A 114,882-nucleotide genomic window follows, 5' to 3' on the forward strand; every position below is an offset into this window, starting at 1 on the left:
ACGCGATGAAGTGAACCTGATTGCGCGCACGCGATACCGCAATGCCGATCTGACAACAATCGAACTGACCTCGGGCCAGTACCAGACCGGCATGGCCCACGGGATCACAGGCACGCAATTCATCAATTGGGACAACGGCGCCGAAAAGGTGCTGACCCTCGACGATCTGCTGCAAGCGGGTTCACTGGGCGCCTTCAACGAGCGGCTGCGCGCCGCGCATGCGCAGTGGCTGCTCGAACACGCCGACAGCATCGACACGATGGCCGACTTCAAGCGCATGTGGCCGTTTGCCCCCACCGACAACGTCGCGCTCACCGACCTGGGGCTGGTGGCCAAGTACCAGTCGTACGAAATTGCGCCCTATGCCTGGGGGCAGCCCGAACTGCTGATCCCCTATGCCGAACTCAACGACATCCTGCGCCCGCGTTACTTGCCACCGGCCCGCTGAGGCCCTCAGGGCATGGCCGCAGGTGTATCCTCGAAGCGTCCCAGGTCGAAATAGCGCGAGAACGAGGACTCGTCCTGGGCGGGCGTGCCCTGCCCCGCAAGTTCGGATGCGATACTGTCCGACTGAGCCGTGCCCGGCACCTGATACTCGGTGATGCTGCGCGCTCCGGCGGGCACCTGGGCTCTGGCCTGGGCCTGGCGCTGTGCCGCAAAGGCTTGGGACTCACCGGCCAGCCAGGCGGCCATTCGCGTATTGTTGCGCTTGTGGGCCCAGTCGATGGCCGTCTCGCCGGCGGCATTGAACATGGTCGGGTCCGCCCCCTGCGACAGCAGCAGTTCGGCCATGTCCCGCTTGCCGGACAGCGCAGCCATCATGAGCGGTGTCGTGCCGTCCGGCCCCGGCGCATTGACGATGGCGCCCTGCCCGATCAGCAATCGGGCCATGTCCATCTGCGCCTTCGAGGCCGCATAATGCAGCGGTGTCCAGCCCAGGCGATTGACCTGCGCCCCCGCCTGTATCAGCTTCTCGGCACGAGCGGTCTGCCCCAGTATGGCCAGGTACATCAGCGGGGTTTCGTCCAGCGCGTTGGGCTGGTCGATCTGAACCTCGGGGGTGACGGCGAGCAGATCGAACACGCGCCACGATTGGTCCCTTGCGGCCTGTGTCAGGGCTGGATTGCCCTGCGTGTTGAACGCCGTCGGATCCACCCGGCGCAGAAGCATCTCCTGTACGGTCGTGGCGTCATCCCGGCGTATCGCCGACCACCAGTCAGAGGGTGGGTCGACCTGAACCTGTATGGCCAGGCAGAGGGCCGGAACGAAGACCAGCCAGGCCAGCAACAGCCTGCGGGCCCACCCCTGGATCGGCAGCCCCCGCCCAGCCCCGGATCGCGGCTCGATTGCGTGCCGCGGACGACCCTGCCTGAAGGCACGCAACAGGTTGAAGTTTGTCGTGGGATAAACCATGGAGTCTCCTGGGCGACCTGCCCCGAACGCCCGGGCCTGTCGCGTCGTGTGTCAGGCTTCAGCAGACGCGGCAGCCTTCTCGAACAGCGTGAAATAATTGTGTGTGGTGGCTTCGGCGATGGTGCCGACCGGTACCCCGCGCAGTTCGGCAATCTTCTCGGCCACGTGGATGACGCGTGACGGGTCGTTGCGCTTGCCGCGGTGGGGAACCGGCGCCAGATACGGTGCGTCGGTCTCGATCAGCATCCGCTCGAGGGGCATGCGGCGGGCCACATCCTGGATCTCGCGCGCATTCTTGAAGGTCACGATGCCCGAAAAGGAAATATGGAAACCCAGATCCATCGCCGCTTGCGCCACATCCCAGTTTTCGGTGAAGCAATGCATGACACCCGCATGAGCCTGCTCCTCGCGCATCAGACGCAGGGTGTCGGCCGCCGCGGCCCGAGTATGAATGATCAGCGGCAGCCCCGCCTGGTTCGCGGCCTGGATATGCAGACGGAAACGCGCCTGTTGCGTGACAGACGGTTCGCTGATACGAAAATAATCCAGCCCCGTCTCGCCGATCGCCACCACCGCCGGATGCCCGGCCCGTTGCAGAAGGTCTTGCAGTGTGGGTTCCAGACCGTCTTCATCTTCGGGGTCATTGGCCGGATGCACCCCCACGGATGCGCGCAGGAGGCGGGGATGCGATTCGACCAGCGCCAGCAGGCCCGGCCAGTCGCGCAAATTGACACCCACCACCAGGGCGTGCCCGACCTGGGCGTGGTGCATGCGGGCGAGAATCCCGGGCAGGTCCGCAACCAGAGCCGGATCATTCAGATGACAATGTGAATCGACATACATAGTGTCAGCCTTGAAAAACGGAGAGCAGGCGGTTGGCGGCGTGGGCGGCCCATGAGCCCGGGTTGAGCGGATGGCGCGCGAGGCGTTGCTGTTCAACCAGCCAGCGTGCGACGCCGGCCCAGTTCGATGCGCTCAGCTGCCTGGCCGCCTGGGCAAGCTCGGCCTGCATGCCGGGATAATAGCGGGCAGGCTGCCCGCGCTCGACCAGACCGATATCGAGCCACAGGCGCTGAAAGGCATCGATCCAGACCTGTGGATGCTGTTGCAGAAGCGCTTCTGCCAGCATCGGGGCCCCCGCCTTGTCTGCCGAGAGCGAAAGAAATGTCTGCAGAAACTCTGGAATCACGGCCTGATCGGCCCTGTCTGTGGCCAGCAGGGGAGCGCCTCCGCTGGCCGCCAGGCGCGCTGCGGGCTGATCGACCCCCTGGGCCTGCAGCCACTGCAGTGCCTGGGCTGTGGTGGGCGGTGGCAGATGCAGACGACGGCAGCGCGATACGAGCGTAGGCAAGAGGCGATCCGGCGCATCGCACACCAGCAGGAATGCGGTGCGCACAGGCGGTTCTTCGAGCGTCTTGAGCAATGCATTTGCAGCCGCGGGGTTCAACGCCTCGGCCGGATACAGCAAGGCCACCCGCCAGCCGCCCCGGTGTGTCGCCAGATTGAACCACGGCAGCAGTGCGCGCAGCTGGTCGATGCGGATCTCGCTGGAGGCCTGCTTGCGGTTGTCCATATCCACCTCATCGCCCTCTTCCAGGGCCATGGCGTCTGGACGTATCCGGCGCAGATCGGGGTGGTTGCCTGACTGCACCCAGCGACAGGCCTGGCAGTGTCCGCAGGCGATACCGTGATCGGCCGGGCTCTCGCACAGCAGCGCGGCAGCACCGCCCTGGGCGAACGATTGCTGCCCGGTGCCGCGCTGGCCGTGGATCAGCCAGGCATGTGCAAAGCGTTCGCGTGCGGCGAGCCAGTGGCGTGCAGCCTCTGTTTGCCAGGGAAGGAATGACCCAGTTTGCATATCAGGATGTACTGCCGTTCGAGTGGCCGGCGAATTGATCGACCAACTGCTGCAGTATCCTGCCCAGCCGATCCTGGATCGCGTGCACGGGCAGACTGCCATCGAGCACATGAAAGCGTTCAGGATCTGCGGCAACGCGTTCATGATACGCCTGCCTGACGCGCAGGAAAAACGCCGTGGACTCCTGTTCGAAGCGGTCAGGGCCGCCCTCGCCCCGGCCTACGCGGCGACGGGCCAGATCGGGTGCCAGATCGAAGAGTAGCGTGCAGTCGGGTGTCCGGCCCTGCATGACCCAGTCATCCAGTTGGCGTATCGCCTCGTGTCCCAGCGCCCTGCCCCCGCCCTGGTAGGCGTAGGATGCATCGATGTGGCGGTCGCACAGCACCCATTGGCCTTGCGCCAGTGCGGGCTGGATACGCGTCTGCCAGAGTTCATTGCGGGCCGCGAACATGAGCAGGGCCTCGGTGCGTGCCTGCATGTCCTGGTGGAGCAGCAGCTCGCGCAGGGCTTCGCCCAGCGGTGTGCCACCCGGTTCACGGGTACTCAGCAGATGAACCCCGGCCTGGCGCAGCCACGCCTCAATCCAGGGGACATGGGTGCTTTTGCCAGCCCCATCGAGGCCTTCGAGTGTGATGAAACAGGCAGATTGGCGCATGCTCTGGATGTGCTCGAGTCAGGGTTTGTTCAGGATGTATTTGGCTACCGCCCGGTTGTGCGCGCCCAGGTTGGTGGAAAATTCGCTCGTGCCATCTCCCCTGGACACGAAGTAGTAATATTTGTGCCGTTCGGGATGCAGCGCGGCTTCGAGGGCCGCCCTGCCCGGATTGGCAATCGGTGTGGGCGGCAGGCCCGTGCGAGTATAGGTGTTCCATGGCGTGTCACGCTGCAGATCCTTTTTGCGCAAGCGCCCCTGGTAGTCTGGACCCAGGCCGTAGATCACCGTTGGATCCGTCTGCAGCGGCATGCCGGCCCGCAGGCGGTTGGCAAAGACACCTGCGACCCGGGCCCGGTCACCACCATGGCCGGTTTCTTTCTCGATGATCGAGGCCAGAATCAGCGCCTGGTAAGGCGCATCCAGTGGCAGATCGGGGTCCCGCGCCGCCCAGGCCTGGGCGAGGATCTGCTGGCCGGCCTTGACTGCCCGGCGCAGGATGTCGAGATCGGAGCTGCCCGGCACGAACACATAGGTATCCGGATGGAGCAGACCTTCGGCTGATTGCGCATCCAGGCCCAGTTCGGCCAGCAGAGCGGGCTCGTCCATGCCAAGGGTATCATGCCGCACCTGCGGGCTGGCGTCCAGAGCGGCGCGAATCTGCGCGAATGTCCAGCCTTCGGGGAAGGTGAGCCGTACCAGCGTCATGTCGCCATTGGCCATGCGCTGCAACAACTGCCAGGGCGTATCCCCTTGCCTCGCCTCGTAGGCACCGGCCTTGAGGTGTTTGTCCTGGCCGCTGAAACGGGCCAGGGCGACGAATGCGCTGGCCGGTATGTCGATGCCGGCGTGCTGCATGGCCTGTGCGATCTGCCTGGGCGTGCTGCCCCGTTCGATCAGATAATCCACGACGGGCGCCCGCATGGGCACCGCACGCTGCCAACCCCACCATGCCGCAACGGCCGCGGCGGCTGCGGCAAGCAACAGCGCCAACACCATCAGCCAGACTGCGGAACGGAGGAATTTTTTCATGCCCGCCAGTGTACTGTAATCTCCGGACGCTGCCGTAGCGATGGCAGCCCTGGAACGGTATGATGAAAGCTTCTATGATTTCCGGATGATTTGCGGCAAGACCATGGATCCTGCTCATTTTTCTGACCTGTGCGGTCAATGGCTGCTGGCCGACATCGCCTGCCTGCATTTCACGGGTCGCGATGCGCGCGCCTTTCTTCACGCCCAACTGACACAGAGTGTGCAGGATCTGGAACCGGGCCAAGCCCGTCCGGCTGCGTACTGTACGGCCCAGGGGCGGCTGCTGGCCAACGGCATGGTCTGGGCAACCCACGAGCCGGACGCTTTGTATCTGATGGTTGCCAGCGATCTGGCCAGCGGGCTGCAGCAGCGCATGCAACGCTACGTGATGCGTGCCGACGTGCGCATCGTGCTTGATGGCACCTTGCCCATCATGGCTGCACGCGGGCACGAACACGTGCCCGAACGCCTGCACGCCGCACCGTCCTGGTCGGTGCAGTCCGATGACAAGGGCTGGTGGGTGTCGGGCCCCGACAGCTGCCCTGCCCTGCCCTCGGCCTGGCACGTCAGCCACACAGCGGCACCAGAGGAGGCCATGCCGCAGGCCGACGATGCCGCAGCCTGGCGGGCCAGCCGCCTGCTGGCGGGTTGGCCCATGATCCGCGCTGCAACTCAGGGGATGTTCCTGCCGGCAGCGCTGAACATGGACCTGAACGGCACCATCCATTTTCAGAAAGGGTGCTACCCGGGCCAGGAAATCATTGCCCGCAGCCATTACCGCGGCACGGCCAAGCGGCGCCTGGCCGTTGGCAGCGGGCCCTGGCCTGATTCAGGGGCTGAACCCGCGGCGGGCACGGATCTGTTCGTACCGGGCGGCAGCGATCGGCCGGCAGCGCGGCTGATCGAAGCCTGCATCTGGAACGGCCGGCTGTATGCGGCGGCCGAGGCCCTGGTGGCCGATGGCCCCAGCCTGTGGCTGGCGCCGGGCCACGCGCAGGCGCCAGCCCTGGATCTGCACATGGCCTGAAAGCGCATCGGGGCAGCCACACGCCGGGCAGTCAGGCGCCTGGGTAGCCGAACGCCGGCCGCAAGCGCGACCGACGCTGCCAGGATCAGGACGCGGCCTGATACAGTTTGAGTATGCTCGAAAAATCAAGCTTGCCGTTGCCCTGCGCGCTGTGCAGGGCATACAGATTGCGTGCCAGTTCACCAAGAGGGGTGGTGGTTCGGGCGTGCATCGAGGCTTCGGCCGCCAGCCCCAGATCCTTGAGCATCAGGTCGACCCCGAACCCCCCGGCGTAATCGTGTGAGGCGGGTGCATGTTCCATGACCCCCGGCCAGGGGTTGTACAGCTCGGTGGCCCAGTTCCGGCCCGAGCTCTTGGCAATGATGCCGGACAGGGTGGCTGGATCCAGCCCATTGGCCACACCCAGCGCCAGCGCCTCGGCTGTGCCCGCCATCTGGATGCCGAGCAGCATGTTGTTGCATATCTTGGCCACCTGCCCCGCCCCGGATTCGCCGGCATGGAAGATATTCTTGCCCATGGCCTCGAGCAGCGGGTGCGCGGCCTGCAAGTCATCGGCCGCGCCGCCGACAATGAACGTGAGCGTACCGGCAACGGCGCCCCCTGTGCCCCCGGATACGGGCGCGTCGATCATGCGAATGCCGCGCTGGGCGGCCGCCCGGGACACCTTGCGGGCAGACTCTGGTGCGATGGTGCTGCACTCGATGACCAGCGTGCCCTTGGCGATGGCCGACAGCAAACCCTGATCGCCCAGATACAGGCCCTCGACGTGCTGGCTCGCAGGCAGCATGGTGATGACGGCATCCACGCCGGAGACCGCCTCTGCCGCAGAGCCTGCTGCGCTGGCACCGGCCTGCACGAGACCTTGCACCGCCGCAGGCACGAGATCGAAGACCTTCAGGGTATGGCCGGCCTTGAGCAAATTGTGGGCCATGGGGCTGCCCATGTGGCCCAAACCTATGAATGCGATGGTACTGCTCATGTCGATCTCCTTGTGGGAAGAATGAAAATCGGGACGGGATCAGCAGGTTTCGATGGCGGCCGGCAGCGCTTCGACCCCCAGATCGGCCAGGGGGTGTGTTTCGCCGTCTGGCCAGGGCACCTCGAAGAAGCGCTGCACCCATTGCTCGCTGGCCTGTTCGAGCGATGCAGGTTGCCAGCGCGGGGCCTTGTCCTTGTCGATGAGCAGGGCCCGGATGCCTTCGCGGAAGTCAGGCTCGGCGCAACAGTGCAGCGAGGCGACGAACTCGGTGCGAAAGACGTCGGCCAGCGAAGCATGACGCGCGTGTTCGAGCAAAGCCATGCTCAGGCGTGCGGATCCGGGCGAGCCTGCCAGGAACGTTTTGGCCGCGCGCTGCAACCAGGGGTCTTCATGAGCCTTGAGGGCCTCGATGCCCTGGGCAATGACCCCGAGATCGGCCCGATTGCAGATCTGGCGGATCAGTGCGGCGTGTGCCTGCAACGGGCCGGACGCATCGGGAGCCGCCTGCAGGCCATCGAGCAATGCGTCGACCTGCGCTGCATGGGCACCGGAATCGGCGTCCCAGTGCAGTGCCTGCAGACCGCGCAACAGGTCTGCCCCCGATGTGGCCGGCAGCATGTAGTCGGCCAGGCCGTAATGCAGGCAGTCGGATGCCCCCAATTGGGCACCCGTGAGTGCGAGGAAAAGGCCGATGCCGCGAGGCATGCGTGCGAGCATCCACGTGCCCGCGACGTCCGGATACAGGCCGATGGTGATTTCAGGCATGGCATAGCGGGTGGTTTCGGTGACCACCCGATGGCTGGCCCCCTGCAGTAGCCCGACCCCACCGCCCATGACTATGCCGCTGCCCCAGCACAGGATGGGTTTGGCATACGTATGGATGCGGTAGTCAAGACGATATTCCGTAGAGAAAAAGTCGCGCGCAGCCGGAATGGCCCAGGCATCCCCGTCCGGAGCATCCAGCATGCCGCGATACAGCCCGTGCAGGTCGCCGCCCGCCGAAAGCGCCCTGTCGCCCGCCCCCCGCATGACGACCGCCACCACCGCAGGATCGGCCTGCCATGCCACCAGCCGGGCGTCGAGCAGCTGGCACATCTCGAGTGATAACCCGTTGAGTGTCTCCGGGCGGTTCAGGGTGGCCACACCGATGCGCTTGCCCGAATGGCTGGTGAGTTCTTCGAACAATACGGAATCATTCATCGCAAATCTGCCTCTTGAGTAAGAATATGACGTGCCACAATGACACGCATGATTTCATTGGTGCCCTCGAGGATCTGATGCACGCGGGAATCACGCACGAGACGCTCGAGGGGATGGTCCTTGAGGTAGCCATAGCCACCCAGGATCTGCTGCGCATCCAAGCAGGACTGGAAGCACAGGTCGGTGGCCAGGCGTTTGGCCATGGCACAGTAGGCGGTGGCTGAAGGGTCTGATTCGTCGAGCCTGCTGGCCGCCAGCCGGACCATTTGGCGCGAGGCCACGATGTTGGTGAGCAGGTCGGCCAGCTTGAACTGCAGCGCCTGGAAATCAGCCAGGGGCTGGCCGAACTGGCGCCGTTCGTGCATGTAGCGGCGCGCCGTTTCGTAGGCCCCCTGTGCCGCCCCCACCGAGCAGCTTGCAATATTGATGCGCCCGCCATCCAGCCCTTTCATGGCAAAGCGAAAGCCCTCACCTTCTTCACCCAGGCGATTCTCGACCGGGATGCGCACGTTCTCGAAGGTGATCGGGCGGGTGGCCTGGCTGTTCCAGCCCATCTTGCGCTCTTTGCGACCGTACGTGATGCCCTCCAGGTCGGCCGGCACCACGAAAGCCGAAATGCCCTTGGGCCCGGGGCCGCCGGTGCGGGCCATGAGCACCATGACGTCGGTTTCCCCCCCGCCGGAGATGAATGCCTTGGATCCGTCGAGGACGTAATGCCCGCCTTCGCGCCGCGCGCTGGTCGTGAGTGATGCGGCATCCGAGCCCGCACCGGGCTCGGTCAGGCAGTAGGATGCCAGCTTCGCGCCCGTGGCCAGCTGAGGCCCCCAGTGATCGCGCACCGAAGGCTGCGCCCAGGCCCCGATCATCCAGGTGGCCATGTTGTGGATGGTGACGAAGGCCGCCGTAGAAGGATCGACAGCCGCCATTTCTTCGAAGACCAGCGTGGCATCCAGCCTGGGCAGGCCAAGGCCACCGATCTCCTCACTGGCATACATGGCGCAGAAACCCATTTCGCCCGCCTTGGCAAAGGCCTCTTTGGGAAAGATCTGCTCGGCGTCCCAGGTCGCGGCATGAGGGGCCAGTTCGCCCTGCGCAAATTCGCGCGCGGCCTGGGCGAATGCCAGTTGTTCATCACTAAGACGGAAATCCATGGGTCGTGTCTCCTGAGTTCGGGCTCTGCCAGTCGGGTTCAGGCCTTACTGTACCACCGGATCATCCCCATCACACTTGGCGTTTTGCGCCGTTCGGATGGCTTCATCGCCTTGGCCGGCAGGGCTTGCCCCGCTCCGGGTCGGTGTACCGTCAGGCCGGGCTGCCGAACGCATCTGGCGGCGCTGTCCAGCGCGCCTGCGGCGGGTTTCGAGCGGATCGAACACCAGGGGGCGGTACAGTTCGATGCGATCATCGTCGACCAGGACGCGCTGCCCCGTGCATGATTCGCCGTAAATGCCGATCGCTGGAAAATGGTCGGTGAATTCGGGAAACTCGCGTACAAAATCACTCTGGGCCAGCGCCTCGGCCACCGTCGTCCCGGCCGGCAGACAAAGGCTCTGGCGCCAGAGCCGGGTTGGCGCTGCAAAGGCGAAATGGATGCGTATTTCAGGTTCTGTACACGTCATGGGCACGCCGGGTGAACGAGTCGATGAAACTGCTGGCAATACGATTGAACACCGGCCCGACGACTGCCGACAGGGCCCGGCTGGAAAACGCGTATTCCATGATGTAGGACACCTTGCAGCCATCCGTGCCCAGGGCTTCGAACGTCCAGTACCCGGTCAGCCTTGAAAAAGGCCCGTCAACCAGGTGAAACACAATGCGGCGGGGGTAATCGTGATCGTTGCGGGTGGTGAAGCTCTGACGGATGCCGGCAAAGTGGATGTCGACCGTAGCCTGCATGCCGGTATCGTTCTTCCAATGGACCCGTGCGCCACCGCACCACGGCATGAATTCCGGGTATCGGGCCACATCGGCCACCAGGTCGAACATCTGTTCACATCGAAATGGCACCAGGACAGAGCGTTGAATCGAAGGCATGGAATGCGCAGGTTGGGTCCGTATGGATGGGATAGAATGACAGGATTTTACCCACCCCGGCCAGGGAAGGTTTCATGAGCATTGTAGAGAATCGCAAGGCTACCCACGATTACTTCATCGAAGAGCGTTTCGAGGCCGGTCTCGTACTCGAGGGCTGGGAGGTCAAAGCCATCCGCGCCGGCCACGTACAACTCAAGGAAAGCTACGTCATCGTGCGTGACGGGGCGCTCTGGTTGCTGGGCATGCACGTGAGCCCGCTGCCGACCGTGTCCACCCATGTACACCCCAATGCCACCCGGACCCGCAAGCTGCTGCTGCACGCCCACGAAATCAGCAAATTAATCGGCAAGGTCGAACAGCGCGGCTATGCCCTGGTGCCGCTGAACCTGCACTACAAAAAGGGGCGCATCAAGCTGGATTTCGGTCTGGGGCGTGGCAAGAAGCTGCATGACAAGCGCAGCACCCAACGAGACAAGGACTGGGCGCGCGAAAAAGAGCGCCTGATGAAACATGACACGCGCCAGCACAAGACGGGCTGAGCTCGCAGCCGGGCCCCGTGGCCCATCGCGGGCCTGGCGGCAGAACTGATGCCGGCGCCCCGTGCCAGGGCGCGATCGGTGCTCAGCCCGGCGCCCGAACGGGCAGGCCCTCGAGTTGCAGAAGACGCAACTTGCGTTCAAGCCCGCCGCCGTAGCCATTGAGCGTGCGGTTGCTCGCCAGGATCCGGTGGCACGGAATAATGATGCTGATCGGGTTGCTGCCGACTGCCGCCCCTGTGGCCCGCCCATGGCGCGCACTGAAGCCGGCCCGCCGGGCCAGTTCGCCATATGACAGGGTACTGCCGTAGGGCACGGCCAGCAGGGCTTCCCAGATTTTTTTCTGGAACCCGGTACCTTGTGCCGCGAGAGGAAGATCGAAGCTGCGCCGTTGGCCGGCCCAATATTCGCCCAGTTCTTTTTCGGCCTGCCGAAAAAGCCCGAGAACGGGCTGCGGCACCGTATCTTCGGCCTCGATGAGACGGACACCCGACGATACGGGCAGCGCCATGCCGTGGGCGCAATGCGCACCGGACTGCCTTGCCTGCCCCGGTTCGAGCACCCGGAACGATTGCAGGCGCTGCCCTTCGTGCATGCCATCGGCTGGCCGGCCTGCAGGGGCTGCCGGGCGCTCGAGGCCCGACACCCGAGGGCAGTCGGCCTGGTCGGCAAAATAGAGCCCCGCAAGCCCGGCGCTGTCTGCCCTGAGCAGAACAGCACCGAGAGGCGAAGAAATCAGGGCATGAAATGACATGGGATGGAACGCCTTGTCAGGCCGCTGTTGCCGGGATGGCCAGGCGCTGCCAGGTGCTGATCACTGTATCCGGATTCAGCGACATTGACAAGATACCCTCATCGCGCAGCCACAATGCCAGATCCGGATGATCGCTGGGCCCCTGGCCGCAGATGCCCACGTATTTGCCCGCTTTCAGGCACGCCTGGATGGCCCGGCTGAGCATGAATCGCACCGCAGGGTCGCGCTCGTCGAAATCTGCCGCCAGGAGTTCCATGCCCGAATCCCGATCCAGCCCCAGGGTGAGCTGCGTCATGTCGTTGGAACCAATCGAGAACCCGTCGAAGAACTGCAGGAATTCTTCGGCCAGGATGGCATTGGATGGAATCTCGCACATCATGATGAGACGCAGGCCGTTTTCGCCGCGCCTGAGCCCATGGCGGGCGAGTTCATCGACCACACGCCGGGCCTGCCCGAGCGTACGGACGAAAGGCACCATGATCTCGACATTTGTCAGGCCCATGTCATCGCGCACCTTCTTGAGGGCTTCGCATTCCATGCGGAAGCACTCGGCGAAATCGTCGGAGACGTAGCGGGATGCCCCACGAAAACCCAGCATGGGGTTTTCTTCTTCGGGCTCGTAGCGCGACCCGCCCACCAGCTTGCGGTATTCGTTGGACTTGAAGTCGGACAGCCTGACGATGACCGGCTTTGGATAGAATGCCGCGCCTATGGTGGCCACGCCCTCGGCCAGTTTCTCGACGAAGAATGCGCGTGGGCTTGCATAGCCGCGCGCAGCCGATTCGACGGCCTTTTTGAGGTCGCTGTCGACGTTCGGGTAGTCGAGTACCGCCTTGGGGTGCACGTTGATATTGTGGTTGATGATGAACTCGAGCCGCGCGAGCCCCACACCGTTGTTGGGGATCTGCGAAAAATCGAACGCGAGCTGCGGGTTGCCCACGTTCATCATGATCTTGACATCGATGTCGGGCATCTGCCCCCAGCGCACTTCTTCGATTTCGGTTTCGATCAGGCCATCGTAGATGCGGCCTTCGTCGCCTTCTGCACAGGACACCGTGACCTCGCGGCCGTTCTGGAGCACCTGGGTGGCATTGGCACAGCCCACCACGGCCGGGATGCCCAGCTCGCGTGCGATGATGGCGGCATGACAGGTGCGGCCACCGCGGTTGGTGACAATGGCCGAGGCGATTTTCATGACGGGTTCCCAGTTGGGATCCGTCATGTCGGTCACCAGGATGTCGCCCGGGCGCACCTGATCCATTTCGGAGGCATCGGCCACGACGCGCACCGTGCCCGCCCCGATCTTCTGCCCGATGGCCCGCCCGGTGATGAGAACTTCACCACTGGCCTTCAGACGATAGCGCTCTTGTACTTCGTGCTGCACCTGCCGGGATTTCACGGTTTCAGGCCGGGCCTGCAGGATGTACAGCTTGCCATCGACCCCATCGCGCCCCCATTCGATGTCCATGGGGCGTTCGTAATGATTTTCGATGATGGTTGCATAGCGGGCGAGCTCGATGATTTCCTGGTCGCTGAGAGAATAGCGGTTGCGCTCTGAGGCCGGCACCTCGACGGTACGCACGGCATGGCCGGATTCGCGTTGCTCGTCGAACTCCATCTTGATGAGCTTGGAGCCAATGCGCCGACTGATGATCGGATAATGGCCCTTGGCCAGCGAGGGCTTGAAGACATAGAATTCATCGGGGTTCACCGAGCCCTGCACCACGGTTTCGCCCAGACCATAGGATGATGTGATGAACACCACATCCTTGAAGCCGGACTCGGTGTCCAGGGTGAACATCACCCCGGCGCTGCCCCTGTCGGCCCGCACCATGCGCTGGATGCCGGCCGAAAGGGCCACATCGGCGTGCGCATAGCCCTTGTGCACCCGGTAGGAAATGGCCCGGTCGTTGTACAGCGAGGCGAATACATGGTGGATCTTTTCGAGGATGTCGTCGATCCCCACCACGTTCAGGAAGGTTTCCTGCTGGCCGGCAAATGATGCATCCGGCAAGTCTTCGGCCGTGGCCGATGAGCGCACGGCAAACGAACCCCGGCCGTCGGTGTCGAGTTGCGCAAAAGCGTCGCGGACGGCCTGTTCGAACGCTGCGGGCAGCGGCGTATCCATGATCCACTGGCGGATTTCTGCACCCACCGTGGCCAGTTCGCGGACGTCATCGGCATCCAGCGCATCGAGCCGGGCGTTGATGCGCCCGGCCAGATTCGACGCCTGGAGGAATTCACGGAATGCTTCGGCCGTGGTGGCAAACCCCCCGGGTACCCTGACCCCTGCATCGGCCAGCTGGCTGATCATTTCACCCAGTGAAGCGTTCTTGCCTCCTACCGAGTCCACATCCGCCATGCGGAGCTGCTCGAACGATACGACATATGACATGGTGTCACCCTTGAGATGGAATAAAGCGTGTTTGCCTGGCGCACACGCTGCAAGGCCGATGCCTGCTGCGACCCTGGTATGCGCCCGGCAAACCTGCCTTGCCAGCTCCTCTGGGGACTGGTAACCTTCGCGATTGTACCTTTTCTACGACAGGATGGCTGAGCCCGCCATGAGCGATGAACCCCTTGAGCAAACTGTTTTCATCGTCTCCGACAGCACCGGGATCACAGCCGAAACATTCAGCCACGCTGTACTGTCACAGTTCGAATCCATCAACTTCCAGGCCGTCCGCCTGCCCTTTGTCGATTCGACCGAAAAGGCCGAGGCGGTCGCGCGCCGCATTGCACGCCAGGCCGATTCCGGTGGCCCGCTGCCACTGGTATTCAGCACGCTGGTGGATTCGGACATCGCCGACCGCATCCGCGCAGCGCCCTGCATTTTCATGGACCTGTTCGGCACGGTCGTGCAGCATCTCGAAGAGGTATTGGGGGCCAAGGCCAGCCAGTCCGTGGGGCGTTCCCATACCAACGGCCTGAGCAAGCAATACAACAGCCGGATCGAAGCCATCAATTTCAGCCTGGCCCATGATGACGGGCAGTATGTGCATGGCCTCGAACAGGCCGACGTGATTCTCATCGGTGTCTCGCGCTGCGGCAAGACCCCCACCAGCCTCTACCTGGCCATGCAATACGCCGTGAAGGCGGCCAACTATCCACTGATCCCCGAAGATTTCGACCGCGCTGCCCTGCCTGCCACGCTGCTGCCCTTCAGGCGCAAGCTGTTTGGCCTGTCCATCCAGCCCGAACGCCTTGCCGAGGTGCGCAATGAGCGCCGGCCCAACAGCCAGTACGCATCCCTCAAGCAGTGCCGCGAGGAAGTCGCGGACGCAGAACGCCTGATGCGCATGGAAGGCATCCCGTGGCTGTCCACCACGACGCGTTCCATCGAAGAGATTTCCACCAAGATCCTCGACGAAGTCGGCCTCGAGCGGATGAGCTACTGATTGGCCTCACGCTGGCGGCGCTGCTCGAACAGGCAGATGGCAGCGGCAGCGGCCACGTTCAAGGAGTCCACCCGGGCGGCCTGGGGGATCCACAGACGCCATTGCGACTGTTGCATGAGCTCGGGCGACACGCCGCGGCCTTCGTTGCCGAACAGCCAGGCACAGCACGGGCGCAGGTCCTGGGAGTACAGATTGCGGCCCCCCTGCAGCGTGGTGGCCGCAAGCGGCACGTCCAGACGGGGCAACAGAGCCGACAGATCAAGGTTTTCGTACAGTTCGAGCACAAAATGGGCACCTTGCCCGCTGCGCAGCACCTTGGGCGACCAGGCTGCGGCGCAGCCTTCGGACAGGAACACCTGACCCAGCCCTGCTGCAGCGGCCGTACGCAGCAGGGTACCCAGATTGCCGGGATCCTGGACCCGGTCGAGCCACAGGCAGGTCTGGCGAATCCGGCCAGGGACGATCGGCCTGGGCGGCTCGACAAGGAAAAACAGGGCCGGGCCTTCAGGCACCTGTGACAATGCGCCACCAAGGGCGTCATCGAGAATGACTCGGGGGGCCGCCGCCGCAGCCTGCCACAGGGCCTGGACAGCCGCTGTGGCGAGGGCCGTCTGGCCAGCCAGCACCAGCTCGGGCCTGCCCTGGTGCGCCAGCCATGCCTGACACAGGTGAAGCCCTTCGAGCAGCACCCGGCGCTCATGACGGGGCGGCTTGCCACGCGCCAGGCGCAGGCACAATCGATAGTCAGGATTGTCACGTGAATGAACCCGACGAACAGGCGGCGAACCATTCATGCCCCTGGCTCCGGCCCGGGCGTTGAATCCCGTTCTGGCCCTGAATCCGGCTCTGGTTCGGACATTGACCGAGCCAGGCTCGGCGCGCCCATGGCTTCGCGTACCGGCCTGAAGCTGCGCCGATGCTCCGGACAGGGCCCATGACGAAGCAGGCTGGCCAGATGGCGTGCCGTGCCATAGCCTTTGTGAGCATCAAAGCCATACTCGGGGTACTGCTCGTGGAGCACCTGGCAATAGGCATCTCTGGCGGTCTTGGCCAGAATGGATGCTGCAGAGATCGCCGGCACCCGGGCGTCACCCCCGATCAGACAGGCGGCCGGGCAAGGCAGGCCACGCGGCAAGCGATTGCCATCGACCAGTACGTGTTCCGGCACACGAGACAGGGCGTGTACGGCCCGCAGCATGGCCAGCAAGGTGGCCTGCAGGATATTGATGCGATCGATCTCCAGAGCGCTGGCACTGGCCACGGCCCACGCCAGGGCCTTGAAACGGATCTCGCCTGCCAGTTGCGTGCGCCGGCCCGGTGACAATTTTTTTGAATCCGCCAGGCCTTCGATACCGTGCGCCGGATCGAGAATCACGGCGGCGGCGAACACCGGGCCAGCCAAGGGGCCCCGCCCCGCTTCATCGACGCCGGCGAGCCATTCGGCTGCGCACGGATACGGGTCGAGGTCCAGCAGATCGGTTTCATGTGCCATGAGCGACCTCCAGGATGGCCTGCGCGGCAAGCCGCGGCGTGTCGCGGCTGAGAGCATGGTGCAGCCTACCGAAACGCTGCACCGTGCGCTGGATGAGGGCCTTGTCAGTGAGCGCCGCCCAGACCGCCTGGGCCAGCGCTTCGGGGCTGGCCGCATCCTGCAGCAGTTCAGGGACGACGAAATCGCGTTCGAGGATGTTGGGCAGGCCAACCCAGGGCAGGCTGGGCGCCTGCTGACCGGACTTCCAGGCCATGATACGCCGCATCCAGGGCGAAAGCACATATGAAATCACCATCGGCCGCTTGAACAGGGCCGCTTCGAGGGTGGCCGTACCACTGGCCACCAGTACCGCATCCGCCGCGGCCATGGCCTGCCAGCCGACCGGCCATGCAGGCTGCGCTCCAGCTGGCCTGGACTGCGCCCGGGGATGGCAGGGGTCGGATGATGCCGGCGGCTCGATTGGTGTTGCGCCCGGCGCCTGGAGCAGACGACAGTGCTGGATGGGGTATCGGGCGAGAATGGACTCGAACTGTGCCTTGCGGGCCTGATTGACCATGGGCACCAGGACCTGCAGATCTGGATCCTGCCGTTGCAGGTGCTGCACGGCCTGCAGGAATCTGGGCGCCAGAAGGCGGATTTCGGATTCCCGGCTGCCCGGCATGAGCGCAAGCACACGCACCTCATGATCGACCCGCAGACAGGTTCGCGCGGCGCTGCGGTCAGGCGCCATTGGAATCAGTTCAGCCAGGGGATGACCCACATAGGTCACCGGCACCCCTTCGCGCCGATAGAGATCGACCTCGAATGGAAACAGCACCAGCATATGGGACACCGCGCGCCGGATCTGATGAATGCGCTCGTAACGCCAGGCCCATATCGAGGGGCCGACGAAGTGAACCGTAGGGATGCCCCGCCGCCGCAGCTGTTCCTCGAGACGCAGATTGAAGTCGGGTGCATCCACCCCCACAAAGACATCCGGTCTGAATTCGATGGCCTGTCGGCGCGTATTGCCCCATGTACGGATGAGGCCAGGCGCGCGACGCAGCGCATCAACATAGCCGAATACGGCCAGCGCATCCATGGAATGCCAGGTCTGCAAGCCGGCTGCCTGCATTGCAGGCCCGCCTATGCCGGCCAGCTGGAGCGCGTCGACGCTGCTGCGCAGGCCGGCAATGAGCCTGGCGGCCAGCAGGTCACCCGAGGGCTCGCCCGCGACCAGAACGCCACGCAAGTTGACATCCGTCCCGGCCTGAACAGAGGGGCTTGCCGTGCGCCGGATCATGGGCGGACAATTCCGCGCTCCGAAGCCTGCAGGAAATCGATCAGGGCCTGGACGGCCACCCTTTCGTCAGGGTGGTCCACCTGCAGCGCCTCGAGCACCGGGATGGCCTGCTCGACATTGAGCTGGCGTCGATACAGGATCTTGTAGCATTGCTTCAGCACCAGGATCTCGGCAGGCGTGTAGCCGCGTCTGCCCAGCCCTTCGGCATTGATGCCAACCGGCCGGAAAGGATCCCCGGCGCCGATCATGTACGGCGGGATGTCCTGCCGGATCGTGCTCGTGCCGCCCACCATCGCGTGCGCCCCAATGCGCACGAACTGATGCACCGCCGACAGCCCGCCCAGTATGGCCCAATCCCCCACGTGGATGTGGCCCGCGAGTTGCACCCCGTTGGCCATGACGACATGACTGCCAACCTGGCAATCATGTGCGATATGTACATAGGCCATGATCCAGTTGTCATCACCCAGGCGGGTCGTGCCGACGTCCTGGACCGTGCCGGTATTGATCGTCACATACTCGCGAAAGGTATTGCCGGCGCCAATTTCGAGTGCCGTGGGCTCGCCACCATATTTCTTGTCTTGAGGAATGCCCCCGATCGAGCAGAACCGGTAGAAGTGGTTGTCGGGCCCTATGCGGGTCTGCCCGTCGATGACACAATGGGACCCTATGCGCGTTCCTGCGCCAATGGATACGTGTTCACCGATCAGACTGTATGGCCCTACTGAAACGCCCGGCTCCAGCACGGCACCGGGCGCCACGATGGCCGTAGGGTGGATCTGGATCACACCCATCATTCCTCCAGAATGCGCACCGCACACATGATCTTGGCCTCGGCCACGATATGGTCGTCGACCTTGGCCACGGCGGTGTATTTGCAGATCGATCGGCTCAGTTTGTCGGCCGAGACTTCCATGCGCAGTTGGTCGCCAGGCACCACAGGCCGCCTGAAACGCGCCCCATCGACACCCACCAGATAGTAGGCCACCTTGGTACTGACCAGGTTCGGGGCCCCGGCATCGGCAAAGGAAAAGAGCGCGGCCGCCTGGGCCAGTGCCTCGATGATGAGCACCCCGGGCATCACCGGATGATGGGTGAAATGCCCCTGAAAGAATGGCTCGTTGTAGGTGACATTCTTGATGGCCACGATGCTCTTGCCCGGGTCCATCTCGAGCACGCGATCCACGAGCAGCATCGGCTGCCGGTGGGGCAGCCGCTCCATGATGTCTTTGATATCGAGTTCCATTATCGTGAATCCTGACGGTTTTGCGCGGGCTGCCATGTGGCCGCCTGTCGCTCGGTGGCGCGCAGGCGCCTGCGCAACTGTGCAAGTTGCCCGATGACTGCCGCATTGTGCTGCCAACTGGCATGTTCGGCCAATGGGTAGATGCTGGTATAGCGACCGGGTTTCGAGATGTCGGACATGACCGTCGTGCCGCCGGATATGTGTACGTCATCGGCAAGGGTGAGATGGCCACCGATCATGGCCGCTCCCCCGATCATGCATCGCTTGCCCATGGTGGTCGAACCGGCCACACCGACACAGCCGGCCATGGCCGTATGCTCACCGATGCGGCAATTATGACCTATCATGATCTGATTATCGAGCTTGACGCCATCTTCAAGGACCGTATCTTCGATGGCCCCCCTGTCTATGGTCGTATTGGCGCCGATTTCAACGTCATTGCCCAGAACGACCCGACCCAGTTGCGCGATCTTGGCCCACGCGCCCGGGTTTCGCTGATCGGGCGCAAACCCGAAACCATCTGCGCCGAGCACCACCCCGGAATGCAGTACGGCCCGTGCGCCGATGTGAACGTCGTGATACAGCGTGACACGAGCATGCAGCAGACTGTCGGCGCCGATCGAGCAGCCCGTGCCAATGACACAGCCTGCTCCGATCCGAACCCCGGAACCCATGCTGACGCCGGCTTCTATGACGGCCAGTGGCCCGATGTGCACGCCGGAATCCAGCACCGCCTCGGGGCTGATGATGGCCGTGGGGTGTATGCCTTGTGGCAGGCCCGCCAGCCTGTGCTGGTCGAACCATTGTGCCAGCAAAGCGTACAGCAGATAGGGCTGAGGGCAAAGAACGGGCACCCAGGCCGGCGGGTCGGGGTACTGGTGGCGGTAGGCATCCCAGTCTTCGGGCCGAAGAATGACCGCAGCGGCCGCGCAGGCTGGCAGCTGATCCTGAAGCCGGGGATTGGAAAGAAAGCTGATTTCCCATTGCCCGGAGGACGCCAGCGAGCCGATTCCCGCAATGCGGACCTGGTCAGGGCGGGCCCGTTGCCCGGAAAGCGTCAGAATGGCAGGATTCAGGCCGACTGTGTCGGCCGCCTCGAGCAACTGGCCAAGAGCCGGAGCCCGCTCGGGCACAAGCAGCACCGGCATGGGAAATCAACCGCCCAAGGCTGAAATGACCTGATCCGTGATGTCGACGCGAGGGCTGACCGTGACCGCATCCTGAATGATCAGGTCGTAGTTTTGCTGTTCGGCGATTTTCTTGATGGCTGCATCGGCCTTCTCGACAATGGTCGAAAATTCTTCATTGCGGCGCCGGTTGAAGTCTTCCTGGAATTCGCGCCGCTTGCGCTGCAGGTCGGAGTCCATGTCCTGCAACTGGCGCTGGCGCCGGATGCGATCGGATTCGGACAACACGGGTGCATCTTTGTCGAGCTTCTGGGCTTCGTTGCGCAGCTTGTCGGCCAGGGCCTGGAGATCCTGATCGCGCTTCTTGAACTCGGCCTCGATCTTGGTCTGGGCTGCCTTGGCAGGTTTGGAGTCGCGCAGAATACGTTCGGTGCTGACGAAGCCGATCTTTGTGCCTTCGGCATGCACCGGCACAGAGAATGAGGCCGCCAGCCCAATGACGGCAGCCACAATGAGCGCCCGATGATGATGCACGGTGCGCTGAATGGCATCAGAGACGGTCAGACCAGAAAGAAGCATGATATGAATTACCTGTATGAACGGCTGCAAAGAGGGTTATTGTGCCATTAAATGGGGTGAATCAGAAGCCGGTGCCGATCTGGAACTGGAACGCCTGTTTCTTGTCGCCTTCCTTTGCATTCAGGGCACGTGCGAAGGAGAGCTGCAAGGGCCCCAGTGGTGATTCCCAGGACAGGCCAAGGCCCGCGGAGTATTTCCAGCCGCACGGATCGGCCACCTGGTTGTACTCGCCCTGATAGCAGGGTGTACCGTCGGTGGTGTCGACCTGACCGATGTCGCCGAACACGAACCAGCGCAGCGTGCGATCACGCGACGCACCCGGGAATGGCAGATAGAGCTGGACATTGCCCACGATACGTCGCGAGCCCCCAAGGTAGGTATTGGTGAGCGGATCGCGCGGGCCCAGCGAGGCGCCTTCATAGCCACGCACCGAACCGATGCCCCCTGCGTACATGTTCTTGATCACTGGGAAGCCCTTGCCGCTGCTGCCGTATGTCTTGGCCCAGTCGACCTGGCCATTGACCGCAAAGGTGAAGGCGCGGCCGAGTGGCCAGTAATACTGCTGCTGCGCGCTGAGCTTGTAGTAGCGCAGATCCATCGTGGAGATGTCTGCAGACAGGCGCGTGAAGCTGCCTTTCTTGGGCGCCACTGCGCTGTCTCGCGTGTCCTTGGCCCAGCCCAGGCTGAGGATGGCCGCGTTGGTGGTGTCGCCGTAGGTGTCCACGAATTGCTGATACGCCCACGGTGCGGGGTCACTGACCCCGCAATTGACCCCCGGATAGCCCGGATTGCAGTTACGGATGTCCTTGAGCGAATTGCGCTCGAATGTCAGCCCGGCAAAGATGCGGTCGACTTCGGAGATGGGCACGCCGAAATTGAAGCCCAGACCCATGGATTCGACCGTATACCACCCCGAGTCGTCCCGGTCGGAGACGTCGTAGGGGGTCGTGCGCCGGTAGTACAGCGAGGTGGTCTTGCTGATGCCGTCTTTGGTCCAGTAGGGGTTGGTATGCGCAATCACCAGGGCCCGATTGGTCGCACTGGTGTTGACGTTCAGGGACAATGAGTTGCCACTGCCGAAGACGTTGTCCTGGCTGATGCCAGCCGAGAGCAGCAGCCGGTCGGTCGAGCTGTACCCTGCCCCGAGGCTGACCATGCCGGTGGGTTTTTCCTTGACGTCGATGTTGACGTCGACCTGATCCGGTGCCCCGGGCACGGGTTCGGTGGTGATGTCGACATCATTGAAGAAACCCAGCCGGTCGACGCGTTCCTTGGAGAGCTTGATGCTCGAGCCGTCGTACCAGGCGGCCTCTTGCTGGCGGACTTCGCGGCGTACGACCTCGTCGCGCGTGCGCGTATTGCCGCCCACATTGATGCGCCGTACGTACACGCGCCGGCCGGGGTCGATATAGAACGTGAGCTGGGTGGTATGGTCTTCGGAATCGAGCGACGGGCTGGGGTTGACGTTGGCAAATGCGTAGCCCAGCGAACCCAGATACTCGGTGATCGCCTTGGCATCCCTGTTGGTCTTGTCGGCAGAAAACAGTTCGCCGGGCTTGATGGTGATCAGGGTCTGGAGCTGGTCCTGCAGCCCCAGGAGGTCACCGGCCAGATCGACCCCGGCGATGGTGTACGGCTGGCCCTCATGCAGCGAATACGTGACGTAGATGTTTTCACGGTTGGGCGAAATGGTGACCTGCGGGGGCTCCATGGAAAATTCGAGGTAGCCGCGATCGAGATAGAACGAACGCAGGCGCTCGACATCGCCTTCGAGCTTTTCGCGCGAGTATTTGTTCGTACCGGTATACCAGGTCATGAAACCGCCGGTGGTGAGCTCGAGTTCGTCTTCGAGGGTACCGTCGGAAAAGGCTTCATTGCCGATGAATTCAATCTTGTCTATGGTGGCGACATCGCCCTCGAAGATATCGAAGGACACCCCGACCCGGTTGCGTGGCAGCGGCGTGGTGATGGGTGCCACCTGCACGCCATACTTGCCCTTGGACAGGTACTGCTGCTTGATTTCGAAAGTGGCCCGTTCGAGCATGGCCTGATCGAAAATGCGGCCCTGGCCGAAGCCCACCTGCATCAACGCCTTGGTGATTTCCTTGGCGTCGAATTCGCGCATGCCATTGAAGGACACCGACGCGATGGTGGGCCGTTCTTCGACCGTGACGACCAGAACGCCACCTTGGGCATTGATCTGCACGTCATTGAAAAAGCCGGTCGCATACAGTTGCTGTATGGCGGTGGCGGCTTCTTCCTGCGTGAAGGTCTGCCCCGGCTGCACCGGCAGATAAGTGAAGATCGTGCCTGGATCGACCCGTTCGACGCCCTGGATCTGGATGTCCTGGACGACGAACGGCGTGAAGGCCGACGCCACTGCCGGCGACAGCAAGGCTGCCAGGAGCAGGGAAATGGCACGCTTGGGCAAGAGGGGCTTACGAATCAACGGCATTCTGAGATTCCTGTCTGGCGGCGGCAATATGAGAAAATGTTTCCAATACCGATGCGGGATTGTAAGTCACAACCCGATCAGCTGAAAAGCCGATGAAAATCATTGAACAAGGCCAGGGTCATCAGCCCCAGTACCAGGCTCAGGCCAACCCGCTGCAGCGTGTCATGCAATTGCGCAGACAACGGCCGCCCGCCTCTCAATGCTTCGATACCATATAGCAATAGATGCCCGCCGTCCAGCATGGGAACAGGCAGCAGATTGAGCACCCCCAGGCTGATACTGATCAGTGCCATGAAGTTCAGGTAACTGGCCAGCCCGATGCGGGCCGACTGCCCGGCGTAATCCGCAATGGTGACCGGCCCGGTGATGTTTCTGATCGAAATATCGCCTGTCAGCATGCGCCCCATCATGCGCAGCGTGAGCCCGCTCAGCTCGAGCGTGCGGGTCAGGCCGGTCGCAAGGCCCTCGAGCGGGCCCTCGCGGACCAGGACCATGGGAAAATCCGCCAGCAAAAGGACGCCGATCCGGCCCGTGGTGCGGCCTTCTTCCTGTACGGCATCGGGCGTGATGGGCAGGCTGAGCCGTACATCACCGCGCTCGACGGTCAGCGGCACGGGTTGCGCCGGGTGCACCCTGATCTGCTCGGCAAATGAAAGTGGATCCGGGGCCTCGATGCCCGCAACGGACAATATTCTATCGGCACGTTGCAGGCCAGCCCGCTCGGCGGCTCCGCCTGGCTGCACGTCGCCCAGGACCACCGCCGGCGGCCGCAGTTGCAGCCCGACGGCCAGAAGAGGATCGCCACGCTCCGGATCCATCGAATTGGCAGGCAGCTTCAGTTGGGCCGTGCGTGCGCCCCCGGACGCCGTGCGCAGCTGCAGCACGACATCACCCCCTGTGGCGATGGGCTCGCTCAGCACCCAGCGGGCCTGGGGCCAGGAGGCAATGGCCTGATCACCCACCGATTCGATCGTGTCACCGGCCTGGACTCCGGCCAGCGCCGCTGGCGTGCCCGCTTGCGGCGCCCCGAGAAGAGCAACGGGTTCATGGGCACCCCAGACCGCCAGGCCGGCATACAGAAACACCGCCAGCAGCAGATTGGCCAGGGGCCCGGCCAGCACAATGGCTGCACGCTGCGCAAGGGGCTGGCTGTTGAATGCCTGCCGGCGTTCGGCCGCGCTGGCGCCGGGTTCGGGCTCGTTCTGCATTTTCACATAGCCCCCGAGGGGGATGGCCGACAAGGCCCATTGCGTGCCGTGCCTATCCTGCCGGCTGAGCAGCACAGGGCCAAAACCGATTGAAAAGCGCTCGACCCGCACCCCGAACCAGCGGGCCACGGCGTAATGACCCAGTTCGTGAAACGTGATCAGCAGGCCCAGGGCCAGTGCAAAGGCAAGCAGAGTGAAAAGCATCGGGGCATCATTGGAGCAGGCGAGAGGTCGAGACAGCCCTGCGTCGCGCCCGAGCGTCGAGTTCGAGCACCTCGTCCAGCGACTCGGGCGCGGTGCCGGGCAAGGACGCGGCATCATCCAGACAGGATTCTATGATACGCGCGATTTCAGTGTAGCGAATGTGACCGCGAAGAAAGCCATCGACAGCCACTTCGTTGGCCGCATTCATGGCGATGCAGGCGCCCTGCCCCAGCTGCAGGGCATCGAAGGCAAGCTGCAGGCAAGGAAAGCGCAGCATATCGGGGGGTTCGAAGTCCAGGCGCCCGAGACGCGTGAGTTCGAGCAGGCCGACGCCACTGTCCACGCGCTCGGGATAGGCCAGCCCATAGGCAATCGGTGTGCGCATGTCGGGCTGTCCCAATTGCGCCAGGATCGAACCATCTTCGTATTCGACCATGGAATGCACCACGCTCTGAGGATGGATCACCACCTGGATCTGCTGCGCCGGCATGGCAAACAGCCAATGCGCTTCGATGACCTCGAGGCCCTTGTTGACCATGGTCGCCGAGTCGACCGAAATCTTGCGCCCCATCTGCCACGTCGGGTGGGCGCACGCCTGATCCGGCGTCACCGCTTCGAACTGATCCAGCGGTATCAGGCGCAATGGCCCGCCCGATGCCGTCAGCAACAGTCTGCGTACCCCCGACGGGGGCGTGCTGGGGGCGCGCGCCCGATGCCCGTTATGGGGCAGGCACTGGAAAATGGCATTATGCTCGCTGTCGATGGGCAGCAGTTGCGCGCCAGACTGGCGTACCGCCTGCATGAACAGGCTACCGGCTGCCACCAGGGCTTCCTTGTTGGCGAGCAGAACCCGCTTGCCGGCCTGGGCTGCGGCCAAAGCGGCAGGCAGGCCCGCAGCGCCCACGATGGCGGCCATCACCGTGGTGACATCGGCTTCAGCTGCGGTTTCTGCCAGTGCCTGGGCCCCGACCCGGATTTCAGGTCGTGGCTGCGGCCCTACCCACGACTGCAGAAAGCGCTGTCTGGCCGCCGCATCGGGCACGATCACGATCCGCGCCGCGTGAACCCGTGCCTGCTGCGCCAGAGCCTCGATCCGGCTGTGTGCGCTCAAGGCGTGCACCACAAACCGGCCCGGGTGGCGCGCAATGACATCCAGCGTGCTGGTGCCGATGGATCCGGTGGACCCAAGAATACAGATACGCTGCAGAGCGGGCATGGTTCATCCAAAAGAAAGGAGCAGGACGGCCAGAGGTGCCACGGGCAGCACGGCATCGATACGATCGTACACCCCGCCATGCCCCGGGAGCAGCTGGCTCGAGTCCTTGACACCGGCCCTGCGCTTGAGCAGGGACTCGAACAGATCCCCCAGGATCGACCAGACTGCCAGGATCAGCCCTGCGGGCAGCAACACGGCCCAACCCCGCTTCAGCATCAGCAGTTCGCCATAGCTGCCGGGCCACCATGCTGCAGTCGCGAACAGCCACAGGATCGCAGCCGCCACCCCTGCCAGCGCCCCTTCGCGGGTCTTGCCCGGGCTGATGCGGGGCGCCAGCTTGTGCCGCCCCCAGGCCCGGCCCGCGAAATAGGCCGCGCTGTCGGCGACCCAGACCAGCGCCCACAGGCTGATGAGCGCGCCCGCCCCATGGTGCATCAACAACCACACCAGTGCATACCAGGTGGCCAGCAGCAGCAGCCCCCCCAGAACCACCGGGCGGCCACCCTGCCAGAGGGCCCCTGCGTCGACGCGCCACAGGATGCGCGGTGCCGCAACCACCCAGAACAAAACCGCCAGAGGAAGCACGAGGATTTCGAAGGCATGCGTCCAGCCCGACTGATGCAGTGCGGTGGCCCAGTGGGCATGCACCCCGGTTGCGGGCTGGGCACCCGGCAGGCTGGCAGAAAGCCCCCCCATCAGGATCAGCAGCCCGAGTGCCAGAATCAGGGCGCAGGCCTGCCCGCAGGGCACCAGCCGCAGCCACTCCCAACTGGCGCAGGAGATCATGACTGCCAGCAGGACGAGCATGGGCCATGGCCCCGGTGCCATGATCGCAGCGCCCAGGATCAGCAGCAGGACCGTTGCAGTGATGAGTCGTTGTTTCAGCATGCCGCGCTTCAGTGTCCAGCACCGGGCAGCTGCGCGCTGGTGCGGCCAAAGCGGCGTTCGCGCTGGCTGTACCAGCTGAAGGCCTGATCGAGCGCGCTTTCGTCGAAATCCGGCCACCAGCAGTCGGTGAAATAGAGCTCCGTATAGGCCAGTTGCCAAATCAGGAAATTGGATATGCGCTGCTCTCCGCCGGTTCGAATGAACAGATCGGGCTCAGGCGCATAGGCCATGGCCAACCATGGGCTGAGCGCGGCCTCATCCACGTTCTGTGGCCGGGCCGCAAGATCCGGATCCGCGGCGAGCATCGCGCGCATGGCTTGCAGGATATCCCAGCGGCCGCCATAGTTGGCGGCAATGGTCAGCGTCAGGGCCTGGCACTGCGAAGTCAGCGCTTCGGCCTGGGCAATCAGGTTGCGCAGCCGGTCATCGAACGCATTCAGTTCGCCCACCACGCGCAGGCGCACATCCTGTTCGCGCAGGCGATCGGCTTCTTTTTCGAGCGTGCGCACGAACAGCCGCATCAGCAACGAGACTTCGCCGGCAGGACGGCGCCAGTTCTCGGTGCTGAAGGCAAACAGCGTGAGGTAGCGCACGCCGCGTCGGCCACAGGCTTCGACGATGCGGCGCACTGACTGCACACCACGCATGTGCCCGGCCGTGCGCGGCAGGCGCCGCTGCGTCGCCCAGCGACCATTGCCGTCCATGATGATGGCCACATGGCAGGGCACCGAACCGGTTTCCAGCACGGCCATGGTAGAGGATTGGACCGGGCTCATAGGGCAGGGATTCTATGCCGTGGCCTGTCAGACCGTCATGATCTCGGCTTCTTTCTGCGCGATGATCTGGTCGATTTCGGCCACATGACGATCCGTGCGTTTCTGTACTTCATCCTGCCCGCGCCGTTCGTCGTCTTCGGAGATTTCCTTGTCCTTCAGAAGCTTCTTGAGCGCTTCGTTCGCTTCGCGACGCAGATTGCGCACGGCCACCTTGGCGTCTTCGCCCTCGGAACGCACCACCTTGGTGAGATCACGGCGACGCTCTTCGGTGAGCGCGGGCATGGGCACCCGCAGGTTGTCGCCCATGGCGATCGGATTCAGCCCCAGATCGGACTCGCGTATGGCCTTGTCGACCACGGCCGCCATGCCCTTTTCCCAGACCTGAACCGACAGGTTGCGGGCGTCGACCACGGTGACATTGGCCACCTGACTGACGGGTACGGGCGAACCGTAGTATTCGACCTGGACATGATCGAGAATACCTGCATGCGCACGCCCCGTGCGAATCTTTGCGAGACTGGTCTTGAGGGACTCGATCGATTTCCCCATGCGCTCGCTGGCTGAATTGCAAATATCGGAATAATTCATGGTGGATCCTATACCTGGACCAGGGTGCCTTCGTCGTCACCGCAGATGACGCGCCGAAGGGCCCCGGGTTTATTGATCGAGAAGACCTTGATGGGCAGCTTCTGATCGCGGCACAAGGCAAATGCCGTGGCATCCATGACTTCCAGCCTGCGCACGATGGCTTCGTCGAAACTGATGCGCGCGTAGCGCGTGGCGCCAGGGTCCTTGTTGGGATCTGCGCTGTAGATGCCGTCGACCTTGGTGGCCTTCAGCACGACCTCGGCTCCGATCTCCGCACCTCGCAACGCGGCGGCGGTATCGGTCGTGAAAAACGGATTGCCGGTCCCTGCCGCGAAGATCACCACCTTGCCTTCTTCGAGATAACGCAACGCCTTGGGTCGAATATAGCGCTCGACCACCTGATCGATGTTCAGGGCGGACTGCACGCGGGCATCTGCACCATGATTCTTCAGCGCATCCTGCAGTGCCAGCGCGTTCATGACCGTGGCCAGCATGCCCATGTAATCGGCCGTGGCGCGATCCATGCCCTGCGCGCCAGGCGCCACCCCACGGAAAATGTTGCCGCCACCGATCACCACCGCCAGCTGCACCCCTATCGAGACCACTTCATGGATCTCTTCGGTCATGCGCAGGATGGTGGCCCGGTTGATGCCAAAAGGATCACCCCCCATCAGCGCTTCGCCCGAAAGCTTGAGGAGGACGCGTCTATAGGCTGGTGTGGACATGCAGTGCTTTCCTGTCAGGACCCGCTCGCAGCGGCAGCCACCTCGGCGGCGAAATCTTCCGATTTCCGTTCGATGCCCTCGCCCACGACGAACAGGGCATAGCGGTTGATTTGAGCGGAATTGTCCTTCAGCATCTGCTCGACCGACTGTTTGTCATTCTTGACGAACGGCTGTGACAGGAGCGTAACCTCTTTGAGGAATTTTTGCACCGCCCCATCGACCATTCTGGCCACGATATCAGCCGGCTTGCCCGACTCGGCCGCTTTCTGCTCGGCCACGGAACGTTCGGCAGCGATCAGGGCCGGATCCACGCCACCTGCGTCGAGGGCGCGCGGCCTGGATGCCGCAATGTGCATGGCCAGATCCTTGCCGACCTCATCGGACCCCGTGAAATCGACCAGTACACCAATCCGCCCGCCGTGCAGATAGCTGCTCAGACGATCAGAGGTCTCGAACCGGCGGAACCGGCGCACGGCCATGTTCTCGCCGATCTTGCCAACCAGGGCGGCGCGCGTGCTTTCCACGGTCCCCTCACCCATCGCGAGCGCATTCAGGGCATCGACATCGGCGGGATTGCGCGCCGCGATGATCCGGGCCAGTGCATCGACGAAGGCGATGAAGTCTTCATTCTTGGCCACAAAGTCTGTTTCGCAGTTGACTTCGACCACCGCACCCGTCTTGTGGTCATCGGCCACATGCAGGCCGATCAGACCTTCGGCCGTCACCCGGCTCGCTGCCTTGGACGCCTTGCTGCCCAGTTTGACCCGCAGAATCTCTTCGGCCCGAGCGAGATCGCCCGCGGCTTCTGTCAGGGCCTTCTTGCATTCCATCATGGGCGCGTCGGTCTTTTCGCGCAATTGTTTGACCATGGCAGCAGTGATTTGAGCCATTGTGTTCTCCTGTTCGATCTGTGCATGGGCCGGCCACAATGGCCGGCCCGGGCCCGTAGCCGGAGTGCAAGCCCGGCGGCCTACAGGCGCGGGATGCAGGACGTCATTCCTGCTCGGGTTCTTCGGTCTCGACTTCGATGAACTCTTCGCCTTCGGCGAGCTCCTCGACCAGGCCATGCAGGCTCTGCTCGCGACCTTCAAGCACGGCGTCGGCCATGCCGTGGGCATACAGGGCGATCGCCTTGGCGGAGTCATCGTTGCCGGGAATGACGTGCTCGATGCCTTCGGGCGAGTGGTTCGTGTCGACCACGCCCACCACTGGAATACCCAGGGTGCGGGCTTCGGCCACGGCGATCTTGTGATAGCCGACATCGACGACGAACAGTGCGTCGGGCAAGGTGTTCATGTCCTTGATGCCACCGATGGACTTGTTCAGCTTGGCCATTTCGCGCTCGAACATGAGCGCTTCTTTCTTGCTCATCTGCTCGGTCGCGCCATCTGCCAGCTGGGTTTCCATTTCCTTGAGCCGCTTGATGGATGACTTGACCGTCTTGAAGTTGGTCATCATGCCACCCAGCCAGCGGCTGTCGACATACGGCATGCCACAGCGCTGTGCTTCGGCTGCGACGAGTTCGCGGGCAGACCGCTTGGTGCCGACGAACAGGATGATGCCCTTGCGGGCCGACAGCTGCCGTACGAACTGGGCGGCCTCGAGGTATTTCTCGACCGTGCGCTCGAGGTTGATGACATGGATCTTGTTGCGCTGGCCGAAGATGTATTCGGCCATTTTCGGGTTCCAGAAACGGGTCTGGTGGCCAAAGTGGACACCGGCTTCGAGCATGTCGCGCATGAGGCTCATGAAAATTCTCCAAAAGGGTTCGGTCTTGTACCTGGCCAGTATCCGGGGCTAACATGAACCCGCATCAGACACCCTTGGAAGGCCAGGGTACGCTATTCAAAAGCAACTTGGCCAAAAAGTGCCAAGCCAGTTATTCTAGCATTTCCAATACCATACGATCAAGCACCCATGATTCCCCTCGTCACCGACCCCCACGAACTCGACCAGATGCGTGCCGCATGCCAGGCCGCCGCCAGCGTTCTCGATTATCTGGCGCCTCATGTCAAGGCCGGAGTCACCACACGCACGCTGGATGAACTGTGCATGCAATACCTGACCGACGAACTGAAGGTCGAATCCGCAACCGTGGGCTACGCGCCCCCGGGTTATCCGCCCTATCCGGCCTCCATCTGCACGTCCGTGAATCACGTCATCTGTCATGGCATTCCGGGCGACCGGAAACTCAAGAACGGCGACATCCTGAACATGGACATCACCATCATCAAGGATGGCTGGTTCGGGGATACCAGCCGCATGTTCCAGGTCGGCGAGCCCTCCATATTGGCGCGGCGCCTGATCGATACAACCTACGAATGCATGTGGCTGGGGATCCACCAGGTGCGCCCCGGTGCCACCCTGGGCGACATCGGCCACGCCATACAGAAGCACGCCGAACGGGCGGGCTTCTCGGTCGTGCGCGAGTATTGCGGCCACGGGGTCGGGCGGCGCTTCCACCAGGATCCCCAGGTGCTGCATTATGGCCAGCCCGGCAGCGGCCAGCGGCTGGAACCAGGGATGATCTTCACCATAGAGCCCATGATCAATGCAGGGCGGCGCGAAATCCGCACACTGGCCGATCAGTGGACAGTGGTCACCCGCGACCACAGCCTGTCCGCACAATGGGAACACACGGTTCTGGTGACTGACGCGGGCCACGAAGTGCTGACGGTCTCGCCAGGCATGCCGGCGCCGCCGCGCCTGGCAGAGCAATCCAGCACTGCGTGAACCCTGTGCGCCCGGACGGTGCAATCGCTGCAGTTCGCAGCCGGTTGCTGCAGCGCCGCAGCCAGGCATTGGCTGCCTGGCGCGACCATCTGCGGCCAGAAACCCTGCTGCGAGCCTTGCGGCTGGCTGCCGATGAGGCTGTCAAGGCCCTGCTGGGCCACTATCCCCTGCCGGCCGGCGCCTGTCTGGCTGCGGTTGGGGGGTATGGCCGCGGTGAACTCTACCCGGGTTCGGATCTGGATCTGCTGATCCTGTTGAACCAGCCAGCCGATGCCGGGGCCCAGGCCCGCATCCAGGCGCTGGTGGCCGCTCTGTGGGACGCAGGTCTCGAACCGGGACACAATGTCTGCACGCTGCAACAGTGCCGGCAGCTGGCCGCTGCCGACATCACGGTGCAGACTTCGATGCTGGAAGCGCGCTGGCTCGCGGGCAGCCGAGCGCTCTTCGGGCGTTTCTCCAGCCAGTTGCAGGCCGAACTCAACCCGCGCCAGTTCTATCTGGACAAGCGGGCCGAGATGCAGCAGCGCCATGCGCATCATCAGGATACGCCCTATGCACTCGAACCGAATTGCAAAGAGTCTCCGGGTGGCCTCAGGGACCTGCAGGTTCTGCTGTGGCTGGCGCGCGCCGCCGGCTACGGCAAAGATTGGCGCGCAGTCGCCCGAACCGACCTGCTGACGGCAGCCGAGTTCAGATCGCTGCGTCGCGCCGAACTGGCCTTCAAGCGGCTGCGCATCGAACTGCACATACTCTGCGCACGCCGTGAAGACCGGGTACTGTTCGATCTGCAACCGCGTCTGGCCCAGCTGTACGGGTTTGTCGAGTGTCCACCCAGGCGCGCGAGCGAGCTGCTGATGCAACGGTACTACTGGGCAGCCCATGTCGTCAGCCAGATGAACCGCCTGCTCATGCTGAATCTCGAAGAGCGCCTCTTCCCCCTGCCCTGCGGTGAGGATCTGGGCCTGGACGACGATTTCATCGTACGCCGTGATCGCCTGGCTCTGAAGGACGAAGACGCCTTTGCGCAGCAGCCCGGGCTGCTGCTGAAGGCATTTCTGGTGATGCAGCAGAATCCGCGCCTTCAGGGCATGACGGCGGGCACCCTGCGGGCCATGTGGCACGCCCGCCAGCGCATCGATCGCAATTTCCGTGAAGACCCCGGACATCGCCAGATCTTTCTCCAGATTCTGCAGCAACCACGCGGCATTGTGCATGCCTTGCGCGACATGGCCTTGTGGAACATCCTGCCACGCTACCTGCCGCCGTTTCGTCGAATCGTGGGCCAGATGCAGCATGATCTGTTTCACGCCTATACCGTGGACCAGCACCTGCTCATGGTGGTGCGCAACCTGCGGCGCTTCACGCAGCCCGAGCACGCCCAGGAATACCCGCTGGCCAGCCAGTTGATGGCGGATCTGGACGACTCGTGGCTGTTGTATGTCGCCGCCCTGTTCCATGACATCGCCAAGGGGCGTGGCGGAGACCATTCAATCCTCGGGGCCGCCGAGGTGCGGCGCTTTGCGCGCCGCCATGGCCTGGATCGCCCAGCCACCCAACTGCTGGATTTTCTCGTGCGCGAGCACCTGACCCTGTCCAGGGTGGCGCAGAAAAAGGATCTCAGCGACCCGGACGTCATCCACGAGTTCGCCCTGCGCGTCGGATCGCAGCGCAGGCTCGCGGCGCTCTACCTGTTGACGGTTGCCGACATTCGCGGCACCGGGCCGCAGATCTGGAATGCCTGGAAAGGCCGGCTGCTCGAAGAGCTGTATCACAGAACCCTCGAGGCGCTGGGTGGCGCCCAGCCGGATGCCCATGCCGTGCTTGCCTTGCGCAAAGAGGCCGCAGCTGCGGAAATCAGGCTCATGGGGCTGCGTGACGAAAGCCGGGATGCGTTCTGGGCACAACTGGATGTCGCGTACTTCCTGCGCCATGATGCCAATGAAATCGCGTGGCATACACGCCAGTTGCACGCACTGCACGTCGGGCCGGACCCCGTGGTGCGCGTGCGCGTCCCTGTTCCGGGCGACATCCTGCAGGTCATGGTCTATGCCCCCGATCGGGCCGACTTGTTCGTGGACATCTGCGCCTGCTTCGACCGGCACGGGCTGGGCATCCAGGATGCACGCATCCACACGACGCGCCAGGGCTGGGCACTGGACAGCTTCATTGTCCTGTTGCCCGAGGGTGAACGCGACCCCAGAGCGCGTGCGGCCCTGCTCGAACATGGCCTGCAGGCAGTCCTCGAGGGCCGGCCGGATGTCGCTTCACCGCACGGTGCCCGCTTGCGTCGCTCGCGCCGCGCCCTGGTATTTCCGGTGGTACCCGATATCAAGCTGGTGGCCGATGGCCAACAACACAGCTGGAGGCTGTCCATCCAGGCCGCCGACCGCCCCGGCCTGCTGCATGATCTCGCGCGTGTTTTCACCCACTATGGCATCGATCTCAAAATGGCCAAGATCATGACATTGGGCGACCGTATCGAAGACATCTTCATCCTGGAAGGCACGAACCTCGATCAGGTGCGCACCCAAAGGCAGTTCGAACGGGACCTGCTCAACGTACTGGGCATGCCGGAAAAAGATGCGGGCATCCCTGACAAGACCATGGACATGCCTGAAAAGGACACGGACATCCCTGTGCGGGATGATCGGCACAACGGCTGAGCCGCTCGATCCCCAGGCCCATGATCGCGTACACTGACGCCTGATCCTGAAGCTGCCTGCCGACCTGCCAACATGTTGCCCACATCCCGTTTCGCTCTGCGCCTTCTGGCCCTGGTCTGTATCGCCGCATTGGCGGTGGCGCTGATCTCGCAGCACCTGTTCGGCATGCGGCCCTGTGCCTGGTGTGTGCTGCAGCGTTTCATCCTGCTGGTCATCGCCGTGATCAGCCTGCTGGCCAGTGCAGGCCGGGAATCCGGTGCCTGGCAACGGCTGGGTGCCTTCATGATAGTGCTGGCCTCCGCCTCGGGTGTTACGGCGGCCTGGTACCAGTATCGGGTCGCGGCGGTGTCGTTTTCATGTGCGCAGACATTCGCCGATCGCTTCATGACCGAATCCGGGCTGGATGGCGCCCTGCCCTGGCTGTTCGGCATTCAGGCCAGTTGCAGCGACGCGCGGGTCAGCCTGCTCGGGCTCGAGTATGCCCTGTGGGGGCTGGCCTGCTTTCTGGTCTGTGCCCTGCTGTCGGCCTGGGTGCTGCTGCGCAAGGCCTGATGCTCGCAGGCCGGATCAGTTCAGTGGACCCTCGTCGGCTGCCGGGCTGATGATGGCCCCCGAGCGCTGACCCTGATGGCGTTCGACCGCCAGGCGTGCCAGATAGGCCGGGTCGATGTCACCTGTGACATATTGTCCGTTGAAGCACGATGATTCGAACGTTTCGAGTGCCGGGTTGAGGTCCCGCAGCGATTGCTCCAGATCGGCCAGGTTCTGGAATACCAGGCCGTCGGCACCGATCTCGGCCGCGATCTGGTCCGTCGTGCGGCCTGTTGCAATCAGTTCGTCCTGGGTGGGCATATCGATGCCGTACACATTCGGAAAGCGAACGGCGGGCGCAGCCGATGCGAAATACACCTTGTGCGCGCCCGCGCCCCGGGCCATTTCAACGATCTGCCGGCTGGTGGTGCCGCGCACGATGGAGTCATCGACCAGCAGCACGTTCTTGCCGCGAAACTCGACATCGATGGCGCTCAGTTTCTGGCGCACCGATTGCTTGCGCACGGCCTGGCCCGGCATGATGAAAGTCCGGCCGATATAGCGGTTCTTGATGAAACCTTCGCGGTAATCCAGCCCCAGATGCGACGCCAGTTGCATGGCCGAGGGCCTGGATGAATCAGGAATCGGCATCACCACGTCGATATCGCCCAGACGCAGGCTTTTGGCGACATGATCGGCCAGATACTCACCCATATGCAGGCGCGCGTTGTACACGGAGATGCCATCCATGATCGAATCCGGTCGTGCAAAGTACACATACTCGAAAATGCAGGGCGTGCGCTGGGTCGCCGGATCGGCGCATTGGGCCCGGCTGAGTTCACCGTCTTCGGCAATGATCACGGCCTCGCCAGGCGCGATATCGCGCACCAGTGAAAACCCGGTGCCGGTCAGCGCCACCGATTCCGAGGCCAGCATCCACTCGGTGCCCTCATCGGTTTCATGCCGCCCCAGGCAAAGCGGCCGGATGCCATGCGGGTCGCGAAAGGCCACCAGCCCGAAACGGCTGATGTGGGCGATGACGGCATAGGCGCCACGCACCCTGCGGTGCACCGCACGCACGGCTTCGAAGATGACTTGCGCATCCAGTGTGGCGCCGTTGGATGCCTGCTGCAGTTCGTGTGCAAAGACGTTCAGCAGGACCTCGGAGTCGGAATTGGTATTGATGTGCCGTTTGTCATGGTTGAACAGCGATTCGCGCAGGGCGTGCCAGTTGGTCAGGTTGCCATTGTGCACGAACGTGATGCCAAACGGCGCGTTCACATAGAAAGGCTGGGCTTCATCCACGCTCGCGCTGGAGCCCGCCGTAGGGTAGCGTACCTGGCCCAGCCCGCTGTGGCCCGGCAGGGCCCGCATGTTGCGGGTACGGAAGACATCACGGACCAGGCCGTGGGCCTTGTGCATGTTGAAGAAAGGCCCGCTTGCGGTGGCCATGCCGGCCGCGTCCTGGCCGCGGTGCTGCAGCAGCAGCAGACTGTCGTAAATCAGCTGATTGACAGGGCTCTTGCCCATCACGCCCACGATTCCACACATGCAATGAGATTCCGGCTAGTAAGGAAGAAGTTCGGCAATCGAGGCCGGCAGCATGGACTTGACATGCACGAAGCCGCGTTCCGCGGCCGCCGACGTACGCGCCTGCCGCCACCAGGGCTCTTTGGGCAGTTCGGTATAACCCGCCAGGCCCACCAGAGCGAGTATGAGCACGATCCCGCGCACCGCACCGAACAAGGCCCCCAGCCCGTGGTCTGCCGGTGTCAGGCCGGTTCGATCGACCAGGGCCCCCAGGGCCATGTTGAGCAGGCCCAGCAGCAAAAGCCCGATGATGAATACGGCCGCATAGGCAGCCAGATTGCGCAACAGGCCGTTGTCGATCAACGGAACCAGCAGTTCGGAGGCCCGTGGGCCCCACCAGATCGCGGCCATGAATGCCGCGAGATAGGCGACGAGCGACAGGACCTCGCGCAGGAATCCGCGCAGCAAGCCGATGATGGCCGACACGGCCAGAATGGCCAGCACGAAGTAGTCGAAGCTGGTCACTGGCCGGCGATGAGGCCGTTTTCGTAGCCCAGGGCCCTGAGACGGGTCTGGGCTGCCTGCGCGGCCTCATGGGAGCTGAATGGGCCTACCCGCAGACGGTGCACGGTGCGACCGCCCGACTGCGCTGTTTCTACATAGGCATTGCTCACGCCGGCCTGGTGCAGGCTGTCGCGACGCTTGATGGCATCCTGCTCGGTCGCATAGGCGGCCACCTGGAGGTAGTAGCGCCCCGACCCGGCGGCACCGGAAGCACTCGCAGCCGAAGGCGGGGTCTTGCCGGCCAGCAGCGCCAGGGCCACAGCGCCATCGTCTGTGCGAGCCTCTGCGCCCGCCGCCGGCGCCGGGCGGGCCGCGTCGCGGGCTGGCGCAGACTCGACTGGCTGGCTGGCCGGCGTGTCCGTACCCGTTTCGGTGCGCGTGGACGGCGTGCTGGCCTGGGTATCGGCAGGAGACTCGGCCGGCGGGGTATCGGAGGCGTTCGCCGAGGCCCCCGGGGTGTCGTCCAGGGGCGTGACGAGACCCGATGCCGTATCGGGTATCGCCGGATCATCGGACCCGGGCAGCGCCGAAAACTCGTCGCCCGATGGCAGGCCCGACGGCGGCGCCGGGACGATGATGGGCGCTGGTGCGGGTTCGGATACCGGCTCGTCGAACAGCCATGTGACCAGAATGAACGCAGTCAGTACCAGAACCAGGGCACCGACCAGGCGCCGCCGGGCCTGGATGCGCAATTCCTTGATCCGGGCCGCTTCAGCAGCCCCACCGCGAGATGCCGGACGCCGTTCGGGCTCAGTTTTCTTGCGAAAGAACATGGTGCAGCATACCCATCAGACTGGAGGCGAAGGTCTGTTCATGGCAGGACATCCCGGCCTTCCTGGCGCAGGACTTCAAGCACAGGACCCACTGTGGCAAACGAGCCAAACACCAGAATTCTATCATTGTCCGTCGCCATCCTGCGGGCTTCGGCAAAGGCCAGCACCGGGTTGTCGAAGGCATGAACGCGCACATCACGGGCCTGCACGGCGGGTCGCGCCATGGGTCGAACCCCGGGCTTGTGGCTGCGGCGCACTTCGCTGGTCTGCGCCATGAAGGGATCGACCGGCGCCTGGTCGCCGCCGATCTGGCGCACGATATCCGCCAGTTCTTCAGCGCGCGTGCCCCGTGGCCCGCCCAGGGTAGCGCACATCCAGCGATCCACCCGACTGGACAGACGCTGCAGAGTTTCGGCAATGGCCTTGTCATGCAACATGCCGACCACCGCAAAGGTATGCGGATAATGCCCCATGCTGTCGAGGTTCTGGCCCAGCGCCGCCACCGCATGCGGGTTGTGTGCCACATCGAGAATCGTGTGCGGCAGGCCCGGCAGGATCTGCAGTCGACCGGGCAACTGCACATGCAGGAGGCCCTGGCGCACCTCTTGCTGGGTAACCACCAGCCGGTCGCGCAGCGCCTCGAGTGCAGCCAGGGCGGCCGACGCATTGAGCAGTTGGTTGGCACCGCGCAAGGCAGGGTACACCAGCGCGTTGCGGCGCTGTCCACGGCCACCGTAGGCCCATTGCTGCCGATCGCCCGAATAATTGAAATCGACCCCGACCCGCCAGAGATCGGCCCCGATTCTGCCGGCGTGCTCGACCACGCTGTCTGGGGGCATGGGATCGGCGCAGATGGCCGGTTTGCCAGGGCGGAATACATGCGCCTTTTCGAGGCCAATTGCTTCGCGGGTGTGGCCCAGCCACTCGGTGTGATCCAGGTCTACGCTGGTCAGTATGGCGCAGTCTGCATCGACGATGTTGACGGCATCGAGCCGCCCGCCAAGACCGACTTCGAGCACGACGACATCCAGGCCTGCGTCCTGGAACAGCTGGAGGGCCGCCAGGGTGGTCATTTCGAAATAGGTCAGGCTGACCCCCTGGCGTCGGGCCTCGACGCGCTCGAGCGCGCGCACGATGTCGCCATCGGCTGCTTCGACGCCCTGGATGCGAATGCGCTCGTTGAAGTGCAGGAGATGAGGTGAGGTGTACTTGCCGACCTTGTATCCGGCGTTCAGCAAAATGGATTCGAGCATGGCACAGGTCGATCCCTTGCCATTGGTGCCGGCCACCACGATCCTGGTGCAATCGAGCGCGAGTTCGAGACGTTCGGCCACCTGGCGCACACGCTCGAGCCCCAGATCGATTGCCTGCGGATGCAACGTCTCGATATAGGACAACCAATTGGCCAGGGAAGCGCCCGGCGCCGGGACAATCGCAGCAGGAGACATGGGGGTTCTGGACTCGGACAGGGAAAACGACAGGTGCTGATGTTAGCACCTGCCCCTGTTTTCCGATGGGTTCACCCTTGCGGGTGTACCGCTACTGCCGCCAGGATCCGGCTTTTATCTGCGCCGCACCGGAGGCAGATCGGTGCAATGGCCGTCGGCTGCTTCCGCGGCCATGCCAATCGATTCACCGAGCGTCGGGTGAGGATGGATCGTCTGGCCGATATCGACCGAGTCGGCCCCCATTTCGATGGCCAGCGCCACTTCGCCGATGAGATCGCCCGCGTGGGTGCCCACGATGCCGCCGCCCAGGATGCGCCCGCTGTCGGCATCGAACAGGAGTTTGGTGAAGCCCTCGTCGCGCCCATTGGCAATGGCCCGCCCGGAAGCCTGCCAGGGAAACAGCCCTTTCCTGACGACCACCCCTTCTTTGCGTGCCTCGTCTTCGCCAAGCCCCACCCAGGCCACCTCGGGATCGGTATACGCAACGGATGGAATCACCCGGGCGTCGAAAAATGATTTCTGGCCGGCAATGACTTCGGCTGCCACGTGGCCTTCATGCACCGCCTTGTGCGCGAGCATGGGCTGGCCGACGATGTCACCGATGGCATGGATATGCGGAACATTGGTGCGCATCTGTTGGTCAACCGGTATGAAACCCTGTTCCGTCACGTGGACGCCGGCTTTCTGAGCGTCGAGTTTCTGGCCATTGGGCCGACGGCCCACCGCTTGCAGAACCAGGTCGTAGCGCTGCGGTTCGGCGGGTGCCCCCGCCCCCTCGAAGTGCACCAGGATGCCCTCGGCCGTGGCTTCGGCAGCAACCGTGCGGGTGTTGAGCATGATGTGATCGAAGCGCCAGGCATTGCGCTTTTCCCAGACCCTGGCCAGATCGCGATCGGCGCCTGTCATCAGTGCGGGCAGCATTTCGACCACATCCAGACGGGCACCCAGCGCCGAATAGACCGTACCCATTTCGAGCCCGATGATCCCGCCTCCGATGATGAGCATCCGCCGGGGTATGGCCGCGAGCGCGAGCGCCCCGGTGGAATCCACGACGCGCGGGTCCCTGGGCAGGAAGGGCAATTGCACGGCCTCGCTGCCTGCCGCAATGATGGCCGACCTGAACTGGAGGATCGTCGTTGCGCCGTCAGTGGCTCGGACGTGCAGGTGATTGGCATCGGCAAAGCGCCCTTCCCCTGTGAGCACCGTGACCTTGCGCGCCCTGGCCATGCCAGCCAGACCGGTGGTCAATCTGTTGACCACCGTGTCCTTGTGCTTGCGCAGCGCATCCAGATCGATTTCGGGTTCGGAGAAACGGATGCCATGCGCAGCCAGGGCCTTGGCCTCTTCGAGGACCGAAACGCTGTGCAGCAGGGCCTTTGAGGGGATGCAGCCCACATTGAGGCAGACCCCGCCCAGGCTGGAGTGCCGTTCGACCAGAATGACATCGAGCCCCAGGTCGGCGGCCCGGAAGGCAGCAGAATAGCCCCCTGGACCCGCGCCCAGTACCAGTACGTCGCAATCGAGCTGCGCGGCACCCGCCGCACCCTCTGCAGCCGGCGCTTCGTGCGCCTGCGCCCCCGTGGCCTGCGCGCTTGTTTCAGCGTGCTCGCTGGCAGCCGGATCGGACGCATCCATATCGGCCGCGCCAGCCGGGCTCTCGGTTGCCGTGACGGCATCCGGCCCCTGGGCCTTGGCGCCAGATTCTTCGGTGATCCGCGCGAGCGGGCTGCCTTCGGACACCTTGTCGCCAATCTTGACCAGAATCTCGCGAACCACGCCACCCCGGTCCGCGGGGATCTCCATGGACGCCTTGTCGGATTCAACGGTGACCAGGCCCTGCTCCGGCACGATGGTGTCGCCCACTGCCACCAGGATCTCGATGACTTCCACCGCATCGAAATCACCGATGTCGGGCACATTCAGCTCGCTGATGCTCATGGGTTTTCCTTAGAGTATGATGCGGCGAAAATCCGCCAGCAGGCTTGCCAGAAAGGCATTGAACCGCGCTGCTGCCGCCCCGTCGATCACCCGGTGGTCATACGACAGGGACAGCGGCAGCATCAGGCGCGGCCGGAATTTCTTGCCATTCCAGACGGGCTGCATGGCTGCCCGGGAAACCCCCAGGATGGCCACTTCGGGGGCATTGATGATGGGCGTGAAGTCAGTGCCACCAATGCCACCGAGCGAAGAAATGGAGAAGCATCCGCCCTGCATCTGGCCCGGCGAGAGCTTGCCTTCACGGGCCAGGCTGGCCAGTTCGGCCGTTTCGCGCGCGAGTTCGAGCACCCCTTTGCGATCCGCATCGCGAATCACAGGCACCACCAGGCCATGGGGTGTATCGGCCGCGAAACCGATATGGAAGTATTTCTTGAAAATGAGATTCTCGCCCTCGAGCGACGCGTTGAACTCGGGATGCGTCTTGAGTGCCGCAACCACCGCCTTGATCAGAAAGGCCAGCATGGTGACCTTGATGCCCGATTTCCTGTACTCGTCATTGAGCTGCTGGCGCAGGGCTTCGAGATCGGTGATGTCAGCCACATCATTGTTGGTGACGTGGGGGATCATCACCCAGTTGCGATGCAGGTTGGCACCGGAGATTTTCTTGATCCGGGACAACGGCCTGGCCTCGATTTCTCCGAATTTCGCGAAATCCACCTTTGGCCAGCCCAGCACGCTGAACCCTTCACCAGCCGGCAGCGTGGTCCCCACAGGGCTGGCCCCGCCCGTGGCCAGGGCCTGCTTCACATAGGTGCGCACGTCGTCCATCGTGATGCGGTTCTTGGGGCCCGAACCCGTGATGTGCGCCAGATCGGCCCCGAGTTCCCGTGCAAACTTGCGCACGGACGGCGACGCATGCGGCAGATTGCGTAACGGTACATCGGCATCTGCGTACGAGGCGGTGGGTGAGGTGCGCACCGGTGCACGCGAGGCCAGGGTGTCGGGTTCTGCAGAGCCAGCCTGCACGGGTGCCGGCCCGACGGTACCGGGCCCGGCCGGTACGTCGGTCGGGACGCCGGGTACGGCCTGCGCCGCATGGCTGACTTCGGGCGCGGCAGCCCCTGCGGGGGCCGCGGATGGTGCCCCGGGTGGCTGAGGGGCCTGCGCGGGGGCGCCATTGTCGGCGGGCGGGGCATCGGCGACTTCGATCTGCATGATTTCGGAGCCCTGTGACACCTTGTCGCCCACCTTGATGCTCAAAGCCTTGACTGTACCGCCTGCGGGCGCCGGGATTTCCATGGAGGCCTTGTCGGATTCGACCGTGATCAAACCCTGTTCGGCCTGAATCAGGTCGCCTGGCGCCACCAGAACCTCGATGACCTCGACCTCGTCGAAGTCGCCGATGTCGGGCACCAACACCGGCAGCACGCCACCCAGGCCGGCCGGTGCCGCGGCTGCGGGCGGTGCTGCGGGCTCGACCCTGGCCGGCGCGGCGGCCGCCGGTACTGCATCGCGTGCCTCGGGTGCGGCTTCGGCCTGCGCCACGGCGGGCTCGAGTTCGAGGATGACCGAGCCTTCCTTGACCTTGTCACCGACCTGTACCCTGATCTGGCGAATGGTGCCACCTTCCGATGCCGGGATCTCCATGGAGGCCTTGTCGGATTCGACCGTGATCAGACCTTGTTCGGTCTGTATGACATCACCCACTGCCACCAGGACCTCGATGACTTCGACCGAATCGAAATCGCCGATATCCGGAACCTTGATTTCAATGGTGTTGCTCATGCTTGCTGTCCTCCTCAGGCGTACTGTGGATTGGCCTTGTCGGGGTCGATGCCATATCTGGCGAGCGCTTCGACACTTTTGGAGATATCGATCGTGCCCTCATCGGCCAGACTGCGCAAGGCAGCCAGCACCACGAAGTGACGATCGATCTCGAAATGCTTGCGCAGTTCGGAACGGAAGTCCGAGCGCCCGAAACCATCGGTACCCAGCACGCGATAGCGCCGCCCTTCGGGGATGAACGGACGAATCATGTCCGGGAAAGCCTTGATATAGTCGGTGGACGCCACGATGGGCCCCTTGGTCGACCTGAGTTGCTGCGTGACATACGCCTCTTGCTGCGGCCCGCCAGGATGCAGCAGATTGTGGCGCTCTGCATCGAGCCCATTGCGGCGCAGTTCGGTGAAGCTGGTCACGCTCCAGAGATCCGAGGACACCCCCCAGTCTTTTTCGAGCATGTCCTGGGCGGCCATGACTTCGCGCAGGATCGTGCCCGAGCCCATGAGCTGTACATGCGCCCTGTTGTTCTTGCGGCCCGCCGAACGCAAGCGGTACATGCCCTTGAGTATGCCCTCCTCATCGCCCTTGGCCAGCCCCGGCTGGGGATAGTTCTCGTTCATCACGGTGATGTAGAAGAAGACGTTTTCCTGATCCTGCATCATGCGCTGGATGCCGCTCTGGATGATGACGGCGACCTCGTGGGCAAACGACGGGTCGTAGGCCACGCAATTGGGAATCAGCGAGGCCTGGATGTGACTGTGCCCATCTTCGTGCTGCAGGCCCTCGCCATTGAGCGTGGTACGCCCGGCGGTACCGCCCAGCACGAAACCGCGCGCCAGCATGTCGCCCGCCGCCCAGGCGAGATCGCCAAAGCGCTGAAAGCCGAACATCGAGTAATAGATGAAAAACGGGATCATGATCCGGTTGCTGACCGAATACGAGGTGGCCGCGGCAATCCAGGAGCAGAACCCGCCCGCCTCGTTGATGCCTTCCTGAAGCAGTTGCCCATTGGCTGCTTCGCGGTAATACATGACTTGACCCTTGTCGACGGGGACGTACTTCTGGCCTTCCGGGGCATAGATGCCGATCTGCCGGAACAGGCCCTCCATGCCGAACGTGCGGGATTCATCAACCAGGATGGGCACGACCCGTGGCGCGAGTTCCTTGTCGCGAAGAATCTGGTTGAGTACCCTCACGAATGCCTGCGTGGTGGAGATTTCACGCCCTTCGATGGTCGGCTCGAGCACCGCCTTGAAGGTATCGAGCGAGGGTGCCTGCAGCGACTGATCGGCCTTTTCGCGGCGATGCGGCAGATAGCCGCCCAGTGCCTGCCGGTGGTCATGCAGGTATTTCATTTCGGGCGAATCCTTGGCCGGCCTGAAATACGGCAGATCCTCGAGTTGTTCGTCGGGGATGGGTATGTTGAAGCGGTCGCGGAATTCGCGCACGGAATCGACGTCGAGTTTTTTCTGCTGGTGCGTGGGGTTCTTGGCCTGCCCCACGTGCCCCATGCCGTATCCCTTGATGGTCTTGGCCAGAATCACCGAAGGTTGCCCCTGATGGGCCACCGCCGCCGAAAAGGCCGCATAGACCTTGTGTGGATCGTGGCCACCGCGATTCAGGCGCCAGACCTCTTCATCGCTCATGCGGCTGACCATTTCGAGCAATTTCGGATGCTTGCCGAAGAATTTTTCGCGCACGAACTTGCCATCATTGGCCTTGTATGCCTGGTACTCGCCATCGACGGTCTCTTCCATGATGCGGCGCAGCAAACCATCTTTGTCGCGAGCGAACAGGGGATCCCAGTATCCACCCCAGATCAGCTTGAGGACATGCCAGCCATTGCCGCGGAACGCACCCTCGAGTTCCTGGATGATCTTGCCATTGCCGCGCACCGGCCCATCGAGGCGCTGCAGATTGCAGTTGACGACAAAAATGAGATTGTCGAGTTTCTCGCGCGCCGCCAGCCCGATGGCCGCCAGGGATTCGGGCTCGTCGACTTCGCCGTCGCCCATGAAAACCCAGACCTTGCGCTGGCTGGTGTCTGCAATGCCGCGCGCATGAAGATACTTCAGGAAGCGGGCCTGATAGATGGCCATCATGGGGCCAAGCCCCATGGACACCGTGGAAAACTGCCAGAAGCCGGGCATCAGGTGCGGGTGCGGATAGGATGGCAGGCCCTTGCCCTGGCCACCGACTTCCTGGCGGAACCAGTCGAGGTTCTCTTCGGTGAGACGCCCTTCGAGAAAGGCGCGCGCATACATGCCGGGCGATGAATGCCCCTGGAAGTAGATCAGGTCGCCGCCGTGATCGGCTGATTCTGCGTGCCAGAAATGGTTCTGGCCGCATTCGATCATGGTGGCAAGAGACGCGAACGAGGCGATGTGCCCGCCCAGGCTGCCGCCATCGGGGGGATCGATCTGGTTGGCCTTGACCACCATCGCCATGGCATTCCAGCGGATGTACGAACGGATACGCTCTTCGAGCACCATGTTGCCCGGATGCATGGGTTCGAGCCCGGGCGGAATGGTGTTGACGTAGGCCGTATTGGGCGAATACGGGATGTGGGCCCCGCTGCGGCGCGCCAGATCGATCAGCTGTTCGATGAGGAAATGGGCGCGTTCGGCACCCTCGCGATCGAGCACGGCCTCGAGCGAATCGACCCATTCGCGTGTTTCCTGGGGATCGATGTCTGCCGTGCTGATCTGACCTTGATCAAGAGAGGACATGGTATGTGTCTCCTGTGGTTTGAATCGCTGGTGCCCCGATGGGGGCGCCAGAACCGAGGTTCATGCCGGGTGCCGGTGCTTGCCTTCGACGCCGGAAGCCCTGAAACTGGACGTGTGTCCTCATTCTAGGGAAGAGCAGACTGCAACACAAGTAAAATTTCATTTTATGAGTTTAAATTTCATTATATGAAAATCAAATTGCTTGAATCCTGACTAAAATGCGTACGTTGCCACCTTGCGACCACCATGGCCCCACCACAGCGAAAGTCTCTCATACCGACCACATTCTATGAGCACGCGCGCAACAGCCGGCGCCTGTACTGGCTGACGCCGGCCATCGTGCTCGTGCTGTATCTGTGCGTCATGGGTGCCTTCATCTGGCTGCAGCGCCTGCACAGCGACAGCGTCATGTTCGTCACCATCGACCAGGAAACCCGCCAGGAACGCCTGTTGATGGTGATCCTCGCACTCTCTCTGGTCATCGTCTTCAGCCTGCTCGCGCTCTGGCGCTACACGCGTTTCCGCACACAGGCCGAAGCCGCGCTGATCGCAGAAACGGGGTTCAGGCGCGCCATGGAGAACTCGATGTCGACCGGGATGCGAGTATTCGACATGCAGGGCCGCATCGCCTATGTCAATCCGGCCTTCTGCCGGATGATAGGCTGGAATGAGGCTGATCTGGTCGGTCGCACCGCGCCTTTCCCCTACTGGCTGCCGGGGCGCCACGACCAGCATCGTGAAACCCTGGCGCAGCTGCTCTCGGGGCGCACCCCGAGCAGCGGCCTCGAGATCGAGGCGCAGCGGCGCGACGGCTCGCACTTCACGGCCCGCATGTACGTATCGGCCCTGCGCGACCCACAGGGTGAGCAGATCGGCTGGATGACCTCGATGACCGACATCACCGAGCCCAAGAGGATCCGCGAAGCCCTGACAGCCGCTCACGAGCGTTTCATGACCGTGCTCGAAGGGCTGGACGATGCCATCTCCGTGGTCGCGGATACCCCCGAAGGCCTGGAATTGCTGTTTGCCAACCGCATCTACCGACGGCTGTTCGGGGCGCAGACAGCCGGCCATGCAGAATTGCTCGGTGGCCGCCTGGGCCGCTTCACCGATGAAACCACGGAAATCCATTCCGCGACGGCCGCACGCTGGTTTGAAGTGCATCACCGCATGCTGGCCTGGACGGACTCCCGCAGGGTCCGCCTGCAGGTCGCACGCGACATCACCGAGCGGCGCAAGCACGAGGAAGCGCTGCGCATCCAGCAGGAAAAGGCACAGCTGACCAGCCGCCTGACCACCATGGGTGAAATGGCCTCGTCGCTTGCCCACGAGCTGAACCAGCCCCTGACGGCAATCAACAACTACAACATGGCGGCCGTCGCCATGCTCAAATCAGGCTCGGCCTCCGATGCCGCGCTGTTGCAGGCGCTCGAGAAGGCGTCTCAACAAACCGAGCGGGCGGGCAAGATCATCAGCCGGATTCGTGACTTCGTCAAACGCAGCGAACCGCAGCGCCAGGCCACGAGTCTGGCCCGCATCGTCGAGAATGCGGTGGGGTTTGCAGACATCGATGCCCGAAAACGACAGATCGAAATCACCCAGATCGTGCCCGATCCCATGCCGGACGTACTGGCCGACCCCATCCTGATCGAGCAGGTTCTCCTGAATCTGCTCAAGAACGGGGTCGGGGCCATGGAACACAGCGAACACCACAACGTGCTGCTGCACATCACCGATCAGCATCCACTGGTCGAAATCGCGGTCATCGATCATGGCCATGGCCTGCGCAATCCAGAACGTCTGTTCGAGCCGTTCTACAGCACCAAGTCCGAAGGTCTGGGCATGGGGCTCAACATCTGCCGTACCATCATAGAATCTCATCATGGCCGCCTGTGGGCCAGCGCCAACCCCGAAGGGGGCACCATCTTTCGTTTCACGCTGCCCAAGGCGGCCCATCATCCAGAGCCTGCAGAGGCCACCATAGAGGACACGCAAGCATGACCGAATTTCAATCCAGCCATACCATTTTCATCGTCGATGATGACGAAGCCGTGCGCGACTCCCTGCGCTGGCTGCTCGAGGCCAATGGCTACAAGGTCCGGGTATATGCGGGCGCCGAAGAGTTTCTCGACAGCTACAGCTCCGAGCAGATCGGGGTGTTGATTGCCGATGTGCGCATGCCCGGCATGAGCGGCCTCGAACTCCAGGAAGCCCTGATCGAGCGCAAGGCGCCCTTGCCCATCGTCTTCATCACCGGCCACGGCGACGTTCCCATGGCCGTATCCACCATGAAGAAGGGGGCCGTCGATTTTCTTGAAAAGCCCTTCAACGAAGCCGAACTGCGCAAAATCGTGGCCGGCATGCTCGTCCAGGCCGAGGACCGCGTACGCGAGATGCAGGTGCAGCGCGCCCAGCAGGCCGTGCTCGATCGCCTCACGGCGCGCGAGCAGCAGGTGCTCGAACGGATCGTGGCGGGGCGGCTGAACAAGCAGATTGCGGGCGATCTCAACATCAGCATCAAGACGGTCGAGGCCCATCGTGCAAACATCATGGAAAAGCTCGAGGTCAACACGGTGGCTGATCTGATGAAGATCGCCCTCACCCGTCCCGAAGAGGCCTGACATGGCCGCTCGTCTGATCGATGGCAAGATGCTGGCCGCCACGGTGCGCGCGCAGGTAGCCGATCGGGTCCGGACCCTGCGGGCACAGGGCATCACGCCAGGCCTGGCCGTGGTCCTGGTGGGTGACAATCCGGCATCGCAGGTCTACGTGCGCAACAAGGCGGCCGCCTGTGAAGCGGCCGGGATACTGTCGCGTACCGTATCCCTGGCAGCCGACACGCCTGAAGGTGAGTTGCTCGATCTGCTGGATTCCCTGAATGCCGATCCGTCCATCCATGGCATCCTGGTGCAGCTGCCCTTGCCCGGGCATATCGATACAGGCCGGGTGATTGCCGCCATCGACGCCACCAAGGACGTGGACGGTTTTCATGTGGCCAATGCAGGGCTCCTGCTGACGGGCCGACCCCGCTTCCTGCCATGCACGCCGTACGGCATCATGAAGATGCTCGAATCCGAGGCTGTCCCACTGTGGGGCGCCGAGGCGGTGGTCGTCGGGGCCAGCAACATCGTGGGCAAACCGATGGCACTGCTGCTCCTGGCGGCCGGCGCCACCGTGACGATCTGCAATTCCAAGACGCGCGACCTCGGCGCACAGACGCGCCGGGCCGATGTTCTGGTGGTGGCGACCGGCCGATCGGGCATGGTCACCGGCGACATGATCAAACCGGGCGCAGTCGTCATCGATGTGGGCATCAACCGGCTCGAGAACGGCCAGCTCGTGGGCGATGTAGACTTCGAGACGGCCAGGCAGGTGGCGGCGGCCATCACGCCGGTACCGGGTGGTGTCGGCCCCATGACCATCGCCATGCTGCTGGTCAATACCGTCGAATCGGCCGAACGTCAGCTGCCGGCTTGAAATACCGCCCTTCAGTCCTCATATGAGCCTCATGAACAGCCAGTCTCCTGAAGCCGGCAATCCCCTGCTCGTTCCGGCCGAGTCCTTCATCGATTATGGCGCCGTCCAGCCCGCGCATGTCGAACCGGCCATACGCGCCCTGATCGCCGGGTGTCGCAGCGCCATCGATGCCGCAGCGGCCGACGGGGCAGACGCCACCTGGGACAACTTCATCAACCCCATGGAAGACGCTTCCGAGCGGCTGCACCGGGCGTGGTCGGTGGTGGGGCACCTGAACAGCGTGGTCAATACGCCCGAACTGCGCGAAGCCTACAATCGGTGCCTGCCGCTGATGAGCGAATTCTCCACCTGGGTGGGGCTCAACCGGGCACTCTACGCCCGCTATCGCAGTCTCGCCGACAGCCCGGGTTTTTCCAGCCTGTCACCGACGCGCCAGCGCATCGTCCAGCTGGCGTTGCGCGATTTTCGCCTGGCCGGCGTCGAACTCGAAGGCCAGGCCCGCGAAGACTGGGCGCGCAACGCCGAGCAACAAGCCAGCCTGTCGCAGAAATTTTCCGAAAACGTGCTCGATGCGACCGATCACTGGTCCCTGCTGATCGATGACCCGGCGCGCCTGGCCGGGCTGCCGGCCAACGTCGTCTCGGCGGCGCAGGCCGCAGCCCAGGCCAACGAACAGCAAGGCTACCGGCTCAGCCTGCACATGCCCTGCTATCTGCCCGTGCTGCAGCATGCCCAGGATCGTGCACTGCGCGAAACCCTCTACCGGGCCTATGCGACCCGGGCGTCCGAACTGGGTGATGCCACCTACGACAATTCCACCATCATCGAATCACTGCTGAGCCTGCGGGCCGAAGAAGCACACCTGCTGGGCTATCAACATTTTGCCAGCCTGCGCCTGGAGACCCGCATGGCCGACAGCGCCCCCCAGGTGCTCGAATTCCTGCGCGAACTGGCTGTCCGGGCACGTCCCGCTGCAGAACAGGACCTCCAGGTATTGCGCCGGTTTGCGCACGACGAACTGGGCCTGGATACGCTCGAGGCCTGGGATATCGCCTACGCATCCGAGCGCCTGCGCGAGCACCTGCACAGCTATTCCGATGAAGAACTTCGCCCCTACTTCACCGAATCCCAGGTACTGAAGGGCCTGTTCAAGGTCATCCAGGCCCTGTTCGGGGTTCGCCTGCAGGCGTGTACGGCCAGCACCTGGCACCCCGATGCGCGCATATTCCAGGTACTCGATGCCGCAGGCCACGAAATCGGCCGGCTGGGCATGGACCTCTACGCCCGTCAAGGCAAGCAAGGTGGCGCCTGGGTCGGCAGCGAGCGCAGTCGCCGGCTGTTGCCCAGTGGTGAACTGCACACGCCGCTCGTCTGGCTGACCTGCAACTTCCCTGCCCCGATCGGCGGCCACGAGGCGCAGTTCAGTCACGACGATGTCATCACCCTCTTTCATGAAAGCGGGCATGCGATGCACGCCTTGATGTCCCGCGTCGATGAACCCGCCGCGGCCGCATTTTCCGCCGTCGAGTGGGATGCCATCGAACTGCCGTCGCAGTTCATGGAAAACTTCTGCTGGGAATGGAACGTGCTGCAGTCGCTGACGCGGCACGCACAGACCGGTGAGCCCCTGCCGCGCGCACTCTACGACAAAATGCATGCCGCACGCAACTTCCAGAGCGGCCTGCAGACCTTGCGCCAGATCGAGTTCGCCCTGTTCGACATGCAGATTCATCTGCAGTCGCAGGGGCTGACCATTGCAGCCGTCATGGAGACGCTCGCCCAGGTTCGCCAGGAAGTGGCACTCATCATCCCGCCCGGCTGGCATCGCTTTCCGCACGCCTTCTCACACCTGTTTGCAGGCGGCTACGGTGCCGGGTATTACAGCTACAAATGGGCCGAAGTGCTGTCGGCCGATGCCTTTGCCGCCTTCGAAGAACACGCCCGCCCCGAACCCGATGGCGGGCGCAATGTGCTCGACGCTGAAACGGCGCGCCGCTACCTCGACGAAATCATCGCCGTAGGGGGCTCCAGGCCAGCCGCCGAGTCATTCAGGGCATTCCGTGGTCGCGATCCCGAGATCGACGCCTTGCTGCGCCACGGGGGCCTCGTGCCCGATGGCAGCGTACCCGCCGCGCCCTGAAAAACCTGGTGCGGTTGCTGTTCGGGCCTGCTGGCGCGCCAACCGCCGGTTCCTGGCCCCCGCCGCGTTCAGCGGCCGGCCCGTGCAGCTGACACCGCGCCCCGCAGGGCCGTGCGCACCCCCTCTTCAATGGTTGGATGGTAAAACGGCAGTGCGAGCATGTCCGGTACCGACAGTTCCATCTGCAGGGCCCACGCAAGCAGGTGAGCCACGTGTTCCGCATCGGGGCCTACCATTTCCGCACCCAGAAATCGCCGATCGCTGCGGCGCATATAGACATGCAACAGGCCCTGGTTGCGCAGCATGACCCGTGAGCGGCCCTGGCGGCTGTAATCGGCCTGACCGATCACCATGCGTTCGGGATCAAACGCCTGCCCACCCAGGCCAACACGCATGATCTGCGGGTCACTGAACACCACCTCGAGCGATGCGCGATGCGATCGCGCAGGCAGATCGGGCCAGGCCGCGGCGTTGCGGCCCGCCTTGTGGCCATCGTCCGAAGCCTCGTGCTGGATGGCATGCCGGCCCGTTGCGTCGCCCGCCAGGAAAACCGGATGGCCACGGATCTGCAAAGTGTCCGGATCCAGATCAGGATGGCCGTCGGCATCGACTTCAATGCCGGCGCGCTCGAGCGCCAGGGCCGCCAGGGTATGATGGCGCCCGGTGGTGGCGAGCACACGATCGAAGCGTTCGGTCGTGGGCGGCCCCTCGGGGGCCGCCCACGTGACTTCGACCTGTGGCCCCGAACACCGGACCTGCATGATCCGCGCCCGACGGACCAGCCCCAGATCCGGGGCCAGGCAGGCGACCGCAGCGTCTTGTATCAGTGCGTCCTGAACCCGGGCGAAATTGTCCGAGCGGGTCAGCGTGCGCACCCGTACGCCAAGACGGGCGAGCGCCTGCCCCAGTTCGACCCCGATCACCCCGGCCCCCACCACCAGCACGCTGCGCGGCAGGTCGTGCCACTCGAACACGTCGTCATTGACGAGCGCCTGCTTTCCCAAGGGCTTCAGGCTGTCGGGAATGACCGGCTCGGTCCCCGTGGCCAGTATGATACGCTGTGCCCTGACGATCTGGCCATCATCGGCCCGCAGCAGGCCCGGAGCCACGAACTGCACCCTGGCATCCAGCCGATGTCCGGCCGGCATGGCCTGGACGTCGGCCAGCACAAACCCCACGAAACGATCCCGTTCACGGCGTACCCGCTGCATGACGGCCGGACCGTCCACATGAACCGGCCCCACACGCAGGCCGAACTGGCTCGCATGGCGCGCATCCGCAGCGGCCTGCGCTGCAGCGATCAGCAGCTTCGACGGCATGCAGCCGACCCGGGCGCACATCGTGCCATGGGCGCCGGCCTCGATCAGCAGTGGCCGCAGGCCCGCCTTCACAACTTCGCGATAGGCCGACAGCCCCGCCGAGCCCGCGCCTACGATCGCCACATCGACGACCCGTTCTTTCGGCATGGTGGAGACCTCAGGCCGGCTGCACGTCGTAGCCTTCGGCCGCAATAGCCTGTTGCAGCTGCGATGCATCGACCGGCGCTTCGATGGTGACGCGGTGGCTGGCCAGATCCGCCTGCACGCGTGCGTCTGCCGACAGGGACTGCACGGCCCGGGTGATGGTCTGTACGCAGTGATTGCATGTCATGTCATGGACTACAAATGTGGCTTTCATCGAAAATGACTCCATTATTGAGATAGACCCGTCATCGGGATGGACTTGCCCATGTTAAACCTTGACACGGCGGCAAGCACAAGCCCCTGGATATGCAGAACACCCCGGCTTGACCTTGACACGAGGTCAAGCTGTATTCTGCCTGCCAAGACTCTTCACAAGGATGTATCCATGTCCAAACCTGCATCTGCTGCCATGACTCTGGATCTCGAAGTGGATGGCATGACCTGCGCCTCGTGCGTGCGGCGCGTTGAAACCGCGCTCAATGCGGTCCAGGGGGTGGCGCAGGCCAACGTCAACCTTGCCACGCGACGTGCGCACATCGAGCTGTCCGATGCGCATATGGACACCGGCCGCCTGCTGGATGCCGTCAGCAAACGTGGCTATGAGGCGCGTCTCCTGACCCAGACCGCAGCAGAGCAGGCTGCGCCAGACGATGACGAGGCGCACGCTGCAGGCCGGCGCTTTGCCTGGGCCCTGGTGCTCACCTTGCCGGTCTTCGTGGTCGAGATGGGCAGCCACCTGATCCCGGCGCTGCACCATCTGGTGTCCACTCGGCTCGATTTTCAGGGTCTGGCCTGGTTCGAATTCGTGCTCGTTACGCTCGTTCTGGCCGGGCCGGGGCGCGAATTCTTCACCCGCGGCTTCAAGGCCCTGTGGCATCTGGGCCCCGACATGAACACCCTGGTGGCGCTGGGCGCGGGAAGCGCATGGCTCTATTCGACACTGGTGACCTGGGTGCCGGATGCACTGCCCGCCGACGCACGCCATCTGTACTTTGAAGCCGCCGCCGTCGTCGCCACCCTGATCCTGCTCGGACGCTGGCTCGAGGCCCGCGCGCGGGGTCGGGCCGGTTCGGCCATCCGGCACCTGATCGGCCTGCAGCCACGCACCGCCTGGGTCCGTCGCGACGGTACGTGGCAGGAACAGCCGCTGGGGGATCTCGTCCCGGGTGACGAAGTCCGTGTGCGGCCCGGCGAAAAAATCCCCGTCGATGGCACGGTCATCGAGGGGTCATCCTGGGTGGATGAATCCATGATCACCGGCGAGCCGATCCCGGTGGCACGCGCGGCGGGCGACCGCCTGATCGGCGGCACCCTGAACACTCAAGGCAGCCTGATACTGCGCACGACCCAGGTGGGTGCCGATACCGTGCTGGCGCACATCATCCGGCTGGTCGAACAGGCTCAGGGTTCCAAGCTGCCGATCCAGGGTCTGGTCGACCGCGTGACGGCCTGGTTCGTCCCGGTGGTCATGGGTCTGGCAGTATTGGCGTTCGCGACCTGGTGGCACTGGGGCCCCGAGCCGGCCCTGACGCACGCCCTGATTGCCGGCGTGGCCGTGCTCATCATCGCCTGCCCATGCGCCATGGGCCTGGCCACACCCATCTCGATCATGGTGGCCACCGGGCGCGCCGCAGGGCTGGGGATCATATTCCGCCATGGCGATGCCTTGCAGCGTCTGCGCCAGGTGCAGATCGTCGCCTTCGACAAGACCGGCACGCTCACTCGCGGCCAACCGGCACTCACCGATGTCCTGCCCATCGGCGATTCCGATCGGGCCACCTTGCTGCGCAGGGTGGCCGCAGTACAGAGCGCGTCCGAACACCCCATCGCACGCGCCATCATGGACGCATACGACCAGGGCTGCGGCCCCTTGCCGCCGGTGAACGATTTCCAGGCGCTGACGGGTGCGGGCGTCCGGGGCCAGGTCGAGGGCCACGACTGCCTGCTCGGGTCGGTCACCTTGATGCGCAGTCACGGCATCGCGGTGCCCGATGACATCGCAGAACAAGTTCAGGCCTGGGCTGGCGAAGGCAAGACCGTGTTCCTGGCGGCCAGCGACGGGCGTCTCGCAGGCATTCTGGCCGTGGCCGACCCCTTGCGCGAAACGGCAGCACCTGCCCTGGCCGCCTTGCACGCTCTGGGCCTGAAGACCGCCCTGATCACGGGCGATCATGAGGCGGCGGCACATTATGTGGCGCGGCGCCTGGGCATCGATATCGTGCATGCGCAGACCCTGCCCGAACACAAGGCCAGCCTGCTCCAGGACATGCAACAGACGCTGGGCCCGCTCGCCTTCGTGGGTGACGGCATCAATGATGCCCCGGCGCTGGCCACAGCGGACGTGGGCATTGCCATTGGTCAGGGCACCGACGTGGCCATTGAATCGGCCGAAGTGATCCTGATGAACGAAGACCTGGGGTCCGTTGCGCGCGCGCTGGTGCTGTCGCGACTGAGCATGCGCAACATCGCCCAGAATCTGTTCTGGGCCTTCGCCTACAACGCGGCCCTGATTCCGTTGGCCGCAGGTGTATTCTATCCATGGTTCGGCTGGCAGCTTTCGCCCATGCTCGGCGCCGCTGCGATGGCCCTGTCCAGTGTGTTCGTGGTGGTCAACGCACTGCGGCTCAAATGGCTGCCTCTGGAGGTCTCACATGGATAGCTCGACACACCCGTCGCGGCGCGACATTGCCGCGGCCCCCCGTCCGCTCACGATAGGCGAGGTCGCCCGACAAACAGGCCTGAGCCCCAAGATGATCCGGTACTACGAGCAATATGGATTGTTCAGCCCGCAGGGGCGCTCGGAATCAGGCTACCGCCAGTATGATCTGAACGACCTGCATGCGCTGAAGTTCATACGCAGTGCGCGCGAACTGGGCTTTTCCCTGAAGCAGATCGGCGCGCTGACCGATCTCTGGCACGATCAGGCACGCGCCAGCGCCGAAGTCAAGCGCCTGGCACTGGCGCACATCGAGGCACTTGAGCAAAAGGCCGCAATGCTGCAGAGCATGGCCGCCTCATTGCGCAATCTGGCCCAGCGCTGTCACGGGGATGACCGGCCCGAGTGCCCGATACTGGAAGGGCTTGAAGCCGGGCATCCGGGCGACAGCGGCGATCAGGCCGAGAATTCGGGGCTGGGCTGCCACTCGGTCACGAATTCGCGGTAATCGGGCCGTATCACAGGCCCGGGCTGCTCGATCGGGGTGCCCAGGGCCAGATAACCCATGAAGCGCTCATCGAGGGCATCGAACCCCAATGCCTCGGCCACCCCGTCGAGGTACGTCCCCATACCCGTGCTCCAGAAACCCGCCAGGCCCAGGGCATGCGCGGCATTGAGCATGTTCATGACCGCAGTGCCCACGGACAGGAGGCTTTCTTGTTCCCGGATCCGGCCACTGGGATCCGGCCGACAGGCGATGGCGATGACCAGGGGCACGCGAGCCAGCCATGCGCGCCACTTCGTGATCTTGAAATCAGGCATGGGCTTGCCGGCTGCCTGGCCCGCCTGAATGGCCAGATCGACCAGCATCGGCACATGCTGTCGAGGGATCAGTTTGAAACGCCACGGCCGCACTGCGCCATGATCGGGCGCCCGCATGGCAGCCTGCAGGATCAAATCCAGCTGAACCGCATCGGGACCCGGCGCCTGAACGAATTTTACCGATTGGCGATCGAGAAGGACTTCGAGCAATGGATTCATGGACAGGTCTCCCGCATCAGGCAGAACTGGCCTGGATCATGAGCGCCTTCATGCGCCGTATGGCGGGCTCCCAGCCGTCGAATACGGCCTGCGCCACAATGGCGTGGCCAATATTCAGCTCGGCAATGCCCGGCAAGGCTGCAATCGCCTGCACGTTGTCATAGTGCAGGCCGTGCCCGGCATTGACCCGCAGGCCCTCGCCCACCGCCACCGCAATGGCCTGGCGCAAACGTTCGAGTTGCACGTGGCGGGCCTGCGGGTCGGCGGCATCGGCATACGCCCCCGTGTGCAGCTCGATGATGCCCGCACCGCAGCGAACTGCTGCCTGGATCTGATCGGCTTCCGGGTCGATGAACAGGGAGACCCGAATGCCCGCGCCGTGCAGGCGCTGTACGGCCGATTCGACTTCGGCTTCGTGGGAAGCCACGTCCAGCCCCCCTTCGGTCGTGAGTTCGAGCCGCTTTTCGGGTACCAGACAGACGTCCTGCGGCCGGACCTCGCAGGCGATCGCCAGCATTTCCGGGGTGATGGCACATTCGAGGTTCATGCGCGTGCGCACCGCCGCCCGAATCGCATGCACATCGGCGTCCTGGATATGACGCCGATCTTCACGCAAGTGCAGGGTAATGAGATCGGCCCCGGCGTCTTCCGCCCGCAGGGCGGCCTGCAGCGGATCTGGATAGGACACCAGCCGTTGCTGACGCAGTGTGGCCACATGATCGATATTGACACCAAGTTCCATCAGGACTCCTTTGCAGGGGCGGGCGGCTCATCTGCCGTATCTTCGCTGGCGCTGTCCTGCGCTGACCACCCGCCACCCAGCGCCTTGTAGAGGCCAACCCGATTGAACAGCGCCTCGGTGCCCAGCGCGATGAATTGCTGCTGTACGCCATACAGGCCGATTTGTGCTGTCTGTACCTGCAGAAAACTGTCCACACCGGTTTCATAGCGGACCTCCGAGAGATCCAGTGCCTTCAGGGCTGAGGCCTCGGACGCGCGCAGGGCATCGAGCTGGCGGCCATAGGTGGCTTCACCGGCCAGGCCATCGGCCACTTCGCGAAATGCAGTCTGGATCGTCTTTTCGTAGTTCGCAACCGCGACGTGCTCGCGCGCCTTGGCCAGATCGAGGTTGCCGCGAATGCCCCCGGAAAATATCGGCATGCTGATCTGGGGCGAAAACTGCCAATATCTCTGGCTGCCGCCAAACAGCGCGCCGAGTTCGGGGCTCGCGAACCCCAACAGGCCGGTGAGCGAGATATTCGGGAAAAATGCAGCACGTGCCGCCCCGATCTGGGCGTTGGCTGCCTTGAGGTCGTGCTCGGCGCCGATGATGTCGGGGCGGCGCTCGAGCAGTTGCGACGGCAGGCCGGGCGGGATGCGCTCGAGCAGCTGATCGCGCCCGTAGACCAGTGGTTCGGGCAGGTTTTCGGGGACTGGCATGCCGAGGATGAGCTGCAGGGCATTGTTGGCCAGCGCGATATTGCGCTCGGCCGCGACCAGATCGGCCATGACCGTATCCCGCTGCAGCTGCGCCTGGGCAAGATCGAGATCGGACGCCACCCCGACATCGAAGCGGGCCTGGACCAGATCGAGGGTGCCCTGGCGGGCCTGCAAGGTCTGTTCGGTGAGCGCCTGCATCGCCAGGCCGGAACGCAGCCTGAAATAGGCTTCGGCCATTTGCGCAACCAGCGCCAGCTGCACGGTGCGGCGCGCCTCTTCGGTGGACAGGTATTGCTGATAGGCGGCCTCGCTGAGATTGCGCACCCGGCCGAAGAAGTCGAGCTCGAACGAGGGGATGCCCACACCGGCGGAATAACTGCGGCTGACTGATTTTGCATCGGCGCCACCTGGCCGCATATCGGCCGGTGAGCGGGTGATCTGGCCAGACCCCTGTACCCCGATGACGGGCAGTCGTTCACTGTCGGCGATACCGAACTGGGCCCTGGCTTCTTCGACCCGGCCCATGGCGATGCGCAGGTCACGGTTGTTCTCGAGCGCATGCTGGATCAGCGCCCGCAAGCGTGGATCGAGGAAGAAATCCCGCCAGGCCGGCAGCTCGGCGGCATTGGCCTGCCCTGCCCCCTGCCCGGGGAAATGGCCCGGCACAGGCGCATCGGGACGTTCGTAGACTGGTGCCAGGGAACAGGCCGACAGGGCCAGACTCAACCCCACTACGAAGACCGGGCGCAAGGCAAAACCTGTCATGAGGACTCTCCTGTATGCCCGCTGTCGGCCACCGAAATATGAGGCGGCGCGTGACCCAGCAGCTTGGGCTTGGTCTTGAACAGTTTCAGTATCACCACGAAGAAGGTAGGCACGAACAGCACCGCCAGCGGGGTCGCAGCCAGCATGCCGCCCAGCACGCCAAGACCCACCGCATTCTGGCTGGCCGCACCGGCGCCCGTCGCCAGAACCAGGGGCAGCACCCCGAGAATGAAGGCGAACGATGTCATGAGAATGGGCCTGAAACGCAAGCGGGACGCTTCTACTGCAGAATCGATCAGGCTGGCTCCACTGGCGTACATGTCTTTGGCAAACTCGACAATCAGGATGGCATTCTTGGCCGACAGGCCGATGACCGTGACCATGCCCACCTGGAAATACACGTCGTTCGATTTCCCCATGAGCGCGCTGAGCATGACGGCACCCAGCATGCCCAGCGGCACGGCAAGCATCACCGACAACGGAATGGCCCAGCTTTCATACAGGGCCGCCAGCACCATGAACACCACGAGCACCGACAGGCCCAGCAATATGGCGGACTGGTTTCCGGCCTCGATTTCCTGGAATGAAAGCCCGGTCCATTCGTAACCCAGGCCTGGCGGCAGTTCGGCAATCAGGCGTTCCATCTCGGCCATGGCCTGCCCCGATGAATAGCCCGGTGCCGCAGAGCCACCAATGCGCACGGATTCGTAGCCATTGTAGCGTACGACCTGCACCGGGCCTTGTGTCCATTCGAGCGTGACGAAGGATGAAAGCGGCACCATGTCGCCCTGTGCATTGCGCGCATTGAGCTGCAGGATGTCGTCGGGATTCATGCGGGCCGCCGGCTCGGCCTGCACCCAGACATTCTGCACCCAGCCCTGATTCGTGAATTTGGTGATGTACGACGAGCCGATGGCGGTGGCCACCAGTTGGGCCACTTCAGAGAAGTCGACCCCCATCGCCGCCACCTTGTCGCGATCGATCTGTACCCGCAATTGCGGACCCGGCCCCAGGCCAGTGATGCGGGTCTGGGTCAGGATGGGGCTTTGCGATGCAAGCTGCAGCAACTGCTGGGCAGATGCCTGCAGGGTCTCCTGGCCCACGCCGCTGCGGTCTTCGAGACGCAGGTCGAACCCCGAGGCATTGCCCAGCGATGAGATGGCCGGCGGGATGATGGAAATGACCATGGCATCGGGCAGACCGAACATCAGCTTGCCCATGGCTTCCGCTGAAATGGCCTGGGCGGAGTTTGCCGGCCCCTTGCGGTCTTCGAATGGTTTCAGGGGCACGAAGGCGATCGCCGCGTTCAGGCCGTTGCCGTTGAAGCTGAAGCCCTGCACCGTAATGATGTTCTCGACCTGGGGCAGATGCATGAAATACTGTTCGACCTGCTCGATGATGCCTATCGTGCGGTTCGAGGTCGAGCCCGACGGCAGTTCGATGTTGGCGATCACGTAGCCCTGGTCTTCCTCGGGCAGGAATGACGTCGGCAAGCGCATGTACATCCAGCCCAGCACGCCGACCAGGATGATGAACACCAGCATCATGCGCACACCGCGCGTCAGGCTGCGCGCCACCCAGTGCGTGTAGCCGTGGGTAATGCGTTCGAACGAGCGGTTGAACCAGCCGAACACCCCACCCTTGCTCGCGTGCTGTCCCTTGGGTATGGGCTTGAGAATGGTCGCGCACAGGGCGGGCGTGAAACTGAGCGCCAGAAAGGCCGAAAACAGGATGGACACGGCCATGGCCACCGAAAACTGGCGATAGATGATGCCCACCGAACCGGACATGAACGCCAGCGGCAGAAACACCGTGGTCAATACCAGGGTAATGCCGACGATGGCCCCGCTGATCTGCGGCATGGCCTTCTTCGTGGCTTCCTTGGGGGACAGGCCTTCATCCACCATGATCCGTTCGACGTTCTCGACCACCACGATCGCATCATCGACCAGAATCCCGATCGCCAGCACCATGGCGAACATGGTCAGCACATTGATCGTGAACCCCAGCGCCAGCATGATCGCGAAGGCGCCCAATATGGCCACGGGCACCACGAGTGCGGGAATCAACGTATAGCGGACATTCTGCAGGAATACGAACATGACCACGAACACCAGCACCATGGCTTCGAACAGGGTATGCACCACCTGCTCGATCGAGGTCTCCACATAGGGCGAAGTGTCGTACGGAATCGCATATTCGATGTTGTCCGGAAAGAAACCGGCCAGTTCCTTCATCTTGGCCTTGGACAGCTGCGCCGTTTCGAGGGCGTTGGCCGTCGGCGTCAACGACAGGGCAAAGGCCGCGGTGGGCTTGCCGTTGAGTCGGGAGCCGAACTGGTAGTTGTCCGAGCCCAGTTCGACCTGTGCCACGTCGCGGATCCGGACCGTGGAACCATCGGTATTGGCGCGCAGGATGATGTTGCCGAATTCTTCGGGAGAATCGAGTTCACCCTCGACCAGCAGCGGCACGGCAACCTGCTGGGAGCCCGGATTGGGTGGAGCGCCCAGTGCCCCCCCCGAAATGACCAGGTTCTGCCGGGTGATCGCCTGATTGATGTCTCCCATGCCGAGCTTGTAGCCGACCAGCTTTTGCGGATCGACCCAGACGCGCATGGCCCGGCTGGATGCGAAAAGCTGGAACTTGCCCACCCCCTTGATGCGTGACATCGGATTCTGGATGTTGCGGGTGATGTAATCCGCCAGTTCGTCCTGCCCCATGGAGCCATCGGTGGACGATACGGTGACCACCATGAGAAAGCCGGAATTGGACTGGCTCACCTTCAGGCCCTGCTGCATGACAGCCGACGGCAGCCGCGCCGACACATTGGACAGGCGATTCTGCACGTCGACCTGCGCCATGTCGGGGTCCGTGCCGGATGCGAACGTGACGGTGATCTGCGCCTGGCCGTTGCTGTCGCTGACGGATTCGTAATACAGCAGCCCCTGGGCGCCATTGAGTTCGTTCTCGATGATGCTCGAGACACTGGTGGAGACTTCAGTGGCCGATGCACCCGGGTAGGTGGCGTTGATGTTGACTGTAGGCGGCGCAACCTCGGGGTATTGCGATACTGGCATGTTGGGAATGGCCAGCAGACCCGCCAGGGCAATGCCCAGGGCGACCACCCAGGCAAAGATCGGTCTGTCGATGAAAAACTGTGGCATGAATGCTCGCGAGAAAAGAAGGGATCAGCCGGCCTGCTGGCCTGCTGCCTCATTTTGACCCGAGCCGGACGCCGGATCTTTCCAGGGCATGGGCTGTACGGGTGCCCCGGGCCGGATCTTCTGAAAGCCGGCCACGACGAGCTGGTCACCCGCCTGCACGCCCTTGTACACGACATAGCCACCACCAGAGCGCGGCCCCAGCTGGACTGGCACATAGGCCGCCTTGCCATCCTGCACCAGCACCACCGTGCTCTTGCCGTCTGGCGTTCTCAGGATGGCCTGCTGGGGTACAACCAGCGCCTGGTCGTCAGCGCCCTGATCGAGCAATACACGGACATACAGCCCGGGCAGCAGCGTTTCTTCGGGGTTCGGAAACAAGGCCCGCAGATTGACCTGCCCGGTGCCCGGATCGACGGCAATGCCCGAGAACAGCAATGTGCCGTCATGATCATAGGGCTGACCATCGCCGAGCATGATGCTCACGCGGGAATTGCCGTGCGCATCAGGCCGGATCTCGCCACGGGCCACCTGGCTGCGCAGCGCCGCGATTTCGGACACCGGCTGGGTAATGTCGACATAGACTTCATTGAAACGGTGCACCGAGGCCAGCGTGGTGGCTGAAGACGCACTGACCAGCGCCCCCACGGTGACCTGTGCCTTGCCGATGCGTCCATCGATGGGTGAAGTGACCTGGGTATAGCCCAGATCGATCTCGGCCGCCTCGAGGACCGCCCGGGCCGCAGCCACGGCCGCTGCGGCCTGGCGCGCCTGGGCCTGTGCATTGTCGAAATCCTGCTGGCTGATGGCGTGATTCCTGATCAGCTTGGCATAGCGCTGCTCGAGCAGACGCGCCGAGAGATCGGCGGCTTCGGCATTCTTCAGCTGTGCAGCCGCCTGATCGCGCGCGGCCTGATACGGGGCCGGATCGATCACGAACAGCAGCTGCCCCGCCTTCACCACACTGCCCTGATCGAAATTGATCGATTTCACGATGCCCGTGACCCGGGCCCGGATTTCGGCGTCTTCGATGGCCAGAACGCGCCCGGGCAGATCAGCGGTGATCTGTGTCACTTGCGGCTGCAGTTCGATCACGCTGACAGGGATTTTCATCCCCCCTGCAGGCGCCTGGGGCGCCTGGCGATCACAGGCAGACAGGCCGAGCAGCATCACCAGAATGAAAAGACGCATGTGGCGCCCAGACGACCGCCTGTTGAAAATCATGAAAAAGACTCCGGTAAGGGCAGGGAAGGATCAAGTATAAAGGGAAACGGGAAAGCCCCTTCAACCCAGAAGGAGGCTGTCATCGGCCAGGATTTCCCCGCGCACCTGTTCGAACATCTCGAGCAGGTCCGGCACATCGAGCCCAGTGCGGGCGTCTCCCGAGACATCGAGCACGACTTTGCCATGGTGCAGCATGACGGTGCGCTCGCCCACATCGAGTGCCTGGCGCATGCTGTGGGTCACCATCATCGTCGTCAGGCCATGTTCGGCCACGATGCGCGAGGTGAGCTCGAGCACGAAACGCGCCGTACGCGGATCCAGTGCAGCCGTGTGTTCATCGAGCAGCAGAATGCGCGACGGGCGCAACGCCGCCATCAGCAGACTGACGGCCTGACGCTGCCCCCCGGAGAGCAGGCCGATGCGGTCCGTCAGACGATTTTCCAGGCCCAGCCCCAGCATGGCCAGCCGCTCGCGAAACAGCACGCGCATGTCGTCGCGCACCGCACGCCGCAAACTGCGGAACTGCCCCCGCCCCAGCGCCAGCGACATGTTCTCTTCGATGCTGAGGTTCTCGCACGTGCCGGCCATGGGGTCCTGGAAGACCCGGGCAACCTTGTGCGCCCGATCCCAGACGGCCAGGCCGGTGACATCTTCGCCGTCGATCAGGATGCGCCCCGAATCGATCGCCTGTTCGCCCGAAATGGCGTTCAGGAAGGTTGACTTGCCCGCCCCGTTCGAACCGATGACGGTGACGAACTGCCCCGTCGGGATGTCGAGGGACATGCCTCGCAGGGCCCGGGTTTCGATGGGCGTACCCGGATTGAAGGTCAGGTGCAGGTTTTGTGCGCTCAGCATGCTGTCAAGCCCTTTTCTTCTGCAGCCTCTGCTTGATGAGCGGAATGACCAGCGCCACCGTCACCAGAACCGCCGTGATGAGATTCAGATCCTGTGCCTTCAGGCCGATGAAATCCGCATTCAGCGCAAGCGCGACAAAAAACCGGTACAGCACGGCACCGAGTACGACGGCAAGGGTAATGATCACAAGCCGCCGCGAGGGCAGGATCGACTCGCCGATGATGACCGCAGCCAGCCCGATCACAATGGTGCCGATCCCCATGGAGATGTCCGCCCCCCCCTGTGACTGCGCAAACAGCGCGCCGGCCAGCCCGCACAGGGCATTGGAGAGGGCCATGCCCAGCAGCACCATGCGGCCGGTGTGGATGCCCTGCGCGCGCGCCATGCGCGGATTCGAGCCGGTCGAACGCATGGCCAGCCCGATTTGCGTGGCAAAGAACCAGTCGAGCAGCCATTTGGCCACCAGCACGATGAGCAGCAGGATCAGGGGACGGGCCACGTAGTCTTCCAGGCTGGCGGGCTGCAGCATCGTAAAGACCGTGGGCTCCATGATCAGCGGGATGTTGGGCGCATCCATGACGCGCAGATTGATCGAGTACAGGGCGATCATGACCAGAATGCTGGCCAGCAGGTCCATGATTTTCAGGCTGACATTCAACCAGCCCGTGACCATGCCGGCACAGGCCGCAGCAAATACGGCCGCCCCGGTCGCCAGAAAGGGGTCCGAGCCATGATGAATGAGGATGGCCGCGGTGGCGCCGCCCAACGGAAAACTGCCATCGACAGTGAGGTCGGGGAAATTCAGGATGCGAAATGAAATCAGCACGCCCAGGGCGACCAGGCTGAAAATCAGCCCGATCTCCAGGGCCCCCCACATCGAATAGACGGACATGATCTAGGCGGACACGGCTTGGACGGATCTTACTGGATCACCTGTGCAGCCGACTTGATCAGGGCCTCGGACAAGGTGACCCCCTGCTTTTCTGCAGCAGCCGGGTTGACGAACAGCTCGACCCGGGCGCTGGTTTCCGACGGGATATCGCCCGGCTTCTCGCCCTTCAGGATGCGCACGACCAGTTGCCCGGTCTGCAGCCCCAGGTCGTGGTAATTGACCCCCAGCGCCGCGATGGCGCCCCGCTTGACGCTGTCGGTGTCCGACGCGATCAGCGGGATCCGTGCCGAATCGGCCACTTTGACGAGTGATTCGAAGGCCGACACCACATTGTTGTCGGTGCTGGTATAGATCACGTCGACCTTGCCCACCAGACTGCGCGCTGCCGCGCCCACATCCACCGTACGCGCCGCAGACGCTTCGATCAGGGTCATGCCCGATTGCGGCAGAAGTTCACGCATCTGCTTGACCACCACCACCGAATTGGCCTCACCCGGGTTGTAGACCATGCCCACTTTTTTCGCATCGGGCACGATCTGCCGGATCAGTTCGACCTGCTTTTCAAGGGCCAGGGCATCGGACACCCCGGTGACGTTGGTACCCGAGGCATCCCAGGATGGCACCAGCTGCGCCGCGACGGGATCGGTGACGGCGGAATAGACGACCGGAATCTTCTTCGTGGCCGCGACCACCGCCTGCGCGGATGGCGTCGCGATGGCGACGATCACATCGGGATCGTCGCCCACGAACTTGCGTGCGATCTGGGCTGCAATGGCCGTATTGCCCTGCGCAGTCTGATACTGCCATTTGAGGCCCTTGGCCTCGGTATAGCCCGCCGTGGCCAGCGCCTGATGGACGCCGTCCTTGACGGAATCCAGTGCCGGATGCTCGACGATCGAGGTGACGGCCACGGACTGGGCCTGTACGCTGCCAGCAGCCATCAGACTGGCCAGTGCTGCAGCGCTGGCCAGCTGCCGAAAGGTGAAGGACAGATTCATGAGGAACTCCTGGGAGATTGCAGGGGATGATCCCTGAAAGTGCGTGAACTGGACAGGCGTGATTGTAGATCGGCCTGCACGACCGCCTGCACAAACTGGTGCATCTTGTGCGCATCCTTGAGGCCGGGCGCCGATTCGACGCCACTGCTGACATCCACCGCGTACGGCCTGCAGGCTGCCAGGCCTGCGGCTACGGTATCAGCCGTCAGGCCACCGGACAACACGACGGGGCGGGCACCCGGCATGACGACCACGTCCGACAGCAGGGCCAGATCGAACTTCAGGCCACTGCCGCCGTAAGCCGGGCTGTAGCTGTCGAAGAGCCAGGCAGACGCAGAGGTATATGCCGAACAAGTACCCGCGAGCTCTGCCGCCCCCGCCTGCCCTGGCGCCCCGACCCGGAATGCCTTGATATAGGGCAAGCCGAATGACGTACAGAAGGCCTCGGGCTCTTCACCGTGAAACTGCAGGATATCCGGCCGTAGCGTATCGGCCACGGCCTGCACGTCGGCGGCCTGCGCATTCGCGAACAGCGCAACCGTGGTCACGAAAGCCGGCACCTGGGCCCGCAGCCGCGCAGCGGCCTGCGTATCCAGATGGCGCGGGCTGGACGGATGGAACACCAGCCCTATGGCATCCACCCCGCAGCGGATTGCGGCCTGCAGGTCACTGGCGCGGGTCAGGCCGCAGATCTTGATGCGCGTGCGATCGTTCATTGAAAGGCCCCGCCCGGATCGTCGTCGAAATCATCCAGCCCGTAGGTGCTGTCCTGGCCGAAGGTCACCGTGGCTGGATCGATGACGGGTGCATCCCCCTTGTAGTGCGTGACCATGCCCGGAAAAACCAGTACGGCCGCCACCATCAGGATCTGGATAATGATGAACGGGATGGAACCCATGTAGATCTGCCCGGTCGTCACCTTGGCGATCAGCTGGCCGGTGACCCGGTCGTGATAGTCTTCCTTGGGTGCCACGGAACGCAGATAGAACAGGGCAAACCCGAACGGCGGGTGTACGAACGAGGTCTGCATGTTGACCGCGAGCAGCACCCCGAACCAGATCAGGTCAATACCCATTTTTTCGGCGACCGGGCCCAGCAGCGGCACGATGATGAACGCGAGTTCGAAGAAGTCGAGAAAGAAGGCCAGGAAGAAGGTCATGACACTGACCACCACCAGGAAGCCCAACTCGCCGCCTGGCACATGCAGCAGCAATTGCTCGACCCAGAGATCGCCGTTGATGCCCCTGAAGCTCAGGCTGAATATGGTCGACCCCACCAGGATGAAGACCACGAAACAGGACAATCGGGCGGTACTTTCCATGGCCTGGCGCAGCTGCCGCATGGAAAAACGGCCACGCGAGACCGCCATGACCAGCGCGCCGACGGCCCCCATCGCCCCCCCTTCGGTCGGTGTGGCCAGACCGATGAAGATCGTGCCCAGGACCAGAAAGATGAGTGCCAGTGGCGGAATCATCACAAACACGACGCGCTCGGCCAGCGCCGACAGGCGCTTCAGGCGCAACCACCGGTTGCCGAGCGCCATGACCAGCGCGGCACAGCCCCAGATCAGCAGGACGATGACGACCCGTTCGTCGACCGGGATGTTCTCATGGGTGCTGAAGTAGTGGTTGGAGCCCCAATAGGCGATGGCCGCGGCGATGAGTGTCAGCACCAGCAGAGAACGCAGCCCGCGGTGGCCATGTTCGTCCACGAAGCCGCGTGCTTCGGGCGGCAGGGCCGGGACATGCGACGGCCGCACGATGGCCACCAGAAGCACGTACGCCATGTAAGAGCCTGCGAGGATCAGCCCGGGCAACATGGCGCCCCGGTACATGTCCCCGATCGAGCGCCCCAATTGATCAGCCAGGATGATGAGCACCAGCGAGGGCGGTATGATCTGCGACAGGGTGCCCGAGGCCGCAATCACGCCCGAAGCCAGGCGGCGGTCGTACCCGTAGCGCAACATGATGGGCAGCGAGATCAGGCCCATTGAAATCACCGAGGCCGACACCACCCCTGTGGTGGCCGCCAGCAAGGCGCCCACGAAGACCACGGCGATGGCCAGCCCGCCCCGCAGGGGGCCAAACAACTGCCCCACGGTATCCAGCAGGTCTTCGGCCATGCCCGAGCGTTCGAGCACCAGGCCCATGAATGTGAAAAATGGTACGGCCAGCAAGGTATCGTTGCTGACGATGCCGAAAATGCGCTGCGGCAAGGCCTGGAACAGCAATGGACTCATCAGGTCCAGATCGATGGCCACCAGGCCGTAGAGCACGCCGGTCGCGGCCAGCGAAAAAGCCACCGGGAACCCCAGCAAGAGGAATACGATCAGGTTGAAGAACATGATCGGGGCCAGATTGCCGACGATGAATTCCATGGTTCAGTGCCCCTGGCCGTGCGCGGCCTGGCCTTGTTGCGCCAGCAGATCCTCGACCAGTGCTTCCTCGTCGGTCTTGCGGTCGGATACTTTCATGGGATTGGGGCACCGCCCGCGCAGGAAGCCAATGCATTTGATGAGGTGTGACAAGCCCGCGAGAATGAGCAGAAAGAAGCCGACGGGGATCAGCAGTTTCGCGGGCCAGCGGATCAGGCCAGCCGTGTTCGAGGAGAGTTCATGAAGTTCGAAGGACAGCCAGAAATAGGGAATGGACAGCCAGAATACGAGACAGGCCGCCGGCAGCAGAAAGAACAGCACGCCGAAGATCTCGATACCCACCTGCGTTTTTTCGGACAGCCTCTGAGAGAGGACATCGACGCGTACGTGTTCGTTGCGCAAAAAGGTATACCCCGCGGCCAACAGAAAAATGGCACCAAACAGATACCATTGCAACTCCAGCCAGGCATTCGAACTCAGGCTCAGGAATTTGCGGAATATCGCATTTCCGGCACTGACCAGCACCACCACCAGCACCAGCCATGTCACGGCCCGGCCGACCAGCGTATTGAGTGCATCCACCCAGCGAGACCACAGGAGTAGGAATTTCATGATGTTCCCAGCGAAGCAGCCGGGCACTTTTGGCGCCCTGCTCGAATAAACCGCTCAATTCTATACGAACCACCAGCCTGCCGACCTCGGTAATCCCCCGAACACGCTCAGAAAAACAAGGCAAGATGGTGCGCCAATGCCTGTCTGGGCGTCAACAGCGGCAGGCCGTGGCTTGCAGGATAACCGACATGAGCCAGATACAGCCCGTCGGCCATGAACGTCGGTGCCGCAAGCCGGCGGTCACGCTGTTCGAGCAAGTCTGCGGCCCATTCAGGCGGCCGGCGACCCCGGCCCACCATGAGCAGCACGCCCATCAGGTTGCGTACCATGTGGTGCAGGAAGGCATTGCCACGGAACTCGAACAGGAACCACCCCTGACGGCGTTCAACCGTCAGAGCATGCAGCGTTCGCACCGGACTCGCGGCCTGGCACTCGGATGCCCGGAAGGCGCTGAAGTCATGCTCACCCACCAGGTATCGGGCCGCTGCGCGCATGGCGGCCCCGTCGAGCGCATCATGGACCCAGCCCACCCGCCCCCGCAGGACCGGTGAGCGTACGGCGCTTGCGTTGAGCAGGTAGAGATAGGTGCGGTTCTGCGCCTCGAAGCGCGCGTGAAACAGCTCGCTTACCGGGCGTGCCCATTGCACGGCGACGGCATCGGGCAGCAGGGCATTGACGCCACGAACCCAGGATTCCATGCGGCGTTCGGCCTGAACATCGATGTGAATGACTTGCTGCAGGGCATGTACGCCCGCGTCGGTGCGCCCCGCACAGATGGTAGCGCAGCGGGCCCCGCCTAGAAAACGCTGCAACGCAGCTTCCACGGCATCCTGCACCCCCTTGCCGGCTGGCTGGGTTTGCCACCCATGCCAGCCCTGACCGTTATAGGACAGGCCCAGAGCGATGCGCGCCATGGGCGCCCTACTTGAGGTCGAGGTCGATATCCCGGATCTTTTCACTGACCATGGACTGCGCCTGGCTGGCTTCGAGCGCGGCAGCCTCGCGCGCCTTGCTGGCCTTGCGCAAGACCCAGGCAAAGATCAGGACCAGCAGGACGAGCACCCCGGACAGGAGTTTGACGACATGCTGTTGCCACCATGATTCGGGGCCCGATGCAGGGGCCTGTGGCGTGGCGGCCGCCGTTTTCGGCGTACCTTCGGCCGGCTGGGGCAGCTTGATGACGGCCCCCGAGCCTGCGGCCTGGGTGCCTGGCGCGCCGGATACCGAATCGATCGTGCTCGCCGAGCCTGCCGCACCCGGTGCACCCGCTGGTTCTGCCGATTGCGGCACGCTTGCCGGGGCGGTGGCGTCGGCGGGTGCCGCGGCATGCCCGGGGCCCGCTTCGGCCGAGCGGGCAGACCCGTCCGTGACGGCGGCCCCAGCACTGCGCGCGGCGTCTGTGGCGCCTGCCGACTTGCGGGCATCACCTGTCTTTGCGTCGCCCGCATCGGGCCTGGCGAGTCTACCATCCGCCGGCCCCCGGGCGTCCGCAGGGCCGGCATCCACCGCCGAGGCACTGGCCTCGCCGCCATCGACCGCTTCGGCAGCGCCACTGGCCACCCTGGAACCGCCATCGACCTCTTCGGCAGCGCGTGCGGCAGGGTGGGTCTCCCTGGCCAAAACACCAGCCTCGCTGGCATTGCCAGCCGCTTCGTCAGCGCCCGCCGTCGTACGCTGCCCTGAGCCGGCGGCGACGCCTTCGGGACCTGCGACGCCCTGCGCTCGCTCGCCAGCCACTGGAGTACCTGCAGCACCTGAATCCGCCGCGACGCCTTCGGGACCAGCGACACCCTGCGCACGGCCGACGTCCTCTGGGGTGCCTGCGGCGCCTGAACCCGTGGCGACGCTTTCGGGACTTGCAGCACCCTGCACACGTTCAACGTCCTCTGGGGTGCCTGAGGCGCCTGAATCCGCGGCATCCGCCATGGCGGCGCCTGCCGCTCCGGTGCCTTCCGTTGGCGCCGCCGTACCTGTGGCATCGGGCATCCCGACGCCAGCCGGGCCAGCCGGGGCGGACTGTTGTGCGGGTTCGTCCGAAGAATCGCCCATGACATCAGCGAGGTGCCCCAGAGAACTGCCCAGGCTCTCGACGCCCTGCACAATGGCCGCACGGGCGGCTTCCCCCTGTGCCTTGAGGGCCTGATCCAGATGCTTGATGTTGTCTTCGAGCTGGCTGATGCGGGACTTGGTCTCTTCGAGCGCATGCTCACGCGCCGTGGCGGTGTCCGGATCTTCGGCGGCCCTGGTGGCATCGATGCCTGCCGCCGCGGATGAGGAATCGGCTGCAGACGGGCCCGGGCCAGCAGAGCCGTTGGCTGAATCACCCGATGCAGGGGCAGCCTCGTTCGTGGCACCATGACCCGATGCCGCAGCCTGGACACCGCCGGCCACCGACGAATCAGGCATCTGGCCTGCCCCCCCCTGCCCGGATGCCACAGCCCCATGCGAGCGCGCTGCATCAGGCACCGGCCCCGTATCCGACAGGACCGACGGCCTCGAGATCGCGTCTGCGCCCGCCAGGGCGGCCGGACCAATCGAAGCCCCGGATGCCGCCGACCCCGACCGGAGCGCGTGGTCGGAATCCGCACTGGCTGCAGGCGCAGCAGGTTCCGTCAGGCGCAAGCGGTCTTGCGTCTCGGGCACGGACAACGCCGGAGGCTGCACCGGTGCATTCGATGCGGGCGCTTCGACCGCCTGCGCCTGGCTGGCCATCGCACGGTCGATGGCAGCCATGCTGGGCACCGAATCTGCCATCGAACCACGCAAGCGCTTGAAGGCTGCGACATGGGCCATGAACTGACGCCGGGCCTCGGCATCGGAAATGGACAGAATTTCCGCCAGATCGGGCATCTGCAGCGTAGCGCCTGCACGCACCAGATTGACGTTGTCATGGATGAAGGCGCGCGGGTTCACGCGCTGAAACGCCATCATGAGCTGATAGATGGACGCGCCTTGCGGGACACGGTAGCGGCTGATCTTGAACAGATTGTCGCCGCGCTTGACGAGTATGGCTTCTGCCGGGGGCTGCGCGTGCGCGGATGACGTGGAGGCACCACGCGAGCCGGCGCCCAGCCCCGCTGAGGCCCCTTTGCCCGGCGCAGGCGACACCAGAGACACCTGATAGCGCTGCTGGCCACTGGCCGTGGAGACATCGAGCAGCAGATCGGCCAGATCGGCCACGAAGGGACGATCGGAGGACACACGCAGCACCCTTCTGTCGCCTCCGGCAGCCGATGGCACCACCGAAACCTGCAGGCTGTCGAGTGCCACAGGTGGCGTCAGACCCGCTGCCTGCCATTCGACAGCCGGTGCGGGGCGAGCCGAGAGCGTATCCTGATCGGCCTGTGTGAGGTCGGACACTGGAATCAGCACCAGGAAAGGTTCGCCCGCAACGGACGCCAGCCGCGCGTGACCGAACGATGCCGCATGCGCTGCCCCGGCCGCCAGAAGGCTGCTGCCCAGCACGCCAATGGCCAGGCAGCCTGTGGAAAGATGACGAAATCGTGACAGGCGGCGGGCCGTGATGTTCATTCAGAGTTCACCCAGAGCAATACGCAACATGCGTCGTAGTGGTTCGGCAGCACCCCACAGGAGTTGATCACCTACGGTGAAGGCGCTGAGATACTGCGGCCCCATGGACATCTTGCGCAAGCGGCCAACGGGAATATCTAGAGTACCAGTGACCGCCACGGGTGTCAGGTCGCGCATGGAGGACTCTTTTTCATTCGGAATCAGCCGGGCCCATTCGGTGCCGCTGCGCACCGCCCGTTCGATTTCAGCGAGCGGAATGTCTGCGCGCAGCTTGATGGTCAATGCCTGACTGTGGCAGCGCATGGCGCCGATGCGCACGCACAGGCCATCGACGGGGATCGGATCACCCCCCCCTGAACCCCGTCCGAGAATCTTGTTGGTTTCGGCACCGCCCTTCCATTCTTCGCGTGAAACACCGTTGCCCAGATCCTTGTCGATCCAGGGAATCAGGCTGCCCCCCAACGGGACGCCGAAGTGTTCCTGCGGCAGGTCGCCTGCCTGCTGGGCATGCAGCACCCCACGATCGATTTCCAGTATGGCGGATGCCGGGTCATCGAGCAGCGGGCGCACGGATTGATTGAGCAAGCCAAACTGGACCAGAAGCTCGCGCATGTGGCGCGCGCCCCCGCCCGAGGCCGCCTGGTAGGTCATGGAACTCAGCCATTCGACCATGTCGGCCTTGAACAGCCCGGCCAGCCCCATCAACATGCAGCTGACCGTGCAATTGCCGCCGATGAAGTCGCGCACTCCGCGCTGCATCGCAGCATCGATGACCGGGCGGTTGACCGGGTCGAGCACGATGACCGCATCGTCTTTCATGCGCAGCGTACTGGCGGCATCGATCCAGATGCCGCCCCAGCCCGCCGAACGCAGCGCCGGGTAGACCGCCGAGGTGTAATCGCCACCCTGGGTGGACAGAATGATGGGCAGCTTCTGCAGGGCGGCGATGTCGTGCGCATCCTGCAGCGGGCCCGTGCCGTCGGCCCAGCGCGGTGCCCTGCCGCCGGCGTTGCTGGTTGAAAAGAATACCGGCTCGAACAGTGAGAAATCATTCTCTTCGCGCATGCGCTGCATGAGCACGGAACCCACCATGCCGCGCCATCCCACCAAACCAACTGCCTGAACCATGAAAATCTGCCCGAAACAAAAAGCGAAACTGCGTTGAACGCACTGAATCCTTCTATTTTAATGCTTTCAGCACAGCATCGCCCATTTCGGTGGTCGACACCCGGATCGTGCCCGGCTCATGGAGGTCTGGCGTGCGCAAACCCTGGGCCAGAACCTGCCCGACCGCCTGCTCGATACGCCGGGCAGCGGCGGACTGATCGAGCGAATGCCGCAGCATCATGGCCACTGACAGGATCATCGCCAGCGGATTGGCCTCGTTCTTGCCGGCGATGTCGGGGGCCGACCCGTGACAGGGCTCGTACAGGCCCTGACGGCTCGCATTCAGTGATGCCGAAGGCAACATGCCAATGGAGCCCGTCAGCATGGCTGCCTCGTCGGACAGGATGTCGCCGAAGAGGTTCCCCGTGACGATCACATCGAACGCCTTGGGGGCCTTGACCAGTTGCATGGCGGCGTTGTCCACATACATGTGGCTGAGCTCGACCTGGGGGTATTCGCGGGCCACCTCGATCACGGTGCTGCGCCACAACTGGGACGTCTCGAGCACGTTGGACTTGTCGACGCTGCACAGCCTGCCCTGGCGCCGGGCGGCCGCCTGGAAGGCGACATGGGCAATGCGACGGATTTCCCCTTGCGCATAATGCATGGTGTCGTAGCCCTGCTTCTGGCCCGCCCAAGGTCCCTCTTCGAGGACGCGCACGCCGCGCGGCTGACCAAAGTAGATGTCGCCAGTCAGCTCACGCACGATGAGGATGTCGAGCCCGGAAACAATCTCGGGCTTGAGCGAAGACGCATTGGCCAGTTCTTCGTACAGAATGGCCGGCCGCAGGTTGGCGAACAGGCCCAGTGCCTTGCGCAGGCCCAGTACGGCTTGTTCGGGTCTCAGGGCGCGGTCGAGCTGGTCGTATTTCCAGTCGCCCACGGCACCGAACAGAATGGCATCCGCTGAACGCGCCAGTTCGAGCGTGGCATCGGGCAGCGGGTGGCCAGCGACGTCATAGGCCGCCCCGCCAACGGGCGCCTGCTGAAGGTCGAGCCCCAGATCCAGGGCCTCGAGCACCCGCACGGCCTGTGCGGTGATTTCGGGCCCGATGCCATCGCCCGGCAATACAGCAATACGAACAGTCATGTTTCATCCATCATGAGTACCGGACATCACACCATTGCAAAACGAAAGCCATGGCGCGGTTTTCATCGAGCAGTCTTGTCGAGCCACGGGTGGCGCGCCAGCCGGGCGGCCTCGAAGGCGCGGATCTGGTCGGCGTGCAGCAGCGTCTGGCCGATTTCATCCAGGCCCTTGAGCAGGGATTCCTTGCGGTAGGCATCGACTTCGAACGACCAGACAGAACCGTCTGGTGCAGTGACCTGCTGGGCCGCGAGGTCGATCGCAAGCTGGAAACCCGGCGTGGCCTCGACCGCCTTGAACAGCCCGGCAACGACGTCTTCGGGCAGAATCACCGGCAACAATCCGTTCTTGAAGCTGTTGTTGAAGAAGATATCCGCGTACGAGGGGGCAACCAGCGCCCGGAAGCCGTACTGCTGCAGGGCCCACGGCGCGTGCTCACGGCTGGAACCGCAACCGAAGTTGCGCCGGCACAACAGAATGGAGGCCCCCTGGTAGCGCGGCTGATTGAGGACGAAATCCGGGTTCAGCGGCCGCGTGGTGTTGTCCATGCCCGGCTCGCCGTGATCCAGGTAACGCAGTTCATCGAACAGGTTCGGGCCGAAGCCGGTACGCTTGATGGATTTGAGAAACTGCTTCGGGATGATGAGATCGGTATCGACATTCTCGCGGTCGAGCGGGGCCACCAGCCCCTGATGCTGGGTGAAGGCTTGCATGGTCATTCCTGGGAAAAAGAACGTACATCGACAAAATGACCCGCCACAGCGGCAGCGGCGGCCATGGCGGGGCTGACCAGGTGGGTGCGCCCGCCCTGCCCCTGGCGGCCCTCGAAATTGCGGTTCGACGTGGACGCACAGCGCTCTCCGGGCTCGAGCCGGTCTGCATTCATGGCCAGGCACATGGAGCACCCGGGCTCACGCCACTCGAACCCGGCATCCAGAAACAAGCGATCGAGCCCTTCCTGCTCGGCCTGGGCCTTCACCAGACCTGATCCGGGTACCACCATGGCCAGTTTGACGTTGCCGGCCACGCGACGCCCGCGGATCACGGCCGCGGCCGCGCGCAGGTCTTCGATGCGCGCGTTGGTGCATGAACCAATGAACACCTTGTCGATGAAGATGTCGGTCATGGCCGTGCCGGGCTCGAGCGCCATGTACTGCAAGGCCCGCTCCATGCCCTTGCGACGCCCCGGGCTGTCGGCCCCCTGGGGATCAGGCACCCGGCCCTTGACGGAGGTCACCATTTCGGGAGACGTACCCCAGCTGACCTGGGGCTCGATCTGCGAAGCGTCGATCTCGACCACCCGGTCGAACTGCGCGTCCGGATCCGAATGCAGGGTCTGCCAATAGGCCACGGCCTGGTCCCACAGCGCCCCTTCGGGCGCGTACGGCCGCCCGCGGAAGTAATCGATCGTGGTCTGGTCGACCGCGATCATGCCCGAGCGCGCGCCAGCCTCGATGGCCATGTTGCAGATGGTCATGCGGCCCTCCATGGACAGGGCGCGCACGGCGCTGCCGCCAAATTCGATGGCGTGCCCCGTGCCGCCTGCCGTACCGATCTGACCAATGACATACAGGATCAGATCCTTGGCCGTGCAACCGAATGGCAGGTCGCCTTCGACCTTGACCAGCATGTTGCGGCTTTTTTTCATGAGCAGCGTCTGGGTGGCCAGTACGTGCTCGACTTCCGAGGTGCCGATGCCGAAGGCCAGTGCCCCCATCGCCCCGTGCGTGCTCGTGTGGGAATCACCGCAGACCACCGTCATGCCAGGCAGCGTGGCGCCTTGCTCTGGGCCGATGATGTGCACGATGCCCTGGCGGGGGTCATCCATGCGGAATTCGGTGATGCCCCATGTTTCGCAATTTTCATCCAGCGTATCGACCTGCAGGCGGGAGATGGGATCCTGGATGCCCTGGCTGCGATCGGTGGTCGGTACATTGTGATCGGCAACGGCAAGATTGGCCGCCACCCGCCAGGGCTTGCGTCCGGCCAGCGCCAGGCCTTCGAAAGCCTGCGGACTGGTGACTTCGTGGACCAGATGCCGGTCGATATACAGAATGCAGGTCCCGTCGGGCCCCTGATGCACCACATGGGCATCCCAGAGCTTGTCGTACAGTGTCTGTGACATGGTCATGAACTCGAAACGTCGGTGAAACGCTCATTATGCCAAGATCGTCAGCGCCCACAAGACCAGCATTCATACTGGTATGGGAAACACCCCCTGACACAGGCCCCATGAACACCGGCCAGCCCATGAAAAGGCGAATGCAGCCTCAGTGCTTCTGGTACAGGGGCATCACCCGCTGCGCAGCCTGCTCGAGGGCACGGATGCGGCTTTGTGACGAAGGGTGCGTCGACAGGATCTCTGGCGGCCCGCCGGCCGAGACTTGCCCCATTTTCTGCCACAGCGATACGGCAGCCCGCGGATCATAACCGGCCCGGGCGGCCAGTTCGACCCCCATGAGGTCAGCCTCGGTTTCGTGCGATCGGCTGTTCGGCAGGGAGAACATCACATCGGCCAGGGTGGCACCCACATCGGCAGTGGCCTGGCTGCCCGTGATGGCGGCCAGCACAGAAAGGCCGATGCCGGTGGCCATCTGCTGGGACACCTGTTCGCGCGCGTGCTCACGCAGGGCATGGGCGATTTCATGCCCCAGCACGGCCGCCAGTTCGTCATCTGTAGGCTGGAGCCGGTCGATCATGCCAGAATACACCGCTATTTTGCCTCCGGGCATGCACCAGGCATTGACTTCCGGGGACCGGAGCAGGTGGATCTCCCAGTTCCACTGGGCTGCATCGGGCCGAAAAACGCCTGTCTGGGCGATCAATCGCCTTGCAATCCCCTGCACGCGCGCTGCCTGGGCTGCCGGCGCATCGAGCGCCCCCTGGGCCCTGGCACGGGCAAGCAACTGGGCATATTGCTGGCCAGCCTGCTGTTCGAGCTCGGCCTGGGACACCAGGCTGGCCATGTATTGCGGGCGCTGCACCCCCACCAGCCCCGACTGCGTGGTCTGCACCTGGGCGCAGGCGGCCAGCGCGCCACTGATTGCGAGGAACGCACCCAGGCGCCAGATGGTGCGCCGGGTGATCATCCGCACTGCCCCCGGTGGCGCAGCGCATGGTCCATCAGCACAATGGCCAGCAGCGCCTCGGCAATGGGGGTGGCCCGGATCCCGACACAGGGGTCATGGCGCCCCAGCGTCTGCACCATGACCGGTTCATTGTTCCGGTTGATGGATCGACGCTCGATGCGGATGCTGGACGTCGGCTTGATCGCCAGGGAAACGCGCAGGGTCTGGCCCGTGGAGATGCCGCCCAGCACACCACCGGCCTGATTGGAATGAAAACCATCGGGCCCGAGCTCGTCGCCCTGCTCGGAACCGCGCATGGTGACGCAGTCGAAGCCCGAACCCAGGGACACCCCCTTGACGGCATTCAGGCCCATCATGGCGTGAGCGATATCGGCATCCAGGCGATCGTAGATGGGTTCGCCCCAGCCCGCCGGCAGGCCTTCGGCGTGGACTTCGATACGCGCACCGATGGAATCCCCCGATCGGCGCAGCTGGTCCATGAACGCCTCGAGTTCGGGCACAAGGCCCGCATTGGGCGCATGAAACGGATTCTGCGCTGCGGAGCTCCAGGACTCGAACGGGATCCGGATGGGCCCGAGCTGGCTCATGTAACCCCGGATCAGCACGCCATGGTGCTCGAGCAGCCACTTCCTGGCCACGGCGCCCGCCGCCACGGTGGGCGCCGTCAGGCGCGCAGAAGAACGCCCGCCGCCGCGCGGGTCGCGCACGCCGAATTTCTTCCAGTAGGTGTAGTCGGCATGGCCTGGGCGAAAGGTATCGGCAATGGCGTGGTAATCTCGACTGCGCGCGTCGATATTGCGGATCAGGAGCCCGATCGGCGTGCCGGTGGTGACCCCTTCGTGAACACCCGACAGAATCTCGACCTTGTCCGCTTCCTGCCGTTGGGTCACGTGCCGCGACGTGCCCGGCCGGCGCCGGTCGAGCTCGACCTGTATGTCGTCTTCGCACAGGGCCATGCCCGGCGGGCAGCCATCGATGACGGCCCCAATGGCCGGGCCATGCGATTCACCAAAATTGGTGACGCGAAACAGGGTACCCAAGGTATTGCCGGACATGCTCAACCCACGAACAGAAACAACCGGGACATTATGGCATTGTTTTCAGGTCTTCCTGCGCCTCCGTGCCGCCTGCTTGGCCGGGCGCACGGCCATGACGGCGCCAAGGTACAACCCGAACGCGCACGCGATTTCAAGCCAGGCCAGGTATCCGGACACCACGGACAGATCCGACCAGGCCCGCACGATGCCTTCCATCAGGTAGAGCAGGCTGAGCATGGCCACCCATTGCAGGGTATAGAGCCTGCCCCCGAGCACGCCGGAGACCGCGAACAGCAGCGGCACCACCTTGAGCACCCACAGCGAACCGCCTGGCCGCAGCGGTGCCCACCAGAGTTCCCAGCCCGTGCACAGGACGATCAGGGCCAGCAGACAGACCCGCGCCGTGGCCAGCCAGAACGCCGGTGGATCTACAGCCATGCTGCTATCATCGTCATGAGGTTCCACGCCACCCGCACCCGTACATGCCAAAAATATCCCGCCACCTGGCCCGAGCACTGTCCGCCGAACGCCGCGTCCAGGCCCTGGACATCCTGAAGTTTACGCTGGACTTCGCCGCCCGGCGCAAACTGACCCAGGTGGCATCCAGCCTGACGTTCACTACGGTCCTCGCAATCGTCCCGCTGCTGGCCGTGGTGCTTGCCCTGTTCACCGCGTTCCCGCTGTTTGCCGAATTTCACCATTCGCTCGAGGCCTTTCTCGCGGAAAGCCTGCTGCCGCCATCGGTATCGGACACGATCATGGCCTACCTGAACCAGTTCGCAGCGCAGGCGTCGGGCCTGACTGCGGTCGGTGGCGGTTTTCTGGTGGTCACGTCGATCCTGCTCATCATGACCATCGACGAAGCCTTCAACGAAATCTGGGGGGTCACGCGCCAGCGCCCGCTGCGCCAGCGCCTGCTGGTGTACTGGGCCAGCATTTCGCTGGGGCCGCTGCTGGTCGGGGCCAGCCTGTGGGCCAGCACCATCGTGATACGGGAATCACTGGGCTATATCGCCGACCTGCCCGACACTTTCACCCTGCTGCTTACACTGGTCCCTTTCCTGGTCTCGGTGCTGGGGTTCACGGCGCTGTACGTGTTCGTGCCCAACTGCCGTGTACAGTGGCGTGATGCGCTGGCCGGCGGCCTGGGCGCCGCTGTGGTTCTGAGCATCATGAAAGGCGCGTTCACCTGGTACCTGACCCGGTTTCCCTCGTATACCGTGATCTACGGCGCATTCGCCATCCTGCCCATTTTTCTGCTGTGGATCTATCTGTCGTGGCTGGTGATTCTGCTGGGCGCCACCGTGGCCTCGCTGCTGCCCGCGCTGCGGCTGCGCAGCCGCAGCCTGCAGCACCAGCGCGGCGCCAGGATCCTCAAGGCACTGGACATCATGCAGGCGCTGTGGCTGGCGCGCGATGACAGCCCGCCAGGGGTCGATCTGGCCACGCTCGAGACCCGGCTGCGACTGCATCCCGATGATCTGGGCGAAGTCCTGAACGCTTTGCGCGCGTCCGGCTATGCGGTGCCCGTTGCCGACTCCGATCACTGGGTCATGGCATGCAACCCGGCGCGCATGGACCTCACCCCGGCCGTGGACCGCCTGCTGCTGGATACGCAACAGCCCGGCATCGAAAGCTGGCATCTGCGCGCGCTGTCGGATACCTTGCGCGGCCAGGCGCCGGTACTGGACATCCTGTATTCGGGTACGCCTGTCGAACGGCAGCCCAATGAGGCACAATAGCGTGACAGCACGCATCGATCACGCATTCAGGAGCCTGCCATGCTGAAAGTCAACGAAATTCTGCGCGTCAAGGGCAATGCACTGTATACCGGCACACCCGACATGCCGGTACGCAATGCCCTGGCCACCATGAGCCAGTTCGACATCGGTTCGCTGGTCATCATGGATCACGGCCAGCTGGCCGGCATGCTCACCTTCCGCGAAATCATCCGCCACCTCGACGCGCACCACGGCCAGACGGATGATTTCACCGTACGCAGCATCATGGATGATGCCCCCGTCAGTGTGACACCGAACACGGATGCCCATGAGGTGCAGCGCCTCATGCTCGACAAGCACGCACGCTATATCCCTGTCATGGATGGCCCGACCCTGATGGGCGTGATTTCCTTCTACGACATGGCCCGTGCGCTGGTCGAGGCGCAGAAGTTCGAAAATGACATGCTCAAGGCCTACATACGCGACTGGCCGGCCGAAGACATGGGCCGTTCGGCCTCGTCGGGCCGGGCCTGACGGCACAGTGCTTCCCAGGCCTCGCGCAGCGCCAGCGGGCCCAGCCGATTCAGGACCCCGGGATCAGACAGAATGCGCCGCCACTGGCGGGCCCCCTTGACCCCGGCATGCCAGCCCAGCAGACCACGAACCAGAATCGGCATGGGCACCTTGCGAGCATGTTGGCGGCTCAGGTAAGCCAGCATGATGTCCAGCGTTTCTTCAGGGCCGGGCACCGGTGTGTGGGGGTCCAGCGCGCGCTGCAATTGTGACAGAATGTCAGGATGATGCCATGCGGCCCGGCCGAGCATGACCCCGTCCAGGCGCGAGAGCCAGGCCAGGCAGTCGGCCGCTTCGGTCAGGCCGCCGTTCAGGACGATGCTCGCATCCGGAAAGTCAGCCTTCAGACTGCAGGCCCATTCGGGACGCAAGGGCGGGATCTCGCGGTTCGCCTTGGGTGAAAGGCCCTTCAGGATCGCATTGCGGGCGTGCACAATGAACACCCGGCAACCGGCTTCATACTGGATACCGACAAAATCACGTACAAACGCATACGAGTCTTCCTGGTCCAGCCCCAGGCGATGCTTGACCGTCACAGGCAGACTGGTGGCGTCCTGGATGGCGCGCAAACAGTCGGCCACCTTGCGGGGCTCGGCCATCAGGCAGGCGCCGAAGGCCCCATGCTGGACGCGATCCGATGGGCAACCGCAGTTCAGGTTGATTTCATCGTAGCCCCAGCGCGCCCCAAGGGCTGCAGCCTGCGCCAGTTCGCGCGGATCGCTGCCACCCAGTTGCAGGGCCACTGGATGCTCGGCGGGATCGAAATCCAGATGGCGCGCCGCCTGGCCATGCAGCAACGCGCCCGTGGTGATCATTTCGGTGTACAGCCGTGCCGTGGGCGCCAGCTGGCGATGAAAGTAGCGGCAGTGCCTGTCTGTGACATCGATCATGGGGGCCACACAGAGGCGCCAGGCGCGCTGGTGAACCGGATCGGACGGAGCGTTTGGGGCAAAGGCGGACACGGGCAGCCTGTCATGTTTTCAACAGGCTGCCATTCTAACGCGGGTGCTGCCCCGGCATTTGGACTAAAATCGCCTGTCGTGGCCTTGCCTGCACCCTGTGCGTGCCAGTCAGTGCGCCCCCTGTCAATCCATTGCGGCACCGGGCCCGCTTCTGTCTTCCATGGCCGTTTTTACCCCTGTCAGCAACGAAGATGCCCGCGCACTGTTGCGCGCGTACGATCTGGGCATGTTGATCGCCTTGCGGGGCATCACGGCCGGCATAGAAAACACCAACTATTTTCTGGACACCGACCGCGGTGCATTCGTACTGACCTTGTTCGAAGTGCTGACCGCCGAGCAGCTGCCATTCTATATCGAGCTGATGCACCATCTGGCCCTGGCCGGCGTGCCCGTCCCGCATCCCCAGACCCGGCGGGATGGTGCGCGTATCAGTGTCGTGTGCGGCAAGCCTGCAGCGATCGTGACGCGCCTGTCCGGCGGCTACGAGCCAGAACCGGGATCACAGCATTGTGCGCTGGCGGGCAGCACACTGGCGCGGGCCCATCTGGCCGCCCGGGATTTCCCGATTCGCCAGCCCAATCTGCGCGGTCTGTCCTGGTGGCAGGCCAAGGCCCCCGTGCTGCGCCCCTTCCTCAGTACGGCACAGCAGACGCTGCTGGACGATGCCCTGGCCGAACAGACACAGTTCGCCGCCAGTGCCATCTACAGCAGGCTGCCAGCGGGCCCGGCGCACTGCGACCTGTTTCGCGACAACGTGCTGTTCGATGGCACCTGGGAGTCACCCCGCATGGGCGGCTTCATCGATTTTTATTTTGCGGGCTGCGATACGTGGTTATTCGATGTGGCCGTGAGCGTGAATGACTGGTGCATCCAGCGCGCAACCGGACAGTTCATCCGAACGCGCGCGCAGGCGTGGCTCGAGGCCTATCATGCGGTCCGGCCATTCAGCCCCGACGAGGCCGCCGTCTGGCCCGTGATGCTGCGCGCGGCAGCGCTCCGGTTCTGGGTATCGCGCCTGCATGATTATCATCTGCCGCGCCCGGCCCAGACCCTCAAGCCGCACGACCCGCGCCACTTCGAACGTATCCTGCGCCTGCGCAGCGCGCAGCGCGCTCCCGCCCTGCCCCAATCATGAAACCGTTGCAAGCCGCCGTCCTGCCCGCCAGCGCGGGCTGGCTCTGGATCCGCCAGGGCTATCAGCTGTTCCGGCGCCAACCCATGGCCATGCTGTTCTGGAGCGTACTGACCAGCCTGTTCATCAATGCCGGCGCGCTGTTCCCCATCGTGGGCCAGGCCATACTGGTGACACTGACACCCGCCCTCACCTTCCTGACGCTCTGTGCCGGCAAGCATCTGGCCGACGGGCGGCGCATTCTTCCGGGCATGTGGTTCCTGCCGCTGAAATCACCCGGCGTCCTGCGGGGCCTGTTGAAGCTGGGCTGGGCCTGGCTGGTCTGCTCTTTCATTGCCGCCTTCATTGCGCTGCTGCCGTTCATGGACACGCTGGTCGAACTCATCGATCTGCAGGACACGCCCGATCTGCAGGCGCTGGGGCAGGCCATGTGGGCCCCGCTGGTGCTGTTCGGGGTGATCTACCTGTTTCTGTCGGCCCTGTTCTGGCATGCACCGGCGCTGGTGGGCTGGCACGCCCTGCCCTTGCGCCGGGCGCTGTTCTATTCCATGGTCGCCTGCTGGCGCAACAAGGCGGCGATACTGCTGTACATCGTCACGTGGGTGGTGGGCTATTTCGGGCTGCATGAATTCATCAGCCTGCTGGCCGCATCGGGCATGAGTGGCTCGGCCCTGGCCTGGATCATCCTGCCCCTGGACATCCTGATCACGGCGCTGCTGTATTGCAGCTTCTACCCCATCTACCGGACCATCTTCAACGGTGGTCAAGGTGCCTCGAGCCGCGACCAGGCCTGAGCCAGCCGAATCCGCCAGCCCGGCGTCCGGCAATAGCCGCACGGCAGCTCGAGCACGGCATGGGCCGGCATGCAGCCTGCCCAGCGCCAGGGTTTCAGCGCCGTGCACATGAGCAGCACGCTGCCTGTGGGCCCCAGAAACAAGGCATCGATGGGTCTGGCCAGTGCCCAGGTATGAATCGCCCTGCATTGCATGAACAGCAGGCCCCGCGGGCTTTCGCCCCAAGTGGACCAGGCTGCCAGCCCAAGGCAACGGGCCGTGAAGCCCTGTGCCTGCACGAGTTCGAGGGGCGCTGCGCTGCCAAGCCAGCACGCCGGGGCACGCGGACCCAAACCCCAGCGGTACCCTGTCATGCGCCAAGACCCAGAAATTTCACGATCACCGGAAATGCAATGACCACAAAAGTGCAGGGAAAAATGCATAGGGCCATGGGGAAGAGCATCTTCACCGGTGCCTCCAGCGCAAGTTTCTCAGCCCGCTGAAAGCGTTCACTGCGCTGTCGTTCGGCTTGCGCCCGCAGCAGGGGCCCAAGGCTCATGCCCAGCCGATCCGCCTGGTGCAGGGCAAACACCAGATTGCGCACACCCGGCACATCCGTGTCGTCTGCCCAACGCTGCAGCCATTCGGCACGGTGCACGCCGGTACGCTCGAGACTGACCGCGGCAAACAGGCTGTCCCGCAACAACCCTTCGGGTGCCTGACCTGCGACCTGCCGCAGCGCAACCGACAGGCCCTGGCCTGCCTCTACACACAGGTTCAGAAGGTCGAGCATGAAAGGCAGATCGCGTTGCATGGCCAGGCGACGCTGTGCAGCCTGCCTGCGCATGCGCCACTCGGGCCAGAAATAGCCAGCCGACGCAGCTGCCAGGCCCCCCGCCACCGCCCATGCGCCCGACATCGAACCCAACGAGAACAGTGACAACGTAGCCAAGGCACCCGCGGCGAGCATGCACAACAGCCGGGCGGCGAGCCAGCGCGCCGGGTTCCAGCGATCATCGAGCCCGGCGCGGGGCGCCCACCGACGCAGGTACAGGCGCATCTTCCAGGTCACCAATGAACGACACCATGGCTCCAGCGCCAGCACCCACGGCCACCACAAAGGAAGCGCAGTGCCCCGTGCGGCCGGGCCCGAACGGGCCCATGGCCGCCCGAGCAGCCAGAGCCCGAGACCCAGTGCGAGGGCCGCCATGACGAGACCGGACCAGAACATGGGCGCCTCAGATGACAATGCGCGTGACGCGCCGGATCCAGAACAGGCCGGCCAGTTCCAGTACGGCCAGTACGGACAGGACCAGCCAGCCATACCAGGTGCGCCACAGCAGCGACATGGCTTCGGGCTCGAGGCGGGCCAGCACGAGGATCAGCAGGAGCGGCAATCCCAGCATGATATGACTCTGCAGGCGACCCTGGGCCGTCAGCGCGCGTATGCGGCCGGCCCAGTGCTGGCGTGCACGCAAGGTCAAGGCCATGTTCTCGAGCGTATCCGCGAGATTGCCGCCGGTACGCAAGGCAACCCCCAGGGCCGACACGAGCAGGGCACATGATTCGGTGGGCATCCGGCGGTGCAATGCTGCCAGGGACGCTTCGAGATTCATGCCAAGCCGCTGTTGCCGAATCACCAGGCCGAGTTCCTGGGACAGGGGCGCCGCCGACTGTTCCGCCAGATGCTGCAGCGCCTGCTGCAGCCCCGATCCAGCGCGCAAGGCCCCGGCAAGGGCCAGAACCATGTCGGGCAGCTGGGCGTCGAAACATTGCGCCCGCCGACGTTCCAGGTATTGCAGGACAAGCCGCGGCATGAGCGCCAGCACGAGGAAGATCGGCCATATGCCCCACCAGCGTCCTGCCAGCCAGGCCAGCACCACGGCAAGCGCACCCAACAGGGCGAAGAAGGCCAGCCACAACTGGCCCGGATCCACGAACAGAAAGGACGCATTCAGCGTATGCCGTGTCTGTTCGTCGAGCTGTTGCTTGTAGGCCTGCCAGCGACGCTGAGTGTGACTGATCAGCAGCCAGAACCCGATTGCCAGGCAGACCCAGGCCGATATCCATACCCACCACGCCACATCAGCCTCCGAAGCGGGGCCGTGAACCATCCCCCGCTGGTAAATGACACACGGTGCGCCCGGTGAAGAGCGCGGGGTCGAGCGCTGCAGCATCCTCGAAGCCATGTGGCATCAGGCCGCAGCCGGAAAATATCGCCGGCGGCCCGGCCTTGCCCAGGTAGATGTCCTGCAATTGGATGCGCCCGGCCTCCATCCCGGTCACCTGCACGATGGCGCTCACCAGCCGGCGGCCATCGGCGACGCGCGCGAGCTGGACCAGGATATCGATGCTGGCGGCTATATGTTCGCGTATGGCTGCCAGCGGCAGATCCATCCCTGCCATCAGAATCATGGTTTCGAGGCGGCTGAGCGCATCGCGCGGGCTGTTCGCATGGAGCGTGGTCAGTGAACCCTCATGCCCGGTGTTCATGGCCGCCAGCATGTCGAAGGCCTCGGCCCCCCGGCATTCACCCACCACGATGCGGTCCGGGCGCATGCGCAGCGCGTTGCGCACCAGATCGCGGATCTCGATGCGGCCGCGCCCCTCGAGGTTGGGTGGCCGGGCTTCCAGACTGACCAGATGCCCATGGTTCAGGCGCAATTCGGCCGCATCCTCGATGGTCAGGATGCGCTCGCCGGCTGGAATTGCATTGGACAATATGTTGAGCAAGCTGGTCTTCCCTGAACCGGTCCCCCCGGACACGACGATGTTCTTGCGATGTTGCACACAGTGGCTCAGGAAGCGGGCCATGGCCGCATCCAGGGACCCCGCGTCCAGGAAGTCCTGCATGGTCAGACGTCGCATGGGAAATTTTCGGATCGTCAGGCTCGCGCCTCGCAGTGCAATCGGGGAAATCACGGCATTCACCCTGGAACCATCCCGCAACCGTGCGTCCACCATGGGGGCGCTGTCGTCGATCCGCCTGCCCAGCGGGGTGACGATGCGCTCGATGATGCCCAGCACGGCCTGCTCGCTGCTGAAGCAGGCACTGGCGCGCTGCAGCCGCCCCGCACGCTCGACAAAGATCTCGTCGTGGCGGTTGACCATGATCTCGGACACATCGGGGTCCGCAAGCAAGGGCTCGAGGGGTCCGAGCCCTACTGCTTCATCGACCAGCGTCCTGATCAGGCTCTCATGCCCCTGCTCGCCGTCGGCTGGGGTTTGCGCGGCCAGCAGCCGGCGCAGCACCGCAGTCGCCTCGGCGCGCAGGGCACCGTGGCTCATGGTGCTGATGTCGTGCCGGCGCAATTGCAGCGCCGCAATCAGTTCGTCGTGCAGGCGCTGGCGCATCGCCTTGTTTTCTGCAGTCCATATTCCCATGGCAGGATCGGCCGCCTGTGCGGGCGCATCGATCGGCACGGCCACTTCTTGTACGCCGGATTCGTGGCCGGGCTGGCGGGGCGTGCGCCCAGGCGGCCCGGGCACAGCGGCATGGGCCGAAAGGACCTGGATCAGACAGGGACCGATCAGAAGTTCATCCGTCGGGCCAAGGGGGCCATGGCTGGCGACCCGGGCACCGTTGACGAATGTGCCGGCCAGCGAGCCCAGATCATCCACCCAGACTTCGCCCTGGCGATCCACCAGGCGCGCATGCTGACGAGCGACGCGCCAGCCCCGCAGAACGAGCTGGCAGTCTGGATCCCGGCCGATCAACACAGGAAGCACATGCCGGGCCTGCAGCTGGCGGCCATCTTCGTACGAAAGCTGCAGTTTCACCGAGCCCATTTCAACGGACCCCGGTCGTGACCGCACCCAGCCACTGCGAACCGGGGCCCGGTGCCCGCGGATCCCAGCGTCGTGGCGCATCGGGCGCCGCTTCGGCCCCAGTTGAAGTGCGGATCGGATTGGTCAGTGTGGGCGCTTGCGCGAAGCCTTTTTGCATGATGTTCGCAGCCCGTTGCACGCGCTCGTGCAGGTCGGGGTGATCCGCAGCGACCACGTGCGGCGTGACCAGTATGACCAGTTCGGTTTCCTGGTAGTGGCTGCGAACGGAGCGAAAAAATGCGCCCAGCAGCGGGATTTCACCCAGGCCCGGCAATTTGTCGACGTTGCGCGACTGATCGCGCGACAGGAACCCTGCCAGCACCAGCGTCTGCCCCGAACGGACGTTGAACTCCGTCGCGGTGCGCCGCGTCTTCAGAGAGGGCCCCCCCGGCACCGAAAGCGAGGCATCGATGGCGCTGACTTCGACCTCGATATGCGAGCGCACGGCACCACTGCGCTCGATGGATGGCGTGATCCGCAAGGACACGCCATACGGTTTGAAAGCGGTCTGTGTATTGCCATTGCCGTCTGTCGTGCTGTAGGGGACCTCGCCACCGGCCAGAAATTCTGCGGTGGCCCCGCTGCGCGCCAGCAACTGGGGCTGTGCCAGCACCAGCGCCTGGCCATCCTGGGCCAGAAGGTCGATGCGCGACGCGAGCAGCGCGTTGATGCCGTAATAGCCGGCCGCGGGCGTGGCCGGGTAAGGCAGCGGCAGGACGCTCTGGCCCGGGCGATCCGCGAAACGGCGCGACCCGCCATCCAGGCCCAGCCCGATGTGCGCCCCACCGCTGCTGTGGGGTTCCCAGCGTACCCCCAGTTCGCGCAGCATGCTCCGGGGCACTTCGACCACCTGCACATCGAGCAGGACCATCTGGTCCCAGCCGACGGTCCCGGTGAAATCCAGCAATTGCGGGTAACGACGACCCAGTTCGGACAGCCGTTGCCGATCGCCGTCGGACAATTCGTCTCCTTCAACCACCAGTTTTTCACCCAGCAACGAAACCCGGGCCCCCGGGATGCGTTCGACCAGACTGCGCAATTCATCCTGCAACTGGCGCGCGCCTTCGGGCGCCACCTCGATCGCATAGCGCTGTACGCCGCCATCAGCCGTCCAGACATGCAACGTAGTGAACCCCATGTTGCGTGCGAACAGAATCACTTCCTTGTCATCGGTGCTGACCGCCTTGAGAACCTTGCCGTCTCCCACCGCCACCCGCGCAACAGCCGGTATGCCCAGAACCCGCACCTCGCCCACTTGCAGAGCCAGTGCGGTTTCAGGCATGGACCGTGCCCTGACACCAACCGGGGCCAGGAGCAGCAGGCTCACGAAACAGGCAAGACAGAGACGGGCGCAGAGGTGGATAGTCATGGGTGTATTTATTCTGTCGGATCGATGGATGGGATGATGTCCGGGTCGTCGTCAAATGCGCCCCGAAGCTGTGGCCACGCGCCGCCGTCGGTACCGTGACCTGCCCCGTAAGCGGCGCCGTAAGCTGCACCGTCGTGACCTGCGCCGTCAATGGTGCTGTCCTCTGCGCTGATATCGGCATCAGGATCCGCCGCGGCCCTGTCCGCCATGAGCGCTGGCCCGTTTGCACGCCGGGCCAGCGCACTCAGTTGCAGATCGGGCGGCATATCGAACCAGCCATTGCCCGGCCGGCTCGTGGCCTGCTCGCCACGAGCCCACGCGGGCAGGCCCCGGGCACCGGATGAGCCATACAGAATCACGGCCCTGCGTGCCGGCCTGGGCGGTGGATTGGCCACCCCCAGCAAAGAAGCCAGATCACCCCGCGCCGCGAGCCGGTTGGCCAGGGCGTCACCCGGATGGCGCAGGATCGCCGTCAGTGTGCCAGCCTGTCGCGCAGCCACCAGCTTGATGACATCCTCGGGGGCTGCATCCAGCGTGATCGTACTGTAGGACGAACCATCCGGATTCTCGGATGGCTGGGTCTCCCGGCCGGTCGCCAGAACCTGCACCCCTTGCAGCAAGGGGGTCGTCAGGCGCTTGCGCTGATGATCGAATGAAACATACAGATCGATCAGATCACCGGGTTGCAACAGCCCGGACAGCGAGTTGACCTGGTCTACCGGCAACGTCACCGCACGCCGCCCCGGCGCCAGCTGCCCGGACAGGGCTTCGGATGGGACCTGAACGTGGGTCGGCAACACTGGGTCGCCCGCCCGGACGTCGATCATCAGCACTTTGCCCTGCAGTTCGAGATGGCGCACGGCAGGCAGGGCATCACGACCTACCCAGCGGACGGGAAAGCTGCGTACCGCGAGGTCGCCGGCTTCGAGACGCGAACCCGCAAGGAGGTCGTGCGCGGCCACGATGCGTTCGACCATTTCAAGCCGGGCCTCACGTTCGACCGCCTGGATGCGCTCGCGCACATGCTGGCTCAGGAACAGGGCAGCCAGCAGGCCACAAGCGCCGGCAAGAATACCCAGGAACAAGGGCCGGGACAGAAACGCAAGCCACCGGTTCATGAGCCCTCGGGACGCAACCAGAACACCAGTGCCACATCCTGGCCAAGCGCACGAATCAACAGGGTGAGGCTGGCTTTTACATGGGGATGCTGCCAGTCTGTCGAGCGCCCGAAGCCGCCTTCGGCGCCGGGATCGCCATGCACCGGCGAGGTGGCGTCGGGCTCAGCCGGGTGACGCCGCCAACCGTGCGCCAGCAGACTGGTGTGCACCTGGCGGATGGCTTTTTGCATGGAACCCGGGCAGCGGTAGCTCACCAATTGCTCCTGGCTTGCCGAGGCACGGGTCGATATTCGCAGTACGGCGGTGCAGGCCGCTGGCACGTGCCCGGACAGGCTGTAGGGCATGCGCGGTGCGGGCCTGGGGGACAGGATCGACAGCACGCCATGCGTTCCCGATATCGCCGGCTGCAGGTGCGCAAGCCAATGCTGGCCCTGCCGCAACCCGGAGAATTGCAGGCCATTGCGGGCGAACTGGATGCGATCGAAGCGCTGACCCATGCGCCGGGCCAGGTGAGCAGCCGTGCGCGCCAGACCGTGGGGTGCCGTGAAGGTGCGCACATCCAGCACTGCAGTCGGCCATTCGAAATGTTCGGACGCCGCCCACTGCCAGCCTGATTCGGCAGGCAGGCCTGCCGTTTCCAGGGGCGTGGCACCTGCCCGGCCGCCAGGCACCAGAACCCCAGCGACCAACAGCAGCAGGCCCAGCCAGACGCGCAGAGCCAGCAGAACGCATTGCAATGTGTCATTCATGGCGAGACCTCGAGATAGCGGGCAGGCAGCCTGCCGGCCCAGGAAGCCAGCCAGTCCCACTCGGGCTGCGCGCGCGACCAGGCCTGATCCACACCGGCCATGCGCTGCGCAACCGCGTACCCAGCCGTGCGCGACGAGTCCGCCATGGTGCGCCAGGCGGCCTGACTCTGCGCGAGGATCTCATGCACTTCGGCATCCGCCTGGGCCGCACCCGACCCCCTGGCGATGGCGGTATGGCGCTGGAAGCGCAGGCCAGACAAGTCAAAGTCGGCCAGAGTGCCAAGAACCGATGGCCGCCCGCGCGTCGCCAGCGAGATGCGCGCTGCCCAGGGCTGCTCATCGCCCAGATGCAATTCGCGTCGCAATGCCTTGGCGACCGCAGCCGGGTCACCGATCTGCACGGGCGCGGGCGAGCCCGTCTGGCCCAAGTGCAGCGCGGCGGTACCCGAGATGCGCGCCAGGCCATCGCGGGTTTGCCAGACATGGCCCGGGCCCGCCATGTCCTGTTGCGCCTGCGCCTCGATCGATGCGGGCGCCAGGCCCTGATGCGCAAACGCAAAGGCGGCGTGCCGGCTGGCGTGATCGAGTTGCTGGCGGATATCCTGCAATTGGCCCAACCAGCCGATGGCGACCCACAGACTGCCCAATACGCCCAGTGCCAGCAAGGCTTCAGCCAATGCCTGACCCGCCTGCGCATGCCGATTCATGTCAGTCTCCCGAAGGGTCATCCAGCCCGGACGCCAGACGGGCCAGCCAGTATGGATGAAACAGGTTGGGGTGCTCATGCCGGCCATCGGCCCGTTCGACCGGCCTGGAGAAATGACTTTCTGCAGCACTGCGCGCACGCACGCGCTGCCCCCCGGCCCCCGTTCGGTGCGCCTGAACGACAAAGCGGGCCTGACCTGCCGCAGCGGATGATTGCTGCACGTCGTAGTGCCCTGCCAGCCCACGGGCACCCCATGCCTGGCGATCCCGTACCGCATAGGAGTTGGCCAGGGGGTTGGCCTGGCCACCGACCAGATCCCAGCCCGCAGAGGCCTGCACCCAGCGCCAGAACGCCTGGTCGGGAAACGCATCGGGCGGGTTCTGGACGTGATCGTCGGCCAGCACCTGCCGCTCGTGGGCGGGCAGCCAGGCCCAGCCCATGGCGTATTCGCGGAAGTAACAGCCGATCCAGCGGTTCGAGCGCAAGGCATGAAAGGATTGGGTGTCCCCCGCTTCCCAGCGCCCGCCCGCATCCAGGCGCGTGTCGCCGCGGCGCCGAAGTTCGTGGCGCAAGCCCGGACAGCGCGTGCTCACCGGCCATGGATTGCGCGCCGTGTAGTGCCTGGGGCCCAGGAATGGATACAGTGCCGCCAGTGAAGCCAGCCACGACAACGAGGCGGCATCGGGCGCCTGGCGGTGCAGGAAACCGGGCCAGTCGTCGTGCAGGAGTTCCAGTGTCCAGGAGGGCTCGGTATCTTCCGGGTACTGCGCGGCCATGACCGCACGCATCATGGCCAGCCGGCGTTCGGGCAGCTCTTTGGCCAATGTTTCAACCAGCGCCAGTGTGGTGTCGTGCACGAATGTTTCGTGGGCCGCGTACGCCTGCTGCAGGGCACTGCCCTGGCGGACCTGCTGCTCGAGCCCGGCGGCCTGCGCTGCGGCCAGATAGGCCTGACCGTGCGCCGGGCCGAATTCGAGGCCGATCAGGTGCGCCGGGGGATTGCCCCGGGCCAGACGCTGCGCCTCCATGCCCCCGAAATGGGCCCAGCTGCCCAGCGTGACCAGGTGCGCCATGGCAATCTGGTGAGCCCACTGGGCGCGCTGCAGATACGCCACGAAATTCAGCGTACGCGCCTGTACGAGTGCACCACTGTAGGCGGCCGCATCGAGCCCGTGAACCAGCCTCGTCTTTTCGCTCAGTACCTCGCTGGTCGAGAAAAACCGCAACCAGGCCAGACTGACGGCCGCCACCAGCAACAGCCCCAGCACCAGAACCTGCCCGGTCTGGCGAATTGCGCTGTCACGTGCGGATTCGGGATGCATTCTGCTGGCCATGTCACTGCGCGGCATCGGCATTGCCGGTGAACGACTTGAGCGATTTGGCCGCCGTTTGTGCCGCGGCCAATTCGGCCGCAGACTGCGCGACACGCGATTGTTCGGTGCCATCTTCGCCGGCGATTTCACGGGCCATTGCAGCGGTCTGGGCCCGAATCACCTGCCCGAACAACTGATACACGGCAATTGCAGCGACGGCCACGAGGGCCACCACAATCACGTACTCGACCATGGCCTGCCCCGCCTGCCTGACCCGCCGCGCGCCCATACCATAGACCACGGAATACCGGACGAACCTGGAGGAAACGAGGGCTTTCATCTTGGAGGAAGCGGGGGTTTTCATGGCGGACTCCGGCAGGACGGGACAGGCATCCAGTGTCCTGCACCATCCGACCCACCACCATTCGCGCAATCCGAGATGGATAAAAAAACCCCGATGCATGCATCGGGGCTGGTTGAAGATCGACGCGGCTACGTCACCTGCAGTATCAGCACCCCCAGCCCGGCGATCCGGGCCTCGAGCCGATCGCCCACCTGCACGGCGCCGACGCCCGCCGGGGTACCGGTAAACAGCAGGTCGCCAGGCTGCAGTTCGAACAGCGTCGAAAGATAGGCAATCGCTTCGGGCACCGGCCAGATCATGTCGGCCAGATCACCCGACTGGCGCAATTGGTCATTGACCCGCAATTCGATCACCCCGGAGGACAATGCCCCTACCCGCGCAACGGGGTGCAAAGGCCCCATGGGGGCGCTGTAATCAAAAGCCTTTGCGGTTTCCCAGGGCCGGCCCGCCTTTTTCGCGGCAGCCTGCAGATCGCGGCGCGTCATGTCCAGCCCGATGGCGTATCCCCATACGGCCGCAGCCGCCTGTTCGATGGACAGATCACGGCCACCCGCCGCCAGCGCCACCACCAGTTCGACCTCGTGGTGGAGATCCTGTGTGCCCGGCGGATACGGCAGTGCGCCGCGGGTGGCCTCGGGTACGCTGAAGGCGGCATCGGCCGGCTTGGCAAAGAAAAATGGCAGCTCGCGACCCGACGCGCCCATTTCACGGGCATGATCGGCATAATTGCGCCCCACACAATAGATGCGCCGCACCGGGAAGCGGGCCGTACTGCCGGCGATGGCCAGCGTTGGCACAGCTACGTCAGGCAGGGAGAAATGTTCGGATGTCGTCATGGTGGCCTGGCATCAGTCGGGTGAGCCGCCGGCGAACCGTTTCACCGAAGCCATGATTTCCTCCTTGGCGGCATCCAGCCCGGACCAGCCCTGCACCTTCACCCATTTGCCCTTTTCGAGGTCTTTGTAATGCTCGAAAAAGTGCTGGATGCGTGCCAGTTCTTCAGCTGGCAGGTCATCTGCCGAACGCAGATGGCGATACGGCGGATAGAGTTTGTCGACCGGACAGGCCAGCAGTTTGGCATCCCGGCCTGCTTCGTCTTCCATGTTCATCATACCAAGCGCCCTGCAACGGATGACCGCACCGACCTGCACCGGGAACGGCGCCAGCACGAGCACATCGACCGGGTCCCCATCTTCGGACAGGGTTTGTGGAATATAGCCATAGTTGCAAGGATAATGCATGGCCGTGAGCATGAACCGATCGACGAAGACGGCGCCGCTCGCTTTGTCGACCTCGTATTTGACCGGATCGGCATTCATGGGGATTTCGATGACGACATTGAATTCTTCGGGCCGTTTATCCCCCGGCGGGACCTGATTCAGGCTCATTGGGTTTCCTTGTTGATCAAAGAATGAAAGGGCTCAGCGCTGCAGGCTGCGATCGGATGTCTGTGTCATGTCCACGCCAGGCAGCGGCGCGCTGTCAAAATAGAGGTCTTCGGCACGCTTGGCCGGACTCTGCGGCTCGGGCTGCGGCGGCGCTGCCACCCCATCGAGGCTCAGGTAACCCGGATCATCACGCACGTCTGCTGCAGGCAGCATATGCCGGATGGCCGGTATTTCGGCATCTGCCGCCTCACAGGCCTGACGCCAGTGCAGCAGCGCGGACTCGGGCCGCCCGAGGGCATCCTGCAGATTGCCCAGCAGGGCATGCACGTGTGCGTCGGAACGCAGCGCCAGGCTACGCTGCAGATAGTGTTCGCCCTGCCCCCAGAGTTCGGCGGCCAGGCACAATTGGCCAAGAGCCGTCAGCAGGCCCGGGTGCTCCGGACTGGCCTTGAGCCAGAGTTCGGCATGCCCCAGGCGTTTCCTGGCCTGATCGGCATCGCAACGCGCATAGGCCCGCAGCAGGCGGTCGTCGAGCTCCTGATTGAGGGCGGCTTCGAGAATGCGCGCGGATTCATCCGGATGGCCAAAACGCAGCTGGGCTTCGGAACCCGCCAGGGCCACCAGAGGGTCGAGGCGCTCGGCGCTCGACAGGTCACCCCAGAGGGCCCCCCAATCTGCTTCGGATGCCTCGGCCAGGCGCTGCGCGGTGGCTTCGCAGATCAGGCGATGTGCCCGGGGCGCTTCAATGGCGCTGCGTCGTGACAGCAGGCGCGTGATGTCATGAACTTGCCGGGCGTGACCCAGCTGGTGATGTGCGCGCAGGAGCAGGCGCGTGCCATGCAGGAAGCGCGATGAGGCATCCTGCAGCGGTTCGAGCAGTTGCAGCGCCTCGAGGGCACGATTCTGATCCAGCAACATTTCGGCAGTCACCGTGTCGACCACCTGGCGCAGCCGCACATCGGATGCCGCGCCTTCACGAGCCATGGCCAGGGTCTGGTCGCGCCGGGCGTACTCGCCAAGAAGATGCAGGGCGCGTGCCGCACTGAGCCCCGCCAGAACCTTGCGGGGCACCGATGGCGTACGCGACATGAGGGTACCGAGATCCTTTTCGGCCTGCGCATAGCGGCCTTCGAGCGCGTTGATCCAGCCTTTCTCGAGCAGCTCGACATCGCGCTTCTGGGTTCGACGGCCACGCCAGTCGCGCACCCGCTGGGGGCCACGCGCCAGCCACTCGACCAGGCGCAGCACGCCATGCAATACGAAAAAGGCCACGATCAACAGTGCAATCGCCAGACTGATCGAGAGCTCTATACGCCAGGGCTGGGCCAGAATCAGTACATTGCCACCATGATCATTGAGCAGCAAGGCGGCCATGACAGCCGCAGCCAGCAGAACCAGGGTCCAGATGAGGGTACGCATGGCTACCCCTGCTGCGGGTCACGGGTGGGGCGCTCGACTGGCAGCCCCTTGCCGGCCCCGGGCGCCTGAGCCCCCCCATCGGATACCGGCGCATGCAAGGCAGATTGTTCAGCCTCACGGGCAGCGGCCAGAGCGGCCAGGCTGTTTTCCAGGCCGGGCAGCCGGATCTCGATAGGGGTGTCGTGGAGTTCTCTGGCGAGTTTCAACGCCTGGCGCGCGGATTCATCACGCATGTCGTAACGTTCGTCGATGGCCGTTGCCAGGTAGGCCAGCTCGGTACGCCAGATCCGGGACTGCTGCATGAGCAAGGCCAACTGGGCCATCATGACCCGCTGCTTGAGGGCTTCGCGAAAACGCAGCGCCTGCTCGGGCGACATCAGCAAAGCGGCGGGGTCGTCCACCCTGCGCACATCGAACAGTTCGCGCAGGTCGCGGGCCGCCAGGCGCGCGGTTTCCTGGACCTGGCCCCAGGCCTGGCCAGCCATGACCTGCCACTCGGGCGTGCCCGGTGCCGGGCTGGCGGCCGCGGCTTCGTCCTGGGGCCTGGGGGCAGCCGCTTGTGCATCTGCGGCATCGTGGGCTGGCGACTGGCCATCTGCCTTCTCGGGGACCAGCAAGGTGGCCGCCCCGACCAGTTCGGACAGGTGGTTGACTTGTTCGGACAGCACCGGCAGATTGATGGTGGCGACAGCCCGCAGACGGTCGATGTCACCATTGATGGACTGCTGCAGGGCAGCCAGTGCAGGCCGATTGGCCCGGGCCAGCCGCGCCTGCGCAGATTCGAGCGAGATCAGTGCATTGGCGACATTGCCACCCATGGCCAGTTGCTGTTCGGCCATGGCCAGCAGGTGGTCGATATCATTGAGCAACAGCAGGTCGGAACCGCTGTCGGTCATGAGCTGCAGGGCCTGGTCGAGTTCCTGCACCTGGCCATTGGTGGTTTCCAGGGTGGCCTGCAGATCGCGCAGCTGTGCGGCCTGTTGACGCACCTGGCCAAGCGCCTGATCGGCCTGCTCTCGCGTGCGATCCAGCATCTGCTGATAGCCGGCACGCTCTTGCTGGGCATCGGCCAGCAGGGTGCGATACTGCTGATGCTGATAATAGAGCGCGCCCCCCAGAATGACGGCCAGCAGGACCAGCGCGATCGACAGGATCAGCGAGCCGGCCAGGCGGCGGGATGCGGGCTGCCCAGCCGAGGCCCGGCTGGCCGAGGAATCCGGAACCGATGCCGATGAATGGGTATCGACATCAGGGGCTGGCGGGTTCTTGTCGGTATCGGTCATGAGGAGGGCGGGTTCCAAACAGATTGTGCAGCAGCCAATATAGCGCGAAACAGCGAGGATTCATCGGGTGCGCTGATCTGGACGATCGGCGGTGCCGCGCCGGCTTCTTCACAGCGACATTGTAAACGCCGCACGATTCTTTCGTGCAGTGTCACGGCGGCCAGGCCACTTCCGGGCCACGAGACGCCGTGAAAGGCCAGGCTGCGATCGATTGCATCCAGCGCCTCGAGGCTGGTCAACAGCAGCACGAGCGGGTGGCCCCAGGCCAGTCGGCGTGTCACCGTGGCATCCCACAGCACGGGTACACGCCGATAGACCGCATGACAGGACACCGTCCACCCATGGGCGGCCAGGCGGGTCGCCAGCCAGTCGCGACCCTGCTGTGCCCGCAGGATGCGGGCCTGTTGCGGATCTGGCAGGCGTTGCAGCAAGATTTCGAGCAGATGCTCGGAGTCGGGCGCACATCCCGGGCCCGGTGCGAGCACACGGGAGGCGGGTACGCGCTCGCGCAGCGCCTGGGCTGTTGCAGCACCCACTGCGGCGGCCCAGGCCTGGGCGGGCCACTGGGCATGCTGATCGAAGTACGCTTCAACGGCATGCCGGCTGACAAATACGAACAGGTCACCAGGGCCCGGATACGGGCAGGCTCCGGAGACCGTATCGATGCGCAATGCGGGCGCGTCCAGCACATCGCAACCTTCGGCAAGCAGGCGCCGCGCCAGCCCCTGGTTGCGCTCGGCCGGACGCGTGAGCAGGATGCTGACGCTGCGGCTTTCGTGATGGTCTGGAGACTGATGCATGGACGCCGACGTCAGGCCTGGCGATCAGTTCGGCTCGGGTGGGCCCAACCTGGCCAGAATCCGATCTGCGCCCTGGTCGATCAGAGCGTGCGCCAATTGGACGCCCAGTGCTTCACCCTGCTCGGGGGCGCAATGGCCTTCGGCCTTGAAGCAGCACGAACCATCCGGCTCTGCCACCAGTGCCCGCAGGAAGATCTCATCGGCCTGCCAGACGGCATGGGCGGCCAGCGGTACCTGACAGGAGCCGCCCAGAGTACGCGATACGGCCCGCTCGGCCACTACGCAGGCCCGGCTGAGCGCACAGGCCAGGGGCGCCAGCATCGTGGACAGGTCGCTTCGGGACGCCAGCGTCTCGATCCCCAGAGCCCCCTGCCCCGCCGCCGGCAGGCACCATTCAACCGGCAGGAATGAGTGAATCCGTTCGGCCAGGCCAAGCCGCTGCAACCCGGATGCCGCCAGAATAATCGCCGAATAGTCACCCCGGTCGAGCTTGCCAAGACGCGTATCGAGGTTGCCTCGCAGCGGCTTGACCTGCAGGTGAGGAAAGCGGGCGCGCAACTGGGCTTCGCGCCGCAGGCTGGACGTGCCCACGACCGAGCCCGCCGGCAGCGCATCGAGGCCGCCGCCGACCGGGCATACCAGGGCATCCCGTGGGTCGGCCCGCTCCAGGATTGCAGACAGCTGAAAGGGCTCGGCAAGATCCACCGGCACGTCCTTGAGCGAATGTACGGCCAGATCTGCGCGGCCATCGAGAAGGGCGAGTTCGAGCTCCTTGATGAACAGGCCCTTGCCGCCCACCTTGGACAGGCTGCGATCGAGGATCTGGTCACCACGCGTCGTGAGTTCGAGAAGATCCACCTGACAGGACGGATACAGCGCCTGCAGGCGGCCCTGGACATGGCGGGCCTGCCACAGGGCCAGGCGGCTCGCCCGTGTCGCGATGGTCAGGTGCCGGGGTGCTGCAAGCATGGCCGCCAGCGCCCTACAGCACCGATTTGAGCAGCACGCCCATTTCAGACGGGTTGCGCGTGGTGCGTATCCCGCAGGCTTCCATGACCTCGAGTTTGGCACCGGCCGTGTCTGCGCCGCCCGAAATCAGGGCACCCGCATGGCCCATGCGCTTGCCCGCCGGTGCCGTGACCCCGGCAATGAAGCCCACCACGGGTTTGCTCATGTTCGCCCTGGCCCAGCGGGCGGCATCGACCTCGTCAGGGCCGCCGATTTCGCCGATCATGATGACGGCATCGGTTTCCGGATCGTCGTTGAACATCTTGAGCACATCCACGTGCTTGAGGCCATTGATGGGGTCGCCCCCGATCCCCACCGCACTGGACTGCCCCAGGCCCAGTTCGGTCACCTGGGCGACGGCCTCGTAGGTGAGCGTGCCCGAGCGGCTGACGATGCCGATCCGGCCTTTCCGATGGATATGACCGGGCATGATGCCGATCTTGATTTCATCCGGAGTGATCAGGCCGGGACAGTTGGGCCCGAGCAGCAGTGTTCTGCGGTTCTGGTCCCGCATGCGGTTGCGTACCTCGAGCATGTCGCGCACCGGGATGCCTTCCGTGATGCAGATGACCAGATCGAGATCGGCCTCGACCGCTTCCCAGATCGCTGCCGCGGCACCCGCCGGTGGTACGTAGATGACTGAAACCGTAGCGCCCGTTTGGGCCTTTGCGTCCTGTACGGACGCAAAGATCGGGATGCCTTCGAAATCCTGGCCTGCCTTGCCCGGATGTACCCCAGCCACGAATGCTGCCTGCCCGTTGGCATACTCACGGCACATGCGCGTATGGAACTGGCCCGTCTTGCCGGTGATGCCCTGGGTGATGACCTTGGTGTCCTGGTTGATCAGAATCGACATGGATATTCCTCTGAATGTCTTTATTGTGCGGCGGCGACCACGGCTGTCGCCGCTTCAGCCATGGTATCGGCGCTGATGATGGGCAGGCCGGATTCAGCCAGCATCTGTTTGCCCTTCTGTTCGTTCGTGCCCTTCATGCGTACCACCAGAGGCACGTCCAGGTCCACGGCACGACAGGCCGCAATGACCCCTTCGGCAATCACATCGCAGCGCATGATGCCACCAAAGATATTCACCAGAATCGCCTTCACGTCCTTGTTGGCCAGCATGATCTTGAAGGCCTCGGTCACCTTTTCTGCCGTTGCGCCACCGCCGACATCCAGAAAATTCGCGGGCTCGCCACCAAACAGCTTGATGCTGTCCATGGTGGCCATGGCCAGGCCAGCGCCATTGACCAGGCAGCCTATGTTGCCCTCCAGCTGAATATAGGCAAGGTCGTATTTGCTGGCTTCGATCTCGGCCGGATCCTCTTCGTCGAGATCCCGGTAGGCCACGATGTCCGGATGCCGGAACAGAGCGTTGGGATCGAAGTTGAACTTGGCATCGAGTGCCTTGATGTTGCCATTGCCTTCCAGAATCAACGGGTTGATCTCGGCCAGGGAGGCATCCGTGTCCCAGTACACTTGATACAGTTTCTTGAATTCGGCAGCCGCCCTGTCTGCCGAAGCCTCGGGCACCCCGATGCCCCGGGCCAGCCCCACAGCCTCTTCATCGGTGAGGCCACGGGTGGGGTCCACGAACACCTTGAGAATTTTCTCGGGGGTCTTTTCGGCCACCTCTTCGATCTCCATGCCACCTTCGCTCGAGGCCATGACGCAGACACGCTGCGTGGCTCGGTCGGTGACGATGCCCACGTAGTACTCTTTCTGGATGTCGGCGCCTTCTTCGACCAGCAGGCGCCGGACCTTCTGCCCCTCGGGCCCCGTCTGATGGGTCACCAGCTGCATGCCCAGAATCTCGTTGGCCAGCATGCGCACTTCGTCGATGGAGCGGGCCAGCTTGACGCCGCCGCCCTTGCCACGGCCCCCGGCATGGATCTGCGCCTTCACGACCCACACCGAACCCCCCAATTGCTCGGCCGCCTTCACGGCTTCGTCGACCGTGAAAGCAGGGATTCCGCGTGGAACCGTCACGCCAAATTTCTGCAGCAATTCCTTGCCCTGGTATTCGTGAATTTTCATGAAAGCGTTACCTGTGATGGATGGAGAAAAAATCAGCCTGTCGCCACGTCTGGCTGCGCCCGTCGCGGGGTGCCTGGCTGCGCCGGCCCCGGGGCATCCGGCCCTTCGTACCAGTCTGGATGATGGACCCGTACCACCGGGCCATCGACCCTCAGGGCATGGCAGCCATCGAGCTGGAAGGGCCGCTTTCCGGGCGTCGGCCGGGTACGCCTGCGCCCCGCCATGGATTGTATGGCCGCAGTCGGCAGGACCTGGGCCAGCTCGGTGACGTGCGTACAGCCTGCAGTACGGCCGAAGCGTTCGCGCACACTCTGACGAAAGCGCTGGAGCAGATTGAGCCCCACCAGATTCTCGTAGGCGGGCGCAATGGCGCTGCAGAATTCGCCATGTGGCGCGGCCTCATAGGCGACTTCGGCGGCCGTGATGGTGTAGTGCTCATCGATGGTGATGCGCAACAGCATGTGATGGACGGGCTGGCCTGCCGGGTGCATGTCGCCCGAGCGTATGGGGAAATCGTACGCCTTCGTGTCCATGAGCTCGGCTTCGAGATCCCACAGACCATCTTCGCGCTCATAGGCCTGAACGTGTATGGATCGGTGGTGCAAAGGCGTGCGGGGGCAATCCGGAGGAGATAGGGGCATCGAAAGGCTTGATGTCTGTCAAACCTTTGGATTATATACGCACCTGTTCAGGCTGCTTCGCGCAGGGTCTGCGCCGCCTGGACCATGTTCAGCAGGGCAGCCCGCGTCTCTGGCCAGCCCCGTGTTTTCAAGCCACAGTCGGGGTTGACCCAGAGGCGTTCGGGGGGCAGGTGCTGTGCGGCCTTGCGCATCAGCCCGATCATCCAGCCCTGCTCGGGAACATTCGGCGAATGAATGTCATATACCCCGGGCCCGATATCGTTTGGATAGGCATAGGCCTCGAACGCATCCAGAAGCTCCATGTTCGAGCGCGAAGTCTCCATGGTGATGACATCCGCGTCCATCGCCGCGATGGCCTCGATGATGTCATTGAATTCCGAATAGCACATATGGGTGTGGATCTGGGTCGCATCCTGTACCCCCCCCGTACTCAAGCGGAAGCAGTCGACGGCCCAGTCCAGATAGGCATCCCAGTCAGCGCGGCGCAAGGGCAGGCCCTCGCGAAACGCCGGCTCGTCGATCTGGATGACCCGTATGCCCGCCTGCTCGAGATCGAGCACCTCGTCGCGAATCGCCAGGGCGATCTGACGGCAGGTCAGGTCACGCGGCTGATCATCGCGTACGAACGACCACTCGAGCAGGGTCACCGGCCCGGTCAGCATCCCCTTGACCGGCTTGTCAGTGAGCGATTGTGCGTAGGCCGACCAGGCCACCGTCATCGGTGCCAGGCGACTGACATCACCATAGATCAAAGGCGGTTTGACGCAGCGCGAACCATAGCTCTGGACCCAGCCGTAGGCGGTGAAGGCAAACCCGGCCAGCAGTTCGCCGAAATATTCCACCATATCGTTGCGTTCGGGTTCCCCGTGCACGAGGACGTCCAGCCCGATCTCTTCCTGCAAGCGGATGACGCGCTCGATTTCTGCGCGTATCGCTTTTTCATAGGCCGCATCGCCCAATGCGCCCGCTCGCCAGTCACGCCGCAGTCGCCGGATATCGCCGGTCTGTGGAAATGAACCGATCGTCGTCGTGGGATAGGCGGGCAATTGCAGGCGTGCCCGCTGGGCCCGGATACGCTGCGCAAATGGCGTGCGCTCGCGCACGATGGCCGCCGAGTCCGCCAGGCGGCGCGCCACATCGGCACGATGGATGCGGGTGGACGCCTGCCGCCTGCGCAATGCGACCCTCTGCTGCTGCAGACAGGCCTGATCGTGCGCATCGCCCCGAGCATCCAGCAGAACCCGCAGCAAACGCAGTTCATCCAGTTTTTGCACCGCAAACGACAGCCAGCTGCGCAATTCGGCATCCAGCCCGGTTTCGGGTGTCACATCGACGGGCACGTGCAGCAGCGAGCACGATGGCGCAAGCCACAGGCGCTCGCCCAGAGCCTGCTGCACCGGAACCAGCGCGGCATGAATCCGGTCCAGATCGGCACGCCAGACATTGCGCCCGTCGATCATCCCCAGCGACAGGATCTGATCGCTGCGCAGGGCCGCCGCCACCGCCTCGATTTGCTGCGGCGCACGAACCCCATCCACGTGCACGCCCTGCACGGGCAATGACTGCAGCAAGGTCAGCTTGTCGAGTACATGACCAAAATAGCTGGTCAAGAGCAGGCTTGGGCCCTGCCGGGCCAGACGCCCGTAGGCAAGTTCAAAGCCCTGAAGCCAGGCGGGCGGCAAATCGAGCGCAAGAATCGGTTCATCGACCTGCACCCAGTCCACACCCTGGCGGCCCAGGCGCTGCAGGACTTGTTCATACACGGTCAGCAGACCCGGCAACAGTTCGAGCTTGGACGCATCGGCCGGCCCACCTGTGTAGGCATCGCCCTTGCCCAGCCACAGCCAGGTCAGCGGACCGGGGATCACGGGCCGCACACGATGGCCCAGAGCCTGTGCCTCCGCCACCTGGTCGAACAGATCCTCGCGGGCGATGCGATACGACTGTCGCGGGTGCAGTTCGGGGGTGATGGTGTGATAGTTGGTATCGAACCATTTGGTCATTTCACAGGCCTGCGCGGGCGTACCCGATGGCGCGCGCCCGCGGGCCATGCGAAACATCGTGTCCAGATCCACATCAGCCCGCTCATCCTGGGCAAAGCGGGCGGGTACCGCGCCCAACAGGCACGTCCATTCCAGGACGTGGTCGTACCAGGCGAAATCACCGACAGGCACCCATTCCAGACCGGCCTGGGCCTGCAGCGCCCAATGCCGTGCCCTGAGCGCCCGCCCGACCTCCAGAAGCCCCGGTTGGTCGAGCCGCCCCGCCCAATAGTCTTCCAGTGCATGTTTCAGTTCACGTTGTGCGCCAATCCTGGGGAACCCCAAATTATGAATAATAGTCATTTTATTTTCCAATTTGAATTATCTTTCCTCAATGAATGGTATTCTGCCGCAAACCGGCTGCAATGAAAAATCAAATCCTGCACATAATCATTGAGAAATATTCATGTTGGAAATACGCCACCTCGAAACTCTGATGGCCATCCGCCAGGGCGGCAGCCTGCAGGAAGCCGCCGAACGCCTGCATGTGACACAATCGGCACTGTCACACCAATTGCGGGATCTCGAAGTCCGCCTCAAGGTCGCCCTGCTCAATCGGCGCACCCGGCCCGCGCGCCTGACCACGGCCGGTTTGCGCCTGGTTGCACTGGCTGAAGACGTCCTGCCGCGCATGCGGGCCGCCGAGCAGGAACTGTCCCGCCTGGCGGCCGGGCGAGCCGGACGCCTGCACGTCGCCATCGATTGCCACTCCTGTTTTCAGTGGTTGATGCCCACGCTGGATACCTTCCGCAAGGATTGGCCCGAGGTTGCGCTCGATCTCACGGCCGCATTTGCCTTTGCACCCCTGCCGGCCTTGCTGCGTGGCGATGTGGATGTGGTCGTGACATCCGACCCTCAGCCCCTCGAGGGGCTTGTCTATGCCAATCTGTTTGCCTATGAGCTGGTACTGGCCGTGTCGAGTCGCAGCCCGCTGGCACAGAGCACCAGCCTGAGCCCGGAGGACCTGCAGGGCCAGACGTTGATCACCTACCCTGTGGAACGCAGCCGCCTGGATGTGTTCACCGGATTTCTCGATCCAGCCGGTGTCGAGCCCCACGCCCTGCGTACGGCAGAACTGACCCCGATGATCGTCCAGCTGGTGCTCAGTGGCCGCGGCGTGGCAGCGCTGCCCAGCTGGACTCTGGACGAATATCGCGATGTCGCGGGGCTGGTGATCTGCCGGCTGGGCAACGGCATCTGGCGTACCCTGCGGGCGGCCGTCAGGCTGGAAGACGAAGCGGCACCGTACCTGCAGGCTTTTGTGAAGCAGGCCCGCGAGACTTCTTTCGCCACCCTGCCCGGCATCCGTGCCACCGAACCGGGTGGTGGCGCCGCGACAGAATGGGCCATGATCGGGCGGCCTTGATGCGCGGCGCGCAAAACGACTCAGGCGTCCGGGTCACGGCGTGCCAGTACGGCACGGATGATATCGGCCGCAAACCCCCGCCCGGCAAGAAACCGGTATTGGCGGGCGTATTCACGGGCTTCGGTCGCGGGTTCGGAAAACCGGCCCTGCCAGACCTGCTGCGCCCGGGCGTATTCGGTGCCCTGCAGCTCGCGCCGCACGGCATCGAGCTCGGCCTCGTCGACGCCCTGCTGGCGCAGGGCCTGGACAATGCGCAAGGTGCCCTGACGAGACGCCTTGGCCCGGACGTAACCCTGGACATAACGGCTGTCGGACTGCCACTGCCCGGCCGCCAGCTCATCGAGCACGGCTTCGATCATGGTGGGGTCTTCGGCGTGCGGTGCCAGTTTGCGCCGGAGTTCGGCCCGTGAGTGCTCCCGTCGCGACAGGTAGCCCACGGCCCGGGCCTTGAGCCGACTGGCTGCAGACCCGGCAACCCCGGAGACGGCTGTGGGTTCAGGGCGCGTCATCGCTCGCGGGCGGCTCGATACGCGCGGCGTCTGCGCGCACGGGCACGCCGAATTGCTCGCGCACGCGGTTTTCGATGTCGAGCGCCATGTCGGGATGCTCTTTGAGATATTCGCGCGCGTTGTCCTTGCCCTGCCCGATGCGCTCGCCGTTGTAGCTGTACCAGGCACCGGCCTTGTCGACGATACCGGCCTGCACACCGAGATCGATGACCTCGCCTTCGCGCGAGATGCCCGCGCCGTACATGATGTCGAACTCGACCTGCTTGAATGGCGGCGCCACCTTGTTCTTGACGACCTTGACCCGGGTTTCGTTGCCCAGGACCTCGTCACCCTTCTTGATGGCGCCGATGCGCCGGATGTCGAGGCGCACGGACGAGTAGAACTTGAGCGCGTTGCCACCCGTGGTGGTTTCCGGGTTGCCGAACATGACGCCGATCTTCATGCGGATCTGGTTGATGAAGATCACCATGCAATTGGCCCGTTTGATGGTGGCCGTGAGCTTGCGCAAGGCCTGGCTCATGAGCCGGGCCTGCAGGCCGGGCAGCGAGTCGCCCATGTCGCCCTCGATTTCGGCCTTGGGCACCAGCGCGGCCACCGAGTCGATCACGATGAGGTCGACCGAACCGGAACGCACCAGGGCATCGGTGATTTCCAGGGCCTGCTCGCCCGTGTCGGGTTGGGAAATGAGCAGATCGGCCAGGTTCACACCCAGCCGCGAGGCATACTGCACGTCGAGCGCGTGTTCAGCATCGATGAACGCGCAGGTGCCACCGATTTTCTGCATTTCCGCAATGACCTGCAGCGTGAGCGTGGTCTTGCCGGAGGATTCGGGGCCATAGACTTCGACCACGCGCCCGCGGGGCAACCCCCCTACGCCCAGAGCGATGTCAAGGCCCAGCGAACCGGTGGAGACGACCTGGATGTCGTGTTCGACCTGGTTGTCGCCATAGCGCATGATGGAGCCCTTGCCGAACTGTTTTTCAATTTGCGACAAGGCGGCTGCCAGGGCCTTGGCGCGTTCTGGATTGACCTTGCCGGAGCGTTCGTCCATGGGGAAGATTCCTGTATGAAGTGATGGCTTGCAGGCGTGCCGGCCTGCATGCCGTTTAAGCGACTCGACGAGATTATGGCATCAAATGATGCTGTATGAAAACCCAGTTGTCACATAATCGACCTATCGCGCCCCGGTTGCGCACGCTCGCCCAAGGCCAGCGCACATCGTTAACCCTGATGCCGGCTGGCCAGCGATCATGTCAAAATGCGCGGTAGCGGGCAGCCTTGTACAGGCCGCTCCTACCCCACGCCCGACTTCCGGAGTGCCTTCTCCGTCATGCGCATCCTGATTGCCGAAGACGACAGCATTCTAGCCAATGGCCTGTCCCGTTCCCTGCGCTGCGACGGCTATGCCGTCGATGTCGTGCACGATGGCTCCAGCGCCGATTCGGCCCTCCAGTTGCAGGCGTTCGACCTGCTCATCCTCGACCTGGGCCTGCCGCGCCTCAATGGCCTGTCGGTACTGCGCAAGCTGCGCCAGCGTGGCACGCCCATCCCGGTGCTGGTCCTGACGGCCGCGGATTCCGTCGAGCAGCGCGTCGAAGGCCTGGACCTCGGCGCCGATGACTACATGTCCAAACCATTTGCACTCAGCGAACTCGAAGCGCGGGTGCGGGCCCTGATACGCCGTCATGGCGGCAGCCGCAGCTCGATCCTGCGCCACGGCCGCCTCAATTTCGATCTGCTCGGGCGCCTGGCGAGCATCGACCAGACGCCTCTCGAACTTTCGGCACGCGAAACCAGCCTGCTCGAGATCTTTCTGTCGCGCAGCGGACGCATGATCAGCAAGCACCAGCTGGTCGATCTGTTGTGTGAATGGGGCGAAGAAGTCACCACCAATGCGATCGAAGTCTATATCCACCGCCTGCGCAAGAAGATCGAACCGGCAGACGTGCATATCATGACAGTCCGCGGCCTGGGCTATTGCCTCGAACCCGACACGCGCACCATGCCGGCCGATTCGACCTCAGCCAGCTGAACCGCACGCATGTTCCCCAGCCCCAATGGGCGCCATCGGCGCAATCATAGGCACCCCACCCTGCTCGGACGCATCCTGCTCTGGATGATCGTGCCGCTGTTCATACTGTGGTCGATCGGCATCCTCATTACCTATTTCATCTCCCTGAATCTGGCCAATTCGCCCTATGACCGTACGCTGGCGGGTCACTTGCGGCTGCTGCGTCATGAAGTCGAACTGCAGCACGTACAGGGTGGCACGTTCCAGATGTCCGATACCGCCCGCAACGTGCTGGCAGGCAGCCACGAAGAAGAACCGACGCGCTGGCAGGTTCTCGATGCCAATGGCCAGCTTCTGGCCGGCGACCCGGGCATCCCGATACCCGATGACTGGGGTTACGACATCGACCAGATCCGCTTTCGCAATGCCACGCTCGATCATCAGGCCATGCGCATCGCGTATATCTGGGGCGGACGCGATCTCGACGGCACCGGTTTCCTGGCGGTCGTGGCCGAGCCGGCCGAAGCCCGTGCCACCCTGCAGCAGGAAATCCTGACCGGCATGCTCACGCCGCAGCTCATCATCCTGCCACTGGCCGCCATGCTGGCAGGCCTGGGACTCACCCAGGGCCTCGAACCGCTCAGCATCCTGCAGGAGCACATGCGGCGGCGCAAGCCCAGTGACCTGTCTGCAATTCGTGATGATCTGGCACCGGCAGAAATCGTGCCGCTGATTGCGGCCATGAACGACCTGCTGCGGCGCCTGGCTGATTCAATCGACTCGCAACGCCGCTTCGTGGCCAATGCGGCCCACCAGCTCAAGACGCCGCTGGCGGGCATACGCACCCAATGCGAGCTGGCCCTGCGCGAAAAGGATCCGGAACAGACCCGCATCAGCCTGCAGCAACTCATCGCCGGGTCAGAACGGGCCACTCGTCTGGTCAACCAGCTGCTCCTGCTGGCGCGTGCAGAGTCGCACCAGACCGAAACCGATCAGGCGCATGAACCGTTCGATCTCCATGCACTGGCCGAAGGCTGCACCTCAGACTGGGTGCCCACCGCCTTGCAGCGCCAGATCGATCTGGGCTTTGACGGCGCCAACGAACCGTTGCCAGTCTTCGGCAATGCCCTGATGATTCGTGAACTGCTCAACAACCTGATCGACAATGCCCTGCTGTACACCCCCGCTGGCGGCCAGGTCACCGTGCGCGCACTCCTCGATGGCGACCAGGTCTGCCTCGAAGTGCAGGACAACGGCCCGGGCATTGCACCCGCAGAACGCGAACGCGTCTTCGACCGCTTCTATCGGATCCTGGGCCAGGACGCCGAGGGCAGCGGCCTGGGGCTGGCGATCGTGCGCGAGGTCACCGAGCACCACAAGGCGGAGATCCGTTTCCTGCCCTGTGGCAACCATATCGATCCCGCCAGTGCCGGCACCCGGCTGCGCGTTTCGTTTCCGCGTGACCTGCAAGGAACCCGGACATGAATCGAGCTTTTCGAACAGCGCCTGAAACGGCCAATGACGCCCATCGGCCCATGACCTACGAAGAGCGCCGCGTCATTCTTGCCTCTTCCATGGGAACCGTATTCGAATGGTATGACTTCTACGTCTACGGTTCGCTGGCGGCCGTCATTGCCCAACACTTCTTTACCGAGCTGAATCCCACCACGGGTTTCATCTTCGCCCTGCTGACCTTCGCTGCCGGTTTTGCCGTGCGCCCATTCGGCGCGCTGGTGTTCGGCCGCCTGGGCGACATGGTGGGCCGAAAATATGCCTTCGTGATCTCCATCCTGATCATGGGCCTGTCCACCTTTCTGGTCGGCGTGCTGCCATCGGTGTCCTCGATTGGTCAGGCGGCGCCCATGATTCTGCTGTTGCTGCGCCTTCTGCAGGGTCTCGCCCTGGGGGGCGAATACGGCGGTGCAGCGGTGTATGTGGCCGAGCATGCGCCATCCCATCGGCGCGGTTTTTTCACGAGCTGGATCCAGACCACGGCGACGACCGGCATGTTCCTGTCACTGGTGGTGGTCCTGGGCACACGCGGTGTCCTGGGAGAAGAAGCGTTTGCCGATTGGGGCTGGCGTATTCCGTTCCTGATTTCGGTACTGCTGCTGGTGATTTCGGTGTGGATCCGCCTGCGCCTGCATGAATCGCCTGCGTTCACACGCATGAAGTCCGAAGGGCTGGTCTCGCGCGCACCCATCAAGGAAGCGTTCGGACGCTGGCGCAACCTGCGCCTGATTCTATTGGCGCTGCTGGGTCTGACGGCGGGGCAGGCCGTGGTCTGGTACACCAGCCAGTTCTATGCTCTGTATTTCCTGACCGAAAGCTTGCGAGTGGACGCCAATACCGCCAACTTGCTGGTGGCACTCGCACTCATGCTGGCCTGCCCGTTCTTCCTGTTCTTTGGCTCGCTGTCCGATCGCATCGGACGCAAGCCCATCATTCTGGCAGGCTGCCTGATCGCCGCCGTCACGTATTTTCCGGTATTCAAGGGCCTGACCCATTATGCCAACCCCGCACTCGAGCGCGCCCAGGACACGGCACCGGTGCAGGTGGTATCCGATCCCGCTGACTGCTCGCTGCAGTTCAACCCCATCGGTCTGGCCTCCTTCACCAGCGCCTGCGACCTGATCAAGACCTTCATGGCCAACCATTCGGTGAATTACGTCAACCAGCCGGCACCGGCCGGGACTGTCGCATACGCCCTGGTCGGCAACCAGCGCATCGACAGCTTCGATGGCGCGCATCTCAGCCGCATCGAATTTGCCGAGCGCAGTACCCAGTTGCAGCAGGCACTGGCTCAAGCCGTACGCAGCCACGGCTATCCGGACCGTGCGGATCCATCCCGGATCAACTACATCATGGTCCTGCTGCTGCTGTTCTTTCTCGTTTTCCAGGTCACCATGGTATACGGGCCGATTGCCGCGATGCTGGTCGAAATGTTCCCGACGCGCATTCGCTACACTTCGATGAGCGTGCCCTATCACATCGGCAACGGCTGGTTCGGCGGCTTCCTGCCCCCCGTGGCCTTTGCCACCGTGGCAACGACAGGCAACATGTACGATGGTCTGTGGTATCCCATCATCGTCTGCACCATGACGCTGATCATCGGCACCCTGTTCGTGCGCGAAACCCGGCACAATGACCTCGATGCACCATGAAGGCCTGCGTGTACAATCAAGCCCCTCACTTCCGGCCACCTGACCCGATCATCTGGCCCGGCCATCCGACCCTCTCTCCCGCTGATTGCCATGTGGTTCAAGAATCTCAAGCTGTACCGTCTCACCAGCCAGGCTGCACTCTCACCCGACACCCTTGAAAGTGCGTTCGAGCCCCTGATTTTCAGACCGGGGAGCAGTCAGGACAGCCAGGTATCGGGCTGGTTGCCGCCCCGGGAAGACGGCGCTCTGGTGCACTCGGCACACGGGCAATGGCTGCTGCGCATGCATACCGAGAAGAAGTTGCTGCCGGCCACGGTCATCAACCAGGCCAGCCAGGCACGTGCGCAGGAGATCGAAGGTCAGCAAGGGTATCGGCCTGGCCGCAAGCAAATGAAGGAAATCAAGGAGCAACTCACCCTCGAACTCCTTCCACGGGCCTTCGTCATTGCGCACGATACCCGGGCCTGGATGGATACTGTCAACGGCTGGGTGGCGATCGATGCAGCCGCCAGCGCGCGCAGCGACGATTTCCTGGGCCTGCTCGCCAGGACGCTGACCCCCTTCCCCCTCATGCCCCTGCACGTGCAACTGTCGCCGGCCGCGGCCATGACGCAATGGCTGCTCGATGATGAGCCACCCGCCGGTTTTGTCATCGACCAGGACACCGAGTTGCAGGCCACCAATGAAACGCGGGCCACGATACGCTACGTACGGCATACGGCAGATCGTGATGAAGTGCGCCGGCACATCGAGCAGGGCAAGCAATGCACGCGTCTGGCACTGACCTGGAATGACAGGATCTCGTTTGTGCTCACCGAAAGCCTGGACATCAAGCGCCTGGCGCCCCTGGATGTGCTCCAGGACCACCAGGACGCCCAAGCGGCCAATGAAGCGGAACGCCTGGACGCGGATTTTGCCCTGATGACGGGCGAACTGGCACGCATGCTGGATGATCTGGTGGCCGCACTGGGCGGCCTGAAGGCGGCCTGAAGCCAGGCTCGGGCCGGCTTCAGATCAAGCCCGGAACGACTGCAGGCCGGCCCCGCGGGCCCTGGATCGCCGCGACCCAGGCCTGATATGGGCTGCGGCACGGGTGCTCAATACATGCCGTGAAACACGCTGTCATCAGGCCCGATGTGCGAGGGTGGGACCCACGTCACGTCGCGCATCGAATGCTGCACCAGACCTTCCACCCCCAGGAGCACGGCGAAAATGGCCATGCGCACCGGGATGCCATTGTCAGCCTGCCTGAAAATGGCCAGGCGCGCGTCATGATTGAGGTCGGTACTGAGATCATGAGCCCCTTCGCGGCTGTCGCGCGGCAAGGGATGCATCACGATGACATCCGGGGCACAACAGCGATCGATGATGCCCCGGCCCACCTGGAAGGCCTCGTCATAGCCTTCGAGCGTTTCGCCCGCAAAGCGCTCTTTCTGCACTCGGGTGGCATAGACCATATCGGCCCCCTGCAGGCCCTTCTGCAGATCGTGGGTCTGTTCGATGACATGGCCGTTGCAGCCTGCCTTTTCGAGCAGATGGGCTGGCATCTCCAGCCCGGGCGGGGAGACCAGCGTGAACTTCAGGCCGCGGTACAGTGCCAGCAGCTTGATGAGCGAATGCACGGTACGGCCGTATTTCAGATCACCCGCCATCACCACGTGCGCACCATCGAGCAGTTTGCCCAGGCGCGAGAACTCGGTCAGGATCGTGTAGAGATCCAGCAGAGCCTGGCTGGGGTGCTCACCGGCCCCATCGCCCCCATTGACCACCGGAATATTCGTGGCCGCGGCAAATTCAGCCACCGACCCCTGCTCGGGGTGGCGAATCACCATGGCATCGACGTAACCGCTCATCACCCGGCTGGTGTCATAGATCGATTCGCCCTTGGCCATCGATGAAAAAGTGAAGCCCGTGGTGTCGCATACAGACCCTCCGAGCCGGCAGAACGCCGCGCCGAAGCTGACCCGCGTCCGCGTACTGGCCTCGAAGAACAGGTTGCCCAGCACGGCGCCTTCAAGGACTCGGGATACCTTTTGCCGGCGGGCAATGGGCTGCATCTGGTCGGCGACCTGAAACAGTTCTTCGACCGATTCACGACTGAACTGATCGACGGACAACAGCTGATGCTTGTTGTCGATGGCGATCCGGTCTCGCAGCGGGCCTGTCTGGGCGGTTTGCGCATATTTCTGCAACAAGGCGTCGTTTTCCACGATCTCGGTCACGAAACGCCCCACCACCTCTGGCATGGCCCGTGATTCCTGGGATCCTTCGGGCAGCAGCCAGGTATCCAGCGCACGCCGTTTCACCCCGATGCGGGCTGCAAAAAGGTCTCGCGTCAGATTCAGGCGCCGCATGGCATCCCGCAGAAGGACTTGCTGGGCAATCGCCATGATTCTCTCCAATGTACGCAATGCGCAGATTTTAGCGAATTCCGGCCACCGCGCGTGCAATACGTTCTGCCTCGAACAATGAATCAAAAGAAAACACCAACTGCTGCTCACGGATGGGGGCCGCGTACCGGGGCGCCGCCAGCAGTTCCTGACCCACGACCAGCGCCAGCCGCAGGCCCGGATGTGCCGCCGTGCCAGCCCGTACTCGCGCGAGACCCCGTTCGGCAAGAATCAGAACCAGCCGGCCACCCTGCCCCTGGCCTTCGAGAACCCGGATACCCATCAGGTCCGAACGGCGGATCAGTGGCTCCGGGCGCAAATACAGAGTGCCGGCAGGCTGCAGGGCCACGGGTACCCAATCGGCCCGCGGATGTACATCGGCCAAGTACACACCCAGATCACTGGCGGTCGCGTCAGCAGCCGGATCAGCCGCCCGCAAAGCCTTGCCCGGTACCAGCAGCAGGCACATCAGGAACAGACAGGCTGTCACGTACCGGGCCCGCAGGGGGCCCGCTTCAGGGCTGAACAGGTAGAACAACTCGATCTCCATGAACATCGAATGACGCCGCACGTACGCGAACGCGGGCGTGTTCGAGCCTGCGACCCCGGGAGTCGTACAGTTCGAACTCATGCGCCCCCGGAACCGGGGCCCACCACGTCGCCACGCCCTCGGGCGAATCCGGTACGGCCGAACCGTCGACTCGCCACGATACGTCGTCGACCGGCCGGCCCTGAACATCCACAGCGCGCAATCGCTGACGCTGACGAGACCATGGAATATCCGGGTCAAGCGCCAGAACACTGCCAGCCACTGGCTCGGCCATGCGCGCGGCCTGATCAGCGGACGGGGCATGCGCAAACACCGCCTGGGCCGTATCACCCAGAAAATACTCCTCGCGCGGCGGCTCGGAGGCGGAGCCCGTACCGATGGCCTGCACCACGAGCCCGCCGGGTCTGGCGGGCGGCACGGACGGCCTGCTGCGATGCAGCCAGGCCAGGATATCGTGCCATATGGGGCCTGCGCCGGTCACCCCGGACACCCGGCGCATGCTGGCCCCCGCGCTATTGCCCACCCAGACACCGACCGTGTAATCGGCCGACCAGCCGATACACCAGTTGTCGCGCATGTCCCGGCTGGTACCGGTCTTGGCGGCCGACCAGAACCGCGTGGCCAGCGGGCTGTCGAGCCCGAAGGTACGCACGCGGGCCTCGCGATCCGCGAGTATGTGCCCGACGAGCCAGGCCGCTTCGGCGGAGTAGATGGCCACGCCACCTCCGGGCTGCGCGTGTGCGGCACGCTGCAGGACAATGGGCGCGAACACGCCGCCCCGGGCCAGCGTACGGTAGGCATTGGTGAGTGACAGCAGGCTGACATCCGCGGAACCGAGCGCCAGACTGTAGCCGTAATAGTCCCCTGCCTCGCGCAGCGGCAGCCCCAGGGCCCGCAACTGCCGGCTGAACGGTTCTGGCCCGATCATCATCAGCGTGCGCACTGCAGGTACGTTCAGCGAGGCGGCCAGCGCCTGGCGCACGCTCACCCAGCCGGCAAAATGATGATCATAATTGTCTGGAATATAGAGCCCGCTGCCCGCCTGCAAATCCAGCGGACTGTCATCCAGCAGCGAAGCGGCCGTCAGGCGCTGCTGATCCAGGGCAAGCCCGTACAGGAACGGTTTCAGGGTGGAGCCGGCTTGCCGCAGGGCCAGCGCATGATCCACCTGACTGGCTGCGGACAGACGGGCACCGGACGAGCCCACGTAGGCGAGCACGGCCCCCGTACGATTGTCGAGCACCACGACAGCGGCGTCGGTGACCCCGGTGCCGCGCAGGTCACCCAGGTGGCGGCG

General features: G+C 64.0%; 105 protein-coding genes (2 of these 105 running past the window's edge). 22 read left to right on the top strand and 83 right to left on the bottom strand.

From position 1 onward, the window contains the following. Positions 1-448 carry the 3' portion of an RsiV family protein gene (locus WCY17_RS00505; protein WP_372700201.1) on the top strand. The gene continues 347 nt to the left of window position 1, outside the view, so only the last 448 of its 795 coding nucleotides appear in the window; its start codon lies off the left edge, out of view; the stop codon is at positions 446-448. Positions 449-453: 5 nt separating this feature from the next. Here WCY17_RS00505 and WCY17_RS00510 read toward each other — a convergent pair whose 3' ends face one another. Genes WCY17_RS00510 through mltG form a run of 5 tightly spaced genes read right to left on the bottom strand, consistent with a single transcriptional unit; the run spans position 454 to position 4,955 of the window. Beyond that, entirely contained in the window at positions 454-1,413 is a 960-nt protein-coding gene (locus WCY17_RS00510) for an ankyrin repeat domain-containing protein (protein WP_372700202.1), read from the bottom strand. Between the two features lie 51 nt (positions 1,414-1,464). Beyond that, positions 1,465-2,256: a TatD family hydrolase gene (locus tag WCY17_RS00515; RefSeq protein WP_372700203.1), complete on the bottom strand. Its 792-nt coding sequence runs from the start codon at positions 2,254-2,256 to the stop codon at positions 1,465-1,467. Between the two features lie 4 nt (positions 2,257-2,260). After that, the gene (gene holB, locus WCY17_RS00520; RefSeq protein WP_372700204.1) at positions 2,261-3,271 is read right to left on the bottom strand and encodes a DNA polymerase III subunit delta'; all 1,011 of its coding nucleotides are present in this window, start codon (positions 3,269-3,271) and stop codon (positions 2,261-2,263) included. 1 nt (position 3,272) lies between these two features. Beyond that, positions 3,273-3,926, bottom strand: a complete 654-nt coding sequence (gene tmk / locus WCY17_RS00525) for a dTMP kinase (RefSeq protein ID WP_372700205.1) — start codon at positions 3,924-3,926, stop codon at positions 3,273-3,275. 18 nt (positions 3,927-3,944) lie between these two features. Further along, the gene (gene mltG / locus WCY17_RS00530; RefSeq protein WP_372700206.1) at positions 3,945-4,955 is read right to left on the bottom strand and encodes an endolytic transglycosylase MltG; all 1,011 of its coding nucleotides are present in this window, start codon (positions 4,953-4,955) and stop codon (positions 3,945-3,947) included. Between the two features lie 103 nt (positions 4,956-5,058). Here mltG and WCY17_RS00535 point away from each other — a divergent pair, with 103 nt between their 5' ends. Next, complete coding sequence (locus WCY17_RS00535) at positions 5,059-5,982, top strand: folate-binding protein YgfZ (RefSeq protein WP_372700207.1); 924 nt, start codon at positions 5,059-5,061, stop codon at positions 5,980-5,982. Between the two features lie 85 nt (positions 5,983-6,067). Here WCY17_RS00535 and mmsB read toward each other — a convergent pair whose 3' ends face one another. Genes mmsB through WCY17_RS00560 form a run of 5 tightly spaced genes read right to left on the bottom strand, consistent with a single transcriptional unit; the run spans position 6,068 to position 10,195 of the window. Then, positions 6,068-6,961 (bottom strand): 3-hydroxyisobutyrate dehydrogenase, encoded by an 894-nt coding sequence (mmsB, locus tag WCY17_RS00540; protein ID WP_372700208.1) that lies wholly within the window; start codon positions 6,959-6,961, stop codon positions 6,068-6,070. 39 nt (positions 6,962-7,000) lie between these two features. Beyond that, a complete protein-coding gene (locus WCY17_RS00545) occupies positions 7,001-8,161 on the bottom strand; it encodes an enoyl-CoA hydratase/isomerase family protein (RefSeq protein WP_372700209.1) in 1,161 nt (386 codons plus the stop codon). Continuing rightward, positions 8,158-9,312, bottom strand: coding sequence for an acyl-CoA dehydrogenase family protein (locus WCY17_RS00550; protein WP_372700210.1), 1,155 nt, complete (start codon positions 9,310-9,312; stop codon positions 8,158-8,160). The genes WCY17_RS00545 and WCY17_RS00550 overlap by 4 nt, the downstream gene beginning before the upstream one ends. 45 nt (positions 9,313-9,357) lie before the next feature. After that, positions 9,358-9,780, bottom strand: coding sequence for an RnfH family protein (locus WCY17_RS00555; protein ID WP_372700211.1), 423 nt, complete (start codon positions 9,778-9,780; stop codon positions 9,358-9,360). Continuing rightward, positions 9,761-10,195, bottom strand: a complete 435-nt coding sequence (locus WCY17_RS00560) for a type II toxin-antitoxin system RatA family toxin (RefSeq protein ID WP_372700212.1) — start codon at positions 10,193-10,195, stop codon at positions 9,761-9,763. The genes WCY17_RS00555 and WCY17_RS00560 overlap by 20 nt, the downstream gene beginning before the upstream one ends. A 74-nt stretch (positions 10,196-10,269) precedes the next feature. Here WCY17_RS00560 and smpB point away from each other — a divergent pair, with 74 nt between their 5' ends. Then, positions 10,270-10,734 (top strand): SsrA-binding protein SmpB, encoded by a 465-nt coding sequence (gene smpB / locus WCY17_RS00565; protein WP_372700213.1) that lies wholly within the window; start codon positions 10,270-10,272, stop codon positions 10,732-10,734. Between the two features lie 82 nt (positions 10,735-10,816). On the opposite strand, the gene WCY17_RS00570 is transcribed toward smpB, so the two are convergent. Next, complete coding sequence (locus tag WCY17_RS00570; RefSeq protein ID WP_372700214.1) at positions 10,817-11,485, bottom strand: methylated-DNA--[protein]-cysteine S-methyltransferase; 669 nt, start codon at positions 11,483-11,485, stop codon at positions 10,817-10,819. A 16-nt stretch (positions 11,486-11,501) separates the two neighbouring features. Next, positions 11,502-13,880: a phosphoenolpyruvate synthase gene (gene ppsA, locus WCY17_RS00575; RefSeq protein ID WP_372700215.1), complete on the bottom strand. Its 2,379-nt coding sequence runs from the start codon at positions 13,878-13,880 to the stop codon at positions 11,502-11,504. Positions 13,881-14,049: 169 nt separating this feature from the next. Here ppsA and WCY17_RS00580 point away from each other — a divergent pair, with 169 nt between their 5' ends. Continuing rightward, positions 14,050-14,883 (top strand): pyruvate, water dikinase regulatory protein, encoded by an 834-nt coding sequence (locus tag WCY17_RS00580; protein WP_372700216.1) that lies wholly within the window; start codon positions 14,050-14,052, stop codon positions 14,881-14,883. Here WCY17_RS00580 and WCY17_RS00585 read toward each other — a convergent pair. The 16 genes from WCY17_RS00585 to rpsB form a co-directional block, all read right to left on the bottom strand. Next, entirely contained in the window at positions 14,877-15,677 is an 801-nt protein-coding gene (locus WCY17_RS00585) for a TrmH family RNA methyltransferase (protein ID WP_372700217.1), read from the bottom strand. The two genes, WCY17_RS00580 and WCY17_RS00585, sit on opposite strands and share 7 nt — an antisense overlap. Next, positions 15,674-16,375, bottom strand: a complete 702-nt coding sequence (rnhB, locus tag WCY17_RS00590) for a ribonuclease HII (RefSeq protein WP_372700218.1) — start codon at positions 16,373-16,375, stop codon at positions 15,674-15,676. Before rnhB ends, WCY17_RS00585 begins: the two co-directional genes overlap by 4 nt. Beyond that, complete coding sequence (gene lpxB / locus WCY17_RS00595; RefSeq protein WP_372700219.1) at positions 16,365-17,657, bottom strand: lipid-A-disaccharide synthase; 1,293 nt, start codon at positions 17,655-17,657, stop codon at positions 16,365-16,367. Before lpxB ends, rnhB begins: the two co-directional genes overlap by 11 nt. Then, entirely contained in the window at positions 17,654-18,445 is a 792-nt protein-coding gene (gene lpxA / locus WCY17_RS00600; protein WP_372700220.1) for an acyl-ACP--UDP-N-acetylglucosamine O-acyltransferase, read from the bottom strand. Before lpxA ends, lpxB begins: the two co-directional genes overlap by 4 nt. 5 nt (positions 18,446-18,450) lie before the next feature. Continuing rightward, on the bottom strand, positions 18,451-18,903 hold the full coding sequence (fabZ, locus tag WCY17_RS00605; protein ID WP_372700221.1) for a 3-hydroxyacyl-ACP dehydratase FabZ: 453 nt from the start codon (positions 18,901-18,903) through the stop codon (positions 18,451-18,453). Next, positions 18,903-20,051 carry a UDP-3-O-(3-hydroxymyristoyl)glucosamine N-acyltransferase gene (gene lpxD / locus WCY17_RS00610; RefSeq protein WP_372700222.1) on the bottom strand — a complete coding sequence of 383 codons (1,149 nt, stop codon included), beginning with the start codon at positions 20,049-20,051 and terminating at the stop codon, positions 18,903-18,905. Before lpxD ends, fabZ begins: the two co-directional genes overlap by 1 nt. 6 nt (positions 20,052-20,057) lie before the next feature. After that, positions 20,058-20,609 (bottom strand): OmpH family outer membrane protein, encoded by a 552-nt coding sequence (locus WCY17_RS00615; protein WP_372700223.1) that lies wholly within the window; start codon positions 20,607-20,609, stop codon positions 20,058-20,060. A gap of 61 nt (positions 20,610-20,670) precedes the next feature. Next, on the bottom strand, positions 20,671-23,064 hold the full coding sequence (bamA, locus tag WCY17_RS00620) for an outer membrane protein assembly factor BamA (RefSeq protein WP_372700224.1): 2,394 nt from the start codon (positions 23,062-23,064) through the stop codon (positions 20,671-20,673). Between the two features lie 77 nt (positions 23,065-23,141). Next, positions 23,142-24,476, bottom strand: coding sequence for an RIP metalloprotease RseP (rseP, locus tag WCY17_RS00625; RefSeq protein WP_372700225.1), 1,335 nt, complete (start codon positions 24,474-24,476; stop codon positions 23,142-23,144). 7 nt (positions 24,477-24,483) lie between these two features. Then, complete coding sequence (gene ispC, locus WCY17_RS00630; RefSeq protein WP_372700226.1) at positions 24,484-25,692, bottom strand: 1-deoxy-D-xylulose-5-phosphate reductoisomerase; 1,209 nt, start codon at positions 25,690-25,692, stop codon at positions 24,484-24,486. A 3-nt stretch (positions 25,693-25,695) separates the two neighbouring features. Next, complete coding sequence (locus WCY17_RS00635) at positions 25,696-26,580, bottom strand: phosphatidate cytidylyltransferase (protein ID WP_372700227.1); 885 nt, start codon at positions 26,578-26,580, stop codon at positions 25,696-25,698. Between the two features lie 8 nt (positions 26,581-26,588). Beyond that, positions 26,589-27,356, bottom strand: a complete 768-nt coding sequence (uppS, locus tag WCY17_RS00640) for a polyprenyl diphosphate synthase (RefSeq protein WP_372700228.1) — start codon at positions 27,354-27,356, stop codon at positions 26,589-26,591. Between the two features lie 27 nt (positions 27,357-27,383). Further along, entirely contained in the window at positions 27,384-27,944 is a 561-nt protein-coding gene (gene frr, locus WCY17_RS00645; protein WP_372700229.1) for a ribosome recycling factor, read from the bottom strand. 8 nt (positions 27,945-27,952) lie between these two features. Then, the gene (gene pyrH, locus WCY17_RS00650; RefSeq protein ID WP_372700230.1) at positions 27,953-28,669 is read right to left on the bottom strand and encodes a UMP kinase; all 717 of its coding nucleotides are present in this window, start codon (positions 28,667-28,669) and stop codon (positions 27,953-27,955) included. Between the two features lie 14 nt (positions 28,670-28,683). After that, a complete protein-coding gene (gene tsf, locus WCY17_RS00655; protein ID WP_372700231.1) occupies positions 28,684-29,559 on the bottom strand; it encodes a translation elongation factor Ts in 876 nt (291 codons plus the stop codon). A gap of 103 nt (positions 29,560-29,662) precedes the next feature. Further along, positions 29,663-30,418 (bottom strand): 30S ribosomal protein S2, encoded by a 756-nt coding sequence (gene rpsB, locus WCY17_RS00660; protein ID WP_372700232.1) that lies wholly within the window; start codon positions 30,416-30,418, stop codon positions 29,663-29,665. A gap of 171 nt (positions 30,419-30,589) precedes the next feature. On the opposite strand from rpsB, the gene map reads away from it, so the two are divergent. The 3 genes from map to WCY17_RS00675 all read left to right on the top strand — a co-directional run bounded on the left by map (position 30,590) and on the right by WCY17_RS00675 (position 34,617). Beyond that, positions 30,590-31,402 carry a type I methionyl aminopeptidase gene (gene map, locus WCY17_RS00665; RefSeq protein WP_372700308.1) on the top strand — a complete coding sequence of 271 codons (813 nt, stop codon included), beginning with the start codon at positions 30,590-30,592 and terminating at the stop codon, positions 31,400-31,402. Next, positions 31,399-34,065 carry a [protein-PII] uridylyltransferase gene (locus WCY17_RS00670; RefSeq protein ID WP_372700233.1) on the top strand — a complete coding sequence of 889 codons (2,667 nt, stop codon included), beginning with the start codon at positions 31,399-31,401 and terminating at the stop codon, positions 34,063-34,065. Before map ends, WCY17_RS00670 begins: the two co-directional genes overlap by 4 nt. Before the next feature lie 72 nt (positions 34,066-34,137). Next, positions 34,138-34,617, top strand: a complete 480-nt coding sequence (locus tag WCY17_RS00675) for a disulfide bond formation protein B (RefSeq protein ID WP_372700234.1) — start codon at positions 34,138-34,140, stop codon at positions 34,615-34,617. Positions 34,618-34,632: 15 nt separating this feature from the next. On the opposite strand, the gene purF is transcribed toward WCY17_RS00675, so the two are convergent. The 7 genes from purF to aceE form a co-directional block, all read right to left on the bottom strand. Further along, positions 34,633-36,147, bottom strand: coding sequence for an amidophosphoribosyltransferase (gene purF / locus WCY17_RS00680; RefSeq protein WP_372700235.1), 1,515 nt, complete (start codon positions 36,145-36,147; stop codon positions 34,633-34,635). A gap of 15 nt (positions 36,148-36,162) precedes the next feature. Beyond that, positions 36,163-36,651, bottom strand: coding sequence for a CvpA family protein (locus WCY17_RS00685; RefSeq protein WP_372700236.1), 489 nt, complete (start codon positions 36,649-36,651; stop codon positions 36,163-36,165). After that, the gene (locus tag WCY17_RS00690; RefSeq protein WP_372700237.1) at positions 36,648-37,463 is read right to left on the bottom strand and encodes an SPOR domain-containing protein; all 816 of its coding nucleotides are present in this window, start codon (positions 37,461-37,463) and stop codon (positions 36,648-36,650) included. Before WCY17_RS00690 ends, WCY17_RS00685 begins: the two co-directional genes overlap by 4 nt. Before the next feature lie 38 nt (positions 37,464-37,501). Continuing rightward, complete coding sequence (gene folC, locus WCY17_RS00695) at positions 37,502-38,911, bottom strand: bifunctional tetrahydrofolate synthase/dihydrofolate synthase (protein ID WP_372700238.1); 1,410 nt, start codon at positions 38,909-38,911, stop codon at positions 37,502-37,504. A 114-nt stretch (positions 38,912-39,025) separates the two neighbouring features. Further along, positions 39,026-40,849, bottom strand: coding sequence for a dihydrolipoyl dehydrogenase (gene lpdA, locus WCY17_RS00700; protein WP_372700239.1), 1,824 nt, complete (start codon positions 40,847-40,849; stop codon positions 39,026-39,028). Positions 40,850-40,858: 9 nt separating this feature from the next. Continuing rightward, on the bottom strand, positions 40,859-42,634 hold the full coding sequence (gene aceF, locus WCY17_RS00705; protein ID WP_372700240.1) for a dihydrolipoyllysine-residue acetyltransferase: 1,776 nt from the start codon (positions 42,632-42,634) through the stop codon (positions 40,859-40,861). A gap of 14 nt (positions 42,635-42,648) precedes the next feature. Beyond that, complete coding sequence (gene aceE / locus WCY17_RS00710; protein WP_372700241.1) at positions 42,649-45,360, bottom strand: pyruvate dehydrogenase (acetyl-transferring), homodimeric type; 2,712 nt, start codon at positions 45,358-45,360, stop codon at positions 42,649-42,651. 246 nt (positions 45,361-45,606) lie between these two features. On the opposite strand from aceE, the gene WCY17_RS00715 reads away from it, so the two are divergent. From WCY17_RS00715 to WCY17_RS00730, 4 genes are read left to right on the top strand one after another with little or no spacing between them, the layout of a single operon-like run. Further along, entirely contained in the window at positions 45,607-47,361 is a 1,755-nt protein-coding gene (locus WCY17_RS00715; RefSeq protein ID WP_372700242.1) for a PAS domain S-box protein, read from the top strand. After that, entirely contained in the window at positions 47,358-47,981 is a 624-nt protein-coding gene (locus tag WCY17_RS00720; RefSeq protein WP_372700243.1) for a response regulator transcription factor, read from the top strand. Before WCY17_RS00715 ends, WCY17_RS00720 begins: the two co-directional genes overlap by 4 nt. A gap of 1 nt (position 47,982) precedes the next feature. After that, the gene (gene folD / locus WCY17_RS00725; protein WP_372700244.1) at positions 47,983-48,837 is read left to right on the top strand and encodes a bifunctional methylenetetrahydrofolate dehydrogenase/methenyltetrahydrofolate cyclohydrolase FolD; all 855 of its coding nucleotides are present in this window, start codon (positions 47,983-47,985) and stop codon (positions 48,835-48,837) included. 31 nt (positions 48,838-48,868) lie between these two features. Beyond that, a complete protein-coding gene (locus WCY17_RS00730) occupies positions 48,869-50,977 on the top strand; it encodes a M3 family metallopeptidase (protein ID WP_372700245.1) in 2,109 nt (702 codons plus the stop codon). A 68-nt stretch (positions 50,978-51,045) separates the two neighbouring features. Here the strand turns inward: WCY17_RS00730 and WCY17_RS00735 are convergent, their stop codons facing one another. Continuing rightward, entirely contained in the window at positions 51,046-52,443 is a 1,398-nt protein-coding gene (locus WCY17_RS00735; protein WP_372700246.1) for a dihydrolipoyl dehydrogenase, read from the bottom strand. A gap of 10 nt (positions 52,444-52,453) precedes the next feature. Then, positions 52,454-52,654 (bottom strand): heavy-metal-associated domain-containing protein, encoded by a 201-nt coding sequence (locus tag WCY17_RS00740; RefSeq protein ID WP_372700247.1) that lies wholly within the window; start codon positions 52,652-52,654, stop codon positions 52,454-52,456. Between the two features lie 171 nt (positions 52,655-52,825). On the opposite strand from WCY17_RS00740, the gene WCY17_RS00745 reads away from it, so the two are divergent. Next, positions 52,826-55,099, top strand: a complete 2,274-nt coding sequence (locus tag WCY17_RS00745; RefSeq protein ID WP_372700248.1) for a heavy metal translocating P-type ATPase — start codon at positions 52,826-52,828, stop codon at positions 55,097-55,099. Further along, a complete protein-coding gene (gene cueR / locus WCY17_RS00750) occupies positions 55,092-55,604 on the top strand; it encodes a Cu(I)-responsive transcriptional regulator (protein ID WP_372700249.1) in 513 nt (170 codons plus the stop codon). Before WCY17_RS00745 ends, cueR begins: the two co-directional genes overlap by 8 nt. Here the strand turns inward: cueR and WCY17_RS00755 are convergent. The 20 genes from WCY17_RS00755 to WCY17_RS00850 all read right to left on the bottom strand — a co-directional run bounded on the left by WCY17_RS00755 (position 55,553) and on the right by WCY17_RS00850 (position 78,807). Continuing rightward, entirely contained in the window at positions 55,553-56,143 is a 591-nt protein-coding gene (locus WCY17_RS00755) for a nitroreductase (protein ID WP_372700309.1), read from the bottom strand. The genes cueR and WCY17_RS00755 overlap by 52 nt on opposite strands. Before the next feature lie 10 nt (positions 56,144-56,153). Beyond that, complete coding sequence (gene pdxJ, locus WCY17_RS00760) at positions 56,154-56,882, bottom strand: pyridoxine 5'-phosphate synthase (protein WP_372700310.1); 729 nt, start codon at positions 56,880-56,882, stop codon at positions 56,154-56,156. Then, a complete protein-coding gene (locus WCY17_RS00765) occupies positions 56,879-58,342 on the bottom strand; it encodes an efflux transporter outer membrane subunit (RefSeq protein WP_372700250.1) in 1,464 nt (487 codons plus the stop codon). The genes pdxJ and WCY17_RS00765 overlap by 4 nt, the downstream gene beginning before the upstream one ends. Continuing rightward, on the bottom strand, positions 58,339-61,506 hold the full coding sequence (locus WCY17_RS00770) for a multidrug efflux RND transporter permease subunit (protein ID WP_372700251.1): 3,168 nt from the start codon (positions 61,504-61,506) through the stop codon (positions 58,339-58,341). Before WCY17_RS00770 ends, WCY17_RS00765 begins: the two co-directional genes overlap by 4 nt. 24 nt (positions 61,507-61,530) lie before the next feature. Continuing rightward, positions 61,531-62,694: an efflux RND transporter periplasmic adaptor subunit gene (locus tag WCY17_RS00775; protein ID WP_372700252.1), complete on the bottom strand. Its 1,164-nt coding sequence runs from the start codon at positions 62,692-62,694 to the stop codon at positions 61,531-61,533. Between the two features lie 93 nt (positions 62,695-62,787). Next, a complete protein-coding gene (locus tag WCY17_RS00780) occupies positions 62,788-63,582 on the bottom strand; it encodes an ABC transporter ATP-binding protein (protein ID WP_372700253.1) in 795 nt (264 codons plus the stop codon). Positions 63,583-63,586: 4 nt separating this feature from the next. Then, complete coding sequence (locus WCY17_RS00785) at positions 63,587-64,474, bottom strand: ABC transporter permease (protein WP_372700254.1); 888 nt, start codon at positions 64,472-64,474, stop codon at positions 63,587-63,589. Positions 64,475-64,503: 29 nt separating this feature from the next. Next, complete coding sequence (locus WCY17_RS00790; protein ID WP_372700311.1) at positions 64,504-65,415, bottom strand: ABC transporter substrate-binding protein; 912 nt, start codon at positions 65,413-65,415, stop codon at positions 64,504-64,506. A gap of 53 nt (positions 65,416-65,468) precedes the next feature. Beyond that, positions 65,469-66,188: a phosphoribosylanthranilate isomerase gene (locus WCY17_RS00795; RefSeq protein WP_372700255.1), complete on the bottom strand. Its 720-nt coding sequence runs from the start codon at positions 66,186-66,188 to the stop codon at positions 65,469-65,471. Next, positions 66,185-67,849, bottom strand: a complete 1,665-nt coding sequence (locus WCY17_RS00800; RefSeq protein ID WP_372700256.1) for a TRAP transporter large permease subunit — start codon at positions 67,847-67,849, stop codon at positions 66,185-66,187. Before WCY17_RS00800 ends, WCY17_RS00795 begins: the two co-directional genes overlap by 4 nt. A gap of 3 nt (positions 67,850-67,852) precedes the next feature. Continuing rightward, positions 67,853-68,458, bottom strand: a complete 606-nt coding sequence (locus tag WCY17_RS00805) for a TRAP transporter small permease subunit (RefSeq protein WP_372700257.1) — start codon at positions 68,456-68,458, stop codon at positions 67,853-67,855. 107 nt (positions 68,459-68,565) lie between these two features. Beyond that, the gene (gene truA / locus WCY17_RS00810; protein ID WP_372700258.1) at positions 68,566-69,372 is read right to left on the bottom strand and encodes a tRNA pseudouridine(38-40) synthase TruA; all 807 of its coding nucleotides are present in this window, start codon (positions 69,370-69,372) and stop codon (positions 68,566-68,568) included. Between the two features lie 7 nt (positions 69,373-69,379). Then, on the bottom strand, positions 69,380-71,989 hold the full coding sequence (locus tag WCY17_RS00815; protein WP_372700259.1) for a FimV/HubP family polar landmark protein: 2,610 nt from the start codon (positions 71,987-71,989) through the stop codon (positions 69,380-69,382). After that, a complete protein-coding gene (gene asd, locus WCY17_RS00820; RefSeq protein ID WP_372700260.1) occupies positions 71,990-73,117 on the bottom strand; it encodes an aspartate-semialdehyde dehydrogenase in 1,128 nt (375 codons plus the stop codon). Positions 73,118-73,169: 52 nt separating this feature from the next. Then, the gene (gene leuB / locus WCY17_RS00825; protein ID WP_372700261.1) at positions 73,170-74,246 is read right to left on the bottom strand and encodes a 3-isopropylmalate dehydrogenase; all 1,077 of its coding nucleotides are present in this window, start codon (positions 74,244-74,246) and stop codon (positions 73,170-73,172) included. A 62-nt stretch (positions 74,247-74,308) separates the two neighbouring features. Beyond that, the gene (leuD, locus tag WCY17_RS00830; RefSeq protein WP_372700262.1) at positions 74,309-74,956 is read right to left on the bottom strand and encodes a 3-isopropylmalate dehydratase small subunit; all 648 of its coding nucleotides are present in this window, start codon (positions 74,954-74,956) and stop codon (positions 74,309-74,311) included. Between the two features lie 2 nt (positions 74,957-74,958). Then, a complete protein-coding gene (gene leuC / locus WCY17_RS00835) occupies positions 74,959-76,368 on the bottom strand; it encodes a 3-isopropylmalate dehydratase large subunit (RefSeq protein WP_372700263.1) in 1,410 nt (469 codons plus the stop codon). A 145-nt stretch (positions 76,369-76,513) separates the two neighbouring features. Continuing rightward, positions 76,514-77,332: a M48 family metallopeptidase gene (locus tag WCY17_RS00840; protein WP_372700264.1), complete on the bottom strand. Its 819-nt coding sequence runs from the start codon at positions 77,330-77,332 to the stop codon at positions 76,514-76,516. Continuing rightward, positions 77,329-78,387, bottom strand: coding sequence for a chorismate synthase (gene aroC / locus WCY17_RS00845; RefSeq protein ID WP_372700265.1), 1,059 nt, complete (start codon positions 78,385-78,387; stop codon positions 77,329-77,331). Before aroC ends, WCY17_RS00840 begins: the two co-directional genes overlap by 4 nt. A 45-nt stretch (positions 78,388-78,432) precedes the next feature. Then, positions 78,433-78,807 (bottom strand): DUF2069 domain-containing protein, encoded by a 375-nt coding sequence (locus tag WCY17_RS00850; RefSeq protein WP_372700266.1) that lies wholly within the window; start codon positions 78,805-78,807, stop codon positions 78,433-78,435. Between the two features lie 44 nt (positions 78,808-78,851). Between WCY17_RS00850 and WCY17_RS00855 the strand changes: the two genes are divergently transcribed. Both WCY17_RS00855 and WCY17_RS00860 read left to right on the top strand, forming a co-directional pair. Continuing rightward, positions 78,852-80,111 (top strand): YihY family inner membrane protein, encoded by a 1,260-nt coding sequence (locus WCY17_RS00855; RefSeq protein ID WP_372700267.1) that lies wholly within the window; start codon positions 78,852-78,854, stop codon positions 80,109-80,111. 39 nt (positions 80,112-80,150) lie between these two features. After that, positions 80,151-80,624, top strand: a complete 474-nt coding sequence (locus WCY17_RS00860) for a CBS domain-containing protein (protein WP_372700268.1) — start codon at positions 80,151-80,153, stop codon at positions 80,622-80,624. Here the strand turns inward: WCY17_RS00860 and dusA are convergent. Next, positions 80,564-81,553 carry a tRNA dihydrouridine(20/20a) synthase DusA gene (gene dusA / locus WCY17_RS00865; protein ID WP_372700269.1) on the bottom strand — a complete coding sequence of 330 codons (990 nt, stop codon included), beginning with the start codon at positions 81,551-81,553 and terminating at the stop codon, positions 80,564-80,566. The genes WCY17_RS00860 and dusA overlap by 61 nt on opposite strands. Positions 81,554-81,785: 232 nt before the next feature. Between dusA and WCY17_RS00870 the strand changes: the two genes are divergently transcribed. Beyond that, entirely contained in the window at positions 81,786-82,760 is a 975-nt protein-coding gene (locus WCY17_RS00870; protein ID WP_372700270.1) for a homoserine kinase, read from the top strand. Then, positions 82,757-83,551 carry a BPSS1780 family membrane protein gene (locus WCY17_RS00875; RefSeq protein WP_372700271.1) on the top strand — a complete coding sequence of 265 codons (795 nt, stop codon included), beginning with the start codon at positions 82,757-82,759 and terminating at the stop codon, positions 83,549-83,551. The genes WCY17_RS00870 and WCY17_RS00875 overlap by 4 nt, the downstream gene beginning before the upstream one ends. Here WCY17_RS00875 and WCY17_RS00880 read toward each other — a convergent pair. The 20 genes from WCY17_RS00880 to metE form a co-directional block, all read right to left on the bottom strand. After that, entirely contained in the window at positions 83,521-83,904 is a 384-nt protein-coding gene (locus tag WCY17_RS00880) for a hypothetical protein (protein ID WP_372700272.1), read from the bottom strand. The two genes, WCY17_RS00875 and WCY17_RS00880, sit on opposite strands and share 31 nt — an antisense overlap. Beyond that, on the bottom strand, positions 83,901-84,761 hold the full coding sequence (locus tag WCY17_RS00885; RefSeq protein ID WP_372700273.1) for a type II secretion system F family protein: 861 nt from the start codon (positions 84,759-84,761) through the stop codon (positions 83,901-83,903). Before WCY17_RS00885 ends, WCY17_RS00880 begins: the two co-directional genes overlap by 4 nt. 7 nt (positions 84,762-84,768) lie before the next feature. Beyond that, positions 84,769-85,614 carry a type II secretion system F family protein gene (locus tag WCY17_RS00890; protein WP_372700274.1) on the bottom strand — a complete coding sequence of 282 codons (846 nt, stop codon included), beginning with the start codon at positions 85,612-85,614 and terminating at the stop codon, positions 84,769-84,771. A 1-nt stretch (position 85,615) separates the two neighbouring features. After that, positions 85,616-87,319, bottom strand: a complete 1,704-nt coding sequence (locus WCY17_RS00895; RefSeq protein WP_372700275.1) for an ATPase, T2SS/T4P/T4SS family — start codon at positions 87,317-87,319, stop codon at positions 85,616-85,618. Position 87,320: 1 nt separating this feature from the next. After that, complete coding sequence (locus tag WCY17_RS00900) at positions 87,321-88,727, bottom strand: type II and III secretion system protein family protein (protein WP_372700276.1); 1,407 nt, start codon at positions 88,725-88,727, stop codon at positions 87,321-87,323. 8 nt (positions 88,728-88,735) lie between these two features. Continuing rightward, positions 88,736-89,845 (bottom strand): Flp pilus assembly protein CpaB, encoded by a 1,110-nt coding sequence (cpaB, locus tag WCY17_RS00905; protein ID WP_372700277.1) that lies wholly within the window; start codon positions 89,843-89,845, stop codon positions 88,736-88,738. Then, positions 89,842-90,594 (bottom strand): hypothetical protein, encoded by a 753-nt coding sequence (locus WCY17_RS00910; RefSeq protein ID WP_372700278.1) that lies wholly within the window; start codon positions 90,592-90,594, stop codon positions 89,842-89,844. The genes cpaB and WCY17_RS00910 overlap by 4 nt, the downstream gene beginning before the upstream one ends. Further along, positions 90,591-91,301 carry a hypothetical protein gene (locus WCY17_RS00915; protein WP_372700279.1) on the bottom strand — a complete coding sequence of 237 codons (711 nt, stop codon included), beginning with the start codon at positions 91,299-91,301 and terminating at the stop codon, positions 90,591-90,593. The genes WCY17_RS00910 and WCY17_RS00915 overlap by 4 nt, the downstream gene beginning before the upstream one ends. Position 91,302: 1 nt before the next feature. Next, on the bottom strand, positions 91,303-92,634 hold the full coding sequence (locus WCY17_RS00920) for a hypothetical protein (protein ID WP_372700280.1): 1,332 nt from the start codon (positions 92,632-92,634) through the stop codon (positions 91,303-91,305). A gap of 1 nt (position 92,635) precedes the next feature. Further along, a complete protein-coding gene (locus WCY17_RS00925; protein ID WP_372700312.1) occupies positions 92,636-92,902 on the bottom strand; it encodes a hypothetical protein in 267 nt (88 codons plus the stop codon). A 203-nt stretch (positions 92,903-93,105) separates the two neighbouring features. Continuing rightward, the gene (locus WCY17_RS00930) at positions 93,106-93,813 is read right to left on the bottom strand and encodes a fumarylacetoacetate hydrolase family protein (RefSeq protein WP_372700281.1); all 708 of its coding nucleotides are present in this window, start codon (positions 93,811-93,813) and stop codon (positions 93,106-93,108) included. A gap of 12 nt (positions 93,814-93,825) precedes the next feature. Next, the gene (gene ppa / locus WCY17_RS00935) at positions 93,826-94,365 is read right to left on the bottom strand and encodes an inorganic diphosphatase (protein WP_372700282.1); all 540 of its coding nucleotides are present in this window, start codon (positions 94,363-94,365) and stop codon (positions 93,826-93,828) included. Between the two features lie 33 nt (positions 94,366-94,398). Next, positions 94,399-95,784 (bottom strand): heme biosynthesis HemY N-terminal domain-containing protein, encoded by a 1,386-nt coding sequence (locus WCY17_RS00940; protein ID WP_372700283.1) that lies wholly within the window; start codon positions 95,782-95,784, stop codon positions 94,399-94,401. 2 nt (positions 95,785-95,786) lie between these two features. After that, positions 95,787-97,067: a uroporphyrinogen-III C-methyltransferase gene (locus tag WCY17_RS00945; RefSeq protein ID WP_372700284.1), complete on the bottom strand. Its 1,281-nt coding sequence runs from the start codon at positions 97,065-97,067 to the stop codon at positions 95,787-95,789. After that, positions 97,064-97,867 carry a uroporphyrinogen-III synthase gene (locus tag WCY17_RS00950; RefSeq protein ID WP_372700285.1) on the bottom strand — a complete coding sequence of 268 codons (804 nt, stop codon included), beginning with the start codon at positions 97,865-97,867 and terminating at the stop codon, positions 97,064-97,066. The genes WCY17_RS00945 and WCY17_RS00950 overlap by 4 nt, the downstream gene beginning before the upstream one ends. Before the next feature lie 24 nt (positions 97,868-97,891). Then, positions 97,892-98,836: a hydroxymethylbilane synthase gene (hemC, locus tag WCY17_RS00955; protein WP_372700286.1), complete on the bottom strand. Its 945-nt coding sequence runs from the start codon at positions 98,834-98,836 to the stop codon at positions 97,892-97,894. Positions 98,837-98,849: 13 nt separating this feature from the next. Then, a complete protein-coding gene (gene sucD, locus WCY17_RS00960) occupies positions 98,850-99,731 on the bottom strand; it encodes a succinate--CoA ligase subunit alpha (protein WP_372700287.1) in 882 nt (293 codons plus the stop codon). A 20-nt stretch (positions 99,732-99,751) separates the two neighbouring features. Further along, complete coding sequence (gene sucC, locus WCY17_RS00965) at positions 99,752-100,912, bottom strand: ADP-forming succinate--CoA ligase subunit beta (protein ID WP_372700288.1); 1,161 nt, start codon at positions 100,910-100,912, stop codon at positions 99,752-99,754. 32 nt (positions 100,913-100,944) lie between these two features. Then, on the bottom strand, positions 100,945-101,553 hold the full coding sequence (locus tag WCY17_RS00970; RefSeq protein ID WP_372700289.1) for a DUF2889 domain-containing protein: 609 nt from the start codon (positions 101,551-101,553) through the stop codon (positions 100,945-100,947). A 47-nt stretch (positions 101,554-101,600) separates the two neighbouring features. After that, on the bottom strand, positions 101,601-103,898 hold the full coding sequence (metE, locus tag WCY17_RS00975) for a 5-methyltetrahydropteroyltriglutamate--homocysteine S-methyltransferase (protein ID WP_372700290.1): 2,298 nt from the start codon (positions 103,896-103,898) through the stop codon (positions 101,601-101,603). Positions 103,899-104,001: 103 nt separating this feature from the next. On the opposite strand from metE, the gene WCY17_RS00980 reads away from it, so the two are divergent. Further along, on the top strand, positions 104,002-104,961 hold the full coding sequence (locus WCY17_RS00980; protein ID WP_372700291.1) for a LysR substrate-binding domain-containing protein: 960 nt from the start codon (positions 104,002-104,004) through the stop codon (positions 104,959-104,961). Positions 104,962-104,981: 20 nt separating this feature from the next. Here WCY17_RS00980 and recX read toward each other — a convergent pair whose 3' ends face one another. Next, entirely contained in the window at positions 104,982-105,470 is a 489-nt protein-coding gene (gene recX / locus WCY17_RS00985) for a recombination regulator RecX (RefSeq protein ID WP_372700292.1), read from the bottom strand. Continuing rightward, a complete protein-coding gene (gene recA / locus WCY17_RS00990; protein ID WP_372700293.1) occupies positions 105,457-106,521 on the bottom strand; it encodes a recombinase RecA in 1,065 nt (354 codons plus the stop codon). Before recA ends, recX begins: the two co-directional genes overlap by 14 nt. 279 nt (positions 106,522-106,800) lie before the next feature. Between recA and WCY17_RS00995 the strand changes: the two genes are divergently transcribed. From WCY17_RS00995 to WCY17_RS01010, 4 genes are all read left to right on the top strand, one after another. Next, complete coding sequence (locus WCY17_RS00995) at positions 106,801-107,502, top strand: response regulator (RefSeq protein WP_372700294.1); 702 nt, start codon at positions 106,801-106,803, stop codon at positions 107,500-107,502. A 9-nt stretch (positions 107,503-107,511) separates the two neighbouring features. Continuing rightward, positions 107,512-108,966, top strand: a complete 1,455-nt coding sequence (locus WCY17_RS01000; protein WP_372700295.1) for a sensor histidine kinase — start codon at positions 107,512-107,514, stop codon at positions 108,964-108,966. Beyond that, on the top strand, positions 108,963-110,645 hold the full coding sequence (locus WCY17_RS01005) for an MFS transporter (RefSeq protein ID WP_372700296.1): 1,683 nt from the start codon (positions 108,963-108,965) through the stop codon (positions 110,643-110,645). Before WCY17_RS01000 ends, WCY17_RS01005 begins: the two co-directional genes overlap by 4 nt. A gap of 90 nt (positions 110,646-110,735) precedes the next feature. Further along, positions 110,736-111,635 (top strand): recombination-associated protein RdgC, encoded by a 900-nt coding sequence (locus WCY17_RS01010; protein WP_372700297.1) that lies wholly within the window; start codon positions 110,736-110,738, stop codon positions 111,633-111,635. A gap of 107 nt (positions 111,636-111,742) precedes the next feature. Here WCY17_RS01010 and WCY17_RS01015 read toward each other — a convergent pair whose 3' ends face one another. The 3 genes in view from WCY17_RS01015 to pbpC are tightly spaced (at most 31 nt apart) and all read right to left on the bottom strand, a layout consistent with a single transcriptional unit that may run on beyond the window. After that, complete coding sequence (locus WCY17_RS01015; protein WP_372700298.1) at positions 111,743-113,035, bottom strand: aspartate carbamoyltransferase; 1,293 nt, start codon at positions 113,033-113,035, stop codon at positions 111,743-111,745. A 31-nt stretch (positions 113,036-113,066) separates the two neighbouring features. Then, the gene (locus WCY17_RS01020) at positions 113,067-113,585 is read right to left on the bottom strand and encodes a hypothetical protein (RefSeq protein WP_372700299.1); all 519 of its coding nucleotides are present in this window, start codon (positions 113,583-113,585) and stop codon (positions 113,067-113,069) included. Continuing rightward, a protein-coding gene (pbpC, locus tag WCY17_RS01025; RefSeq protein ID WP_372700300.1) for a penicillin-binding protein 1C crosses the window boundary here: on the bottom strand, positions 113,551-114,882 show its 3' portion. Its footprint extends 858 nt past the window's final position; the window shows 1,332 of its 2,190 coding nt (coding positions 859-2,190); its start codon lies off the right edge, out of view; the stop codon is at positions 113,551-113,553. Before pbpC ends, WCY17_RS01020 begins: the two co-directional genes overlap by 35 nt.

Source organism: Castellaniella sp., assembly GCF_041677825.1.
Classification (GTDB): Bacteria; Pseudomonadota; Gammaproteobacteria; order Burkholderiales; family Burkholderiaceae_B; genus Castellaniella.

Excerpts from the sequence above, each read along its gene's own strand:
- WCY17_RS00675 (WP_372700234.1), top strand. The coding sequence starts at position 34,138 with ATGTTGCCCACATCCCGTTTCGCTCTGCGCCTTCTGGCCCTGGTCTGT.
- WCY17_RS00570 (WP_372700214.1), bottom strand. The coding sequence starts at position 11,485 with ATGTCATTTCATGCCCTGATTTCTTCGCCTCTCGGTGCTGTTCTGCTC.
- WCY17_RS00735 (WP_372700246.1), bottom strand. The coding sequence starts at position 52,443 with ATGCCGAAAGAACGGGTCGTCGATGTGGCGATCGTAGGCGCGGGCTCG.
- purF (WP_372700235.1), bottom strand. The coding sequence starts at position 36,147 with ATGTGTGGAATCGTGGGCGTGATGGGCAAGAGCCCTGTCAATCAGCTG.
- recA (WP_372700293.1), bottom strand. The coding sequence starts at position 106,521 with ATGGACGAACGCTCCGGCAAGGTCAATCCAGAACGCGCCAAGGCCCTG.
- asd (WP_372700260.1), bottom strand. The coding sequence starts at position 73,117 with ATGGTTCAGGCAGTTGGTTTGGTGGGATGGCGCGGCATGGTGGGTTCC.
- WCY17_RS00900 (WP_372700276.1), bottom strand. The coding sequence starts at position 88,727 with ATGACTATCCACCTCTGCGCCCGTCTCTGTCTTGCCTGTTTCGTGAGC.
- WCY17_RS00805 (WP_372700257.1), bottom strand. The coding sequence starts at position 68,458 with ATGAAATTCCTACTCCTGTGGTCTCGCTGGGTGGATGCACTCAATACG.
- sucD (WP_372700287.1), bottom strand. The coding sequence starts at position 99,731 with ATGTCGATTCTGATCAACCAGGACACCAAGGTCATCACCCAGGGCATC.
- WCY17_RS00555 (WP_372700211.1), bottom strand. The coding sequence starts at position 9,780 with ATGACGTGTACAGAACCTGAAATACGCATCCATTTCGCCTTTGCAGCG.
- hemC (WP_372700286.1), bottom strand. The coding sequence starts at position 98,836 with ATGCTTGCAGCACCCCGGCACCTGACCATCGCGACACGGGCGAGCCGC.
- WCY17_RS01015 (WP_372700298.1), bottom strand. The coding sequence starts at position 113,035 with ATGGCGATTGCCCAGCAAGTCCTTCTGCGGGATGCCATGCGGCGCCTG.
- WCY17_RS01000 (WP_372700295.1), top strand. The coding sequence starts at position 107,512 with ATGTTCCCCAGCCCCAATGGGCGCCATCGGCGCAATCATAGGCACCCC.
- WCY17_RS00785 (WP_372700254.1), bottom strand. The coding sequence starts at position 64,474 with ATGTCCGTCTATTCGATGTGGGGGGCCCTGGAGATCGGGCTGATTTTC.
- rpsB (WP_372700232.1), bottom strand. The coding sequence starts at position 30,418 with ATGAGCCTCATGCGCGACATGCTCGAAGCCGGTGTCCACTTTGGCCAC.
- rnhB (WP_372700218.1), bottom strand. The coding sequence starts at position 16,375 with ATGGCACATGAAACCGATCTGCTGGACCTCGACCCGTATCCGTGCGCA.
- WCY17_RS01010 (WP_372700297.1), top strand. The coding sequence starts at position 110,736 with ATGTGGTTCAAGAATCTCAAGCTGTACCGTCTCACCAGCCAGGCTGCA.
- WCY17_RS00545 (WP_372700209.1), bottom strand. The coding sequence starts at position 8,161 with ATGAATGATTCCGTATTGTTCGAAGAACTCACCAGCCATTCGGGCAAG.
- rseP (WP_372700225.1), bottom strand. The coding sequence starts at position 24,476 with ATGCTTTTCACTCTGCTTGCCTTTGCACTGGCCCTGGGCCTGCTGATC.
- WCY17_RS00855 (WP_372700267.1), top strand. The coding sequence starts at position 78,852 with ATGCCAAAAATATCCCGCCACCTGGCCCGAGCACTGTCCGCCGAACGC.
- fabZ (WP_372700221.1), bottom strand. The coding sequence starts at position 18,903 with ATGGAACTCGATATCAAAGACATCATGGAGCGGCTGCCCCACCGGCAG.
- WCY17_RS00970 (WP_372700289.1), bottom strand. The coding sequence starts at position 101,553 with ATGCCCCTATCTCCTCCGGATTGCCCCCGCACGCCTTTGCACCACCGA.
- lpxB (WP_372700219.1), bottom strand. The coding sequence starts at position 17,657 with ATGATCCGGCGCACGGCAAGCCCCTCTGTTCAGGCCGGGACGGATGTC.
- WCY17_RS00875 (WP_372700271.1), top strand. The coding sequence starts at position 82,757 with ATGAAACCGTTGCAAGCCGCCGTCCTGCCCGCCAGCGCGGGCTGGCTC.
- WCY17_RS00945 (WP_372700284.1), bottom strand. The coding sequence starts at position 97,067 with ATGACCGATACCGACAAGAACCCGCCAGCCCCTGATGTCGATACCCAT.
- WCY17_RS00740 (WP_372700247.1), bottom strand. The coding sequence starts at position 52,654 with ATGAAAGCCACATTTGTAGTCCATGACATGACATGCAATCACTGCGTA.
- WCY17_RS00800 (WP_372700256.1), bottom strand. The coding sequence starts at position 67,849 with ATGGAATTCATCGTCGGCAATCTGGCCCCGATCATGTTCTTCAACCTG.
- WCY17_RS00815 (WP_372700259.1), bottom strand. The coding sequence starts at position 71,989 with ATGAACATCACGGCCCGCCGCCTGTCACGATTTCGTCATCTTTCCACA.
- WCY17_RS00765 (WP_372700250.1), bottom strand. The coding sequence starts at position 58,342 with ATGACAGGTTTTGCCTTGCGCCCGGTCTTCGTAGTGGGGTTGAGTCTG.
- uppS (WP_372700228.1), bottom strand. The coding sequence starts at position 27,356 with ATGAGCCCGGTCCAATCCTCTACCATGGCCGTGCTGGAAACCGGTTCG.
- leuC (WP_372700263.1), bottom strand. The coding sequence starts at position 76,368 with ATGTCACAGACACTGTACGACAAGCTCTGGGATGCCCATGTGGTGCAT.
- WCY17_RS00775 (WP_372700252.1), bottom strand. The coding sequence starts at position 62,694 with ATGCGTCTTTTCATTCTGGTGATGCTGCTCGGCCTGTCTGCCTGTGAT.
- WCY17_RS00515 (WP_372700203.1), bottom strand. The coding sequence starts at position 2,256 with ATGTATGTCGATTCACATTGTCATCTGAATGATCCGGCTCTGGTTGCG.
- WCY17_RS00880 (WP_372700272.1), bottom strand. The coding sequence starts at position 83,904 with ATGACAGGGTACCGCTGGGGTTTGGGTCCGCGTGCCCCGGCGTGCTGG.
- tsf (WP_372700231.1), bottom strand. The coding sequence starts at position 29,559 with ATGGCTCAAATCACTGCTGCCATGGTCAAACAATTGCGCGAAAAGACC.
- WCY17_RS00930 (WP_372700281.1), bottom strand. The coding sequence starts at position 93,813 with ATGACGACATCCGAACATTTCTCCCTGCCTGACGTAGCTGTGCCAACG.
- WCY17_RS00870 (WP_372700270.1), top strand. The coding sequence starts at position 81,786 with ATGGCCGTTTTTACCCCTGTCAGCAACGAAGATGCCCGCGCACTGTTG.
- tmk (WP_372700205.1), bottom strand. The coding sequence starts at position 3,926 with ATGCGCCAATCTGCCTGTTTCATCACACTCGAAGGCCTCGATGGGGCT.
- aroC (WP_372700265.1), bottom strand. The coding sequence starts at position 78,387 with ATGTCCGGCAATACCTTGGGTACCCTGTTTCGCGTCACCAATTTTGGT.
- ispC (WP_372700226.1), bottom strand. The coding sequence starts at position 25,692 with ATGCCCGCTCTGCAGCGTATCTGTATTCTTGGGTCCACCGGATCCATC.
- WCY17_RS00840 (WP_372700264.1), bottom strand. The coding sequence starts at position 77,332 with ATGATCACCCGGCGCACCATCTGGCGCCTGGGTGCGTTCCTCGCAATC.
- cpaB (WP_372700277.1), bottom strand. The coding sequence starts at position 89,845 with ATGAACCGGTGGCTTGCGTTTCTGTCCCGGCCCTTGTTCCTGGGTATT.
- aceF (WP_372700240.1), bottom strand. The coding sequence starts at position 42,634 with ATGAGCAACACCATTGAAATCAAGGTTCCGGATATCGGCGATTTCGAT.
- metE (WP_372700290.1), bottom strand. The coding sequence starts at position 103,898 with ATGACTATTATTCATAATTTGGGGTTCCCCAGGATTGGCGCACAACGT.
- WCY17_RS00580 (WP_372700216.1), top strand. The coding sequence starts at position 14,050 with ATGAGCGATGAACCCCTTGAGCAAACTGTTTTCATCGTCTCCGACAGC.
- WCY17_RS00915 (WP_372700279.1), bottom strand. The coding sequence starts at position 91,301 with ATGAATCGGCATGCGCAGGCGGGTCAGGCATTGGCTGAAGCCTTGCTG.
- lpdA (WP_372700239.1), bottom strand. The coding sequence starts at position 40,849 with ATGAGCATCAGCGAGCTGAATGTGCCCGACATCGGTGATTTCGATGCG.
- folC (WP_372700238.1), bottom strand. The coding sequence starts at position 38,911 with ATGTCTCCTGCTGCGATTGTCCCGGCGCCGGGCGCTTCCCTGGCCAAT.
- dusA (WP_372700269.1), bottom strand. The coding sequence starts at position 81,553 with ATGATCGATGTCACAGACAGGCACTGCCGCTACTTTCATCGCCAGCTG.
- WCY17_RS00560 (WP_372700212.1), bottom strand. The coding sequence starts at position 10,195 with ATGCCTTCGATTCAACGCTCTGTCCTGGTGCCATTTCGATGTGAACAG.
- WCY17_RS00790 (WP_372700311.1), bottom strand. The coding sequence starts at position 65,415 with ATGGCTGCTGGCAGCGTACAGGCCCAGTCCGTGGCCGTCACCTCGATC.
- WCY17_RS00925 (WP_372700312.1), bottom strand. The coding sequence starts at position 92,902 with ATGGGCGCGCGGCGGGTCAGGCAGGCGGGGCAGGCCATGGTCGAGTAC.
- WCY17_RS00885 (WP_372700273.1), bottom strand. The coding sequence starts at position 84,761 with ATGTTCTGGTCCGGTCTCGTCATGGCGGCCCTCGCACTGGGTCTCGGG.
- mltG (WP_372700206.1), bottom strand. The coding sequence starts at position 4,955 with ATGAAAAAATTCCTCCGTTCCGCAGTCTGGCTGATGGTGTTGGCGCTG.
- WCY17_RS00720 (WP_372700243.1), top strand. The coding sequence starts at position 47,358 with ATGACCGAATTTCAATCCAGCCATACCATTTTCATCGTCGATGATGAC.
- mmsB (WP_372700208.1), bottom strand. The coding sequence starts at position 6,961 with ATGAGCAGTACCATCGCATTCATAGGTTTGGGCCACATGGGCAGCCCC.
- WCY17_RS00615 (WP_372700223.1), bottom strand. The coding sequence starts at position 20,609 with ATGCTTCTTTCTGGTCTGACCGTCTCTGATGCCATTCAGCGCACCGTG.
- WCY17_RS00510 (WP_372700202.1), bottom strand. The coding sequence starts at position 1,413 with ATGGTTTATCCCACGACAAACTTCAACCTGTTGCGTGCCTTCAGGCAG.
- WCY17_RS00770 (WP_372700251.1), bottom strand. The coding sequence starts at position 61,506 with ATGCCACAGTTTTTCATCGACAGACCGATCTTTGCCTGGGTGGTCGCC.
- WCY17_RS00895 (WP_372700275.1), bottom strand. The coding sequence starts at position 87,319 with ATGGGCTCGGTGAAACTGCAGCTTTCGTACGAAGATGGCCGCCAGCTG.
- WCY17_RS00550 (WP_372700210.1), bottom strand. The coding sequence starts at position 9,312 with ATGGATTTCCGTCTTAGTGATGAACAACTGGCATTCGCCCAGGCCGCG.
- WCY17_RS00995 (WP_372700294.1), top strand. The coding sequence starts at position 106,801 with ATGCGCATCCTGATTGCCGAAGACGACAGCATTCTAGCCAATGGCCTG.
- WCY17_RS00850 (WP_372700266.1), bottom strand. The coding sequence starts at position 78,807 with ATGGCTGTAGATCCACCGGCGTTCTGGCTGGCCACGGCGCGGGTCTGT.
- WCY17_RS00745 (WP_372700248.1), top strand. The coding sequence starts at position 52,826 with ATGTCCAAACCTGCATCTGCTGCCATGACTCTGGATCTCGAAGTGGAT.
- frr (WP_372700229.1), bottom strand. The coding sequence starts at position 27,944 with ATGAATTATTCCGATATTTGCAATTCAGCCAGCGAGCGCATGGGGAAA.
- WCY17_RS00795 (WP_372700255.1), bottom strand. The coding sequence starts at position 66,188 with ATGAACGATCGCACGCGCATCAAGATCTGCGGCCTGACCCGCGCCAGT.
- smpB (WP_372700213.1), top strand. The coding sequence starts at position 10,270 with ATGAGCATTGTAGAGAATCGCAAGGCTACCCACGATTACTTCATCGAA.
- lpxD (WP_372700222.1), bottom strand. The coding sequence starts at position 20,051 with ATGCCGGTGCTGCTTGTGCCCGAGCGGGCTCCGGCTCTTGGCCAGTTG.
- WCY17_RS00690 (WP_372700237.1), bottom strand. The coding sequence starts at position 37,463 with ATGTTCTTTCGCAAGAAAACTGAGCCCGAACGGCGTCCGGCATCTCGC.
- WCY17_RS01020 (WP_372700299.1), bottom strand. The coding sequence starts at position 113,585 with ATGGAGATCGAGTTGTTCTACCTGTTCAGCCCTGAAGCGGGCCCCCTG.
- ppa (WP_372700282.1), bottom strand. The coding sequence starts at position 94,365 with ATGAGCCTGAATCAGGTCCCGCCGGGGGATAAACGGCCCGAAGAATTC.
- WCY17_RS00585 (WP_372700217.1), bottom strand. The coding sequence starts at position 15,677 with ATGAATGGTTCGCCGCCTGTTCGTCGGGTTCATTCACGTGACAATCCT.
- recX (WP_372700292.1), bottom strand. The coding sequence starts at position 105,470 with ATGACGCGCCCTGAACCCACAGCCGTCTCCGGGGTTGCCGGGTCTGCA.
- sucC (WP_372700288.1), bottom strand. The coding sequence starts at position 100,912 with ATGAAAATTCACGAATACCAGGGCAAGGAATTGCTGCAGAAATTTGGC.
- WCY17_RS00860 (WP_372700268.1), top strand. The coding sequence starts at position 80,151 with ATGCTGAAAGTCAACGAAATTCTGCGCGTCAAGGGCAATGCACTGTAT.
- aceE (WP_372700241.1), bottom strand. The coding sequence starts at position 45,360 with ATGTCCTCTCTTGATCAAGGTCAGATCAGCACGGCAGACATCGATCCC.
- bamA (WP_372700224.1), bottom strand. The coding sequence starts at position 23,064 with ATGCCGTTGATTCGTAAGCCCCTCTTGCCCAAGCGTGCCATTTCCCTG.
- WCY17_RS00940 (WP_372700283.1), bottom strand. The coding sequence starts at position 95,784 with ATGCGTACCCTCATCTGGACCCTGGTTCTGCTGGCTGCGGCTGTCATG.
- WCY17_RS00535 (WP_372700207.1), top strand. The coding sequence starts at position 5,059 with ATGGATCCTGCTCATTTTTCTGACCTGTGCGGTCAATGGCTGCTGGCC.
- WCY17_RS01005 (WP_372700296.1), top strand. The coding sequence starts at position 108,963 with ATGAATCGAGCTTTTCGAACAGCGCCTGAAACGGCCAATGACGCCCAT.
- WCY17_RS00780 (WP_372700253.1), bottom strand. The coding sequence starts at position 63,582 with ATGCTGAGCGCACAAAACCTGCACCTGACCTTCAATCCGGGTACGCCC.
- WCY17_RS00950 (WP_372700285.1), bottom strand. The coding sequence starts at position 97,867 with ATGCATCAGTCTCCAGACCATCACGAAAGCCGCAGCGTCAGCATCCTG.
- WCY17_RS00635 (WP_372700227.1), bottom strand. The coding sequence starts at position 26,580 with ATGCTGAAACAACGACTCATCACTGCAACGGTCCTGCTGCTGATCCTG.
- WCY17_RS00730 (WP_372700245.1), top strand. The coding sequence starts at position 48,869 with ATGAACAGCCAGTCTCCTGAAGCCGGCAATCCCCTGCTCGTTCCGGCC.
- cueR (WP_372700249.1), top strand. The coding sequence starts at position 55,092 with ATGGATAGCTCGACACACCCGTCGCGGCGCGACATTGCCGCGGCCCCC.
- pyrH (WP_372700230.1), bottom strand. The coding sequence starts at position 28,669 with ATGTCCACACCAGCCTATAGACGCGTCCTCCTCAAGCTTTCGGGCGAA.
- WCY17_RS00980 (WP_372700291.1), top strand. The coding sequence starts at position 104,002 with ATGTTGGAAATACGCCACCTCGAAACTCTGATGGCCATCCGCCAGGGC.
- truA (WP_372700258.1), bottom strand. The coding sequence starts at position 69,372 with ATGGCGCGCATCGCTCTGGGCCTGTCCTATAACGGTCAGGGCTGGCAT.
- WCY17_RS00910 (WP_372700278.1), bottom strand. The coding sequence starts at position 90,594 with ATGAATGACACATTGCAATGCGTTCTGCTGGCTCTGCGCGTCTGGCTG.
- leuB (WP_372700261.1), bottom strand. The coding sequence starts at position 74,246 with ATGACTGTTCGTATTGCTGTATTGCCGGGCGATGGCATCGGGCCCGAA.
- folD (WP_372700244.1), top strand. The coding sequence starts at position 47,983 with ATGGCCGCTCGTCTGATCGATGGCAAGATGCTGGCCGCCACGGTGCGC.
- leuD (WP_372700262.1), bottom strand. The coding sequence starts at position 74,956 with ATGCAAGCCTTCACCCAGCATCAGGGGCTGGTGGCCCCGCTCGACCGC.
- WCY17_RS00920 (WP_372700280.1), bottom strand. The coding sequence starts at position 92,634 with ATGGCCAGCAGAATGCATCCCGAATCCGCACGTGACAGCGCAATTCGC.
- ppsA (WP_372700215.1), bottom strand. The coding sequence starts at position 13,880 with ATGTCATATGTCGTATCGTTCGAGCAGCTCCGCATGGCGGATGTGGAC.
- WCY17_RS00715 (WP_372700242.1), top strand. The coding sequence starts at position 45,607 with ATGGCCCCACCACAGCGAAAGTCTCTCATACCGACCACATTCTATGAG.
- holB (WP_372700204.1), bottom strand. The coding sequence starts at position 3,271 with ATGCAAACTGGGTCATTCCTTCCCTGGCAAACAGAGGCTGCACGCCAC.